Here is a 115,343-nt window from a genome sequence, read left to right as displayed (position 1 = left end):
GGTAGTTATCTGATGCCAAGACGTTCGATGAACAGACCAAGGCAACCATACTCGCGACTATTATTTTTGCACTGCTAAGCATGCTCAGCTCCTACTTTATATTTTTCCAACTTTGTTTTCCTTTTTACTGGATAACGTTTTGTTAATTAACTGTTTGCGCTTTTCCCACAAGGCGGTTTTTTCATCCTTCGCACCTTGTTGCGAATATAAAAATTGTAAGCTTCTGTCGATTTCATCGAGTTTGAAATAGAGCATTTGTAATTGCACATCAGACAGACTTTTCTCTTCCACAGCCAATTGCAATTGGCTTTGCAACAACTGGTTTTGCTCAATCAACTGAGTAAGGGTAAGTTCAACTGGGTCTTGCTGCGGAGTCGAGTCCATTACTTGCGGCACCATAACAACCAGCACTAAACTGGCTGCTAATGCTAAAGCTAAATTACGCCATCCGTTTGTGGCTTTATTGTTAGGTTGTTGCTCTGTCGATGCTGACTGTTGTGGCTGCTCAATCGCCTGTTTAATGTTTTGCCATATCGGCTCTGGCAATGCGTCTTGGTCAAAGCTTGTCGCCAATGATTGGCGAATACCTCGCAAATGTTGCTGCCTTTGCAGACAAACATCACAATGTTCTAAATGACGCAACTCCAGCGCATTCGGTTCAATAATTTGATCATCACTCAAATGCATTATTTAGACTCCTCATTGACGACCATGGCTTGTAACTTTTTATAGGCTCTAAGCAAGGTAACTTTAGAAAAGCTCACGGATTTATCTAACATTTCAGCAATTTCCTGATGGGTAAACCCTTCTACTTCGTGCAAAATAAGAACACTGCGATAATTATCCGGAAGGTTAGAAAGTAACGAGGTAAGATCACGTTGCGCTAAGACCCATTCACTATTAAATAAGTCATCACTGCGAATTGATTCTTCTTCAAGTGGTGACTCGTCCTTTTTAACTCGCAAGCGATTCAAACTTTCTCGAACCGCTATTTGTCTAAGCCAGCCGGCAAAAGAACCGTTACCGTGATAGGTGGATAATTTTCGAAACACTTTAACAAAAACTTCCTGAGTAATATCTTGAGCTAGTGCCCTATTTGCACACATACGTAAGGCAAGCTGAAAACAGGCTTGTGAATATTGTCGATATATGACCTCAAAGGCCGATACATCACCTGCTTTGGCTTTTTCAATTACCTGTATTTCAATGCAATCTGAAAATCCACCCACTCTTGCCATGTCTTCTTTTTCTTTCCTGATACTTAACTAGACGGTGACTTAAAGAAAAGGGTTACACATTGACTGGTTATTTTTGTCAATAATTACCCACCTCTCTTTATATTACACTTAAATCTAGAAATATCAGCACGTTATAAAATATCACTTACCAACGCCTGCAGGTAACCGTGGCACTTGTGTGCCTCGATTACCTAACATACCCGCGCCTTGCATACCTCGTAGGCGAATCAACTCTTCTTTCGACATCTCATAACAAGATAGGGTTAATGAACACGGTCTTCGCAAAATGTGATGCCCAGTTTGCTGACGGCGTTTTTCGGCGACATAAAATTTCATTGACGCTAAGTCTTGATCAAATAGCTCAGGCAACGAACCTGGATTCACCTCAATCACTTCCATATCGCCGTGATTGCTAGGCGCTTGATAGGGACTCGATTGAGTCTGTTGATTGTTTGAAATTAAAGTTATCGATATGGTTTGTGGCTCTGTTGGCGCTGTTGACTGTGTACTGGCATAACTACTGGTAGGCTGTGCTCGAGATATTTCATTGCTAGGGCACAATGCAAATGAGTCAGGGAAGTTTTGCTCAGTTAATACGTTTTCAACCGTTAGTGTTTGGCAATATTCCATCGAACGTTGATGATTCGCCGACAGTGCATAAGAAAGCCAGTGATCTGCTTGGGAAAAGTCGGTATCAATATACTGCCCTTGACTGTAGATTAACGCCAAAATGTAGTTCGCGTTAGAATACTGTCTGCGACCCGCTTTTTTTAAATATTTTATCGCCTGCTCGGTATCTAAGAAGTCTTGTTCGGTTAGCATAAACAAGCCTGCTTTGTAGGCACCAACCACGCTATGATATTTTGCCGCTCGTTTGTACCACTTTAACGCCAGCGTTAGGTTACGCTCGGTGCCATAACCAACATGATAAAAGCTCGCCAAGGTTTCCATGGCATCAGCATAACCTTCACGTGTGCGACGCTTATATTCACTAAAGTAGTACTTACATCGCTCAGTATCACATGCCGGAATGGTTGCTAACTTGTTCGTTGATTGCGCACAAGAAGGTGCACTCATGCCCATTACCAACGCGCCCAGCAATAACAACATTAATGCGCTTAGCAACTTACTTTTCATCGTTAACTCCTTGTCCGCTTTCATTGTCAGCCACGACTTGTGGTGTTAATTAGCTAGACAACAAATACAGCAAAAGAGTTACACCTAACAAAAATGTATTCTGAGAAAGTAGGCTAATTTCCATTTAGCATACCGGCACCAGACGTATTGCGAATTCGAGTAAATTCATCCTTTTGCATTTCACTACAAGACAGGGTGAGTGCGCATGGACGGCGGTAGATACGAGAGCCTGTGGTCATCCGGCGCTTTTCGGCGATAACGTTTTTGAGATACGCCAGATCCGCTTCAAACATTTCAGGCAATGACATTGGCGTTACTTCAATCACCTCCATCTCACCTTGCGGTGCCGCGTTGTCAGAATCAACTTGTGCGATGACGCTTGCAGAACTCGAAGAACTCTCGTTTATCGACTCGGATTGCTGCGTAGTAGCAATTTTTTCGCTGGTAGTCGTTACTGGTTTTATTTGCGCTTGTTGACACAACTCATAAGCAGCCGAGAATCGTTGTTCGGTCATCACATTATTGGCAAGCATGTATTTGCAATAGGCGATGGATTTTTCATGCTTGCCCTGCAAAGCATATGTTAGCCACTTATCTGCTTTTTGATAATCGGCATCAATAAATTCCTCACTGGTATAAATTACCGTCAAAAGATAGTTGGCGTCACCATACTTTGCTCGACCGGCTTTTTTCAGATAGGAAATCCCTTGCTCAAAATCGTAATAATCAGGCTCGGTTAATAAAAACACGCCGGCTTTATAAGAACCGACAACACTAAAATATTTTGCCGCGCGTTTATACCATTTAAGCGCCAATTCCAAATTTGCTTCAGTGCCATAACCAACGTGATAAAAACTGGCTAAGGTTTCCATGGCATCAGCATAACCCTCTCGGGTTTTACGTTTATATTCTTTAAAGTAATACTGGCATTCTTCGCTGTCACAGCTTGGGATGTTGACAAAGTGCTTATTGGCAAAGGCATCGCTACTCATCGCTATAGCACTGACGATTAAAAATAGCATTGTATTGTATACAACAGCTTTCATGCTTCATCTCCTAATCCGTTTCATTACATTGCCGTTAGCAGCAACCATAAAGTGCGGGCTTTTTTAGCTAGACAAGCGTATTCAACAAAAGGTTACAAATAATTCAAATAAAACAATCACTTCCACTAACTTGCTAGTTTTTTTGCTCAGTAAGAGTGAACCTTGCCTATTTAAAATTTAGAAAATAATGCACGAAAGCGCAAAGCGGGTATGTATTTATGCCAGACCACAAGCATATTTTAAGGCACGAGATTTCAACAATGGAGCCCTATGGGCAGCAAACAAACCAAGGTTTCTTAGCAGTTTGATAGGCAGGGATGGGTTTGAAAAAGTGCTATAAATGGCATCCATTCCAGACATCATCATTAGGTTGTCAGCACGACGAGATTTTTCGTATCGTTGCAACACTTGTTGGCTGTGATAATTCTCACCAGAGCCGATCGCCTTGGCGATAACCATTTGCAGTGCTGCAACATCTTTAAAGCCCAAATTAACCCCTTGGCCAGCTAATGGGTTAATGGTGTGGGCAGCGTCGCCGAGTAACACCACATTACCTTTGACATATTGATTGGCATGACGGCGAGTGAGCGGGAACGCGCCCTTATCTATCACGGTCACTTTGCCCAGTCGATTAGGAAACTGTCGTCCAATTTCTTGTTCAAGCTGGACATTAGACAACGCTGATAATCGCTTAATTTCATCTTTTTGTTGATACCAAACTAATGACGCGCAGTTACCAGGCATAGGCAAAAATGCCAGAGGTCCGCTAGGCAAGAATTTTTGCCAGGTAATATCTTGTTGGCCAAGTTCGGTTTCAACATTGATCAACATAGCACTTTGCTGATAATCCCAACCTGTGATACCGATACCAGCTAATTGCCTAACTTGTGAATTTGCACCATCGGCAGCTATTAGTAACGAACAGTTAAGACGCGATTTCTCAAGCTCAACACGAATGCCATCTTCGTGTTGTTGGTAGCCGATAAGCGTTTCTGGGCATAATACGGTGATGTTGTCGTTGTGCAGCATTTGTTGCCACAACGATAATTGAATAACACGGTTTTCGATAATATGACCAAGATGGCTTTGGCTTATTTCATCGGCATTAAATTCGGCATAAGATAGCTCATCTTCCCAAACACCGAGACGCTTATAGACACAGCTGCGCATGCGCTCAATACCTTGCCAAGCGCCAAGCTGTTGTAGTAATTGCTCAGAGGCTAATGAAATAGCGGAAACACGAAGATCAAAAGATTGGCTTTGCTCATAAGTTTTGGCAGCAAAGCGCTCGATAATGGTCACTTTCAAGCCCAGCTCGGCCAACGCCAGTGCCGTACTTGCACCAATCATGCCTGCGCCAACAATCAAACAGTCGGTATGTGATACTTGTTGCTCGTTCAAGATATTATCTCTTATGCCCATGTTTAGCTGTTATGCACACAGCCTAACCTGTCGTTATCTATCGATTGTAACCAAGCAGGCATTTTTCGCCAAGGGAATAATCATTTAATTGCATTAAATGATGTCAGTAAACTGACAATCATACGGACAAGTAAACCGGCGAAAAACCCAGTCTACAAGGTGATAAATTTACAAGTTCACCGTAAAACGCTAAAGTGTTGAAACTTTTTATAATTAATTGATCATAATGACCCTTCCAACCAGCATATATAAGCTTATTGCCTTCACCTTAAAAATTGCCGGCAAGTTGCTAAACATCCCTAAACCATTATTGTTTTGCGGTGCAGATAGCGCACAAAAGTTGCTCGATTTAATCATTGCGCAAGGCAGCAAACGAGTGCTCATTGTCACCGATAGTGGCTTAGCTAAGCTGGGCATGATTGATCCGATTGAACAGCAACTCAAAGACAAGGGTATCGATGTCGTCACCTTTGCTGAGATCATGCCTGATCCCGACGAAAAAGTGATTGTTAAAGGGATCAAAGCACTACAACACAACGACTGTGAATTGGTACTCGCCATTGGCGGTGGTTCGGTTATTGATGCCTCCAAAATGATTGCCGCATTGGCCAAGCAAAAGCGTGTTGACTCTTTCACCATCCGAGCATGTCGTGGCATGTTAAAAATTTGGCGCAAAGGTTTGCCTCTGTATGTTATCCCAACGACGGCAGGTACAGGCTCAGAAGCGACCATGATTGCGGTAGTAAGTAACCATAAAGATGGGCAAAAGTACCCGATTATATCGCCAGCAATTTGCTGTGATGTTGCCGCACTAGATGCCAAGCTAATGACAGGTTTACCTAAGGCGATGACTGCTGCAACCGGTATGGATGCGCTTACTCACGCGATTGAAGCTTACACCTCAAATAACGCCAGTGCCGAAACCGACCGCTATGCACTAGCTGCTGTGCGTCTTATTTTTGCCAATTTAACCACCTGTGCGGAAACACCTGATGATATTAGCGCTCGCGAAAATATGGCTTTGGCATCTTATTATGCCGGTCTGGCATTCAATAAAGCAGGTGTTGGTTATGTTCACGCGGTCGCCCACCAATTAGGTGCGTACTACCATATCCCCCATGGCCTAGCCAATGCCATGGTATTAACTCGGGTGTTGCGCCTTAATCAACAGGCCTGCCAACAACGATTCGCACATTTAGCCAACGTGATAGGTATTGAAGAATACGACCAACGCAAAGGTGCGGAACAATTTATCGGTCAAGTTGACACCTTGTGCCAACAACTCGATATTCCCGCTCATGTTGCCGAACTGCAACGCCATGACTGTAAAGATATCGCCAAAGCGGCGTTAAAAGAGGCCCATTTTTTATATGCCCTACCTCGCTATTTAGACGAGCAAGAAGCATGTGATTTGGTCAAGAGTTTGTTGGCTAACAGCGAACAAGGCGGCTCAAAGCCCGATGTTAACGAAATAGTTACAAATTAATACGTGGCCAATGCTGGCAGATCATGTGAAGAAAGAGTAAAATACGCCCCCTTTAGATTAAAGTTGGCGTAGTGTTTATTGCTTAATATCACTTGCAACTTTAATTAATGATTAACTTAGCAATAGATATTTGGGCAAAATTTCGAATGAGTAAGAAGCTTTACATTAAAACCTGGGGCTGTCAGATGAACGAGTATGACTCGCAAAAGATGGCCGATTTACTAGATTCTACCCACGGTTTCGTAGAAGTAAGCGAGCCGGAAGACGCAGATGTATTACTACTGAATACCTGCTCTATCCGTGAAAAAGCTCAAGAAAAAGTATTTCATCAGCTTGGTCGTTGGAAAACCATGAAAAACGACAAGCCTGATTTGATCATTGGTGTTGGCGGCTGTGTTGCTTCACAAGAAGGTGATGCGATTCGCCAACGTGCGCCATTTGTAGACATCGTGTTTGGTCCTCAAACCTTGCACCGTTTACCAGAGATGATCAACACCGTAAACAGCGACGAAAAGTCCGTTGTTGACGTAAGTTTCCCTGAAATTGAAAAATTCGATCGCCTGCCAGAGCCAAAAGCAGAAGGCCCAACTGCCTTTGTCTCTATTATGGAAGGCTGTTCTAAATACTGTACTTTCTGTGTTGTGCCGTATACCCGCGGTGAAGAAGTGTCACGTCCTCTAGACGATGTGTTGTACGAAATCGCTCAATTAGCCGAGCAAGGTGTACGTGAAGTAAACCTATTAGGTCAAAACGTTAACGCATTTCGTGGCGAAACTCACGATGGCGGTGTTTGTCGTTTCTCTGATCTATTGCGTTTGGTTGCAACCATTGATGGTATTGACCGTGTTCGTTACACCACGTCACATCCTGTTGAATTTACTGACGATATCATCGACGCCTATGCAGACATACCTGAATTGGTAAGTCATTTGCACTTGCCAGTACAAAGTGGTTCCGATCGCATTTTAACCATGATGAAGCGCGGCCATACAGCATTAGAATACAAATCTAAGATTCGTGCATTACGTCGTGTTCGCCCTGACATTGCTATGTCATCTGACTTTATCATCGGCTACCCAGGCGAAAGCAACGATGACTTTGAAGCAACCATGAACTTAATCAAAGCCATTGATTTTGATTTAAGCTTTAGCTTTATATACAGCGCTCGTCCGGGCACGCCTGCGGCGGATGCCGTAGATGATGTTTCTGAAAACGAGAAGAAGCAACGCCTGCAAATTTTACAAGATCGTATTAATTCACAAGCCATACAACACGCGCGTCGCATGTTAGGTAGCGAACAACGCATCTTGGTTGAAGGTCCTTCGAAAAAGAACCCAATGGAGTTGCGTGGTCGTACTGAAAACAACCGTATCGTCAACTTCGAAGCACCACATACGGTCATTGGCCAATTTGTTGACGTTGAAATTACCGACGTATATGCCAACTCATTACGTGGTAAACTGGTTCGCACCGAAGATGAAATGGGTTTACGTATCGCCCATTCTCCGGCCGATATTTTGGCAAACCAACATCACAACACGACACGTCACGGCGTTGACGATCTAGGTGTTGCGACGTTCACCCCTTAATCAGCATCACTTGACTGAAAAGAGACTATTTTGAGCACAACGGGCAACGACACCAAGCACAGCCACGAAGTTAATATGGAACCGCTGGACAATAATCGTCTGGCGAATCTATGCGGTCCTTTAGATGACAACCTTCGTAAAATCGAACGCCGTTTTGGTGTTGAAGTCAACTATCGTGGCAATAAGTTTAAAGTGCACGGTAAAGAACAAGTCTGTATCGCTGTGGTCAAACTGCTTAAAGATTTGTATGTGATGACGTCACCGGTAAAAGGTAAAGTTGGCAGCATTTCTGCTGAAGATCTGCACTTGGCGATGACAGAAATTAACGTGCTTGAACAAGAAAACAGTGAAAACGCTGAGCAATACGAGCAAATGGTCACCATCAAAACCAAACGTGGCATCATCAAACCTCGTAATGATAATCAGTCGGAATATGTGCAAAACGTACTGACCAATGACATCAGCTTTGGTGTTGGTGTTGCGGGTACCGGTAAAACATACTTAGCGGTTGCCTGTGCGGTTGATGCCCTAGAGCGTCAAGAAATTCGTCGTATTTTACTGACACGACCAGCGGTTGAAGCCGGTGAAAAACTCGGCTTCTTACCAGGCGATTTAAGTCAAAAAGTTGACCCATACTTACGTCCTCTGTATGACGCATTATTTGAAATGCTTGGGTTTGAAAAAGTTGAAAAACTGATCGAACGCAACGTTATCGAAGTTGCGCCACTGGCGTATATGCGAGGCCGAACCTTAAACGATGCCTTTATTATTCTTGATGAAAGCCAAAATACTACGGTTGAACAAATGAAAATGTTCCTTACCCGTATCGGCTTTAACTCGAAAGCCGTGATCACCGGTGATATTACGCAAGTAGATTTACCGCGCGGTCAACGCAGCGGTTTGCGTCACGCGATTGAAGTGCTTGATAACATCAAAGGTGTTAGCTTTAACTATTTCCAAGCCAAAGACGTGGTTCGCCACGCCGTTGTTGCGCGCATCGTTGAAGCATACGAACGCCACGACAGCCAACACAGTTAATACCTGCCATGCCTTCTGAACATATATGTATTGATATTCAGGTCGCTTGCGATAATAGCGAGCTGCCTAATGCCGAACAATTGCAACGCTGGGCTGACGCAGCACTGGCGAGCTATAACAAACCATTTGAGCTAACCATTCGTATGGTTAGCAGTGAAGAATCACAACAACTCAACCACGAATACCGAGGCAAAGACAAGCCAACCAATGTATTGTCGTTCCCATTTGAGGTGCCAGAAGGCATTGAACTGGACTTACTCGGTGACCTAGTGGTGTGTGCTGATGTGGTGGAACACGAAGCCAAACAACAAAACAAACCCCTATTTGCTCACTGGGCGCATATGATCATTCACGGATGCTTGCATTTATTAGGCTTTGATCATATAAACGAAGATGACGCAAATGAGATGGAAGCGATTGAAATAAAATTATTGGCCGAACTCGGTATCTCTAATCCATATATCGCTTCTGATGATTAACTTAAACAGGATATACAACTGCTCTATGAGCGACGACAACTCCCAGTCTACCAACGGCTCTTCGAAAACCTTAATGGAAAAACTTGTTCAGGTTTTTACCGGGGAGCCGCAAAGCAAAGAAGAATTGGTCGATGTACTCGTTGATGCTACCGACCGAGATCTAATCAAACCTTCTACCAAGCAAATGCTTGAAGGCGTTCTAGAAGTCAGTGATATGCGCGTACGCGACATCATGATCCCACGTTCGCACATGGTTACTGTCGATATTTCGCAGACCGTTGAAGAGTTTTTGCCAACCATGATTGATTCGGCGCATTCGCGTTTTCCGGTAACCAATGAAGACATCGATCATATTGAAGGCATGTTGCTTGCCAAAGATCTACTGCCTTATGCGTTCAGCAAAGAAGCCAGTGAACTTTGCATTGCCGATTTGTTGCGACCAGCAATGATCATTCCTGAAAGCAAGAAGGTTGAACCGCTGCTAAAAGAGTTTCGTCAAGAACGTTACCATATGGCCATCGTTGTCGATGAATACGGCGGCGTGTCAGGTTTGGTAACCATTGAAGATATCCTTGAGCTTATCGTTGGTGAAATTGAAGACGAGCATGACGATATGCTCGAGCGTGAAATTCGCCACTTAAGCGGCAACGTCTATCAAGTTAAAGCCCTTACTGAACTCGAAGATTTTAACGAGTACTTCAATTCTGGCTTTAATGAAGAAGAAGCAGATACCATTGGTGGTATTGTTATTCACGGTTTTGGTCATATGCCAAAACGAGGTGAGAGTACCTCACTTGATAAATTCAAATTTAAAGTGGTCAGTTGTGACCGTCGTCGCATACAGCAAATGCAAGTAACCGTGCCGGAAGGACACACCATAAACGGTAAACTAGCCGATTAACGCTTATTCATTAACCCCATAAAAATAACCATAAATGATAATAGCAGAGCAAATAACTCGTTTTCAGATAAACCATAAACTCTTGGCTCTGCTGTTTTGTTATCTAAGTGGCGCGCTCGCCACCTTGGCATTTGCGCCATATGGTTATTGGCCACTGGCTCTGCTGTCAGTGGTATTATGGTTTTCACAAGTACATCAACAAAGTGCCCGTCGAGCCAGCCAATTAAGCTTCGCTTGGGGCTTTGGTTATTTCTCTTTTGGCATCAGTTGGGTGCATGTATCGATTGAGCAATTTGGCGGTATGCCCTTGCTCGCCTCATTATTCTTAATGCTGTTATTGTGCGGCTATTTAGCTATTTACCCAGCGCTGAGTGGTTGGTTGGCAGCCAAGTTGACCGGACAAAACAAAGTTAATCTGATGGTCTTAGCCATCAGCTGGTTAGTGACTGAATACCTACGCAGTTTTGTATTAACTGGGTTTCCGTGGTTATCCATTGGTTACAGTCAAATAGACAGCCCCTTTGCAGCCCTCGCGCCGATAATGGGAGAGGTCGGCATCAGTGTGATGGTGATGCTTAGCTGCGCCAGCCTATGTGTATTGATAGCCAAACCAACACACAAACTCGCCATCATCAGCCTAGTACTCATTGCAACAAGCCTGATAGTCAGCCCGCAATTTAGCTTCACGCAAAGTACCGGCGACAGCTTCACCACGGCCTTAGTGCAAGGTAACATCAAGCAAGAATTGCGTTGGGATGACGAAGCAGAGCAAAACATCATTGACCTGTATATCAACAACAGCAGCGATTTATATAAAGATCATGATGTCGTCATTTGGCCTGAAGCGGCGATCCCTCGGGTTGAGCCACTGGCACAAGAAACATTGCGATACGTGAATGAACAAGCGCACCTTAATGACAGCAGTTTGATCACTGGTATCATCAATTACAATTTAGAAAACCGCCAATTTTATAACAGCATTATTGTTATGGGTAATAAGTCGCAAGGCGATGACAAAGGCGGTTATTACTTCGGTAACAGTAACCAATACAGCAAGCACCATTTATTACCGATTGGTGAGTTTGTGCCCTTTGGCGATTTATTAAGACCGATTGCACCATTTTTTAATTTGCCAATGTCTTCCTTTAGCCGAGGCGATTTTGTGCAAGCCAACTTGCAAGCCAATGATATTCGCTTACTGCCATTGATTTGTTTTGAAATTGTGTTTCCAAATCAGCTGTCGGCCAACCTTAGAGAGCACACCGATGCCATACTTACCATCAGCAATGATGCTTGGTTTGGTGACTCACATGGCCCACATCAACACTTAGAAATTGCCCGCATGCGTGCCCTTGAATTTGCAAAGCCGGTCATTCGAGCGACCAATAATGGCCTCACTGCGGTGATTGATCATCACGGTCAAATCATTGCCGACGTGCCGCAATTCACCGAAAGTATTTTGTCGACTAGCGTCAACAAAGTCAGCGGTCAAACCTTATATGGCGAGTATGGCAAAACCATTCATAAGATTTTGGTATGGTTGCTGATGCTTGGTTTTGTTGCCCGTTTGTGGCAATTAAAGCGCCGCAGCAATAAACAGACATCAGGAAATTCCTAAGTAAAAACAAACCTTTATTATCATTTTTAACCTACCTGTTAAATTTTTGTAAAAAAAACTCAACCTTTTTCGATTTCCCTGCGACTAAATAAATAATGTTCACTATCCAGTGATATTTGTCGTTGTCAGACAGACATGTGCTCTGCTGACAAGGATTCAGGGGGAAATATGAAACTAGCTGATACCAGCTCGCAAGACGAGGTCCTGGCGACCTCAAACTCAATGCACCGACGATGGCTTATTGCCACCGGTGTGATCATGACATTTGTCGCAATGTTTTATCTGCTTAGCCCTGCTGTGGCCAAGTGGAGCCAAACCGATCGCTCGATCCCATTAAAACGGGTACGACTTGCCAGTGTTGAAATAACCGACTTTGTGCGCGATGTGTCGGTACAAGGTCGCGTTGTCGCCGCTGTTAGTCCGACGCTTTATGCTCCGGCAGAGGGCACCATAACCTTTGCGATTGATGCCGGTAGCGAAGTCAAACAAGGCGATATATTGGCCGAGATTGATAGCCCAGAACTGACCAGTCGCTTTGATCAAGAACAAGCCAGTTTGCAAAATTTACAAACCGGTTTAAAACGTCAAACCATCCAAAGTAAAAAACAACAATTGTTTGACAAAAAGGCCGTTGATTTAGCTCAGGTCGCGTTAACCACCGCCACCCGGGAAAAACGTCGCGCCGATCAAGCCTATTCTAAACACGCCATTAGCCAAATCGACTTTGAAAAAGCCCAAGATGATCTCGCCAATGCCAAGTTGCAATTTGATCATGCGGTCAGCGATGCGCAATTAGCAAAAGAATCGATGGATTTTGATTTACAAAGTTTGCGCCTCGATATTCAGCGCCAAACCTTGTTGGTCAATGATTTGCAGCGCCAAGTCAATGCGTTGAAAGTCGCCTCCCCGGTCAATGGTATTGTCGGTAACCTTAATGTCGAAAACAAAACCTATTTAGCCAAGAATCAAGCGATTTTAATGGTCGTTGATTTAAGCCAGTTTGAAGTTGAAGTCGCAGTTCCAGAATCTTACGCCGATGATTTGCTGCTGGGAATGGACGTTGAAGTGCAGTTTTCACAGCAACCTTATCGTGCTCGCTTGGTAACAATTTCCCCCGAAATACTGGATAACCAGGTTACCGGGCGAGTGCGTTTTGAGGAGCAAGTACCTCGCGGCTTGCGCCAAAACCAACGCCTTAACACCCGCATCCTGCTTGAACGTCGCGATGATGTATTGCAGGTACGTCGCGGCCAGTTCTTAGACAGCTCCAACGGGCGTTTTGCCTATGTCGTTAAAGATGGCATCGCCATTAAACGCCCAATTAAAACCGGCGCTCGCAGTTTGAGCAAAGTAGAGATTGTTGAGGGCCTGACCATTGGTGACCAAATAGTCATCTCGGGTACCGATATATTTGAAAATGCTGAGCAAGTAATGCTCACCCAATAAGCTATGCGTACGAGCACGATAACAACAAGACGGCTCAGTAATAATAAACGAGGAAAGACTATGTTAACCATGAAAGACATCAACAAGGTGTTTCGCACCAACGAGGTTCAAACCCACGCCCTGCGCGATTTTCACCTGCAGGTTAATGAAGGCGACTTTATCAGTGTGACCGGCCCGTCGGGTTCAGGGAAAACCACGTTTTTAAACATCGCTGGTATGCTCGAACAATTTAGCTCTGGTCAATACTCTCTTGATGACATTGATATTGGCAGCTTGAACGACAACCAACGTTCACGCATTCGTAATGAAAAAATAGGCTTTATTTTTCAGAGCTTTAATTTGATTCCTGATCTTAACCTGTTTGATAACGTTGATGTGCCATTGCGCTATCAGTCATTGAGTAGCAAAGAACGCAAACAGCGTATTGAGCATTATTTAGAAATGGTTGGCTTAAGTAACCGTATGAAGCATTTGCCAAGCCAACTATCTGGTGGTCAACAGCAACGTGTTGCCATTGCCCGCGCCCTTGCCACGCACCCGCGCTTTTTATTGGCGGATGAGCCAACCGGTAACTTAGATACGCAAATGGCACAAGGTGTTATGGAATTGCTCGAAGACATTAACGCCCAAGGCACCACCATTATTATGGTGACTCATGACAATGAATTGGCCAATCGTGCCAAGCGTAAAATCCAAATTAAAGATGGCCGCGTCAGCGAATTAGACGTGGTTGTTAGCCAATCTGCTGCCAGCGCTTAGGAGAAGATGATGTTTCTCTATTATTTAAAGCTGGCTCGCATCAGCATCATCAAACATTGGGGCATGAGTGCCTTAATGATTGTTGCCATTGCTCTGGGCATTGGTGCCTCAATGACCACAGTGACCGTTACCTATTTAATGTCGGCGAATCCTATTCCCCATAAGTCTGACAATTTGTATTACGTGCAATTGGACAGCTGGGATGTCAATAACCCCGCCAATGACGACGGTACTCCACCGGATCAGGTAACGTATCGGGATGGTTTATATCTGTTTATGCAGCAAAAAGCCTATCGTCAAAGCATTCAAGCGCAAGCTAATGCGGTGATTGAGCCAGAAGGTAAAGACGCCCTACCATTTCAGGTCAGTGCTCGTGCTAATTCGGCAGACTTTTTTAGCATGTTTGACGTGCCATTTATTTATGGCAGTGGCTGGGATCATCAAGCCGACATAAGCAAAGAGCAAGTGGTGGTATTGAGCCGCGAAACCAACGACCGGGTATTTGGTGGTGAAAACTCCGTTGGCCGCAGTATCAAAGTCGCTGGCAACTTTTTTAAAGTCGTTGGGGTTATTGATACTTGGCAACCGGTGCCACGCTTTTATGACATCACCACCGGTGCCTTTAACGAAAGTGAAGAAATCTTTGTGCCGTTTTCGATGATTGCAGAAGAAAAAATTGGTCGCAGTGGTAATACCAATTGCTGGAAAAATGTCGGCGATGGCTTCCAAGCATTCCTTGATTCAGAGTGTGTTTGGCTGCAATTTTGGGTGGAGTTAAACAACGAGCAGGAAAAACAGGAATACCAGAGCTTCTTAAACGCCTATGTTGAGCAACAAAAATCCTTCGGCCGTTTTGAACGTCCGCTGAATAACCGTTTAAGCAATGTAATGGAATGGTTAGAGCAACGACAAGTTGTTGCCGATGATGCGTTGATGATGACGGCAATGTCATTGATGTTCTTAATTGTGTGTTTGCTCAATACCGTCGGCTTATTGTTAGCAAAATTCTTGTCCAAATCGTCAGAAATTGGTCTGCGCCAAGCGCTCGGAGCCAGCCGACGTACTTTGTTCGCACAGTACTTAGTGGAGTCAGGCTGTATCGGCTTAGCCGGTGGTTTACTCGGTTTATTCTTTGCGTGGCTTGGCTTAAAAGGTATTGATGTCTTGTATGGCGATATGCTGCGCAACCTAACCAGCTTAGATACCACCATGGTAGTCGCCGCCATTAGCTTGGCCATTGTCACCAGTTTACTGGCTGGACTATACCCAACGTGGCGCGCATGTAATGTGCAACCGTCGACACAACTGAAAGCGCAATAGGAGGTCACATGAAGGAATTTTCATTAATACTAAAATCACTTATGCGCAATAAAATTGGTGCTCTGTTAATCGGCCTGCAAATTGCCTTAACCTTAACCATTATGGTTAATGCGGTGTTTATGATGCAGGTTCGTAGTGAACAAATGAGCCGTCCAAGCGGTCTCGATGAAGACAATATCTTTTACTTGTCGAATACCATATTCAGTAACGACTATAACCAACCGGTCAATCTGAAACGCGATTTAGACATCATTCGCAACATCGATGGTGTGGTTGATGCCACGCAAATCAATGCCATTCCCCTCAGTGGTGGCGGTTGGTCGATGGGCTTGCAAACCGAAACAGGTGAAGAGCAAGACTCGGTTGGCGTTGCCGTTTATATGGTTGATGATCATGGTGTTAACACCCTAGGCGTAGACATCATCCATGGTGAAAACTTTTCATTAAGTGATGTTGAATGGCGTCCGAGTTCAAAAACCTCGTGGCCTGCGAAAATTATCCTCACCCAAGCGATGGCGGAGTCACTATTTGCCGAAACATGGCAAGACAGTGTTGGCAAAACCGTGTATATCAATCGTGATGAGCCGATGCAGATCATCGGCATCATGAAAACATTGCAAGCACCGTGGAATGGTTGGAATGGGGTTGAGCGTTCAATTTTGGTGCCGTATCAAATGGAAACCAAAGGTGGTCGCTATATCGTTCGCACCGAGCCTGGACGCCGCGATGAGATCATGCCACTGGTTGAAAAAGCGCTTAGTGATGCCGACAAAGGCCGAATTATTCGCCGTGTAACGTCAATGGAAGAAACCCGCGAGCGCAGTTACCGCAATCATGATGCCATTAATAAAATATTAACCGTGGTGATTGCCGTACTAACCCTTATTACCGGATTTGGTATCGTTGGTTTAGCGATGTTTTCGATTAACCGTCGTACCAAACAAATCGGTACTCGACGCGCGCTTGGTGCCAGCCGTTGGCAGGTGATGAGTTATTTTATGTTGGAGAACTTGATCATCTCAACCTTTGGTATCGCCTTGGGCTTAGCCGGTGCGATCGCGTTAAATATGTGGTTGGTAAGTAGCTTTGCTATGAAGCCAATCAACAGTGAACTGTTGTTCGCTGGCGTGTTGGTATTGTATGCCGTCGGTCAATTAGCGGTGTTGTACCCGGCACGTAAAGCCGCCAGTATTTCGCCGGCAATTGCCACCCGTACCGCCTAGTCAAAGTTACTAAGGCTTTATTAAAGCGTTATCAATGTTTTTTTAAAGCCCCTGTTAAACCGTGTATATTAAGTCATAAGCTGTTGAACAGCTTATGACTTTTTTGTTTCCCTAATTAGGGTTTGTTGCTAACATAATTAAAAACCACAAGGGAAATGACCATGAAATTATCACCTCTAGTATTGGCCAGCGCGTGTTTGTTTAGCGCCAATCTATTCGCGCAAACCACGCTCATTAAAAACGTCAATGGCTACACCATGGAAGCTGGTGAGTTGGTACAATTTCACGCCGTTAAGTACAAAGATGACATCATCAAAACGGTATACAAACAAGGCGATGTGTTACCTGCCAAAGGTGATATGACGGTCATTGATGGTCAACAAAAAACCATGTTACCAGGGTTAATTGATGCACATGGTCATGTCCTAAATTACGGTTTAAGTTTGCTGCGTGCTGATTTGATGAGCAGCAAATCAGAACAAGATGCTGTCGCAATTATCAGCAAATACGCAAATGAAAACAAAGCCTTATCATGGCTACAAGGCCGTGGCTGGAACCAAGTACAATGGCCCAACAAACAATTCCCTACTGCAGCTAGCCTAGATAAAGTTATAGACGATAAACCTGTGGTGTTAGGTCGCGTTGATGGCCATGCTATTTGGGTTAACTCTCAAGCAATGGAGTTGGCAGGTATAGATAAAGACACCAAAGAAATAGAAGGTGGTGAAATCGTTCGTGATAGCGACGGTAATCCAACCGGTGTCTTTATTGATAATGCAATGTCGCTTATCTACAGCAAAATCCCAACACTGAACGATGAAGAAGTGCAACATGCCTTAAAAATTGCCATGCGTTCTCTTGCCTCGGTCGGATTAACCAGTGTTCACGATGCCGGTATTTACAGTGATAATTTAGATGCCTTTAAAGCCCTTACCGATGACAATGAAATGGTTATCCGCATCAATGCCATGTTGGATGTTACCGACCCACAGTGGCGCCAACAAATCGCCAAAGGTCATTATCGCAGCGACGATGACATGTTGGTAGTACACAGCGTTAAAATCAGTGCTGATGGTGCCTTGGGCAGTCGCGGTGCCGCGTTAATTGAAGATTATAGCGATAAGCCGCATCACAAAGGTTTATTACTGCACGATCCAGCCGACCTAACAAAACTTATCAAAGCGTCCATGGAAGCCGGCTTTCAAGTAAATACCCATGCCATTGGCGATAACGCCAACAAGCTGGTGCTAGATAACTATGAAACCTTGATCAAGCAAACTAAAACGTCGGCATTACGCCACCGTGTTGAACATGCACAAGTGTTGCAGCTCGACGATATAAAACGCTTTGCAGATAATAATATCATCGCTTCTATGCAAGCCACTCACGCCACATCTGATAAGAATATGGCAGAAGACAGAGTCGGCAGTGAACGCATCAAAGGCGCCTATGCATGGCGCACGTTAATCGATAATGGCGTTGTTATTGCCGCAGGTTCGGATTTTCCAGTTGAATACCCTAACCCATTCTTTGGCTTACACGCGTCAGTGACTCGCCAAGACCAACAAAATCAACCCGAAAATGGCTGGTACATCAACGAAGGCATGACCTTAACTGAAGCCTTTAACAGTTTTACCATAGGTGCTGCCTATGCCGGTCATCAAGAAACCCTACTTGGCAGTATTGAAGCGGGTAAAAAAGCAGACTTCATTTTAATTGACCAAGATATCTTTAAGGTCGCGCCAGAAAAAATATGGCAAACCAAGGTGATTGATACCTACGTAAATGGTCAAAAAGTATCGTTTTAAGCGCCATTACCGTGTTTGTACTGGCATTAACTGATTGATGCCATTACCATTGATAAAAAAGCTAACAGGCAGAATTATGAAAAAACTATTATCTCTTATTCTTGGTGGCGCTATCGTCGCTTCATCGGCTATGGCCTTTGAACAAAAAGAAACCGTCGGCTTAGTTGTCGCCGGTGGTAAGCCAATCACATTGCTCGGCAAACAACTCTATACCGGTTACGATGCACCAAATTTTGACGTGGTAGATGAACGATTCAATAAGATTTCACTTACCGATTTTAAAGGTCGTACGGTATTAATTTCCGCGGTCCCAAGCCTAGATACCGGCGTTTGCTCATTGCAAACCAAACGCTTTAATGAAGAAGTTGGCAATTTACCAGAAAACGTTGTGGTTCTAACCATCAGCGCTGATTTGCCTTTCGCACAAAAACGTTTTTGTAATACCGAAGGCGTTGACGCATTGAAGGTAGTGTCGGACTCTGTATGGCATGATTTTGGTGAAAAATACGGTTTGATCATCAAAGATATGGGCTTATTAAGCCGCTCGATATTCGTGATCAACGGTCGCGGTAAAATTGTTTATAAAGAGCTTGTGCCAGATATCTCTAAACACCCGGATTACGATAAAGCGTTGCGCGCGGCAAAAGAGTCGGCGCAAAGTGACTTACCTATCTAGTCACCTGATGCCTTAACCGGCTCGCCAAACTATGAAGCGCCATTATCGACAAAGGCCATTATCTGCAAAGGCCACTACCTGCAAAGATAGTGGCCTTTTTTATCGCTATTAGTAACAGCCTAAATGACTCAATAATCGCAGGAAGTCATTATTGACCAAAGCTTGGCCCATGTTTTAGGTATTCCAGCTCCGCCGCACTAGAATCCCGTTGTAACACTTTATTGCGGTGTGGAAAACGGCCAAACTCGGCGATGATATCGCGATGTTTCATGGCAAAATCGAGACCATTGCGAATAAACATTTGTTGCGCCTGCCCCTGATAAACCTGATGCAATCGCTCAAACTCAACCACACATAACTCTTGGTGTTTAAGCTCTTCACTGTGCTCTAGCGGATGATAAAAAAAGCAACGCTCTACCAACTGCAGTTCTCGGTCAAAGCCCTGCTCTAGACCATGTAGGCAAACTTTTAATGCCACATGGTCACTCATAAACGCTTGTTTACTGCCGCGATACATATTGCGTGGCATTTGATCCAATAAAATGATCAACGCCATACAACCTTTGGCGGTTCGTTGCCAAGCATCCAGTGCTCCCTGACAGGCTTGCTCATACAAATGCTCAAATTGCTGACGTATTTGCTCGTCTTGTTGTGGCGTCGATTGATACCACAATTGTTGCTTTTCAGCGGCGGACAATTGGTCTTTTATTTCGCCAAACCAGAACTCTATGACTTTTTCTATGTTTGCTGACATAACTTTTTCACATTTATTTTTATATATTTAACAATAACTTAATTAAAAATATCAAATTATTTTCATGTTTTCACTTGAAAACAAAATTGCTGACCTTATTAATTAATTGTAGTCGCCATAAAGGGACTGCAAACCAGACCGCTAAATAGATTAGGGTCTACATTAAGCGCCTGTTCAATTGTGAAAGGCAAACTCAACATTCGTAAAACGCTCGAATGTTTTAACTACATATTGCTATAAGAGGATATGATTATGCGAACTATTTCTAATGATTTCAGCCCACTTTATCGTTCATTCATCGGTGCCGAGCGCCTAGCCAGTTTAATGGATAAAGCCAGCCGAGCTGAAAAACAACCTTCTTATCCACCGTACAACATCGAATCAATTGCCGACGATAAATATCGTATTACCATGGCCGTTGCTGGATTTGTTGAAACCGAGTTGGACTTAGAATCACACGAAAATTCATTAACGGTAACCGGTACCAAAGAAAGTAAAGATGACGAAAAACGAACTTTCTTATACCAGGGTATCGCCGAGCGCAACTTTGAACGCAAATTCCAATTAGCGGATCATGTAAAAGTGGTTAACGCCTTTATGGAAAACGGCTTGTTGCACATCGACCTTGTGCGTGAAGTACCAGAAGCACTTAAGCCTCGTAAAATTGCCATCAACGGCAAAAGCTTACTGGAAGCCAACGCTGAATAAGGTCTGATCTGCTCGCAAAAGTCCTCACGTTTTCATAGTGCGTGAGGCCATTAAATCTCCCATTTATTGTTTTTGCCCCGCTTAACGCGGGGCTTTTTTGTGCAGTTTACTCCGCAATTAATCAACAACACATCGTCATAATGCATTGAAACTCATAGCGTTTTCACGTTATTCTGATACTTCAATGAAGAAATGGAATTATTCCCTCGTCAAACATGGAGTTGTTCCGTCTAATAAGCTGTTTGTGTTGCGTAAGTAGGGAGTATGTATTGAAGCATTTAAGCCTTTTTCTGATTTCATGTTTAGCCACTGGTTGTGTTGTACACATTCCTGTGAATAAGATGCCTTCTGATAATGAGATTATTCAACTATCAAAGTCGCAACTTAACTGTAGTGAAAATGAAGTTAGTATCGTCCATAAAGGTAACAATCCTTTGATCGACTCTCGTAACTGGACTTTAGCTTGTCCAAATGCCAAATATGAGTGTGAATTAGAAGAAAACGGTAAAGCTGCTTGTGAAGAAGTGGAAAACACATAACAAGTTACTTAAGTTCGTTGGTAAACTCATTGGCACAATTAACCGTTGGCCTGGCGCTTCGCGCAAGTATGGCCACATGTCAATCTCCCCTTAGCAAAGCGTTACACAAAGGATTGTTCTATGAAAGTTTTAACCTCTATTTTTCTCTTTTTGGTTTTAACGTCTTGCTCTACTCATAGCGTTAAAAACAGTTATAACTCCGAGGACTTAGTTGGTGTTTGGGAATTAAAATATGATGGCGTTCCGCCGTATTGGTTCAGTCAAATAGGTTTTACCAAGACTGGTAAAAAATGCGTGCTAAGTTACGAGTTTAATTCTCGTGGAGAAGTTGAAATGACCTATTATGATAACCGCTACCAAGTAAAAGACGGTCACTTATATACTTATGTCGACTACAGTTCAACGCCATATCTTCGCAAAGGCGAAGTGATTAAAGATCGTATTGATATTTTAAAACCGGATTACTTTGAAGTTCTCATGGTGTTACCTTTTAAGGGTGATACGCAAGAAAAGCATCTGCGCTTAGATGATATTTCCCCTGAGGAGCTTTGCAAAATTGTTGATGATTTTCGTAAGATAAACGCAATAAGTTAACAATTAAAACGGGCTATGCTGTTCTATAATTTTGGTCTGCAAATTTAAGCGTCTAAAGGGCGCCTTACAGGGCGTTAGTTCTTTCTAGGTTGGTGGTAATGGCTAAATTTTTAACGTGTTATGACTATGGCAATGGCGGAATCTGGCGGTTTATTGTTGCAGACTCCGCAAGGCAAATAGTAACTCAGTATCCAGAGCTTATGGTTGTAGATTCGCCGCCACAATGGATGACTCAAAAAATAATAAATCGTATTCATGAATTAATAATCAATATTGAAGACCATGAAAACGAATTTTTAACTGCGCTTATTGCAGAGCGTGAGAAAACCTAACTAAGCTTTAGTGTTGTATCTCATATATTGGAGAAACATATGAGCCTATCAGAAATGACTTTTTTTGAGCGATTTGAAGCTGATATTTTGTCCGGTAAAAAGACCATTACCATACGTGATGAAGCAGAAAAAGACTACCAAACAAACTCTATTGTTCAAGTATCTACCCATGAAGATGGCCGCTGGTTTTGCGCCTTAAAAATCATTTCCGTCTGCCCTATCCACTTTGACCAGCTAAGCGATTTTCACGCCCACCAAGAAAACATGACATTAGCGGAATTAAAGTCCGTGATTCGTGACATATACGGTAATAACAATAACTTATTTGTCATCTCATATAGCTTAGTCAAATAACGTCAGCACAAAATAACAACACTCGATGTGAATGTTGTTTATCAAATTTCTATCTAAGGTTTATTTGTAGTCGACGTTAATTTTGAGCGACTTTCACTCTAATTTTATTCTTTGCCACTCTGCTTTCATGCAAGGCAGAAAGCGCGGCTTTGGCCTCACTATCATCTGGCATTTCAACAAAGGCAAAACCTTTTGATTTTCCGGTTTCTTGATCGAGTACTAAGTCACACTGGGTGACTGTGCCATGAGTAGAAAACAAAATACGAATTTCTTGTTCTGTTGTTGTGCGTGCGAGGTTACGAACTAAAAGTTTCATAATGAGCCATGTAGGATAAGGTTACAGCCCGTATTGTCTCATACTTTTTGATTAGCAAGGCATATTTTTGTGAAAAGAAGTCGTCGTTTATGATAAAAAACCTTACTAACGAGCTGTTAAATAACGCTATTTATCATTATTAGCTTTCGTTTGATGACACCTTTTGGCACACTGAAGTGGTACGCAAGGGGACAGAATTTCAAACTGCCCTGCACTGCTTTGGCACTGCTTATAAGACGGCCATAATGTGGTTTTTAAAACGACGTGATTTGTACATTCAAATGGGTTTACAAAAAAACGGCTAAATCTGTTCAGCAACAAGAGTCAACGAAATGAGTATTACCCTAAGCCCCCTGTCAAAATTAGATGCCAATTATTCAGAGGTTATAGATCTTTATAAAAGCGCGTTTCCTGAAGCACAGCATATACCTGCCTGGTTTTTGCGTTATAAGCTGAGAAACGGCAAGCAAGGCTTTAGCACTCTTTATTCGAATGAGACTTGGGTTGGCTTGATTTATTTTACCGAATATAAAGACATTATATTTGTGCAGTTTATTGCCATATCAGCAGCTTGTCGTTCTAACGGTTATGGCAGCCAAGTTATGGACGAATTAAAACAAACATACCCACAAAAGCGCATCGTATTAAATATTCAACCGCTTGATGAGCACGCAAACAACTATCAACAACGCCTCAAGCGTCGAGCTTTTTATCAAAAAAACGGCTTTGACTCCTCAGGGTTTATCGTTAAAGAACCAGGAGAGAAGCTGGAAATGTTGATATACGGCGGTAGCATTAGTAAAGATGAGGTAGACGACATGTATAGCCATCTATTTGGCAGTATATTAAGTCGCTTTGTTAAGCCTCAAGTTATAAAGATATAAGCGATGCTGCCGCGGGCTGTTAAAACAAAAAGCAGCGGTTTAAGCTGATGAGCAGGTATTAAATATTATTCGCCAATGATTAAGCGCCGATGACTAAGTGCCAATGACTAAGCGAAAATGAGCTAAGGAGAATGCCAAACAATGTCAGATATCGAATTTACTAGCGACGAAAAGCAGGCGATGGTTGATAAACTGCAACGCTACTTTGAAACGGAATTAGACCAAGACCTTGGTCAGTTCGATGCGGAATTTCTTATCGACTTTATCTCAAAAGAGATGGGTGGCTATTATTATAATCGCGGTTTACATGACGCCAGAGTGATTTTTGAAGAACGAGTGCAATCCATTGATGATGATCTCTATGCCATAGAAAAGCAGACCGATTAACTTATGCAATACATCTAGTCATTTAATCTGCCCCTAGGATTGTTAAAAGGAATTTGTTAATGGAATCACTCGCGCTAAAAGATTATCTGCACCCAAGGCCTACACCTGCAGGACTTGATGTGCTTTGCAAATTACAGCACTTTGCGATCATCACCTATGCTGTCGATCCCTCACGGTTTGAAGGGCTTTTTCCTAGCCGTTTTAAACTCGATACCATACACATAGATGGTGAAGACAAGGCGCTGATTTCAGTGGTGCCATTTATCGATGTAGATTTTACTTCTGCGGTTTACCCTTTTCCCAAATTTACCATGGGGCAAACCAACTATCGCATTTATATTATCGACACCGTCACAAATGAACGTTGCGTTTGGTTTCTCGGCACAACATTAGATTCATGGACTCTATGCGTGCCTCGATTTGTTTGGAATCTACCATGGTACAGCGGTAAGGTTAGTTTTGATTGTGACTATGATGAATCGCATCAAATATACCGCAAATACAAAATGACCACAGAGGCTGACTGGGCACCTGCCGATGTCGAATTATCGCAAACTAAAGATGCAGAAATTGAACTGCCTGGGTTTCCGGATTTGCAAACAGGGCTTGTCTATTTAACCCATCCCCTTGCCGGTTTTTATCATCGGCGCGATGGCAAACTTGGCACATACAGAGTGTGGCATAAGCAACTTGAGGTCTCAGCAGCTATATTAAAATCTGCCAATTTTGGCTTACTCTCTAAACTTGGCTTAGTGCGCCTAGAGGAGCAACAAAAAACTCATAGTGTGCTTATTGAGCCGATAAATGAATTTACTATATATCTGCCACCAAAAGTGTTGAAATAGTCTGCATAATCACTTTCTATTAGCGATTAATATTCAATTAAAAAATCAGAGTACAAAATGCTCAAGCGTTTTATAAGAAGCAAGGATTTTGATTTATTGGTGAGCACGATTTTTAAATGGAATCAGAATCGCACAACGATCATATCTTTGAGTTGGCTATTCATTGAACGAGCTAACATGCCATGCACTACCATGTATGACCATATAGGTTGGAGTAAGCTTTGAATACACGAAAATGCGCAAGATTAATGATCGTTAATGAGCTAGGTGAGCTGTTATTATTTCAATATAAAGATGAACATAATCCCGAACCTTTTTGGGCCACTGCCGGTGGTGAACTATTGCCCGGTGAATCATACCGCGATGCCGCTCAAAGAGAGCTTTATGAAGAAACAGGTCTCAGCAATACCATTGGCAAACGAGTAAAACAAAACCAAGACATTTTTGCCGTTGCGCAATCGGTTCCTGCCAAATGGTTGGAGCAATATTTTTTGGTGTGTTGCTCATCTTCCAGTGAGGTTTTTGCCGCGCAATGGACAGCAGAAGAAAAAAGTACCATACAAAAATGGCAATGGTGGTCATTAACAGACATGCAACGCCAGCAAAGGCAATGCTTTAAACCGGAATGGCTACCTAATTTACTCAGCAGTATTCTCGACACCGAGACACTTGGCTAACGCACAATAAGGAATGTATCGCAATGAACATAAGACAATACACGGACGCTGATTTACAGGCTGTTTTAGATTCTTGGGAGGTAGCAACACGCCTTGCCCATGAGTTCATGAGCGACGAATTTATCGCCCAAGAGCGCAGTAATGTTGCCAACATTTATCTACCAAATACGGACACTTGGGTGGTCGAAATTGATTCTAACGTTGTTGGCTTTATCGCACTTATGGGCAATGAAGTCGGCGCCATATTTTTGCAGCCCAGCTTTCATGGTAACGGGTTAGGCAAAGCATTAATGGATAAAGCCCGCGAGCTTCATGAAGAGCTTGAAGTCGAGGTATTTACAAAAAATGTCATCGGCCGAAAATTTTACGCTGACTATGGCTTTAAACAAATCGAAGAGAAACATCACCAGCCAACAGGCCAGAAAGTACTGCGTCTCAAGTTTCCTGGTTAGGCCACAATCATAGCCACATTAAACTGACGTTATAAAAGACATCGCATTAAGGGCACCGTTTATGAATGATAATCATCGACAACAACTGTTCGCCAACAGTTGGCACATGCACGACATCATCGAAAGCAAATAATAAAATAAAATGAATAGTTTCCCGATAATAAAAACCGACAGACTTTTGTTAAACGAACAGCAATTGCAAGACGCTGATTCAATATTTGCCTTATTTAGTGATGCAGCGGTCACTGAATATTATGATCTGCATTTTAGCGACCTTAGTGAAGCGGTCGACCTTATTAAAGCTGACACCAAGCGATTTACGCAACAGCAAGGCGTACGCTGGGCTATTCGCGATAAAGTCAGCAATGAATTTATCGGTGGCTGCGGTATTAACCGCTTTGAAGAGAGCAGTGATATCGCGGTAATTGGCTATGAATTTAAACTAAGCTCTTGGGGCAAAGGCTTTGCTAGCGAAGCGGTACAAGCGGTGATTAACTATGCGTTCTCAACCGACTGCGTCAATTACGTCAATAAAATTGAAGCTTACGTAATGCTCGGTAACCGCGCATCTGAGGTGGTATTAGAAAAACTTGGCTTTCGTTGTGATGGCATACTCAGAGAACATGGTAAATGGCGAGGTAAATACCATGATCTTAAAGTATTTTCCCTTTTGCGCAGCGATACCGCTAAGATATAAACAAGTCTAATTAATTTTCAACCAACACGACTTTGATATGAATCGATATTACAAACCTATTTTCTGCGTGATCATTGTTTTAATCACCTTGTATTACGCCAGCTTTTCTATCATGCCTAAGATCACCATCATTAATCAGTCAGGCGAGACATTAGAGCGTGCTGAAGTAAAACTGCCAAATAGCCGCTTGGATTTTGCCCCTGTCGCCATAGATGGCAACAATGCCTTGTACTACGATATCAAGCAACAGGACGGTACCTATAAATACCGTTTCAAAGCTGCCGGTTTTAAACATAAGGGCTCCTGTGGTTACGTTACCAGCAATGAAATTACCAAGCGTGTGGTGATTACCGTTAGCAAAGAAAAGGTGCACTGTGATGAGACACAATAATGGTCATAGATAAGATGATTAAGCCAAGCGCGGTACAAATAGATGCGTAAGTCTGATAAAAAAATCGATAACAGCTTGCGCCTTGTGCTCACTGAGGTGTGTGAGCACGCGTTAAAGAAACTTGATGGTTTTCAATGGCTAACTCATATTGTTAACTATAATAATTTCCCTAAGAGTCTAAAAGTTTTTTGCGTGTTTGACACTAATGATAATCTTCAGCGGTATTTGCAATCCGATGAAAATCAAGCCTTGCTCACACATATCGAACAACAGCTTAAAGGCTTAAACATTCAAGTAAAAAACATCAAGCAGCATGTATTTTACGACACCGAACAAAACTGTGATGCACAGCATAATGGTAATTGGGCGTCTCGCTTAAACTAGCTTTTTCTCTGAAAAGCTTAGCAATAACACCGAATAGGTTGAGATGATATGAGCACTTTGATTGAACATGCGTTGTCCGTATTTATGGCCTTTTTTGCCATCATGAACCCTATTGCCAACACCGCAGTATTTGCCGGCTTAACCGGCGGTATGAACAAGCAGCAGCAAAGCGCCACCGCGTTAAAATCACTGTTTATCACTTTTAGCATCATCCTAATGTTTTGCTTATTGGGTAAATCTATTTTTCACCTGTTTGGCATTACCATTCCGGCGTTACGCATTGCCGGTGGTATTTTGGTGTTTCTGGTGGGCTATCACATGTTGCAAGGCAAAAGCTCAAGTATGCACACCTCCGATGAAAGTGCTGACTCGGATATCTCGGTCTCGCCATTGGCTGTGCCTTTACTTGCCGGTCCTGGCACCATTGCCACGGCAATGAACTACTCCGCGTCTGGCGGCTGGTTGGAAATATCCATTACCGTTTTGGTGTTTTTGGCGTTATGCGTGATTACCTTTTTTTGTTTTATTTTCAGTTCAAAAATCATTTTGCTCGTCGGAGAAAACGGGCTTGGCATCGTCACTCGATTGATGGGGTTAATTTTAACGGTCATTGGCGTGCAAATGCTCATAACTGGCGTCACCGCAGTGGTGAATACGCCCATGGCAGCATAAGTAGCCGAGTAATTTATTAAACGATTATCGAAGGGATTATTAGTGAATTTAAATCAAGTAACATTGCCGGTAAACGATATGGTGCGGGCAACAGACTTTTATCGCACTTTGGGCTTCACGCAGATCGTTGATACGCCCCACTATGCGCGCTTTCAATGCCCAGATGGTGACGCAACGTTTTCTTTATCGTTAGAAGAATCACCAGAGCAATCTTCTGAGCAATCCTCAGAGCTCTCTTCAGAGCAACCATTACAACAAGCGTCTGCAGGCTGTGGTGCGGTTATCTATTTTGAGCACGAACAATTAGACCAATGGGTCGCACAACTGCAACAACGCGATATTGTTTTTGCACAACTACCAACAGATCAACGCTACCTTTGGCGTGAAGCGATATTATATGATCCGTCGGGTAATAAAATTAAGCTGTATTGGGCGGGTGAAAATCGTCTTAATCCGCCTTGGCGGGTAGATATCCGCGAATAAATCGAGCATAAGCAATGGAATACAACGTCTGGCAAAGTGTGGTTTGGCTAATATGTGGCGCTATGATCATGCTGTGTGCCATATCGGCGATATTGCCCAAGGTATTATTGACGCTGATGCCAACATTGCTAAATTCCACACTCGCCCGTTACGCAGATATCGCGATACGGGTACTATTTGGCCTGTCGCTGTTGATGTCGGCAGATTTGGCAAGCTATCCAACAGTGTTTACCTTACTCGGCTGGCTGTCGCTTATTGCCGCGCTGTTACTTTTGCTGTTATCACAACAAAGGTTGCAAGGTATTATCAAACAAATCGCCGATAATTTATCACTTTCCGCCGTTAGAATGGTGTGTGTATTTGGCGTTGCGCTATTCGCGTTTTTATTGATTAATATTACTGAGCATTAATTCAGCAACAAGTTCAGGCTTGGTCACCGGTCCCATATGCCCAGCGTCAATAACAACCTTGTTTACGTTAGTTAATGATGCGTCAAGAATTTCAACTATTCTATGAGCTTTAATTGGTGAGTGACGACCACAAATCAGCAGAGTCTGGGCGTTAATAGCACCGTAATCAGCGGCTTGATAACGCTCGCCAATCAAACCAATAAAATCTAAGTTGACCTTATCAATATTGGCAGCCATGAGCGCCTGCATTTTTTGCGGTAAGCTTTTGAAAAAGCCGGGACTATTCCAAACATCGGTAAAATGCTCTGCCCCTTTATAGTGATCCAGTTGCGACACTTGTTGGGCAAATTCATCAACCATGGCTCTGGCCTCAGTACCTGGCTTCAACAAATGAAATGCCACCGGCTCATACAAAGACAAACTTAAAATTCTGCTGTGGTTTTCTAAGGCAATTTTTAACGCGATTGCGCCACCAAATGAATGACCGACTAAATGAAATGGCTGGTCACCAATTAGCTGTTCGACAACATCTAAGATGCGGGAGGTTTCCGTTGCCAATGAATAAGCAGCCTTATTATCAACCTCTGGTGCGGCTCCATACCCGAGCAAATCAAAATTGATGCACGTATAATTAACCGCTAGTGCTTGTTCTAACACGCGCCATTGCCTAGCTGAACTCAACGAGCTATGCAGCATCACCACCGCAGGACCATTTCCGGATATATATACACCAGGAAATTTGTGGTGATTTTGCTTTTCAAGTTGTGGTTTTGCAGGTTGCATTTAACACTCGGTAATGTGGTCAATATTAAGATAGAATGCATAGTATAAATCTTTGTCTGTGGTTTGGATATGGCAAAACCGAATAAGAAACTGCCTAGCAAAAGTGTCGATATTCTCTGTAATAAATGCAAAACCTTGCTGTATAAATACAAGAAAGGCGGCAAAGGTGGTTTAGTGAAATGCTTCAAAGAACGTATCGTCGACGACCATACGCAAGAACCTGGTATATGCCCAAACTGTCACACTCAATTTGCCCGAGACACATTGGTCAGAGGCACGCCAGCGTTTAAGATCATTGGTAACAAAGCCATTTGCAAATAATAAAAAAGCCCGCATTGGCGGGCTTTTTTTGCGTACTCATTTTCGTTTTAGCTTTAGCTTAATCACATCATCAGATAGATACTATCGAGTGATAGCAATTTCGCTTTCCGCATGATGAACATAGCTAATGTATTCATCTAAAATTTCTTTGGCTTTTTCTTCACTGCCAGCAATTTCATTTAACGCGGCGCGCCATTGTTTTTGCTCAGGGTTAGTTTCCCAGGTCATATCATTGATACCACCTTTCATGTGCCAAACCACAAGCAAGTCATAATCACCGGTTTGCAACTCAAGAATCATTTCTGGCGCATTGGTACCAGCCTTCTCTGTCGCTGGACGATAATACTCTTTGATGATTTTCAGCGCTGCACCACGTTTGCCAGGCTTATAATCAATTTTAACAATGTTCTTCCAGCTAACAGCTTTATCGTAGCGCTTGCCTTCAGCATTTACCGCACCGGTCATTAATACCGCAACTGCAGCTAGCATAGTTATTATGGACTTAATTTTCATTACACTTTCCTTTAATGGTTTTGCAAGAGCTTCCCTACAACATGCTACTACCTTGCGTTGAACAAATTAAACCATAGTACAAAAAACTAAATAGTCGAGTCTTTTGCTTTAGAATCATAAGCAAAAAAGGTATAAAGATTAGGTAATTAACTGTTTTATAGAATTAATGAAAATAGGCAAAATCATGAAAGTATATGGCGATAAACAATCCGGTAACTGTTATAAAATTCAGCTTTTGTGTGCCAACCTTAACATCGACTACCAATGGTGTGATGTGGATATTTTAGCTGGTGATACCCAATCCGAGGCGTTTCTTGGCAAAAATGCCAATGGAAAAATTCCGCTACTTGAGATAGCGCCCGGTGAGTATTTGAGCGAATCTAACGCCATATTGAACTACTTAGCCGCCAATAGCCGATTATTACCTAACGCCCGCTTGGGCAAAGCACAAGTGCTGCAGTGGCAATTCTTCGAGCAATATTCACACGAACCCTACATCGCTGTGGCGCGCTTTATTGAGAAATATTTAGGTTTGCCGAACGAGCGAAAACGAGAATATCGAGAAAAGCAATCAGGTGGTTATAAAGCTTTAACGGCTATGGAAAAGCACTTATCGAACAATGTTTTTTTTGTTGATAACCAATATTCTATCGCTGATATTGCTTTATTCGCGTATACCCACGTTGCCCATGAAGGTGGTTTTGATTTAACCAACTTCCCGAAAATTCGCGCTTGGATATCTCGAGTGCAACAACAACCGGGTTTTGTCGCTATGGGTTAAAGGAGGGTTAAAAGCGGATTAAACTTAAGCTTAAAACTAAGCCTAAAATTTAAGATTGAACAGCAGTTCACTGAGATCAGGTTGCCAGGCAAAGTCTTTAAGCTTAATACGGCCATTAAGCACCACCACACCTTCATCTATCAGTAAGTTTTTTTGTCGCTCAAAGCCTTCGCTGCCTTTGGGAAGAGATATTTTACCTTGTGAGTTGATGATGCGATACCACGGCACATTCATCGCTTTGGGTGCATGACCTAGGGCTTTACCGACCAGACGGGCACGCCCCGGTAAGCCAGCTAAATCGGCTATTTGCCCATAACTGGCGACCTTTCCTTTGGGTACAGCCAGCACGGTTTGCCAAATACGTTGGTAGTTATCAGCGGACATCAATCAATCTACTTATCTACAGCGGTTATTTTAGGTGCAACACCAATAAACGGTTTTGACGATTTTCACCATCGTCATTGTCCTCACTGCTATAGCGTACCAAAAGTTCAGAGCGACCATCCATATTGATGTCATCAGAACTTAGTAGAACGCCATTTTTGGGTAAATGGATTTTCACTGTTTGATAGGAATCTGTCAGTAACTTGCCCTGTTTGCTACCAGCAAAAATTTTCAGCTGATGATCTTCTTCAGAGAGGATCAGTTCTTTGGCACCATCACCATCTAAATCAGCCAACTCAATGACAGGTGAGCCACTTTTGCCCGATGACAGGCTGAATTTTAATTCCACTTCGTCTTCAAATTGTTGTTGATATTTAAGGTTTTTGTCGAGGGCAAAAATCAACACTTGTTGGTCAACACTGCCGGTCAATAATGCACTAACCACTTGCGATACGGAAATATCAAAACTGGATGCCATAACCTCTTGGCGTTCATCATTATCAACATCGATAAAGTCCAACTGCGCCAGCGTACCGTCTGATTTAATCGCGGTATCGGCTTTTTGTTGGTAAATCACTTGTTGGTCTTTTTGACGGCCAAGATAGACTTCATAGTCGTTGCTTTTATCGAGCACGCCAGCGCTTTGCGTATAACGTACAATCAAATCGGCAACACCGTCATTATCGATATCGCGTAAATCATCTATGGTGCGATGGGCAAAGTCACTTTGGTCAAGGTTTTTGCCGTCGGCACCACGGGCATCCCACCAATTGATGGCAGTAATGCTTGGGTGAAGGGTAATGGGTGTGGCACTGTCAGCAAAACTGCCCTGCTGGTTTTGGCTATAGACATCGAGAACGCCTTCGCCTGGCAAGACCACATCTTTACGACCGTCAAAGTTCATGTCGACTAAATAATACGGTTTCTCGGTATAGCTCACTGAGCTTTCAAAAATTTCGACAGTAGGTGTAATCGTCAATTGTTGCGAGACAAACTGCTGATCCGCTTGTTGTAAGTAGATATTCAGGTTGGTAAAGTCCATTAAAACCACATCGTCTAAACCATCGTCGTTGATATCTTTAACAAAGTCAGATTGTTTTAAATATTTGGCATCGTGATTTATGTAAATCGAGCTGACCTTGGCAACATCAACAAACTGTGGCTCTTTGGCTAACACAAAACGCGAGACTTTATTGCTGGCAAGAAAATACAAAGACTGCATTTTTTCCGCAGATGTTTGCTCATCACTGACATCGTAAGCAAAATAGGCCTTATCCAGAGCAATATCAAATTGCATCACGTAGTTTTCAATGGTGTCATTGAAGACAAACATAGCAAGGCGAGATTCACCGTCTTTCTCACCCACCAATAACAACTCTTTACCGGGGTTGTCGGTTAAATTGGCACGAATTGGATCTTGCGATATATTAAACGGCGCATTGATTTGGTATTGGCCGAAGCTAAAAGAATCCCTTGCCGCCAACTCGCCCGAAAACAATGTTGCCGTCGCCATTACCCATAAAATTCGACGAAAATGCATAGTTAAGCTCTCTCTATTATTTGCTTATTCTGTAATTACCAAGGCAAAACGTCACCATTGGAATGATAAAACACACCGCTATTGTTCATATCTAAGCTCGCAATCAGCCCTGCGATTCGTTCAGCTGCTTGCTCTGGCACAATATCACCGCGCCCTGCTGTCATATCTGTTTGTACATAACCCGGGTGATAAATCCCCACTGCGATACCGTCAGCGGCTAAATCTTTCGCCAGTGACACCGCTCCAGCGTTTAACGCCGCTTTACTCATGCGATAGCCGTAACGACCACCCGAGCCATTATCGGCTATAGAGCCCATACGCGAAGTGACAAGCGCAATCTTGCTGCCTGATGACAAGTTAGCCAACAAGTGTTGGCATACATTTAACGGTGCTAAGGCATTAACCAAAAACTGCTCAACAATGGTTTGATTATTAAAATCCGTTAAGGTTTCATTACGTAAAATACCGGCATTATTGATCAATACATCAATAGCGATGCCTCGTAATGCAGCGGCTAAATCGGTCAGGCAGGCGCTATCGGTGACATCGATACCACTAATGACTTCGACATTGGTCAGCTGATTTAGTTCGTCGCTTGCTTGCCGGCAAACCGCGTATACATGACAGCCTTGGTTGACGTATTGTTTGGTCAATTGCAAACCAATACCACGATTGGCACCCGTAATAACTATATTTTTCGGCACATTAATATCCTTGTTTGTTCCATTATGCAGTAAAGTTTACGTGAGATCATAAAACAAATGTAATATCTTATTAACAAATCACCAAGCTAATTTAATTATGGAAAATTATAAGTTAATCACATTGGAAACCGAGCGTTTGCTGATCCGTACCACGTGCAACAGCGACTGGCCATTTGTCTATAGTATGCAATCTGATCCAGAGCAGATGTTGCACATTAAAGAACCGCAAACCGATGAACAGATCAAATCCTGGTTTGTTGAGTTCCTTGAACCCTTTCGTGGTGAAGAAATGAAATGGTCATCGATGATTGGCATTGATAAAACCAGCGGCGAGCCGATTGGTTGTTTTTCGGTGCGCATGATTTGTAAAAACAGTCAAAATGCCGAACTTGGTTACATGATTTCAAAACACCATAAACGCCAAGGGTATGCCAGCGAAGGTGCGAAAGCCATTAAGCAGTACTTGTTTGAACGATTGAATTTGCGACGGGTTACCGCCTATTGCAATGAAACCAATACTGGCAGTTGGAAAGTGATGGAAAATATCGGCTTACAACGTGAAGGCATGATGTTGCAGGAATACCGCATTAACGATGTCTGGCACAACACCTTAATATACGGTGAAGTAAATCCAAATTATCGACACGATGCGTAACTGTAATGGCGTTCACCGCTAGCTGGTTGGCGACACCTGCTGTGATAAGTCAGCGCTAAGCTTACTGAGCACGACCAATAACCGCCGCTAATGAAAGCCGCGAAATAGAGCGCTTAATTATAGTAAAAAACCATCGTCCTAAAACAAAAAAGCCAGAGCATTGCTCTGGCTTTTTATATCTCTGTATCAATTAGTTAGATGTTTTTAGCATGTATTCTGCAACAGCTAAACGGGTACCTTCATCAAGGTAGTTTTGCGGTGGCATTTCAGGGTAATCTTCGCGCTTTTTGGTTGGATTGGCAATGTAGTCCGCCAAACCTTGCGGGTTATCCATATATAATGCCTGAATGATATTTACTGGAGGGCCAATCATACGGTCAGTATAAGTATGACAGCCAGTACAAATACCAAGGTAAGCGATTTTACCGCGTTCACTTGGATCAATGTCACGTGGTGCAACAGGCTTGTCTAACAGGTAGGTTTCAATATTCTTGGTGTTGGTAAAGTCACACTCTTTCCAATCGCTAACACCGGCTGTGGTATAACGATGACGGTTAATGATACAGCTGTCTACACCACCACCAACCTTGATGATATCGGCACTATCAGAGCCTTTAAGCTCAATAGCCAATAACGCTTTGACTTCATCAATGGTGTCATAGCCGTTATTCATCATAAAGTTATCCAAAATCATGGTGCGATCTGGATTTGGTTCAGACTCAGGATCGTTAGAGCCGGCGCCAAACGAGTTATGATCGGAGACCAAGATACCACCGGTTTTGTTATTACTGATGATATTACCTTCAATAATCACGTCATCACCAGCCCAAACGATAATGCCAGAGCCTGCTGGGATCATCGCAACCGTTGAACCCGGTATAGCGAAGTTCTCGGTATTATTGTTAACCACAAAGTTATTACGAATGATCACGTCATAGGTGGTTTTAATCGGTAGTCCTGGGGTAATAAATGCCAGAATACCGCCGGTGTTGTCATGCACGTAGTTGTTTTCAACGATGGCATGACGCGAGTTTTCAATTTCAATACCGGCAACCGAGTCAAACACTTCGTTATGAGCAACATGAATGTTATCACTCATACCGACATAGATGGCCGCGTCTTCGATACCCGAAATGACATTGTGCTCAACGATACCGTTTTTACCCAATTGTGGGAAAATACCATAGACACCGGTATCTACAATCAAGTTATTACGGATGATAAAGTTATTACCAGCTTGGCCCATAATACCGTTGCCTTTGTAACCAGTGATGGTCATGTTTTCAACGACAAAGTTATTTCCTGAGTACAATATGGCGTCATTAAGCTTGCCTTGACCATCCATCGTCGCACGCGCGCCTTCTTTGATCACACCGACAATTTTGATGTCTTCTTTATCGACATACACGGTTTCGTGATATTTGCCCGGCATTACTTGAATGGTATCACCCGGATTCGCCGCTTTAACCGCTGCCATAATGGATTCACCATCATTAACGACACGGACTTCACCTTGCACTTGTTGCACGGCTTCAGCGCTTGCATCTTGATCTTGTGATTTATCGTAGCCACCGCCAAAGCTTGCGCCACCACTTGAGGAAGTGATCACTGGGCTGGAATTTAAACCGCCATAATAATTACCGACACCGAATGCCGCGGCAATTAATACAACAGATAATATTTTGCCTTTACTCATCGTCTTCTTCACCCTCTATTGTTTGCTGTTCTTGTTGTTGTAATTGTTGCTGTAACTGCTTATTTGCAGCGTATTTTTGATCCACAACTGGTAGTCCCGAAGGTAGGCTTTCGGGCAACTGTGGGGTTAAACTTTCGTCGTTGAGGCTATGTAAAAACTCAACGATTAAATCTATTTCTTCTGGACGCAGGTTTGGTTCCCAAATGTGCCAGTGAATTAATAGCTCTTCATCTTCTGGCACCGCATGACCACGACCTTTATTGTAGAAGTCGGTCGCTTCATTCAATGAGTCAAATTTTCCGGAATGCATATATGGCGCGGTTTTAGCGATATTGCGTAATGTTGGCACTTTAAAACCACCGCGATTACGTTTGTCATTAAAGGTTGCTTCTGCGCCAACATCAAAGGCCATGCCTTCAGGATCTGGTGTGCCAATAACAGCAATTTGGTTATTGGTGAACAATGGCGGTTGATGGCATTCGGCGCAACGAGCGACAAAGGAGCGGAAAATATTAAGACCTTTAATTTCGTTTTCACTAAGTGCCTGATGATAACCATGGGCGTATTGATCATAGCGAGAATTAAGCGAAATTAAGCTGGTTTGAAATGCCGCCAAGGCTTCTGAGATGTTGGCAACGGACACTTTTTTGTCGTCAAACACCTTAGTGAACATTGCTTTGTAAACCGGGTTAGCGCTGATGTCAGCCACCAGCTTTTCCGGTGTGTTGCCCATCTCCTTGGGATCAAACAATGGTCCCATGGCTTGTTGTTCTAAGGTGGTTGCGCGACCATCCCAAAAAAATCGATCGAGAAAGGCTACATTCCAAAGGCTTGGCGCACTGCGCGATACTTTCTCACCGGTTATGCCAATACTGCGATCCATGCCATCGGCGAACCCTTTGTCTGGTTGATGACAACTGGCACACGACACGCTGCCATCTTTGGATAACAGCGGATCAAAAAATAAGTAGCGACCTAAGTCAATTTTCTCTGGGCTGAAACCATCTCGAGCCTCAGGTAGGCTGGTTTGTGTGCCGCCTAAGCCTCGCCCTTGTACTGAATCATAAAATTGATACATGGTACGTAACTTACAAACACCAGCGCTGGTTTTCTCAAAGCTTGGTGGGCATTGACTGCGTAACTTAAAGTCACTGGCAACGCTGCTTATTGAATACAGGCTAAACCATGTAAGCGATAACGGTAGCCATATCGCTGCTAACAAACGCGACAGCATGACTTATTTGCCTTGCTGCTTAATGAACGCAACGATGTCTTTTAAATCGGCTTCGGTTTTGACCATGCCAGCCATCATCTTCATTTGTTTGCCGTATTTATCGTTGGCATCATAGCCACGCTGGTTTTGCTGAAACTTTTTAGTTTGCGCCAATAAATACTGACTCGACAATATGGCCAAATTTGGCGCATTCAAGCCCTCATTGCCTTGTGCCGTTGCGCCATGACAGGCACCGCAAATGGCATTGTATTTGTTGTCACCATTTTTCAGGTCGCTATCTGCAATCTCTTCGCTCGTGGTTTGCGACGGTAATGCCGCCAAGTAAGCACTGACATCGGCGATTGCAGCATCATCGCTTAAGGTATTTGCCATGGCTTGCATTTGCATACCGGTAACGTCATTTTCAGCGGTACCTCGAGTCTTTGTTTTGAATTGTTTGATTTGTCGCTGCAAATACCAATCGTATTGACCAGCCAGTGCTGGGGCATTTAATTGATCATTGCCTTGACCTTTATCACCATGACACATTACGCAGGTCTGATATAACGCTTTGCCGTTTTCGCTATCGCCGGCAACGGATGAAAATGCGATAGATAATAACGCGGTAAACAATAAAGATGAGCGGATACGTGAATGCATATTAATTTCTAATCAACAATGACAATAATTGAGTTACTACCTTATCAAGCGTAGGCAAAAAAGCTTATGTATTTTTGAAAAAAGCTGACGGATTCTAAAATTTACCCTGATTTATTTGTTAAAACGTCTACTAATCAACCGATTAACAGGTATTAATCAGTATTTTGTGTTTTTCGATATTCTGACGGTGTCATCTGATAAGTCGCTTTAAATACTTTATTAAACGAACTCAATGAGCGAAACCCAGCGTCTAATGCCATGGTTAAAATAGGCGTTTTTGCCTCTTCGGCCAACAGTAAACGCAGGCTCACTTCTTTGACACGGTAACCGTTTAAAAAGTCATTAAAATTACGATAGCCGAGTTGACCGTTGATTAATTGTCGAAGTTTGTATTCTACGATTTGGCAATGACTGGCTAAACTGGCAATGGTCAACCCTTCCTGTCGATACAATTTATCGTCACTCATGGCTCGCTCAATCACTGCGATATCTTCGCTGTCAATGGCACTTGGTATCGGCTGACTTTGTTGCTGCGGCGGTTCGAATAAGCTCGACACATTGGCTTTAAACAAAAAGTAATGAATTGATAATAACAAGGCGCACAGTAATAACATTTGCAAGCTGGTTAGCCAGGCACCATGCACCGCAAACACCTGCCCTGGCACGATCACTAAAAACATATATAAACCGGTGGCGCTGATCACCGCGACGCGAATCATACGTCGTGCTTGTACTAAATCATTACGCCAATTGCTCATCGCCACATACAAGGCGTAGGTTACTAAGCCAATGTCAGCGATAAGCGCAGCAATACGGGCGCTAAAATACAGCGATGATGTATCTTCAATGCTGTTACTAACACCGGCAATTTGCGCTGGTAATAATATAATCGCAGGCAATACGGCAATGCCAAGATGCCAGTATTTAATTTCTTGTCGGTCTGAAAATAGGCTCAGTGAAGTTAATAAAAATATGCCGGGGATTAAATTGCTAACGGTGGCGATAAAGAACGCCAACGTTGGATACTCGCTAATCGGCGAAAAGGCAGGCAATAGGTACAATGCTGCCGATAACATCAGCAAGGCATACCAGCGAACCTGCTGGCTGTCGCGCATCGAAGGCGTCAGTATCACCAATGCCATGATCATTAATGCAAACGCGCTGATAGCGAGAAAAGTTGGAAAATCAGTCATCTAAGAATACATCGTTGTGGCTATACAACCATCTTACTTGTCCAGTAGTAAACAGACAATAAAAAACGGCTAAGCAAGCTTAGCCGTTATCTTCAATTCTAATTGTTTAGAATGTGTACTTGATATCTACGCCAGATTCAAGACCGCGATTTACGCGACCAAACGGTGTACCCAATACCGATGCGGTACGGCCGCCTGCGCCTTCAATGTAGCGATTATCTAACAGGTTTTTACCCCATATACCAATTTCTAACGAACCACTGCTGTTCATCCAAGACGCGCGCGCATTTAAGTCTTCGCGATCATCAAAGTAGTTAGGCAAGGCACGTTCCCAATCAGGTGTACCCGGGAAGAAACCACGTTCATTCTCAACAAATACATAATCAATATGTAATTTGGTATCACCTAAACCAAGATCAGGCATCCAATCAAACGTTAAGGTGTAAGAGGTGTTTGACTCATTATCAACCTTCATCGCCGGGATCAAATCACCCGAAGAGTTATAGAACTCTTCAGTATCGACTTCGTTTTCACGATAATCGGTTACTACACCAAAGGTCATTGTGTCGGTAATATCCCAAATAACACCTAGCTCAATACCATCGATAACCAAGTCTTCGTTAACAACCGTTGGCAATGCTTGCGCTTGACCAGGAGGTTTTGATTCGATGTTACGTTGACGATCGTCAAGTTCGGTATGATAAAACGCCGCGGTAATACGCACGCTGTCAGCAAACACACCTTTATAACCAATCTCAAGGTTAGCAGACTCTTCAGGCTCAAATGGTTCGTTACCGTTGTCATCGGTAATTGGGTTTAGTGAGTCATAACCACCAGCTTTATAACCGGTAGCAAATGATGCAAACACCATGTGATCATCATTTAACTGATAACCGGTACCAATACGACCGGTAACCTTATCCCAAGAATCTGAGGCGTAGGTTTTCTCTAACGGTGCAAATAACACGTTGCTTACACCTGGAATGATTTGGGCAAACGGTGTCTCTAAAATTTCCCACGTAAAGTCTTTTTCATCTTTCGAATAACGTAAGCCGGCAAACACGTTCCAAGCGTCCGTTAACTGAAAATCAAAGTCAGAATAAATACCGTAACTGGTAAACTCACCTGAGTTTAAAAAGTTTTCCGACCAGAACATACCTGTTGGACCGGTAGAAAAACTTGGCCCAAAGATCAGCGGCTCATTAAACATCGCCGACGCCATCATGTAAGTTAAATCACCGGTCGCTGCGACAAACTCAGGTGTTAGAGAACTATCACCGGTCAATGCAACTAATACATCAGACCATTCATCAGAGTTCCACATATGGTCCATTTCTAGACCAGATGCTGCATAAGTTTCGTCAACCACATCATCAAAGCTGATTTGACCGATACACACGGTTGGATCCGGCGCACCTTGCTGCACACATGCGGCATATGCCGCGGCAGCGTCTAAATCACCTTCAAAGGCATCGACTAAACCTTGATCTATTAAAGTTTGCTCAACTTGATTACCCACTTCGCCACGTACCTGACCATTCAATTCGCCAGTGACAAGGCGAGCAACGGTATCGGTTGTTAGGAAGATTTCAGTCTCTTGAAATACGTCCTCTTTCGAGTAGGTGATACCGCCAACGTAATTTAAACGGTCGGTGTTGTAGTTGATTTGCAACTCGTTATAGAAGATGTCTGAGTCTTCATTATTTGAGGTATCAAGGTAACGGGTGATGTTCGCGGTACCGTCTTCATCTTCACGGTTAACCGTATCCCAATCGCGATAACTTGATACAAACATCATTGACCACTCGTCGTTAAACTCGTGGTTTAATTTGAACGTTACGGCGTACATATCACGGCTCTCAACACCTTTACGTACATCGTTTTCTTGTTTCGAACCAAATGGGTCAGAGCCGCCTTTATAAGCATACTCACTAAAACCAACCGCCATTGGTGGCGCTTGCTCTAACTCATCCCAATCATATGAAACTTGTACATTGGTTCGGTCTGAGACATCCCACTTTATCGCCACACGAGCAGCATTATGGTCGCGAGCGCCTAAATCCCAAGTTTTAGTGCCTTCGTTCCAGTCGGCGCGGGTAATATTATCAATAAAGCCGTCTTGCTCGTTGGTTAGAACATTGGCGCGAAGATAGATATTATCGGTTAGTGAAAAGTTCACCATACCTTCCAATCGCATCAGATTGTCGGTACCGAACGTGCCTTTTACGAATGCATCGAACTCTTCCTGAGGTGCATTAGGCACCATGTTAACCACACCCATCGCCGCATTTTTACCAAATAACGTACCTTGAGGACCTTTTAGTACTTCAATGCGTTGCATATCTGAAAACAATACGTTTTGCGCTGCACGTGGCATGTAGACGTTATCGAAGAATGTTGCTGATGATGGATCACCACCAACACTGATGTTCGGGCTGGAGACACCACGCATGGTTACACCAGCCTGGGTCATATTACCGTCTGAAAAATCAAAACCCGGAATAAACTTATCAACATCACTTAATAAGATAGAGCCGGACTCTTTAATGGTTTCCGCCGATACCGTGTCTACGGTAACAGGTACCTTCATCACATTTTGCGAACGTTTTTGTGCGGTAACGACGATAACATCATCTATAGCCTCTTCTTCCGTTTGCTCTTGAGCGATAGCTTGAGACGATGACAACACCATGGCGGCAGCGACTGTATTGGCAAGCACTGATTTTCTAAATAGTGCATTGCCTGCTGCGGATTTAGTTTTCACAGACACGATAATTCCCCAGAAATTATTTTTTATTGTTGTTGAAAATTTTATTATTTTTATACACTTGAGTAAGCATTTTGAATTGTTGTTTTTGCCACTCTTATAGGCTTATAATCCAGAAATGTTAATTGATTGTAAAGTGTTTTCTGTTGAAAAAATGACTAATATTGCACAAAAGTACAGTAAAGTATTTATTCTATTAATTCTGTTTGTTGTAAGCGCTTGCAGTGATGCTCGTCTAAAGCCGCTTGGTTATGGCGCAACCATCTTAGCTTTTGGCGATAGCTTAACGTCAGGTGTAGGCGTTAAGACGCAATACAGTTATCCATCGGTATTAAGTGAATTAACCGGCCGAGACGTGATTAATGCCGGTGTGTCTGGCGAATTAACCGAGCAAGGCGTGGCACGATTGCCCAGTTTATTGCAATCACACGCGGTTGATGTGTTAGTGCTGATTGAAGGTGGCAATGATATATTGCGCAATAAAAACCTAAAGCAAACCAAGCAAAACCTTGCGGCAATGATTGAAATGGCTCAGGCCAAAAATATCGATGTGATTTTGGTAGGTGTGCCGCTTAAAAAACTATTTTCTAAATCGGCACCGTTATATGGTGAGTTAGCCGAACAATATCAGTTAACCTACGACGGCGAAATAATTCGCGATTTAATGACCGATACCGATATGAAATCCGATTCGGTGCACTTTAATAAACAAGGTTATCAAGCATTAGCGAACGCCATTTACCAGCTTATGCAAGATAATGGCGCGCTATAAAACCAATCGCTATTAACCGTATTATAAGTTAGCGTGAGGGCCAAAAACCTCATAATGAATCCGCTCTTCGCTTACGCCTAGGTTTAATAATTGCTGTTTCGCAAACTCCATAAACCCAAGTGGACCACATAGGTAAAAATCGCCCTGGCTCAACGGTAAGCTGACTTGGCTAAAGTCCATAAATCCAGTAGCGATATTCTCGCCTAACGTGTCGCCTGCTGGCACATCTTGGTTATACCAAGTGAAATGTTGCCAGCCATGCTGCTGACAAATCGATTGTGTATGGCTGTTAAAGGAATGTTGTTGGGCATTTTCACACGCATGTAAATAGCTCACTTGTTGCTGATAACCTTGTGCTGCCAAGGTATCTAACATCGCCTGCATTGGCGTCACACCAACGCCAGCAGAAATCAACACCACCGGTTGTTGTTTGTCGATGAAAAAGAAGTCGCCTGCTGGCGGATGTAAATCAAGCAAATCGCCAACCTGAATATGATCATGCAAATAGTTAGACATTAAGCCTTGAATCTGACCTTGTTCACGCTTCACTGAAATGCGGTATTGTTTGCCATTTGCCGCTGTCGATAGCGAATATTGACGTATTTCAATATGGTTAGACGTGTTAGGTTTGAGTTCGATACCAATATATTGCCCTGGCTGATAGTCCATGACCGCTTGTTGATCTACCGGCTCAAATACAAAGCTGGTTACCAGCTCTGATTCTTGTATCTTGTCCACCACCGCGAATGCGCGTTTGCCACGCCAGCCGCCTTTGCTGTTTTCCCTGTCTTGGTATAGCTGCTCTTCTCGATCAATAAACACATTGGCTAGCACACCGTATGCCTTGGTCCAAGCGGATTCCACTTCCTCGGTAAATTGCTCTGGCAACAGTTCACGCAGGGTTTCAATTAAATGATGACCAACAATGTCATAATCTTTCGGTTGAATGTGAAAACTGGTGTGCTTGTTTGCAATGCGCTCAACCGCATGTTTTAGCACCGCGATATTATCAATGTTTTTAGCGTAAGCAGCGATCGCTTCAAACAAGGCGAGCTTTTGCCGACCGGTATGCTGGTTACTCATGTTAAAGATATCTTGCAGTTCAGGATTATGGTTGAACATACGTTGGTAAAAATGGTCGGTAATCGCGGTTCCGCCCGCTTCTAATAATGGCACCGTGCTCTTTACAATACGGATATCTTGGGTTGTTAACATCGAAACACTCTCCTGATTTTTATTCGATAAGGTGTGTTAGGTCTTGGTCGATACATTACACAGTATATTGCTAACTGGCGATATGTTGGCGCTGACGTAACATTTAATACAATAAAATGATGTTTTAGGCTCAATGATTGAGCTAAAAACTTGCTTGAAAACTTGCTTGAAAACCTACTTGCAAAAAGGCCTCGTGTCTGACTTAAAATACTTTGTAGCCTAATCCGTGAACGCCAACACAACGGATGACATAACCAATCTTAAATAACCCGGCGAACAATACCGTGCTGATATGGGCTGCTACTTGCGAGGCAATGGAAAAATATTGATCAACACCATAAGAGATAAATAAACAGGCCAAGGTGATCACCAGCGACACTAGCATTAACCAGTTACCACCAATTATACAATTTTGATAATTCGCTTGGTTTGCGGTAAATGAAAAATCTGAGCTGTTGAAAAATTGTGCGTACATATTATGGCCTTTAGGTTTTATATTTGTGGTGCTTGGATTATGACTAATGCAATGACTGCTTTAATTAATGTATTACAACTACTGTGCCAACATGTACAAACCATTACATTACAACAACTTACAAAAAAATCTGTCATTTTAATCGTCACTACAGCTCAAAAAGTGTCAAAATGACACACTGTATTTTTGAGTCATTTTGACTACAATATATAAAAACGACTCACATTAGTGTTCTATGCATATATCGCAAACCGCATTACTTGAACTGTCATTGGACTTGGCACGCAGCCTAGATGCCAAAGATCGCTTTGATCAACTGCTTAGCACCATACGTAAAGTCATCGCCTGTGAAGCCGTCGCACTACTGGCGGTTAAGGGAGAGGTGTTAGTGCCGTTAGCACAGCAAGGTTTGAGTAAAGATGTGTTGGGCAGGCGCTTTCTAACCTCGGAGCACCCTCGCCTGCAACAAATCAGCCAGTCAGATAAAGTGGTTCGATTTAGCCGCGATTGCCCTCTACCAGACCCATATGATGGCTTGTTACTCGATCGCGATGGCGACTTACCCGTGCATGCATGTATGGGTATTCCACTGAGCTTTAATGAACGTCTGATTGGCGTATTAACCCTAGACTCGTTAACGCCGAATGTATTTGATGACATTCCAGAACGCACGTTGGAAATCATCGCGATTATGGCAGCGGTCAGTCTCAATAATGCCTTGAATATTGAATTGCTTGAAAGCAGATACCAGCACTCACAACAAGTCATGGCTGAACTCAACGTACACAATGACGCCAAACATCAATATGAGCTGATTGGTAACAGCGAAGCAATGGTTAAATTGAAACAGGAAATACAACTTGTCGCGCCGTCTGATTTTTCGGTGTTAATTGAAGGGGCAAGTGGTACGGGTAAGGAGCTGGTTGCACACAATATTCATTTGCAGTCAAAACGAGCCGAGCACACCATGGTGTACGTTAATTGTGCCGCACTACCAGAAAATCTTATTGAAAGTGAATTATTCGGTCACGTCAAAGGCGCATTTACTGGTGCTGATAAAGATCGTGCCGGTAAATTTGTGGTCGCCGATGGCGGTACCTTATTTCTTGATGAAGTAGGCGAATTACCTCTGGCGGCACAGAGCAAATTACTGCGTGCATTGCAAAGCAATGAAATTCAAAAGGTTGGACAGGACAGCATCATCAATGTTGATGTAAGAGTTATCGCCGCCACTAACCGTGATTTGAAAACCGAAGTCGAACACGGCCGCTTTAGAAGCGACTTGTTTCACCGATTGAACGTTTATCCGATCCACGTTCCGGCATTGCAGCACAGGTTATCGGATATTGATTTACTGGCGGGTTACTTTATTGAGTCACTCAAGCGCAAACTTGGCATCAACCAACTGCGCATTGATAGCGAGGTTATTGCCATGATGGGCAATTACGACTGGCCAGGTAATATTCGCGAACTGGAGCATTTCATTAATCGTGCTGCCTTATCAGCCAGTGCTCGTGCAACCGGCAAGATAACCACCATCATAAGCACTGATTGCCAACAGTTGCTCAATGTCGCGGGCAATACCGTTGCGCAAAATACTGTTTCGCAAAATACGGTCATCGACTCGGCACCTAACCCTGCCACTGAGTCGATAAACCTAAAACAACACCTTGATGGCTACCAGCGACAACTTATTAAGCAGGTGTTAGAGCAAGAGCAAGGTAACTGGAGTAAAGCAGCAAAACGTTTGCAGATTGATAGAGCGAATTTGCAGCGACTTGCCAAGCGACTCAATATCGTGATCAGCAAGCAAGTCAGCTAAAGCTTATTTAGCTAGCTTGAACACAGGCGTTTATTGCCAATACGGTTGGCTTGTGTAATGGTCACTCAAATAGTCGACAAAGACTCTGACTTTGGGGGCCAATAAACGACTGCTTGGATACAAAGCCCAAATTGCCGTGTCATTGACTAACGGGTAGTCTTTTAACACCTGTACCAAGGTGCCAGAGCGTAATTGCTGATAAGCACACCATTTTGAACAAATGGTAATGCCGATGCCTTGTTCACACGCATCTCGTATCGCCTCACCGTTATCGATGCGCAAGGCGCCACTGTGTTTAAAACGTTTTGTCCCCTGCGGCGTAACGAAATCCCAATGATGGATCCCCGCCAAATTGATACATTGGTGTTGCGTTAATTGCTGTGGAGTTTGCGGTTCGCCAAACTCGGCGATATAGTCCGGCGAGGCACACAATATTCGCGTATCGCTTGCTAATTTTTTCGCATTAAATGACGAGTCATCAAGATTGGCATTACGAATTGCCACATCAAAACCACCTTCGACCATATCAATGATGCTGTCACTCATACGAATATCAATTATGAGATCTGGGTGCAGCTGCATAAAGCCCTTTAACGCTGGGATCAAATGCATTCGCGCAAACGATGCCGACGCAGTAACTCGCAAAGTGCCTTGCGGCGAGTCCTTCGCAGATCCTACCGAGGCACGAGCACCACGCACCGCCTCAACCACTTCTTCTGCATGTGGCAAGAAAGTCTTGCCTTCTTCTGTTAAAGAAACTTGTCTTGTGGTGCGATGGATTAGCTTGATCCCCAAGCTTTGCTCAAGCTTATTCAAATAGGTACTGGCTACCGCAGGCGATAAACTAAGCTCTTTACCTGCCAAACTAATATTATTCAAACTGGCAACGCGGATGAATAACTTTAAATGCTCAATATTCATTATCAATAAAATCTAAAAACTGATTCTTCAAATACACCAATTATAAAAATAACAGATAAAAACTATACTGCAATCCTAGTTTCAATTAAGGGGATAAATAAATGAGAGCTATGGTTATTCGCCAGTTTGGTGAAAGTGATGTATTCGAATCGGCCGAACTGGCAACACCACAAGTAAAATCAGGACATGTACTGGTCAATGTTGCTGCGACCAGTGTTAACACCGTCGATAATATGATTCGTCAAATGGGCAGTGATTTGCCATTTTCTCCCGCCCTGCCCGCGGTATTGGGTATGGATTTTGCCGGCACAGTTACCGCAGTAGGCGATGGTGTTGATAATTTTGCGGTTGGCGATGAGGTCTATGGTTGTGCTGGCGGGCTTGCGGATTTGCCCGGTGCCATGGCGGAATATATGTTGGCAGATGCCGATTTAATTGCTCATAAACCGAAAAGTCTCTCTATGCGAGAAGCCGCTGCAATGCCACTAGTGGGCATTACCGCCTATGAGGGCCTCAGTCGCGCAAATGTCAGTGCTGGACAAAAGGTGTTGGTTCATGGTGGTGCGGGTGGTGTAGGCCATATCGCGTTGCAAATAGCAAAATACCTAGGTGCCGATGTGTACTCAACCGGTGGTGGTGATACCCAGCTCAAACTGATCGAAACACTTGGTGCAACAGGCATCAACTACCGTGATGAAACCGTTACCGACTATGTCGAAAAACATACCAATGGCCATGGCTTTGATGCAATTTTTGATTCTGTCGGCGGCGCTAACCTGTTGAACTCATTTGACGCTGCTGCACTTAATGCCCAGATAGCCACTACGGTATCTTTATTAGAATTAGATTTGAGTCTGGCACACATGAAAGGATTGTCATTGCACGTGGTGTTTATGTTGATCCCTATGATTCATAATCATAAACGTGCAGAGCATGGCGCTATTTTGACGAAACTGGCAGAGATTATTGATGCAGGTCATATGCAGGTGATTGTCGATGAGCAGCGCTACACATTAGAACAAGCCGGTGCAGCACAAGATAGATTAACCAGTGGCAAAGGCATGGGCAAAGTGGTTATCGAGATCTAACGACCTCGGCTCAGTTATTTTATAACGGCCATGCGCAATTCAAACGAAAAGCAGTCACAGTGACTGCTTTTTTAATGTCTAAAAATCAATGAATTAGTGAAGGAATCAGCAAAATATCTATATTGTTCTAGACTCTTTACTAGGGATAACGCCTTCCTGCTGACAGTTAACGTCATAGCGCAACAATAATAGACGAGATCACATGAATAGAACGCTGCCGATTATTTTCCTCACCTTGTTGGCACTGATCTGTTCGTTTTCATCGACGGCTATTGCTGCAAGCTCCGAACCAAATGAGCAAGCGCAACAAACGGCAAAGTCCGCACCTCAATCTACATCAAAGCAAGACACAAGCGAGGCCAATAAAAAGTCCGACAAAGAACTGAGTGAAAGCCAAAAACTCTCGCAAAAAATAGACACCATAAATGCCGAAATCAAAGCATTGGTCAAGACCCTAGAAGATGCCAAAGGTGAAGACTCCGGTGCGATACAATTGCAGTTATTTTACAAAAACATTGAGCTGCGCCGAGACATCGATAATGCCATCGACAATAAAAACGTCGATACTCAGCTTGCTAAAGGCCTTATCGATGGTCAAATTGGCTATGCCAAAAACGCCTCAGACTTTCTTAACAGCCGACTCGAAGCATTAACAGAGGAACTGTCGACGCAAACGCCAGAACAAAAGCTGGTTATCCTTAATTATTTTCGTGAATTGAACTCCTATCTTGACTTGATATACAAATGGCGAATAGAAAACCTTAACTGGCTGAACAAACTTGGCCAATCTATTGAAAGCGAGCAAAAAGTGTTACAGGCCGACGTAACACAGCGCTTAAGACTATTATCGGCGTCGATAAATTACTACAACCGCCAGCAAGCTATTATCGACGAACAAATATCGGTTAGCCCGGATTCAGAAAAAGCTAAATTACAAGTTGCCGAGCTTATCATTGCCCAACGGCTAGGCATCGCCATTAGCGGTATGCAAGCGATTATCGACATTGCCGATGATTTACAGATTGAGACCAGCGAATATCAACAATTGGTTTTTGAAACGACTGGCGAATTTACTTACGAGTTATTAAATCTAGAAGTATTGTTTTCGTTACTGAAAAGCCTCCTCAATTCAACCGTGGACTGGTTGGTCAATAATGGCATGGCTTACTTATTTAAATTGCTGATGTTTGTACTGATTCTTTTTGTCGCCAGAAAATTATCAAAATTGGCCGCCATTGTGGTTCGTCGCGCGACCGACAGCACCCAGCTAAAAGTATCGACATTGATGAAAGACTTCATCGTATCCATGTCAGGTAAAATCGTCATGTTGATCGGTATATTGTTTGGTTTATCGCAATTAGGTTTAGACATGACACCGGTGCTCGCCGGTTTTGGTATTGCCAGTATTATTATTGGTTTTGCCTTACAAGATACCTTATCGAACTTGGCATCCGGCATGATGCTACTGATATACAAGCCATTTGATGTTGGTGACTTTGTATTTGCCGGTGGTGTTGATGGTAAAGTCAGTCATATGAGTTTAGTAAACACCACCATTCGTACGTTTGATAATCAGGTGATAATGATCCCTAACAGTAAAATTTGGGGCGATGTGATTAAGAATGTAACCCATGAGCGCATTCGCAGAGTCGACATGGTGTTTGGCATTGGTTATGACGATGATGTATTGCATGCCGAGAAAATTTTAACCGAGATTGTAACCAATCACCCTGACACCTTAAGAATGCCGGAAGCGTTAATTAAGTTACACGTTCTCAATACCTCTTCGGTTGATTTTATCGTCAGACCTTGGGTCAAAACCGATAACTATTGGGATGTCTATTGGGATATCACCAAAGCGGTGAAGCTACGATTCGATGAAGAAGGTATAACCATTCCATACCCACAACAAGACGTTTATATCCACAAACTGGGTGCTGACAAGCCAGACTCAGAGCCTACTTAAACCGCCCGTAAGCTCCAGTCGAGCGCCCCCTTTACAGGCTGAATATCCGACTGTAATCGCCCTTTAAGGCGGCGTTTAACAGCTTATAGTGTCGCATTTAATAGCGCTTTTTGGCTGCTGATACAATATTGGTACAATTTATTCGGTATCTATCAATAGCTAAAATTGTTAAGTAGGGTAATAAGTTAGCCTTGATTACCTTTGGTAACACTTTACTGTACAAAGATTACACTATTGCTTTTATCTCAGCCTTTGCTTAATCTAGCCGAAAATTTAAACACATAATAATGCGCTATAGAACTGAGAGGTAGTATGAGCTTAGTTTGTTCACAACGTCGTCAATTTTTTAAGAAAGCCAGTGGCATGATTGCCCTTGGTGCTACGGTACCTTTGTTTTCAGGTAAAGCCTATGCATCGTTACCGGTAACCAATGAAGTTAAACGTTTGTCTTTATACAACCGTCATACCGGCGAACGTGTGCAAGGCATTTTTTATGCTAATGGCAGTTATCAGAGTGATGTGATGACCGCCTTCAATCATAATTTGCGTGATCACCGTCAAGATGAAAGTGCCAGAATGGATCCTAAGTTGTTTGAATTCTTGCACAAGATACAAGAGTATTTAGCCACGGATAAAGAAATCCATATTATTTCCGGTTACCGTTCGCCAAAAACCAATGCCATGCTTGCCAAGCGCAGCGGTGGTGTTGCGAAGAAAAGCTTTCATATGAAAGGCAAAGCCATTGATTTTGCCATTCCTGGCATCGAACTAAGCCGAGTACGAGATGCCGCTAAGGCATTAAAACTAGGTGGCGTTGGTTACTATCCAGGCTCAGGGTTCGTGCATATCGATACCGCATGGGTGCGCAGTTGGTAATCGCAAAACAAGCGCTCTGCTCATACATTGAGTGGGCGCTTGATTAGTGTTGACGAAACACGAATCAAGCACGAATCAAAAGCTTATCAAAACCCAATTCAGCACCACATAAAGTCTTCTCAACGAATAGCAATTAATTACAGCTAATGTCGCATTTTCGCGAGCATGGCCAACGTAATTGATTTATGATCGAGTCAATATCATTAATAAAGGCTCGAGCATGCAACTTGATCGCAACATCTGCCAACAAGCACGATTATCAAAAGATCGTCGCTTTGATGGCAAGTTTTACACCGCCGTGATCACCACCGGCATATACTGCCGACCGACATGTCCAGCAGGCCCAGCGCTCGAACAAAATGTGCGCTATTTCCATACTGCCGTACAAGCTGAGGTGAATGGCTTTAATGCCTGCAAACGATGTCGACCAGAACTTGCACCGAATCAACCATTGCCAAGTCATATTGAACAAGCCATTGAGTTATTGCGAGTACAGCCGAATTTAACCGTCGCACAGCTCGCCAAGACAATGAGTTTGAGTGAACGCCAACTGCAACGTTTATTTGAACAAAATCTTTCCGTTTCACCAAAGCAATTTATCAATCACCAACGACTGATCACCGCGCGCACCTTGTTATTGCACACGGGATTGGCGATAAGTGATATAGCCACTATCGCCGGTTTTGGTTCATTGCGCAGCTTTAATGACAACGTTAAACAGCATTATCAACTCAGCCCTACGCAAGTTCGCAAACAAGGCAAAGCGAGTGGTAATGATGTGTACTCGATAAAGCTTGCCTATCAAGGCCAGTACAATTGGCCTTTGATGCTTAATTTCTTTAAAGCCCGTATCATTCCCGGCGTCGAGTTGATTGATGATGCCTATCACCGTACCCTGCAATTATTTGATGACCATGAACAACGTGTTTGCCACGGTTGGTTTAAAGTCAGTTTTCATGATCAGGATTATTTGCAAGTAGATTTGCAACTCAGTGATTATCAGTATTTAGGCCAAGTACTCAAACGCATCAGAGTGATGTTCGATCTTGATTGCGATATTGATACCGTTAATGAGCATTTAGGCCAGGACAGACAACTTGCTCAGGTGATTAGCGATTGCCCTGGCTTGCGTCTGCCAGGTTGTTTCGATGTATTTGAGTTTTCAATTCGCGCCATACTGGGGCAGCAAATCACAGTGAAAGCTGCGACCACACTTGCCAGTCGTATCAACGAGCGATATGGTCAAGCATTTACCGCTTCTGAGTCTTCACCCACAGGGCTTAGCCATTACTTCCCAAGCCCGACTGCCTTAGCCGATGCTGAATTTAATGATATGGGCATTACCACGACGCGAATGGCAACATTGCAGCGTTGGGTGAGCTTTTATCGGGATAATAAACGCTTATTTGTGGCACCTCAGTCTGCGGAGCAGTTAGAACGACAGTTATGTGAATTAAAAGGTATTGGCCCTTGGACTGCAAATTATCTGGCGATGCGCGGCTTGAGTATGAATGATGCGTTCCCTGCGGCCGATTTAGGCATCATAAAAGCCTTAGGCGGCGAGTTAAAGCCAAAACAGATATTGCAAAAAGCCGAGGCATGGCGTCCTTGGCGTGCCTATGCAGCCATTTATTTATGGCACTCGCTAGCACATTAATAGACACACAAACCAATAGGTTAATAGCGATAGAAATCAACCCACTTAGGTTGTCAGCGAAACAGGAATAACATGCTCTACTATCAAATCATACAAAGCCCATGCGGTGAGGTTATCGTTGTCGCTAATGAGCACGGCATTGTCGAAGTTGCGTTTCAACAAGGCGCCGCTGCGGTTAAGTTGACAGCTGATTATCAGTTGGCAAACGATGACGCACCAAAACATTTAGCGAATGCTGTGCAGCAACTAGATGAATATTTCCAAGGCAAACGTCGCTTATTTGATCTGCCACTCGCGCAAGCGGGCACGGCATTTCAACAAAATGTATGGCATGCGCTTACCAAGATACAATTTGGCGCCACCTGCAGTTATGGCCAGCTTGCCGATGCGATTGCCAACCCAAAAGCGGTGCGCGCGGTAGGCAGCGCCAACGGTAATAATAAAATCGCCATTATTGTGCCCTGCCATCGAGTTATCGGCAGCAATAAAAAGCTAACCGGTTATGCCGGCGGAATGGGTATAAAAGCGAAATTGCTGATGCATGAAGGGGCTGATTTTAAGCCGTAAGCAACGTATACTGCTTAGCTCAATATTAATGAGTGATATGAATGGACTTGATTTTACCGTTACTGGCGTTGGCATTATTGGTTTGGATGAGTTGGCGACTGGTTCAAGCAAAGCGCTATAACCGATTTATCGACTGGCTGATGACCGATATCAAGCCACAATTGCTTAGCCATGTACAACAAGAATTGGTTGAGCAACGTTGCCAGCAATATCCTAATAACGACTGCCACATCGAGGCGAGCTGTCATTACTATGGCCAATATCCAGTACGGGTATTAGAAGCGGCGTTACAGCGCGATATTATTACCAGTGACTGGATACAGCAACGCCAAAATAAGCGTCACCTACAACATCTGTTATTTATCCAAGCCGCCTATCGAATCACTCCTGCCCCAGTGGCAAAAGATCAGTCACCACAAGAGCAACATCAACAAGATTAGTCTACGTTATCGATCGTTATTTGTGTTTATTTATGGTTATTTGTTCGGGCTGGTATTGCGATCGCTAAGGCTGTCAATCAACAGCTGCGCCATTTGCTCAGGCTTGATGCGATAAACCACATGATCGCCAGCAAACACACGAATGGTCCAGCCACGCTTTTCTGCGAGCTGCCATGATTTATCATTACGTTTGCGCTCGGTTACCGAATTGCCTTGAGGCACAAAGCCAATATAGCTAGTGTTGATATCAGCCAGTTTAGGATTATTGAATGTTACCGGCTGCGATAATGTTTTAGCGGGGTGCGGTACGTCTTTTGGATACGGCGCATCAGCAGATAACCAAGGAAAATAGGTTAAACCATCTTTAATCGGCAAGTCTTCATATTTCATCGACAAAATTTGCAACGCATTCATTCCATGCGCCGGCACCAAGGCATCAAGAAATATCGCGTGGCTGACTTTGTCAGGTATTTCATTCATCACGCCACTGATCACCATGCCACCGTAGCTGTGGCCGACGAGAACAACCTTGTCGAGCTGTTCAAAGGTAATTGTATTTACCACATCATTTATGTGGGTGGTCAAATTGACTGAGTCATTGGCTAAATGGTAGCGCTCGCCTAAGCCGGTTAAGGTGACGCGATACACGTCATGGCCTTTTGCCCGTAATTGCTTGGCCACCTGTTTCCAATCCCAACCACCACCGGTCGCACCGTGCACGACAACAAAAGTTTGTTGCTGGTGTTGAGGTTGCTGTTGATTTTGATGTTGATTTACTGCTGGCTGCGGCGAGGCTGCCATCAGTGCATTAGATAACATTGCCATGCTCAGAATGACCGCCTGAATGAGTTGAAGGGCAAACACTTTCATGGTGACGCTCTCGTAGGTTAAAGGGATAATATGATGCCAACTGTGGCAAATTATCAGCCAAGAAGCAAAGTCAGTGTAATCAAATATTACCGCGACAAGATCAAATTAAAGCGAACACCATAAGCCAGACATAAAAAAAGCGTACTGCTTAGGTACGCTTTTAACTGTGATATAAATCAATTTGTTACAGATATTATCTGCGTTTGCGTCGTGATTGTGTCTGACTTTGTGCACGACGTTGTTGATGTTTTTTGACGTTCTTACGAATTTTTCGGCTCTTATTGTGGTCAATGCGTTTTTCATCTACCGCCACTTTCGATTGAGTTTCCACTGTTAATGAAACCAATTTGCGATAGTAGTTGACGTCTTTGAGGCCTAATTCAACCCAACCGCCCATAGGTAAGCGACGATCCATTTGCAAATCACCGTAGCGAACTCGAATCAGACGGCTGACTTGTACATCTTGGCTTTCCCAAAGACGACGTACTTCACGGTTACGTCCTTCGGTAAGCACAACATGGAACCAATGATTACGACCTTCACCACCTTTGTAGGTGATTTTGTTAAACTTAGCCATGCCATCTTCAAGCTTTACGCCATGACGCAGACGTTGCAACATGGCTTCGTCTATTTCACCAAAGACACGAACCGCGTATTCACGCTCGACTTCATGGGATGGGTGCATCAATCGATTCGCCAATTCGCCATCATTAGTGAAAATCAACATACCTGAGGTGTTGATATCCAAGCGACCGACGGCAACCCAACGACTGCCATCAATTTTCGGCAAACGATCAAAGACAGTTGGACGACCTTCAGGATCCTTACGAGTACACATTTCCCCTTCGGGTTTGTTGTACACTAATACTCGACAAGGTTGGCTTTCGGCATCGGCAATTTTAACGGCGTGACCATCAATACGTATTTGCTCAGTACCATCAACTCGATCGCCTAAATACGCGACCTTACCATCGACACTGACTCGGCCTTGGCTGATAACACCTTCCATTTCACGGCGTGAACCTTTACCAGCGCGTGCCAGCACCTTTTGTAATTTTTCAGACATTTAATCTTCTCATTCATGTGCGTTGCCTTCGCGGCAAGTTATGCGTCCTCTGTCACTGCTTGCGATTGCTTATCATCGACGTCGATGTCGCTAATATCCAACAATGGCGGTAATTGTTGCAGTGATTTTAAGGAAAAATAATCCAGAAACTCTTTGGTCGTAGCAAATAATGCTGGGCGCCCTGGGACCTCTTTATGGCCAACCACGCGTATCCAATCTCGTTCTTGTAACGTTCTAATTATATAACTACTTACCGATACTCCGCGAATATCTTCTATTTCGCCTCGTGTAATCGGTTGTCGATACGCAATTAACGCCAGAGTTTCTAGTAAGGCGCGTGAATATTTCGGTGCTTTTTCTTTATAAAGCAAAGCGATATAGTCACTAAATTGCTGCCTAGCTTGGAATCTATAGCCAGAGGCAACTTCGACCAATTCAATTGCGCGTGCATCATAATCGTTTTGCAGCTGTTGTAAAATAGTTTGCAGCCGTTTTTTTGAAATACTGGCTTGTTGTTGCAAGGTTTCTTGCATGGTTTTAATCGATAACGGTACTGCCGAGACGAATAACATCGACTCAACCACAGATTTTAAAAATTCATCTTCAATTTTTGCCATTATTGTTATTACCTTAAACGCACCTGTATCTGACCAAAGGCATTGGCTTGAATGCATTCAATCATAGATTCTTTTATCAATTCTAAAATCGCCAAAAATGTTACTACAACGCCGGCCTTGCCTTCTTCTGGCTGAAACAATTGACTGAATTCGCTGTAGCGCTGTCTATCAAGACTGGCTAGGATCAGACTCATTCGTTCGCGAGTCGATAGACTTTCCCGTTCGATATGGTGATGTTCGAATGCCGCGGCGCGTTTTATCACCCCTTGCATCGCCAATACCAATTCTTGTAAATCGACGTCAGCTTCCACCAATCTTGGTTTAAAGCCCTCAGGTAACTTGGCACTGGCTTCAAAGTGATCACGTTCCATTCGCGGCAGTAAATCCATTTGTTCAGCGGCCTGCTTAATCACCTCGTATTCCTGCAAGCGTCGTATCAGTTCAGCACGGGGATCATCATCTTCGTCTTCGATATCTGTTTTTGGTAACAATAATCGCGATTTAATTTCTGCCAAAATCGCCGCCATCACCAAATACTCAGCCGCCAATTCAAGCTTTAAGTCTTTCATGAGCTCAACGTAGTCCATGTATTGGCGAGTAATTTCGGCTATTGGCAGCTCAACAATATCGAACTTTTGTTTGCGGATCAGATACAACAGCAGATCCAATGGCCCTTCAAATGCTTCTAAAATAATTTCCAAGGCATCCGGCGGAATGAATAGGTCTTGCGGTTTCTCGACAACGGCTTCGCCATGTACCACAGCCAACGGCAACAACTGTTGCAGCATTTCACCTTTGTTATTATCTAGTGCTACCGAGGTCTTATCCATAGTTAATGACGATCAGCCAAATGGCTCAGGATCCCCTTCACCAACACGTAAAATTATCGGGTAGTCTTCAGTAAAGTCGATTACCGTTGTCGGTTTCTCACCGAGATAACCACCGTTAAGGATCAAATCGACATGTCGCTCTAAGTTATCGCGGATAAGCTCAGGGTCAAATTCAGCCATTTCATTACCGGGCAAGATCAATGTCGTCGACATCAAAGGCTCACCAAGCTCTTCCAGTAAGTCTTGGGCGATTTTATTTTCCGGTATGCGAATACCGATGGTTTTCTTTTTGGCATTAAGTAAACGCCTTGGTACTTCTTTGGTGCCCTTAAAAATAAAGGTATATGGACCAGGGGTATTGTTTTTCAATATGCGAAAGTTAGCGTTATCGACTCGTGCGTATTCCGCCAACTGGGATAAGTCGCGACACACTAGGGTAAAATTATGTTCACGGCTGATGTCGCGAATGCGGCAAATGCGATCTAAGGCCTTTTTATCACCAATGTGGCAACCCAACGCATAGCCAGAATCTGTAGGGTAAACGATTACGCCACCTTGCTGAATAATTGCCACCGCTTGACGTATTAGTCGTACCTGCGGATTATCAGGGTGCATGTAAAAAAACTGACTCATTAAATTTCCTTAATTCCAGTGACGCCAGATACCGCTCACATCACTTTTTAACTGCAGATTACGCCCTAACTCACTCCATCGGTTAGGGTAATGAAAATCGGAACCTACAGACGCTTCTAGTCCATACTCATTACAGAGTGTGACCAACAACTGACGTTGCTGCTCATTCATTTGTGGCGAAGCCACTTCCATAGCATCGCCATTTGCGGCTTTAAAATCAACAATTAGTCGACGTAACCACTTGGTTGATAAGCTATATTTCATTGGATGCGCAATAACGCTATGACCACCAGCGAGATTAATCACTTCGATTGCTTGTTCTATTGAACACCACAGAGGCTTAACAAACGCGCGTTGACCTTTACCGATATATTTATCAAATGCCTTTTGCATGGTGCTGACATCGCCGCGATCAAACAGCACCCGCGCAAAGTGAGCCCGCGTTATGGTGCCATCTCCTGCGTATTGCTTCGCTTGTTGGTAGCAATCAGCAAAGCCAGCCTTAGCCAGTTTTTCAGCCATTAACGTCGCCCTTTGTTCGCGAGCTTGTTGCTGTTGTTCAATCAAAGCGGTTAATGCCGGATGTTGGGTATCAACATTAAGGCCAACAATGTGAATTTCAAAATTTTGCCACATCGTTGATATTTCAATACCACTGATCAGGCGCAACTTTAATCCTTTTTGCTCGATATAATCTTGCGCTAGCGCAAATGCCTGTACGGTATCATGATCGGTGATGGCCAATTGCTCGATTTGGAAGGTCGTCGCGCGCTCGACAAGTTCAGCGGGTGTTAAACGTCCATCAGAGCAGGTTGTATGCGAATGCAAATCAACGCGTATTAATTTGTAATCATCTGACATATTTTCTGCGCTTTGTATTGACTTCATGGTCGTTTTACGTTTTCCTATAAATAATCAAGCACTTTAGGTGTTTATCAATTAAGATAAGTATCTAAGCATTTTACGTGTTTACAGTTGAAATTAACAGGCAACGTACGCTATTTAACCGAGAATACGCTGCTCTGAACAACAAACGAATTGAAATAATGATGACAAACGCAGCAACAATGACAAATATCTGGTGGTGGCATAACCTTGACTAGTGGGTTATGAGTCTTGCTGCATGCAGTTTTTCTAAAGCCCGCTCTTATAGCGGGCTTTTTTGTATTTGCTTACTGATCACCCGAGTGGGCATATTCGTAAATCTGATTTGATATAAAAAACGACACTTTCTGAAATTAAACGGAATTCTATAAGATGTTAACAAATAAAGTAAAAACGTGGTTTATCTGGTGGCTTCAGCCACTTTACGCCGGATAAATAATCTCGAATTACACATTAAGGTAAACCATGAATACCAACACTGAACAAAACAATCTATCTGCGGTTTGCGACTCATTACGAGTTTGCACGCAAACGCTGGCTGCACCGTATCAGTCAGACCCATTAGCGCTATATCAAAAACTCAGCCAACAAAGTGAGCATTCGCTATTGCTCGAGTCGGCCGAAATAAGTGATAAGCGCGCATTAAAGTCTCTTATTCTTGTCGACGCGCATTTAAAAATCGTATGCAATGGCAATCAAGTAACCATCACTGCGTTGCAACAACAAGGCCACTTATTGTTAAGCTACTTGCAATCAACATTGGCACAACAATCGCAAATAAGCCTTGAATTAAGCAACGATACTTTAGTGGTCGAATTTGCAGACAATGTCCAGCAACTCGATGAAATGTCGCGATTATTGGCCACCAACCCAATGCAAGTTATTCGCCAAATTCAACAAGTTAAAAGTGACGACCACCCATTTTCGGTGTTTTTAGGCGGTTGCTTTTCATTTGATTTAATTACCATGAGCGAAACCCTGCCAACGGTTCAAGACGGAGAAAACAGCTGCCCTGATTATGTATTTTATTTTGCCGAATCTTTGATTGTTATCGATCATCAACAACAAAGCAGTGAAATCATCGTCAATAGCTTGATAACCGATGACAGCCGTCATGATGACTACATCTTAAAAAGTAAATTACGATTGGCAGAATTGCAGTTTCGTTGTGAAAAAGCTTACATCGGCGCTGATCTGGATTTGCAACGTAAAACCACGCAACACGCCGATGTCGATATTGGTGATGAGCAATTTTGCCAACAAGTAGAAACCTTGAAAGAAAACATCAGAGCCGGTGATATTTTTCAGGTCGTGCCATCCCGTGGTTTTAGCTTACCATGCCCAGACTCACTACTTGCATATAAGGCGTTGAAGAAAACCAACCCAAGCCCTTATATGTTTTACTTAAAAGATCAGGACTATTGTTTATTTGGTGCCAGCCCAGAATCGGCATTAAAGTTTTCCAGTGAATCACGCCAAGTTGAGCTATACCCGATTGCCGGTACTCGTCCACGCGGCTTTCGCAGCGATGGCCGTTATTGTGACGATCTTGATGGTCGTATTGAATTGGAATTACGTAACGATGAAAAAGAAAAAGCTGAGCATTTGATGTTGGTGGATTTAGCCCGCAATGATATTGCCCGAGTTAGCGAAGGCGGTACGCGCTTTGTCGCCGAATTATTGAAAGTGGACCGCTATTCACACGTTATGCATTTAGTGTCTCGCGTCGTCGGCACCTTACAGCCGCAACTTGACGCCCTGCATGCCTATCAAGCCTGTATGAATATGGGTACGTTGTCCGGCGCACCTAAAGTGATGGCAACCAAACTTATCCGCCAAATAGAAGGCAAACGCCGTGGCAGTTATGGTGGCGCCGTTGGTTACCTTACCGGCCAAGGTGAAATGGACACGTGTATCGTGATTCGTTCTGCCTTTGTCCAAAACGGCCGCGCCTTAGTGCAAGCCGGAGCAGGTGTCGTTTATGACTCACAGCCCCAAGCGGAAGCCGACGAAACCAGACAAAAAGCGCAAGCGGTGCTAAATGCGATTCGCATCGCTAATGCCAACGTAGACGCTGTGCACGAGCAAGGAGCTTAAAATGACCAAATTATATATGCTCGATAATCTTGACTCGTTCACTTACAACCTGGTCGATGAGTTTAAGCGCTTAGGTTATGAGCCGGTGATATATCGTAACAACCTAGATGCGCAGTTTATTTACGACAAAATGCAACAAGAATCAGACGATGTCATATTGGTATTGTCACCTGGCCCCGGTAATCCGCAAAACGCTGGTTGCTTAATGGCATTGATCGATTTGTGTCGAGGACAATACCCCATATTAGGTATTTGCCTAGGTCATCAAGCCTTGGTTGAGCATTACGGTGGCAAAGTTGACCGTGCTGGCGAGATTGTCCACGGCAAAGCGTCGAGTATTGTCCATGATGGTTTTGGCCCTTTTAAAGGACTACCGTCGCCGTTACCTGTGGCCCGATATCATTCATTAGTTGCGACAAAAATGCCCGATAGCTTAGAGGTCATCGCTGAATATAATGAGCTGGTGATGGCACTCGCGCACCAAGACGACAAAGTTCTTGGTTTTCAATTTCACCCGGAATCGTTACTGACCTCAAAAGGCAGTGTGTTATTGGCGCAAAGTTTTGCCTACTTAACCGGTGAATTAACATCAACAGAACGGCTAACAAGCCAAACTGACAAGGAATGATGATGAGTATTTTACAAACATTGATCGACGGTAATGATTTAACTCAGCAGCAAAGCCAACAATTTTTTGCTGAGGTCATTCACGGTGACGTTGACGCTAACTTGCTTGCCAGCGTATTAACCGCTTTGCGCATCAAAGGGGAAACGCCAGAAGAGATTGCCGGCGCTGCGTTAGCGATTCGCGCCGCAGCAACGCCATTTCCACAGAACAACCGCAAATTAGTCGATTGTGTCGGCACCGGCGGTGATGGGCACAACACCATAAACATATCCACCACAGCGGCACTGGTCGCTGGCGCCTGTGGTCTTGATGTCGCCAAACATGGTAACCGCAGTGTCTCAAGCAAATCCGGTTCAGCCGACCTACTTGAAGCGTTTGGTGTGAAACTGGACATGGCACCATCAACAGCGCTGGATTGCATTGAGCACGCAGGTACTTGCTTCTTGTTTGCGCCGCGCTATCACATGGGCTTTAAACATGCCGCACCTGTACGAGCGGCAATGGGCGTTAGAACCTTATTTAATATCCTTGGCCCATTAGTCAACCCTGCCGCTCCCAAAGTGATGTTGCTTGGCGTATACGATAATGCGTTATTGATGCCAATGGCTAAAGCGTTGCAATTAACCGGTGTCGAACGGGCATGGGTCGTGCATGGTAGTGGTTTAGATGAAGTGGCGATACATGGCGAGACGGAGGTGGTCGAAATCAACGGCGCGCAAATTACTCAACATATCGTATCACCGAGCGATTTTGGCTTGGCCACTCACCCGCTAGAACAAATCAAAGGCGGCACACCTGAAGAAAACGCAACTTATAGCATGGCCATTCTTGAAGGTCATGGCGCCCCTGCTCATACCGCAGCGGTGATCATCAATGCGGCGGCCCTACTTTACTTAGCGGGCAAAGCCGATGATTTACAACAAGCGGCAGAAAAAGTGACCGAGATCATTGGCCAAGGCTTGCCCGCAAAAACTCTTAAAGCGTTGGTTGAGGTAAGTAATGGCTAACATACTAGAAAAAATTGTCGCCGATAAACGTACCGAAGTTGACGCCTTAAAGCAGCAAATGCCATTGGCTGAGTTTATAGACGATTTAATGCCAACAGATCGCGATATGTACGCGGCGTTGTCACAAGACAATGCCGGTTTTATTCTTGAGTGCAAAAAGGCCTCACCATCAAAAGGGTTGATTCGCGATATCTTTGACCCCGTTGAAATCGCCTCGGTATACCAACAATATGCGGCGGCGATATCGGTGTTGACCGACTATAAATATTTTCAGGGTAAACACGATTATTTACAGCAAGTTCGCCAAACAGTGCAATGCCCGGTTCTTAATAAAGACTTTTTTATCGATGAATACCAGATTCATTTGGGCCGTTACTATGGTGCCGACGCCATACTATTGATGTTAAGCGTATTGGACGATCAACAATACAAAGCACTGGCCAAGGTCGCTGAACACTACAATATGGCGATATTAACGGAAGTATCAAATGTAGAAGAAACCCAGCGCGCAATCGATTTAAATGCCAAGCTCATCGGTATTAACAATCGTAATTTACGTGATTTAAGTACCGATTTAAGCACCACCTTTGAGCTTGCGACGATGATCCCTGATGACCGATTAATAATCTCTGAATCAGGTATTTACAACAATAAACAAGTACGAGAGCTGGCGCCGTTAGCGAATGGCTTTTTAGTCGGTAGCTCAATAATGGCAGAAGAGGATATCGATCTTGCCTGTCGTCGCTTAATCTATGGCAACAACAAAGTGTGCGGCCTAAGCAGAGCTGACGATGTTATCGCTGCCGCTAAAAACGGCGCCGTGATGGCTGGAATGATCTTTGTTGAACAGTCACCTCGTTATATATCTGTTGAGCAAGCCATTGACGTGCAACAACAAGTCGCCGAACGCTTTGAACACGGCATCGATTACGTTGCAGTGTTTAAAGATCAACACATCGACGATGTCACCGCCATTTGCAAACAATTGCACATCAACGCAGTGCAACTGCATGGCAACGAAGATAGCGAATACATTAACACTTTAAAACAACGACTTGATGATAAAATACGCATCATTAAAGCATTGCCTGTGGACGCGGAGATAGCGCCATTTACGCAAGGTGCCGATCTGTACTTATTGGACAACAAACAAGGCGGTTCAGGACAAGCTTTTGACTGGTCAATAGTGCAAACAAGCAATAACGACTTTAGTCAATGCCTGTTAGCCGGTGGACTCAATTGCGACAATTTAAACTGCGCGATAAGACTGCTAAACGATCAAGATATGCAAGGTGTTGATTTAAATTCCGGCTTGGAACTGGCACCAGGTGTTAAAGATGCCGACAAAATACAGCAGGCCTTTGCTCTGCTGAGACAGTATTAATATTTATTAGGTAACCAACGATGACCAACCTAAGTAACAAGAAAGACAAAACCATGGATGCCTACTTTGGCGAGTTCGGCGGCATGTTTGTCAGTGAATTACTGGTACCCGCACTAGAGCAACTTGAACGAGCTTTTGTCGACAGCCAAACCGATGAAGATTTTCAACAGCAATTTAATGAATTACTGGAAAAATTTGCCGGTAGACCCACGCCATTATCCTTGTGTCGTAATTTGGTGAAAAACCCGAATTCGAAGATTTATTTGAAGCGAGAAGATTTATTACACGGTGGTGCGCACAAAACCAATCAGGTTTTAGGTCAGGCGCTACTGGCAAAACGCATGGGCAAAACCGAAATAATCGCCGAAACCGGCGCCGGTCAACACGGTGTTGCAACAGCAATTGCTTGCTCATTATTAGGTCTAAAATGCCGCGTTTACATGGGTAAAGTTGACTGTGACCGTCAACAACCGAATGTGTTTCGAATGGAATTAATGGGCGCAAAAGTAATCCCGGTAACAGCCGGCTCTGGCACCTTAAAAGATGCGGTTAATGAAGCGCTTCGAGATTGGTCGGCAAATTACGATACCGCGCACTATTTACTTGGCACGGCAGCAGGCCCGCATCCGTTTCCAACCATCGTCCGTGAATTTCAAAAGATGATCGGTATCGAAGCCAAACAACAGATATTGCAAGAGCAAGGTCGTTTGCCCGATTACGTTGTCGCTTGTGTCGGTGGCGGCTCAAATGCGATTGGCATGTTCCACGACTTTATCAATGAAGACAAGGTTAAACTTGTTGGTGTTGAGGCCGGTGGTAAAGGCGTTCAGACTCACCATCATGGCGCCACACTGGTTGCTGGTAGCAAAGGTATGTTACACGGTGCCTATACCTACATAATGCAAGACAAGTATGGTCAGATAGAAGAGTCTTACTCGGTATCTGCGGGCTTGGATTACCCAGGTGTTGGACCACAACATGCAATGTTAAAAGAAACAGGACGTGCCCAGTACGTACCGATTAACGATGATGAAGCACTAGAAGCGTTTCAAGCTCTATCACGCAATGAAGGTATTATTCCAGCCTTAGAATCATCTCATGCGCTAGCGCATGCGTTAAAAATAGCCGAAAGCGCCGAACAGGAAACGGTGATATTGGTTAATTTATCCGGTCGAGGTGACAAAGATTTGAGTCACGTTATGGGGATTTTGTCTGGTGAAAATTATCGGGAGAAAAGCTAATGACTGAAGTAAGTCAGTTAGGTCAACGCTATCAAGATATGTTCGACAAGCTTGAACAGCAACAACAAGGGGCCTTTATCCCATTCGTTACTATTGGCGATCCTAATAAAGAGCAATCTATTGCCATCATTAAAACCCTTATTGATAACGGTGCCGATGCGTTGGAGCTGGGTATCCCCTATTCGGACCCAAGTGCCGATGGATTAACCATTCAGCTGGCGGCAAAGCGTGCGCTTGATGCGGGTATTAATACCGATATCTGTATTGATATTTTACAACAAGTTCGCGCTTATGCACCGCATATACCAATAGGTTTGCTTCTATACACTAATTTAGTCTTTGCCCGCGGTATTGATAGCTTTTACGCCGATATGAAACACGCTGGGGTCGACTCAGTATTAATCGCCGATGTGCCAATGCGAGAAAGTAAACCGTTTGAGACGGCTGCTGCTAAGCATGGTATTGCACCAATCTTTATCGCCCCGCCAAACGCCAGTGACGAGACGTTGCAGCAAGTTGCCGCGCATTGTAAGGGCTATACCTATGTATTAAGCCGAGCTGGTGTTACCGGTACGGAAGTTAAAGCCAATATGCCCGGTAAAGAGTTGATCGATACCTTACGTCAATATCATGCTCCGGCACCGGTATTAGGGTTTGGTATTTCTAAACCTCAGCAAGTATCTGAAGCAATGAACAATGGTGCCGATGGCGCCATAAGTGGCAGTGCGGTGGTCAATATTATCGCCGAAAACCTTGATGACAACCCTATGATGCTAGACGCATTAAGTCGCTTTGTTAAAGACATGAAAGCGGCGAGCTAGCTTAGGTTTTCATTTTAATATCGACATAGAAAAGGGAATGCACTGCATTCCCTTTTTTTGTATAGTGTAAGCACAGCAAGGAGAACGTATGTCTACTTTTTGGATCATCACCCTGATCATTGCCTTTATCATCAGTGGTATCTATGTCGTCTATAAAAGCGCGAAAAAATTTAATCTCAGTGATGAGCAACTTAAACGCATTAAAGAACGCAACAAGCAACTCGATGCGCAAGATAACAGCAACAAATAATTGCTGTTAACTGCGATAAATGGTTTGAATCAGATGAAAACCAAACTGGGTTTTCACTGGGCCATGCACTTTAAGCACTTCTTTTTTAAACACCACATCGTCAAATGGTTTTACCATCTGGCCTTTGCGAAACTCCCCTAAATCACCACCCTTCTTACCAGATGGGCAGGTTGAATGCTTTTTCGCTAACTTACCGAAATCTTCGCCCTTTTCGATTTGTTTTTTTAGCTTTTCAGCCATTGCTTTATCTTTTACCAAAATATGTCGGGCACATGCTGTGGCCATAGAAACCTCACTAAAATTGTGAAAATTAGAATATACAAAAAACCTGTCGGTTATTATAACTCAGACCAGTTGCATCTTTACAGCTGCATTATAATTCTGGACAATAGCGCAAATCACTGTGGAGATATTAACTATGGCAAACCTAGATAATCTATTTGAAAATAACAAAGCCTGGTCGGAAAAAATAAAACAAGAGCAACCAGATTTTTTTGAAAAGTTATCAAAACAACAATCACCTGAATACTTATGGATTGGCTGTGCTGACTCTCGAGTGTCTGCTGACCAATTAATGGGGTTAATGCCAGGAGAAGTGTTTGTACATCGCAATATCGCCAACCAGGTAATCCATACAGACCTTAATTGCCTATCAGTAATCCAATATGCCGTTGAAGTGCTAAAAGTTAAGCACGTTATCGTATGTGGCCATTATGGCTGTGGTGGCGTTGCCGCGTCATTAGATCAAAACCAATACGGTTTAATTGATAACTGGTTACGTCACATCAGTGATGTTTACCGTTTCAATAAAGAACAAATGGAACACTTAGAAGGTGAAGAGCGTGTCAATCGCTTGTGTGAATTAAACGTTGTTGAACAAGTCGCTAACGTAGCCAACACAACAACCTTAATCAATGCGTGGGAAAGTGGTCAAAAAGTCACTATTCATGGTTTTATCTACAACCTTAAAGATGGTGTATTGCAAGACCTTGATGTCAGCGTAAACGCGCCGCTTTAACCGCTGCACACCTCAGCTAACAAATACAAAAGCCAGAGTTCCCTCTGGCTTTTTTTATGCTTTATTAACAACGATAGCGTCATACAAGATGCCCCATGCCTAATGCTTAATGCTTAATGCTTACGCTGATGACTATGGCGAGACGCTCTGTTAGCAACCGTAATTTGACACTTGGTCATCAAATAACAGACATAAAAAAACCAGCCGAAGCTGGTTTTTTCATCGCAGAAACTGGGATTAGCCAAGTTTCTTCTTACGATCTGCTGTATCGCGGATGTAAGATGCCCAAGCACGAGCGGCTTTACGAGTTTTAGGATCTTTTTGCGCTTCTTTAATCATCTTGGTCGCTTCAGAGTACTTCTCTTGATAGAAGTATGCTTCAGCTAGAGTCATATAGACAGAGCCTGTGTTTTCGATACCTAACTCAATAGCTTTTTTAAGAGCTACAGTCGCTTCGTCAAATCGCTCAGACTGCTGTAGTAGCATGCCTTGACGACGATAGTGTTTAGGGTTATTTGATAATTTCGCAGTTTCACCGAAGTATTTTGCTGCTGTATCAATTTGCTGCGCTGCATGGAATGCGTTTGCCATAGTAAACAAGTTCGCATCTGTGCGCTGGATTAACCCACTATCAATGTACTTTTCCATCAGCATTGCTGCTTTGTATGGAACATCACCTTGTTGGTAAAGGTTCGCAAGCATCTTGATTTCAGACTCTTTAGTAAGGAAGCCTTGTTGATACGCAATATCTAGCGTATACAATGCTTTCTTATAGTCTTCAACCAAGGTGTAGAACATACCTAGTTGAGTCCACCATTGCTTGTTCTCTGGGAACAATTGCAATACTTCTTCCAATACACCTACTGCAGGCTTGTATTGTTTACGCTCGTAGTAAGACGTTAACTTCAAAATGTACGGGTTTTGATTAGGCTCTTTGAATAAAGCAATTGCTTTATCCGCTGGCTCAATCATTTTATCCAATTGCTTAAGTTCATAGTGAGCTTGGGCAATTTTAACGTACGTGTTAGCGTCTTCTTCACAGGTAAAGTCCATCCAAGCTGCATAGTTAGTTAATGCGTCTTGATACTTCTTTTCTTGCATTTGCAAGTCAGCAAGTAGTTTGATGGTATCAGCATGCTCTTTTTCATTAAGCACCTGGTCTTTTACAGAGCTTTCAAGGAAAGGCAACGCTTTTTTAGAGCTATCGCCACCTTTGGTTGCATACATGTTAGCGATGAAGCGATCAATATACGCACGATCGTACGGTTTGCTTGCTTCAACGGCTAACAAGATATCTAAAGCGTCGTCAATACGATCTTCAGAGTATGCTTCGAAAGCTTTCTGTACTTTTTTACCTATGCTCGGACCAACAATCTTGGTACGAGGTTTTTTAGCGTTTGGGTCCTTTGGACAATTCGCGTATGCATGCGCTGTACCGGATAAAGTAGACGTTGCTACCAATGCGATTACAGCAGAAGTGCTAAGTAGTTTTTTCAACATTACTGTGCCCCTCCTTCTTGGTTCATCTTGAAGTCAAGCTGAACTGTCATACCGGTTTGTTTAATCGGCTTACCATCAACAACTTTAGGCTTATATTTCCACTTACGAAGCGCTCGTTTGGCTTCTTTGTTGAATATACGCTTTGGTTGTGCGGCAATAATTTCTACATCTTCTACACCACCAACTTCATTGATAGTGAAACGTAGCTGTACCCAACCTTCTTTACCGTCACGCGCTGCCTGGATAGGATATTTAGGTTCGATACGAACGATTGGTGTAGCTTCACCATCGCGACCAAAACCTGCACCTGGTGCATCCATACCCGCACTCGTACCTGACAACTCAACACCAGGAACATTAAACGATACACCTGAGTTATCGTTACTTGTCTCTGGCTCCGGAGCTTGTGGCTTCGGCGGAGTCTTAGGTGGCGGCGGCGGCGGTGGTGGTACTCGTCTGCGTTCCTGGACTTTCGACTCAGGAGGAGCTGAAACGATATCGATAATTACAGAATCCTGATTATCGGCATTACGTTTGGCGCCACCTGAAATCAAATATGCCATGAAGACAAATAAACCAAAGGTTACAGCAACGCCTAGTAGTATTGATACTAAAAAGCGAACCATAATTAACCACCCGATGCTGCAGCAATGGAGATCTTATCGATTCCTGCATCCTTGATTGCATCCATAACCTTAACAACTACGCCGTGTTTAGCGCCTTTGTCAGCTTGGATAATTACGATATCGGTTGGTTGTTCAGCAAGTAGTTTTTCGATGTTAGCGGAAACTCGCTCTACATCAACTACACGCTTGTCCATCCAGATTTCACCATTCTCACGAACAGCAATAAAGATGTTCGCAGATGGTTTTTTACTTGCATTGGCCGCTTTCGGCTTTTGCACATCAATACCAGCTTCTTTAACAAATGAAGTGGTTACGATGAAGAATATAAGCATAATGAATACGATGTCTAGCATCGGCGTCATATCTACTGCAGCTTCGTCGTCTTCACGAATGCGTTTACGTGCCATGTGAAAATCTCTCTAGTGATGAGGCAAGCTATCAACTAGCTTAGCCTTCGCCATTTTTACTTTTGCGTCTAATCTGGTACTGAAGAATACACCAGATAGAGCCGCTACCATTCCCGCCATTGTCGGGATTGTTGCCATTGAGATACCATCCGCCATAAGGCGAGGGTTACCTGTCCCTTGTGTAGCCATTGTTTCGAAAACTGCAATCATACCGGTTACAGTTCCTAACAGACCAATAAGTGGACACATGGCTACAAGAGTTTTGATAGTCAGCATACGCGCATCTAATATCTCTGTCGCTTCAGAAATCCATGTATCTCTAATTCTATGAGCATACCATGAAGTCGTATCAGTTCGAGCATCCCACTTGGCAACAATGTCGCCTTTCATTTTCGGGTAAACTGCTGTTAAGAACCAATACTTCTCAATCATTAATATCCACATTAAGAAGAGTGCCACGGCAACGAAGTATAGAACCCCACCACCGGTGGCTATAAATTCCCTGACAGATTCCCAAAGCTCTATCAGGTATAACATTACTGTTTCTCCTTCTCGGCGATCTCAGCGATGATACCAGCGCTTTGCTCGTCAAGGATGTGGAAGATTTGCTTACCACGACCTGCCACAATAGAGTGGATTAGGATTAGTGGTAGTGCAGCGATTAGACCCATAGCAGTTGTTACAAGTGCCATAGAGATATCACCAGCCATGATTTTCGGGTCACCAGTACCGTATAGTGTGATTGATTGGAAAGTACCAATCATACCAACAACTGTACCAAGTAGACCTAGTAGCGGAGCGATAGCTGCGAAGATTTTGATGATATTAATACCACGTTCTACCTTCGGAGTTTCACGTAAAATTGCTTCATCAAGTTTAAGTTCTAGAGACTCGGCATCAACACCTTTGTTCTCGTTGTAAACTTGTAGCATGCGACCTAATGGGTTGTTAGGGTTAGGTTGCGCTGTGTTCTTAAGCTGTGCACGGATTTTCGCGCCCATAGCACCTAGGTAGATTAGACGCTCAAGAGCGATTAATAGACCTAATACAAGAACAACAGTGATTACGTAACCAACCGTACCACCTTGGTGGTAACGCTCTTCGTAAGTCGCTTTTTGCGTTTCTAGGTTAAGGATTGTACCTTTTGACGGATCAAGGTATAGAGCAGCATAGCCTGAAGTGTTTTCAGTGAATGGTGCTACAGTACCAACGATAGAACCGCCTGGTTGCTTACCTAGAGGTTGAATTAGTGATTGCTCATCGTTGTAGTTCAAGTAACCAACATCTGCAGAGATAAGGTTGAAAGAACCAATACGAGTAATTGATGAAGGGCTCTTAGAACCGTCTAAGTTAGTAATTTCTGCTTCAAAAGTAGCAACTTTACCAGACTCAGTCATCTCAGTTTGAAGAGCAAACCAAAGTTCTTCTAATTCAGAAAGAACTGGAATTTCTTTTGCGTTAGCTAGTTTCTCAAGTACTTGCTCACGACCTGGGTATTGAGCGCTAACTACTGAAGTAGCGATACGACCGTAGGCGTTACCTGATGCACGACGTACAACACCAAACATCTCACCTAAGTCACCTTTAGCTGCTTCAAGCTCGGCTTCTTTATTAGTAAGAGTGGTTTCGTTGTCAGCAAATTGCTTAGTCAAACGTTGGTTACGTTCGTTTTCAGCATTACGCTCAGCTTTCGCTTTATTTAAAAGCGCTTGCTTGTCAGAACGCTCAGACAAGAATTCTTGCTCACGTTTTTTGTCAAGTTTTGCTTCTGATACACGATCAGCTTTGATCTGTTTTAGTAGGTCGTCTAACTGGTTAGCGTTTGCAGTAGTCGCCATGCCAGCTGTAAGAGCCATAGTCGCAGCAATTGCTGCGTTTTTAATAAACTTATTCATTATTCACCCGCTGCATATACTGGTAGTTTAACTAAGTCAGGCGCAGACTGCTTACGAGCCATACGAATTGCTTTAGTGATTGGGCTTAGGTATTCGTCTTCCAAAGACTTCCAGTTGCGCTCGCTGTGATCCCAGATCCAAGCGTTTTTCAAATCTAGTGATTGAGCAACTAATACAGTACGACCCATGTGTACGAAGTCGACGGTGATAGTTTGACCTTCAAATTGTAGATCGCCTTGGTACGCAGAGAACATTGAACCGTAATCGGTTTCAATTTCGTATGCTTCTAGAACTAAGCGGAATTGCTCAGCTACAGAGATACCTTGACGGGTCATCACGTCGTTAAGGCGTGCTAGACGCTCTTCACGATCTTGAAGGTTTACAGGGATATCAGCAGCTACAAATTTCTCTAATGATTCAATCATCTTGTACATTAGAGGAACAACACCTTTTTTGGTGTCTTGAATAGTACCGATTTGACGCTCTAGCGAATCAATACCTGCTTGCTGATCATCAACCAAACGCTGAATGTGATTGTTATACACTTTCAAGTTTTCGGTTTCATCGACAACATTACGGTACTCAGCTAGAAGCTCTTGAGTTTGCTCGTAGATGTTGTTGATTTTATCTTGTGACTTAGCTGATGCGTTTACTTTAACCGCTTCAGCCTTCTGAAGTTCGTTTAGGCTGCTAGCAGAAGCAACGTTGCTGCCTGCTAAAGCCAAAGCGCCGATAATCGTAGACGCGATTAGGCTTTTCTTGCTCATTTTGGACATAGTTCCCAACCAATTGCTATTTAACTTTGTTCCATTAAATCCTATATATGGATTTCCGGATCTGAAAGAGGCTACAGATTATAACCCAATCAGTGCTCTCAAGTTGTAATAAAACAGAAACACAACAGTGTTAACCTAATGTGTCGTAAACAACACGTTACGTTAGCAAAATTATGGTTCCTGCTCTGTTTCTCATAAAAAGACAGCTCTATATAAGACAATAGCTAGCCGCTAATGTCAAACATTTTGCATTAATCGACAAGAATGTGTGTAAAAAGCACAAGATACGTACTTTTTTTAACCTTTTTATGGAAAGCAACAACGAAATTGCATTCGGGTAACATTCTTACTAAGGTCAGAGCGATAGTCAAATATAAAATTTTGATCAATTTGTAACATATCGGCTGCCTTGGCTTACAATAGTAAAGTTTGGCTATTTTAACAACACCTTAGGTTAAAAAGTAAACGATAACCATTGCTTAATCTGATTAATGTTTCGCCACCCACCTCTCTTATTTTAGCGGTTTTACCAGCTGAATTTGCCATGCTAACGGCAGGTTTTGCTCATTAGAAACCACATCAAACAGCTCTAATTTAAGACCATTAACGGCAATTAGCTGTGTTATTTTACGCTTTTGTTTGTCATCAACAGCGGCGTTAATAAGATCAGATAGTCGCTCTACACTGCCCTTTCGCTCACTTTCAAAGGCAGAAAACAACGAACTAACTTGCTCAATTTGGCTAATTGACTGCATACAAGACCTTGCCAACAAGTGAAAATTGGTTGCTTTGAAGGCATATTCGTCCTGTTGGACAAGTTTATTCATGATCTTGTTCAATTTATTACGATGTTTTTCCGCAAGCGGTGCGCCTTTACCTTGTTTTTGCAGCGTCTGGCATAAAGATTTCAAGGTATCTATTGGCCCACCTTTCTTTGCAAGTTCGATATTCATTTTCAAAATTGCAGAGTTAGGCTTAACGATAGTCGATTCGCTATTGTGGACGACAAACTGAGCTTTGCCACCAGGCTTTAAACAACGAGCCACGTGCACTAAGGTTTTGTTCCAATTAGCATACTCAATACCAAATTGAGAGACGATTAAGTCAAAACAATCATCGGTAAATGGTAATTCTTCGGCATTAACATGATCATGAAACTTGGTTGTCTCAGACCGTGTTAACAAGGATGATTCGATTTGTAGTTTGGCTAAGTCAATGGCATCAACAGCCGGCAACGAATTTTGTATATTGTCATCATACAATAAGGAGACAAGCGCGCCGTTACCGGTCGCAATATCCAACACTCTATGCGATTCATTAAGTGGTGCAAACAATGCCTGCCAGACTTGCTTTAAAGGCCCCGAATAATTGCCCTTGATGTCTTCGCCAAATGACGTTAAGTGACCTTGTTGCCAATATTGGCTCCAATAATTACTCATTTTTTATTCCGTTTTTTTTCGATGCCTAGATTATGCCCTGTTGTGACGTATTGGCAAGGAAATTTAAAGGCGAAATGGTGATATCTCGGGTCAAATCTTTACCAATAAAGCCAGATTCATTAGTAAACAGATAGGCGTCAGCTAAAGGCTATTGCTTTATTGTCTTTTTAACAGGCCAGAGCCGATAGATGGCAATAAAGCTAATGCCTATTGGCAATGGCGGTAAAGTTCAAAATAACGCTTGTATCGCATTGATATGGCAAGAGATAGTTTAGAGTCGCGCTGATTTGCTTTAGATAGCGCTGAATTGGTTTGATTAAATTGGATTAGTGTAAATAGACCCGTAGTGACAAAAGCCGGCGTTACAGCAAGCCAATGAGCTGTTAAATCCATCCATGCACAAGTCCTCCCTATCCTCCATCCATGGCTCGGCAGAATATGCACAAGGATGTGAGGTATGCAGCGGTGGCAGGAAGCCAATGAGCTGTTAAATACATCCATGTACAAACCCTCCCTATCCTCCATCCATGGCTCGGCAGGATAAATACATCCATAGCTCGGCAGAATATGCACAAGGATGTGAGGTATGCAGCGGTGGCAGGAAGCCAATGAGCTGTTAAATACATCCATGTACAAACCCTCCCTATCCTCCATCCATGGCTCGGCAGGATAAATACATCCATAGCTCGGCAGAATATGCACAAGGATGTGAGGTATGCAGCGGTGGCAGGAAGCCAATGAGCTGTTAAATACATCCATGTACAAACCCTCCCTATCCTCCATCCATGGCTCGGCAGGATAAATACATCCATGTACAAAAAAAGGTCGCCGAAGCGACCTTTTTCAATTTGTAACTACTATCAGTTCTTAGAACTTGATGTTGTAGCTTACACGGTAGTCACGACCAAAGTTGTTGTACAAGTTTTGATCGGTCCATTGACCTAGAGAGTTCAATACTGGGTCTTCGTCAGTTAAGTTGTTAACTTGGAAAGTAAGTGCACCCCAGTTACCTGCATCATAAGTTGCAGTTACGTGGTGAACAGTCCAGTCATCCAACTTACCGTCTTCTTCTAGCTTGCCATCAACAACACGTGAAGATTCTGAAGTAGAAGCAGTGTAGTTAGTAGTCCAAGCTAGGCTGAAGTCGTTCATTGACCAAGCGATAGTAGCAACCGCTTTGTGATCAGGAGCGCCTGCAGTACCAGCGTAATCGATGTCTGAACCCCATTCGAATACGAAAGAGTTAACCATGTTGAAACGGAAGTCACCGAAACCAGTTTCGAAGTTAGCATTGAAAGTTAAATCAAGACCTTCGATATCTAGAGTATCTTCAGTGTTGAAGTAACCAGTACCAGCTTCAAGAAGACCACCACCTGGAGAACGGATTAGGTAGAAAGTCTCGTCAGAAACGTCAGTACCTGGAAGAACTGCAGTGATTTCACCTTGGTCTTCATCAGTCAATAGTGATTGAACAGTCTTAGTAGAGATTGCGTTATCAATTGATAGCATGAAGTAGTCAGCTTTAACACCCATGTCATCAGTGATATCCCAAGCGATACCTAAGTTAGTGTATTCAGATTCTTCAGCACCTAGGTCTGGGTTAGACTTGTAGTACGTGTCGAATTGACGCTCTGGACAATCTTCAGGAGCAACACCTTGTGACTCACACTGACGGTAATCAGTCGCTGCTTCAGCAGAGAAAGTTGTTGCAGCGTTAAGCTCATCTAGACCTGGAGCACGGAAAGACTCTGAGTAAGATGCACGAACTACTAGACCGTCAAGTGGTTCCCAACGAAGAGCAGCCATTGGCGCAGTGTTGTCACCGAAATCTGAGTAATCATCGTAACGAGCAGCAAAGTTCAACTCTAAGTTGTCAGTTACTGGCATTTGTGCTTCGTAGAAGAAAGCAGTAATGTCACGCTCACCGGCAGCAGAGTTACCTGCAGAACCACCGATTAGACCAGCTTCAGACTGACCGTCGTATAGATCTGAGTAAGTTTGTTCCATGTACTCAGCACCGAAGTAGTGAGCAATGTCGCCACCTGGTAGCTCTAGGAAGTCAAAACCTAGACCAGCGAAGTATTGGTCAAACGTTGAAGAAGAATCTTGAAGAGTAGTTGCTTTCATGTTTGCAACACCTTCTTCAGAACCTAAGTCGATACCGTTAGCTTCGTTGTATGCTAAACCACCGTATGAAAGGTAGTAACGACCAACTGATTTGTTATCAGCGATGTTTCTGTGGTAGTAAACTTCCCAAGAAGCATTGTTCCAGTCTAGTTCACCACGAAGACCCGTTAGGTAATCTTGGTTGTAATCGTCAACGATACCGTCACGAGTACCGATACCAACCCAACGGAATAGACCGTATGCACCATCAACACCGTAAGGGTTGTTAGGGTTGTCAGCAGAAATGTTAGCCCATGGAGCAGCTGGTGGAGCGTAACGACCGAAAGATTCATTTTGTACGAACATCGCACGACCGAACCATTCTACGTCTTCAGCTACTTCATAGTTTGCATCTAGGAATAACGTGTTACGGTCAACAGAAGCGGTGTTGTATGAAACGTTTGCGTATGCGAATGCACAAACTTCACCTGGGTAACCTGTACCAGCTTGAGCATTCATTTTCATGAATACGTCAGAACCGTACTCTGCAGCTAAGTCATCACAAAGTGGAGATGCTTGTACTTCTGAGAAATCAGGAGCAAATACAGAAGCACCGTACCAAGACCAACCATCTGCTTCACCAGTGTAGATGTCAATCGCACCGTCACCGTTTAGATCGTTAGTTTTAGCAGCTGTGTAAGGACGGTCGCCGTCAGCGATACCTTCACGACGTTGGTGATCGAATGAGAACGTGATGTTACCTTTATCAGTAGAGTAACCACCGATTACAGAGAATTCGTTCGAAGTCGTACCTTCGTCTTGGTCACGTTGACCAGCACCGATGTTGAACTCTAAACCTTCGTAGTTCTTCTTAAGGATGATGTTAACAACACCAGCCATTGCGTCAGAACCGTAGGTAGAAGAAGCACCGTTAGTTAGGATTTCAATACGCTCAACAGCAGCCATTGGGATGGCGTTAAGGTTAGCAGATTGACCACCTAGAGTTGGTGAACCAGGTAAACGCTTACCGTCTAGTAGAACTAGAGTACGGTTAGAACCTGCACCACGTAGGTTGATGGTTGCTTGTGACTGAGCTGATGAACCTGAACGCTCAGAGAAAGAACCGAATGAGTTGAAAGATGAACCACGTAGCGCATCAGCTACGGTGAAGTTACCTTCTACTTTGATGTCTTCTGCAGTCATTACTGTAACTGGAGAAGCACCTTCAAGGTCGGTACGCTTGATGCGTGAACCGGTTACTTCGATACGTTCTACGTCTTCTTCAGCTGAAGCTTCGTCTGCAGCAAATGCGTTTGCAGAGATGCCAGCTGTAGCGCTTGCACCGAACATAAGGGCAAGACGAACTGCCTTAGCAAGTTTGTTATTGCTATACATGTTTACTCCCTGGACCACTTTAAGTGATTCGTTTGTTTTGATTTCAAAGCTATGTTGCTTTGTTAGTTTTCTTTTTATTAGGTCGGTTAGACCTGATCTGTCGACAGTGATAATAAAACGATTTTCTTTAACAGGTCAACAACATATAGGTCACAAAATTAAACTTTTTTAACAGTTGATTACATTTGGTTACCTTTGGTCGCACTAATTTGCGCATAAAATCGACACTTATCTGACTATTTATTCAACCAAAGTAGATTAAACAACACCCTAACCGGTTATAAAATACACCACACAACAACCAATAAACCCAACAATTACAGCAACTTAACCAAAAGCATTCACATATCTTCATTGTGTTTGGCATTTATTGTTTACAAATACAACAACAAAACTTATGCGTGAACATTTTTCATCCATTAAAAAAATAAGAAATAGTTTCACATATCACTCTGGCTATTGAATAATGTCGATTCACACGCAAATGCGGGCAAAAAACGCTAATGTTTATTGATGATCGAAATATTTAACGACCCTTATCTTTTATTATTGCTGTCCTTAATTGGTTTTATTGCTGGCTTTATTGATGCTGTTGCCGGTGGTGGTGGTTTGCTTACCGTACCTGCATTGTTAACAACGGGATTACCGCCACACTTAACCTTGGGAACCAATAAATTGGCGGCTTGTTTTGGCTCATTTACCTCAAGCATCACCTTTTACCGCAAGAAACTATTCGATCCTTTATTTTGGCTTTATTCGGCTATCGCCACAGCCGTTGGTGCAGCCATCGGTACCATCGCCGTCAACTTGATGAGCAGCGCGATGTTAAATAAAGTGCTGCCGATAATCATACTACTTTGTGCTGTTTATACCTTGTTTACCAAAACCGCGGTAACCGAATGTTGCGACCTGCCCGCAAAGAATTCATCGCTGAACATAAAGCAAAAAATTCAGGGCTTTGTGTTAGGGTTTTATGACGGCATCGCAGGACCTGGGACAGGCACCTTTTGGGTTGTTTCTAACCTTGCTTTATATAAGATGAACATATTACTAAGTTCTGCCATGGCAAAAAGCATGAACTTTATTAGTAACTTTGTATCCTTGATAGTGTTCTTGTATCTAGGCCAAGTAAATATTATTTATGGCTTAGCAATGGGCTTGTTTATGATTGTTGGCTCGTGGCTTGGTGCCCATTCAGCGATTCGTTACGGCAGTAAATTTATCAGACCAATCTTTATAACGGTGGTGGTGATCATGGCTTTAAAACTAGCCTATTCGGCATGGATAGCGTAATGGCTGCAAATAATAAACAGTTGTATATGCGCCTGCAATCAATGGTTAAACAATTGCATAGTGATGCAAAAGCGACCGACAAACTTAATAAGGACCGTAAAAGTCATTATTATATAAAAGAGCAAGCGCTGTTTTCTGAAACGCTTTTTCCCGTCAGCAGTACCGAATTTAGTCACTATGTTAGTTACGTCGACAAGCAACTGAATCATCTAATTGCATTACAAAATGCAGGCCATAAACAATTGGCTGATTCTTTGTTAGAGCAACTTGAGCAACAAATCAGTGCCATTATCGTTGCCTTAAAATCAGATCCTAATCGCCATAAAGACAGTGATTATCGCCTGCAAATTAACAAACGACGTTATAACCAGCGCCAATCGGATAATCGTCAGCACAGTCAAGCTAAGTCGGTAATGATGAATGCACACCAGATGCATAGCAAGTTGGTTGAATACCGCGGCTTTGAAAGTCGTTTAGAATTGATGATCCGCGAAGAAGAACAAAAACTCAAACGCTCTAACGGCGCAAATCAAAACGCATTGCAGCAGTCGATTTTTGCCCTACATCAGCGGTTGGGACGTTGCCGTCGTGCCATTGCCGATCTTGAACGTAAAATAGAAGACAGTGAGAAGCGTGGTTAGAAGCTAGGGACTAGGGACTAGGGACTTGGGACTAGGGATGATTAATAGTATTCTGGTTTATCGATTTTAATGATACAAAAAAAGCGCCTTCAGGCGCTTTTTTATTAACGGTATTATTTTGTCGAACTATGGCTGATAACCGTATAGTTCGATAAAAGGTTTTAATGTGTCGGCTACTGGTGCCAATTGCTGTTCATAGTTTTTATGACGAGCCACGGCTTTGTCGCTGATCTTATTGGTAACATCACGATAGCTTGGTGTTGCGATGTTTCGCGCCAAAGCTTTTTGACGATATTGCTGCATGTCGTCATGCCAATCTAACCCGGTAAACGCCAGCACCTGTTCGACGGTGCCATTAAAATCTGTGACCAAGTCTTCGTAGCGATATTCAATATAATCATCTGTCGACAACTGTTGTTTATAGTCTTGCCACAACGTCATGACTTGTTGATACATGTCCGCAGCTTTGTTCAAGTCCAGAAAGTTAACCATTGCCGCATTCAAGTCAAACTTTTGCATAAAGCAGCTCAATACCACATCTCGTGGATCGCGCACCGCGACAATAAACTTAGCCTGACTAAACAAACTGCGAATAAGTGGCAGATGAACAATATTTAACGGCAATTTGTCAATCAATTGACGTTGCTCGATGTCGGCATACAATGATTTTACATGTTGCCAAAACATGCTGCGAAAACGCTGTTTATCATCATCAGTTAAGCGCGTTAATGATGCCGGGTAATCGCCAAACTCATTGGAGATTTGGTTGATGATTAAGGTGATTGGTGAGCGTTCGTCTGTGGTGGCGATACTTGGGTGGGCTTTTAATACCTGCTCCATAAGCGTGGTTCCGGAGCGCGGAAAGGCAACAAAAAATATCGGTGCTGAGGTATCATCAGTATGGGCGTTATCTTGGCTAACGAGATTGGTCACTTGTTTATAATCCGCCAGCATAGCAAAGTAATTGTCACCCTGCTCTGCTGCTCGAGTCATGCGCGACATTAACTGATTACTTTGTGTAAATGCCGTAAAGGCTTGTGGGTATTGAGCTGATTCATCACAAGCTAAGCCGAGTTGATGATTGGCCTCGATGGCGGTTTGTTCATCCAAGCCATACTTCAGTGCTTTGGCTAAGGTTTTACTTGCTTTTTCAGGCTCTCCTTGACGACGCAAGAGTATCCCTTGAAACATAATTACCTTAGGGTTACCTGGTTGCAGCGACACTGCTTTTTGCAAGTATTGATTTGCCTTAGCCACATTATTTTGTAATTCGTAACAGCTGATCAATTGCAATAATAAATCGATACTGCTTGGTTCTATCGCATAGGCAGATTCTAATTCGTCGATGGCGGCCAAGGTGTTCTTTTCCGCCAGCAAGACACTGGACATCAAACGATAGCCATCGATAGAGTTAGGTACTACCTGTTTTAACTTGGCGATCACTTGCTTGGCGTTATCGAATTGAAACGCATCTAAATACGCCGATGCGCTATTGGCCAATGCCGATTCATTGTCTGGTTCAAGGTTCAGCGCAGCATCAAAGCAGACTAAAGCAGGTTCAAGTTGCGACATGCCCGCTAAACAGATACCTAAATTAACGTGATAATTTGCAACCTTTGCATCGCGTTCAATTGCGCCTTCAAACCAATGCTTGGCTTTGCTTAAATCACCTTCTTGTAAGGCGACGATACCAAGCATATGCCATGCATCGGCAAATTGTGGGAATTGCTGCTGTAACCGTTGATACACTGGTAATGCAATATCAATGCGACCTTGGCGGTGCACATCTTTGGCTTTTTCGATTTCAGCAAGCGCCGTTTCAAGTGACGGCGTTGTTGCCTCGTCGCTATTGTTCTCTATGCCGCCTTTCTCTGCGCTACTTTTCTCTGCGCCGCTTATGTCAGTGTCTTGTGCGTTAGCCGCAGTGTGCGTTTGAGTTTGGCTTATGGCATCAGTCGCTTTTTCAATGTCCGATGATGGCTCTGCTTGTAGCTTCGGTGAGTCACGTTCGGTCTCATTCGATTGCCCATGCGCAGATTGCGGCTTGTCGGTTGCTTTTGCTGTGGTGTCTTTTGCTGGTTTTGTATCACCAGCGAATAGCTTTTTGATCCAGTTAATCATAGCGGGTAATTCATCGTTATCGTTATAAAGAAATCGCCTCAGATTAAAAGAATTAACCATCTACTGCAATGGATTCACTCATCTTTTTACCTTGACGGTTGCAATGCTGAACAGAGTTATACAAATTCGCTTGCAGGTTCATATCGATTACCGCTAAAAATAGCTAGCAAAAAACGCTTAAAAACAAGCAATATCAGATAAGCTGATGGCGATAAAAATTGAGGAATACGTGGTGTTTAATAGATTGGGTGGCGCCTCTCAGCCACATCCCGGCACATGAGTCGTCTGCTGCGGTTGCTTCCTTCCGGACCTGGCCGAGTTCACAGAGTATCATTGCGGGAGGACCGAGAGGTACCATAATGATCTCAGGTTGCCCTGAGTGCTGCGCAATTATGAATAAATGTTGCAAACCATGCAAGCGATTATTTTAAAAAAAGTGTGATTGATTGTGTCGCCGGCAAGGTATTTAAAATAGTTGCGGATTTTTTGCACAGTCGGCGTTAAACAAGGCTTTAAAATCCGTTAGTTCCGCATCAATGTCATCGCCTATGTAACGAATCGGCATAAATTCAATTTGTTTTTTTACATAATTAAACTGAATCGGAAATACCGGTACCCCAGCTTGTCGTGCCATTTGCAAAAAACCGGACTTCCAGTTTGGCACTTTTGAACGCGTCCCTTCTGGCGCTATTGCCAAAATCAATTGCTCACTGCGATTAAACTGCTCAACCATATCACCGACTACACCATGCGGACTGCGCCTATCTATGGCAATACCACCGATAGATCTTAACCAAACCCCTAAAGGTCCAACAAAGATGGTGTGCTTACCAAGGAAGTTTAACCTTAGATCGAGCGCCATTTTGGTCATCAAACCGACTAAAAAGTCCCAATTAGAGGTGTGCGGTGCAACCGCCATGATCATCTTCTTTTCTTCTGGAAACTCACCAACTACCGTCCAACCAGTCATTTTCAGTAGCCAACGTCCTAACTTTTGTGTGGTCGGCGCATTCGTTCGTGGAATAGATTGCGGGACTTTAGGCAGAGCCTGCACCGTTATGGCTCCTTACTCTTCATTGCTCTATCGAGCTCCAATGCAACTGCTTTTAGTTTAAGTAAGTTTTCACGGCCAAGGCGCATCAGCAATTTATCCGCTTCATTCATGTTTTCAATTTGTTGATCTTGGTATTCATAAACCACTTTTGGTTGTACCAAGACTTCATCACCAGTCGCCACTTTAGCATCGAGAATGCGTTGTAAACACGATTCAATAACGTCATCGAATGTTTGTTCAGGAAAGCCTAATTCTTCATAAGCTTGTTCAAATAGAGGCTGCATTTGTTGATAGGCAGCGACCAATTGTTGTGGCTCAAACGATTGCAATAAATCGACATACTGTTGATATCGTTGCCAGTTATCTTCATCAACTTGAAAACCGTCTTCAACCAGACCAGACTCTGTTACTTGATATTTCTGTTGCAGTGGTTTCAATGGTAGATGGCTGTACGCCAATTCACCTCGAGAAAAATTTTCGGCAAACACCACGGTGCGACGTATTAGATCATCACTGATCACCAAATCCAGCATAGATTTATCGAAGCTCAATTGCTCAAGCGTAGACTTGGCAAAAACATCACTTTGACTTAGCTCTGGTAAGGCGACTTTCTCTTCGACCGGTTCTGGGGCAACGGGTTCAGGCTCAGGTTCTGGGGTAGGTTCGGGTTCAACAATCGGCGCTACAGGTTCAGGCTCTATTGGCTCGACCTTTGCCTCAGGTGCGACGGTGACAGGCGCTTGTTCCGGTTCACCACTAAACATATACAAAATAATTGCCAAGACAATCACTATGATTATGAGAAAAACCTTTTTGCCCGCGGAATTATCCGGTTGATTATGTTGTTCTGATTGATTTGACAAAATGTTCTCCACCTAACGTCGAACCGTCCTTTAAAGATAGACAAATGCGCTCTATCGGTAAAGTAACAAATTGTTTTTAATCAACACCTTGTTGTTTCAAGGTGTTGATCATTAGCAAACTAACTTGCGTCGTCTTGGTTTTCCGGTAAGGCGTCGATAAAAGCATTTAGTTTCGCGCATTCTTGTTCAATGCGATTTATGGTTGGGTACGGTGACATATCAATATTGAAGCGTTTCGCGTTATATATCTGCGGGATCAAACATAAATCAGCGACACTTGGTTGATCTTTATAACAAAATTTACCGGCACATTGCTGTAAACGAGTTTCTAATGCAGCGAAGCCTTGGCTGATCCAGTGCTTATACCACTCAGACTTTTGTGCATCGCTGACCGCTAAAGGACCACTTAGATATTGCAATACGCGCAAGTTATTTAATGGATGCACATCACAGGCGATATCATAAGCCAGCGCTTTAACCTGAGTTTTGTCTTTTAAATCCTGTGGATACAATGGCGATTGTGGGTACTTTTCGTCTAAGTAATCGATAATCGCCAACGATTGATTAACGACAAAATCGCCATCAACCAAGGTTGGTACCAATTCATTTGGGTTTAACGTTACATAACTGTCACTGTGCTGTTGGCCACCATCTTTGACCAAATGCACACTCTTATGTTGATGCGCAATGTTTTTCAAATTTAGGGCAATGCGCACTCGATAAGCGGCAGATGAGCGCCAATAACCGTACAAGGTAATCATCAACTATTCCTTAAATTTTCACTGTTTTTTTGTTGATATTATATTCACGCAATTTATTAGCAATTGCGGTGTGACTTAACCCCAGCTTTTTCGCTAACTGGCGAGTACTTGGGTATGCGGGATATAACTTTCGCAACAGCTGCGCTTCAAAGCCTTTGACTGCATCTTCTAGCGTGCCATCAAACTCTTGCTCAAGATAGCCACTGTCCTGGCTGTAGGTTGGCAGTTGCAAATGAGCAATATTTATCACCTCACCTTCCAGCAAGGAAACCGCACGCAAAATCACATTTTCCAATTGGCGCACATTACCTGGCCATGGGTAATTCTCCATAAACTCAGCACATTTATCGTCTATTTTAACCGTCGTTCTATGGTTGGTTTGGCACGCCTTTTTACAAAAATAATCGGCTAATGGCAGGATATCCTGACGTCGCTCGCGCAGGGCTGGCACATTTAAACCCAATACATTAAGACGATAATACAAGTCTTCTCTAAATTGACCTGTTTCAACCATAGATAACAGATCAGCGTTGGTCGAGCTGATCACTCGCACATCCACTTCAACTTCGTTTTCATCGTCGATACGACGAAAACGTCGGTCATCTAATACACGCAGTAATTTTGATTGCAGCTTACCCGACATCTGGGCAACTTCATCAAGGAAAATGGTACCGCCTTCGGCTAATTCAAAGATGCCCTTTTTCACCTCACCATTGCTAAGTAGGCGACCAAATAATTCCGTCTCACAGGCATCATCCGGCATTGAGGCACAATTGACCACAACAAATGGTTTCTCACCGCGTTCACTGGCCAAATGGCAGGAACGAGCAAGCAATTCTTTACCGGTACCGGTTTCACCCATCAGTAAAATAGACGAGTCCAATAACGACATACGACGGGCTTCACGCACAACCTTTCGCATCAATGCGGAAAATACTAATACATCGGAAAAGTCATTATCTTTAGGCTGGTTAAAGGCATTAATCTGCTGGCCAAGACGGGCTTCAGATTTCAGCATAACCACCGCACCAGCGACGACCTTAATGTTATTTTCTGACGGCAGACTTACAGGTAAAATATCAGCAACAAAGTCTTCATCCATAAACTTCAAACGGCGAGTGTGTGGCAACACTTCTTCGCCTTCCAAGTAACGGTTAAAGTTAAAGCCTTTGATCCAGTTACTCAATTGCTGACCAACGACTTCGGTCAGGGGGCAATTAATTTTCTGTTGAGCAACGTCATTAATGGCGTAAATAGCCGCTCGTGAATCAATGGAAATAATCGGGTCAGGTAAGGTTCGCACCAACGTATCGAGAACAATACGCTCACGTTCTGATGGCATGTAATTGGTGGTTTTTACATCTTTTACGCCATCAATCAAGCGTAATTGCGGCATAAAATCCTGCAACTGGCTAAAGTCCAAATCCGGCATGTGCATGAAAATCTGTCCGGATTCTGTGATTGCATCGATACCTTTGATATTGATCTCGCGGTCGACGAAAATCGCCAACACTTCTTGCGCAATACCGACACGATCTTCACACGTTATTTCTAATCGCACCTAGCGTTCCTACCCCTAAATTTATGTAAACAATATTTTACAACAAAAAAGACGAAAAATACTAAAGTATTTTTCGTCTTCTAATGAGGTATTACCAGTGCAAGAAGCAGAGAATAGGTTTAGACGCCTATTATTGCTCCAGCAATGCGTCGGTTTTCGCCGCGCAGATAAAGTCATTACGGTGTAAACCGTTAATCGCATGGGTCCACCATGTGATGGTAACTTTGCCCCACTCGGTCAAAATTGACGGGTGGTGAAATTCAGCTTCCGCTAGTTCTGCAACCTTATTGGTAAAGGCTAACGCTAGCTTAAAGTTTTTAAATTTAAATTCACGCTCTAGCATCATCACGCCATCACGAACTTCTGGTACCCAATCTGGGATTTCACGAATAAGCTCAGCTAATTCTTGTTCAGATACTTTTGGTGCGTCTGCACGGCATGCTTCACATTCTTGTTTTACTAAGTCGCTCATATTTATCTCTTTCAATACTCTTGTTTAACTAGCGATTTTTACATCTTTAGGTGGAAATAACGGTTCATGCATGCCCATAGCTTTGGCTTCTTCAAGCAAGGCTAATAGGTCAAGCTCTGCGATATCATCTAACTGTTTTATTTGCTCTAGCATAAAATAAACAGGCTGCATGATATCGATACGATATGGTGTACGGAAAACGTCAACAACATCCAATGGTTTGCGAATCACATTTTCATCGTGCATGGCATATTGGGTTTCACCAGGAGATGACAATATACCACCACCATAAATGCGCAAACCGTCTTCGGTGTTAAGTAAACCAAACTCAATGGTAAACCAGTATAGACGAGCCAGAAAAACGCGATCTTGTTTACTGGCGTTAAGGCCTAATTTGCCATACATTTGGGTAAAATTAGCAAATGCAGGGTTGGTTAATAATGGGCAATGGCCGAAAATTTCGTGGAATATGTCTGGCTCTTGCAGGTAATCGAAATCTTCCTCACGACGAATGAAGGTCGCGACTGGAAACTTCTTCTCTGATAACAAACGGAAGAACTCACCAAAACCAATTAACGCTGGTACTTGCTGGCATTGCCAACCGGTCGCTTCTCTTAACACACAGCTGACTTCTTCCAACTGCGGGATACGGTCTTGTGGTAGGTTTAATTTTTCAAGGCCAAGGATGAATTCATCACACGCTTTACCCTTAATACATTCAAGCTGACGCTTGTATAGCTTTTCCCAACTGGCATTCTCTTGTTCTGTCCAGTCAATAAAGCCGTTCTCATCACCCTGCTTTGATACATAGGAGGTTGACTTGCTCATAATAACTTTCCTCTCCAACTTCTGGAAATGCGGGCGTGTTTTATTGATTTAATTTATTGCTCATGAGTATGGCAACGCCCGTATATTTTGACCTAAGACTATAAGAAGTGGTTCCGAAAAGACAAATCTGGCGCAGATTTTATCTGCGCCTTGCTGTACTTTTATGTTTACAAGAAATTTGCAAGCAACAGGCTGTGCTTGCGTTAATCTTTGGACTTGTTAGACAGTAGACTCTTAACCTGAGTAATGACCTTGCCACGGACTAAGGCTATACCCGGTCTTTTTTGTGTTTCTGCGAAAGGAATGGGACGACATAAGTACAAAGCCTTTAAGCCTAATCGCGTGGTTAGCATACCCGCTCCGAGTCCTTGTGCAGCGCGCGTTGAAAAACGCCCAAGCGCATCAACACCGAGCATATCTAGGCCAACATCGGCGACTATCTCACTCGCGCCAGCGTAGGCCATATTGGTTATGACCTGACGCAATAAGCGGACACGACTCCAATAGCCCAGTCTAACGCCATATAATCCAGCGATTTTGTCGACCATTTTTAAATTACGCCACAGCAGTAACAACATATCCATAACGGCTAACGGGCTTAATGCGACCATCAACACCGCTTCACTTGAGAATTTAGCGATTTGCTTAACGGCTTGATCATCAACCTGATGCAAGACTTGTTTGCTGTACAGCTCTAGTACTTCCTTGTCACTCAGGCTGTCATCTAAGGTATCAAAAAACTGCTGATGACCGTCATTGAGCGTATCCAATGGCAAGTTGCCTGTTAACTTCTGACAAAACGACTTCGCGTCAAATACAGTTTCATCATGCAACAATGCATCTGCTTGCTGGTATTGGTGTTGCTGTTTATTAAACTGACGAAGCCCAGTTAATTCTTTTACCACGTACTTGCCGGCGACAACGCCGATACACCCTAATAACGCCGCATAAATACTGGTTATTATCGGTGACTCAACAAAACCTGTGGCAAAAAAATCCACCAGCTCATAGCCCATAATGGTCACACACAACACCCCGACGGTGCGCCATAACCAATTTGGTTTAGAGCGCTGCTGTTGCTCACTCACTTGCACTATATCTTCTTCAACCGCCTGCCAAGCCTGTTCAGGCAACACCAACTGACTTTCCGGTAAATCGCTATCGTCACTGGCTTGTTTTATCTCTGGTTCGGAAAACAAAATATGCTGCTGATATTTGTCATCTTGGCTCATTTTAATTTGTCTCCCAATAAAAATTGCAATACCTGATCAAGGCGAATATGCGCTAAAGCGATATGCTCATCCGCCGCAGTTATCGGCTTGAACGCAATAAAATTAAAGCCTTTGTCGGGCCAGTTGTTGGCGTCTGGTAACTTAGTAGGAACCGCACCTGGGTATAATGTAATGACCTGCCCAGTATCTGCTCGCTTACCTTTTACGACACTCAATTGCTGGCCTTGATATTCACTTTTGCCTTGCTCGGTTGTTTTCACTGAGGCTATTGCCAATGATTTCATTTTAATGGCATCAAAACTCAATGTTTTCTTGGCTTTGTGAACGACTTGTTCAAGCAAGGACAATAATCGACTATGTTGATCGGCCGTAATGTGATCGGCTTTGGTTGCCGCAAACATAAGTTTATCTATTTTCGGCGAAAACAAGCGCGACAGGAGACTTGATTGACCGTAGCTAAAGCTTTCCATAATTAAACTAATGGCGTGCTGCAAATCATTAAAGGCATCACTACCATTGTTCAGTGGTGTCAGGGTGTCTATCAAAATAATTTGCCGATCAAATCGAGCGAAATGTTTCTTATAAAAGCGGCGTACGATGCGCTCTCGGTATTCAAGATAACGAGCTCGTAGCATGCCTATCATTGAATCTTGGTCTGCACTGCGATATTTAGCCATATCAAGCTGCTCAAAGTGTACAAACGGCACAAATTGCAAAATTGGCGCGCCTTCATGTTCACCGGGTAAAATAAAACGCCCAGGTTGAATCACCGACATCCCCAATTGATAACGAAATTTATGTAGCAGCTGCGTATATTCTGCAGATAACGCCGCCAACACTTTCTCATCGACAGGCGCAAATGGGTCGAGTTGCTCTAATTTTTGCAGAAACTCTTGGCTTAATTGATAACGAGGCTCGGCGAATAACAGCTCTTTCATTTGTTCCGACCATTGCTGAAAATCCAGTTCAAGCATAGGTAAGTCGAGTAGCCATTCTCCAGGGTAATCGGTGATATCTAAATATACCGTGGCCATATCAGTGGCATATTTGAGCATGCCTTCGTTTGGGTAGTAACGCATGGCTAAGCGCAATTCACTGATGCTTCTCGTCGCATCCGGCCACATCGGCTCCTCGCTTGATAAATTGGCCATCGCCGCTTCGTAATCAAATCGAGGTATGTGCAAGTGTTTTTGTCTGACGCGTTTAGCACCAATAAAACGACCTTGATGAACAACATCAAAAAAGGCGAGAGGTTGGCCAGAACCTTCATTAATCAATTGATTAACAACCGAGGTTATAAAGGCTGTTTTACCACTTTGCGATAACCCAGTGACCGCTAATGAGACATGCTTATCGAGACTGCGATTAAACAGTTCGTTGGCGCTGTCACCAAGCTTACGAGTTATTTTTTTGACACTTTTACCACTAAATAAAGCCATAAGAACAGGTTGTGTTAACTCCGCTAAGTTTCTAATGTAAAACAAAAAAGGCTGCAAAGCAGCCTTTTTTTCATGCCTTGTCAGGCGCTATAGTCTATTGATTTCTCTTGATACCGTAAATTCCGGTGAGGTCACATAGCGTTCCATAGCACGCAATTCTTGCTCAAGGGTTTTAAACTTAATGTTAATATCATAAACCGCTTGTTTGGGTGGCTCACCCGCTTGCCAAATTTTTGACTTTACCTTAATCGGTTCACTAAAAATTTCTTCTTCGTGCAGTTTCTCACGAACGTTTTTAGCAACTTCTTTCGGTGAAAAGCGGTTAGGCTTTTTATCAAGAATAAACCAGCCTGCTATATACAATAGTACAAACCAACCCATTCCCAACAATACCCCGGAAACAACCAGGATTCGAACTAACCAGGCTTCCCAGCCAAAGTACTCGGCAATACCGGCGCAAACCCCGGCAATTTTGCCTTTTTGTGGGTCACGAAATAAATCGCCTTTGGTCTTGCTCATGCTCTGTTTCTCCAATCCGGAGCTTCAGCATCAAGGATCGCTTCTAGAGTTTTGATGCGTTCAGCCATCTTATCTGCCGTTTCTGATAAATCAGATAATTGACGGTACTCTTCTTCCGTTAGCCCTTGACTGATTTGGCGCTTAGAACGGTAATGCAAAATCAACCAAATTGGCGCAACAATTACTAAAAACACAATTATAGGTGCCATAATAATTTCCATAATTTCTCTCCTTAGGGCCTATGATAATTTAGATTATTTCTTTTTAGTCGTTGCTTTTGCAGCAGTCTTTTTGGGCTTTTGCATTTTCGATTTTAATGCTTCAAGCTCCTGATCTATATTATCATCGCTTTCTAAATCAGCAATCTCATCCGCTAATGATTTTTTGCCTAAGTCGTATGAATCCACTTGCGCTTCCAAATCATCAATCTTACGCTCATAGCTATCGAAACGTGATAAGGCGTCATCAACTTTGCCACTGTCCAGTTTGCTTTTTACTTTCAAACGAGAACTGGCGGTTTTACCACGCATAACGATGGCTTTTTGACGCGCTTTCGCATCCGCAAGCTTTTCTTGCAATTGCACAATCTCATCTTGAAGTTTAGCAATATGGTCATCAAAGCTAGACAATTCTTGTTGCATTGATTCTGCCGCTTCACTGCATTTGTTCTTTTCAACAAGTGCTGAACGGGCCAAATCATCACGACCTTTGCTTAGTGCTAGCTCGGCTTTTTGCTGCCAATTGTCGGCTTCAGCTTGCATACGTGCCACTTGGCGAGTTAATTCTTTTTTATCAGCAAGGCTACGAGCTGATGAAGAACGTACTTCAACAAGGGTGTCTTCCATCTCCTGGATGATCAGACGAACCATTTTTTCAGGGTCTTCTGCTTTATCCAGCAAGCTGTTAATGTTTGAGTTGATAATATCTGTAAATCTAGAAAAAATACCCATGGTTACATCCTCACGTTAATCTTATCGTTATTAAAACTAATTCTACTTACATGCCAAATACTATTCACTATTGATGCCAACTTTACAAAACATTAACAAGCCACTGTTTTATATAGTTTTTATTAATTTATCAAAAAACACTTCTCAGTTCACGAGTAATGAAATACACTATTTATTAGTGAAATAAACCAATAACTTAAAAAATGAGTCGATTTCAACAACAAGATAACCTAATAGGTCAATCAAATAGCTTTCTCGAGGTGCTCGAACACATCTCACAAGTTGCACCTTTGTCTAAACCTGTGCTGTTAATTGGTGAACGAGGTACGGGTAAAGAGTTAGTCGCTGCGCGTTTACATTATTTATCACAGCGCTGGGACCAAAGCTATGTAAAACTCAATTGTGCGGCACTTAATGAAAACTTATTAGAAAGTGAATTATTCGGTCACGAAGGTGGCGCATTTACCGGCGCCAGCAAGCGTCACGAGGGTCGCTTTGAGCGAGCCAATGGTGGTACCTTATTTCTCGATGAATTGGCGAATACCTCTGGATTGATTCAGGAAAAGTTATTGCGTGTTGTTGAATATGGCGAGTTTGAACGGGTTGGTGGTTCGCGCACAGTAAAGTCCGATGTTCGTTTGATTGCGGCAACCAATGAAGATTTACCGGAATTGGCTGAACGCGGTGAATTTCGCGCAGATTTACTCGACCGCTTAGCATTTGACGTTATCACCCTGCCACCACTTAGAGAACGTAAAGAAGATATTTTATTATTAGCTGAGCATTTTGCCATCACCATGGCACGTGAATTGGAATTTGAATTATTCAGTGGTTTCACTGAAAAAGTGAAAAACCATATGCTTGAATACCAATGGCCAGGTAATATTCGAGAACTCAAAAACGTTGTTGAGCGCAGTGTTTATCGCCATAACAACCCACATTTACCCGTCAATGAATTGATTATCGATCCTTTTGAATCACCATTTAGACCAAAGCGTCGAATTAAAACCGCCGATCGCCAAAGCCAACATGACAACACCAACGCAAGCAGCAATAACACGATAACCAACAGTGACGCCGCTGTTGAAGATGTTAAAGAAACTGTGCAAGAAATATTGGAGTACCCTGTTTCATTAAAAGATATGTCACAGGATTATGAGATTAAATTATTAAAAGATGCCCTTGCTTCCTGTCAATTTAATCAGAAGAAAACAGCAGATGCGCTGCAGTTAACCTATCATCAGTTACGTGGTTACCTGAAAAAATATAATTTGCTTGATTCAAACGAGGCGAGTTAATGCAATTCTCTCCTAAGCGCATCATCGCTGAGCCTGTGGCTCGGCAGTTGCTCTATGTACTGTTCAGTGTTGTGCTGTTCTGTAGCGTATCTGCGTGTGGAAAAATAGAGGAAGACCCAGTACTCACTGAAGGGGTTATCTATTGTAGCGAGGGGTCGCCTGACTCATTTAACCCGCAGCTAGTTACCTCTGGTACAACTATTGACGCCACATCAAAGCAGTTATACAACCGTTTACTTGACTTTAATACAGAGAACTTTGATAAGGTGCCGGCACTGGCCAAATCATGGCATGTAACGAAAGACGGTAAATTCATTACCTTTTATTTGCGTACCGATGTCGCTTTTCATAGTACCGACTATTTTACACCGACCCGCACTTTAACGGCGGATGATGTGATCTTTAGTTATCAACGCATTCTCGATAAAAACAACCCCTTTTATCAATCTGCAAAGGGTCAGTTTCCATTTTTTCAAAGCGTCGACTTTTCAAAGATGGTTAATAAAATAGAAAAGATTAATGATTATACGGTTCGCTTTCATCTTAATTACCCACAAAGCTCATTTTTAGCCAACCTCGCAGCGCCGTTCTCAGTAATATTATCGAAAGAATACGCTGACAGCTTAATCGCCAATAATTTACCTCTGAGTCGTCTTGATTCACAGCCAATTGGTACCGGGCCTTTTAAATTTAAAAGCTATCAAATTGGTTCTCTAATACGTTATTTGCGCCACGAAGATTACTGGCGACAAAAAGTGAATATCGAGCAATTACTGTTTAACATCACACCAAGAAATACCGGCCGACTTACCAAACTGCTGACTCATGAATGTGACGTTATTTCTTACCCTATTGCGTTACAGGAAATTAGCTCTCGTGCGGATTTAGAGTTGGAGCAAGTCACTTCTTTTAATGTCGCGTTTATGGCTTTTAACACCCAAAAGCCGCCATTTGATAACCCATTAGTGCGTCAAGCGGTTGCTCATGCGATCAATAAAAGAGCGATTATTAACGCGGTTTACTTTGAACAAGCGGATGTCGCTGACTCCCTGCTACCAAAAGCCTCATGGGCCTACGACGGCGATATCGCCGGGATCGAGTATTCGGTTTCCATGGCGAAAACATTATTAACCGATGCGGGCCTAGGCGATGGCTTTAGTCTCGACCTTTGGGCCATGCCGGTACAACGCGCTTATAATCCCGATGCATTGAAAATGGCAAAGTTGATCCAAGCGGATTTGGCGCAAGTCGGTATCGACGTCAATATCATTAGTTTTGAATGGTCTACGTTTTTGAAAAAGCTCGACAAAGGTGAACATCAATCGGTATTAATCGGTTGGCAAGCGGATCATCCAGATCCCGATAACTTCTTTTCACCATTGCTAAGCTGTGCGGCGGTTGAAACCGGCAGCAACCGTGCCTTTTGGTGTAACCCGCAATTTGATGAGCTACTCAAAGAGTCGTTGCTAACCAATGATTTGAATAAACGTAAGGCATTGTACACCAAAGCACAAAGGATGCTGATGCAAGATATCCCATTGCTGCCTATCGCTCATGCAAGACGTTCGCAAGCGCGTTTGGCTCATATCGATGGTGATATATTAACGCCGATAGGTGGTATCAGCTTTGAAAACATCGATAAAAAGGCGCAGGACTGAGTATGTTAAACTTTACCCTTCGCCGCCTTAACCTATTGCTATTTACCTTACTGATGCTGTCTATCGTCAGTTTCAGTCTTAACTATCTATTCCCTGGTGATGTGTTAGTCAACATGTCAGGGGAAACGGCAATGAGTGATGCCAGAGAGCAAGAGTTGAGCCTGATTTATCATACCGATGGCAACATCTTACAGCAGTATATTGCCTATATGGGGCAAATTTTTTCCGGTAACTTTGGTGTATCAATGGCCAGCTCTGCCAGTATCAGCAATGAACTGCTAATACATTTACCAGCTACCATTGAACTGTGTTTAGCGGCCTTGTTTATCGCCCTACTGATTGGCATGCCTTTAGGTTTTCTCGCCGCGATATTTCATAACAAACCGGTCGATAAAATTATTCTCGCGTTTGCCATGTTGGGTTATTCGATTCCCGTATTTTGGCTGGCGCTGATCCTTATTATGATCTTTTCCATTACCTTGTCGTTATTACCTTCATCTGGGCAGCTAAATTTGCTGTTTGATATCGAGATGGTCACCGGCTTAAAGCTTATTGATATCATGCTCAGTGATAGTCCCTATAAAGCAGCGGCAATGAAAGACGCACTATTGCACCTTATTTTGCCAGCCATTACTGTCGCACTCGCGCCGATGACGATCTTTATTCGTTTGGCACGAACTTCGATGCTGGAAGTGCTCGATTCAAATTACATTAAGGCAGCGCGAGCCAAAGGCTTGTCGAAAGCGATGATTATCTATCGTCACGGCATTCGTAATGCGTTGGTTGGTATTGTCCGGCAAATCGGATTACAGTTTGCCAATATCGTCACCCTAGCGATGATTGCCGAAGTTATCTTTGCTTGGCAAGGTGCTGGCGGCTGGCTTATTGAAAGCATTGAAGCGCGGGATTATACGGCGATCCAAGGTGGTTTGATTGCCTTGGCAACATTTACCTTCTTTATTAATATTTTAGCGGACTTTTTGTACGTAGCGATTAACCCTCTGGAACGGTATAAAAAACATGGCGCGTAATCACATTTATTTGGAAGAAGAGTTTCCATCGCCAATAAAGCAACTCTGGCTGACGTTTAAAAGCACGCCTGTGGCCATTATTGGTTTCGGTGTTTATGCTTTTTTAGCGGCGTTGGCGCTGGTGGGCAACTTTATTGCACCGCACGATGCGCTGGAAAATAACCTAGATAAACTGTTACTGCCGCCCGCTTGGAGCGAAAATGGCGATTTAGCCCATTTACTCGGCACCGACGATCTCGGTCGAGATATGTTATCAAGATTGATAAATGGCGCGTCTCTAACCTTTGGCTTAAGCTTTTTGGTGGTCTTATTTGCGATGAGCGTTGGTGTCATTATTGGCTCATTTTCGGCAATCACGCGCGGTGTTAAATCGAGTTTTCTCACCCATTTTCTCGATGTTATTTTATCGATACCATCGTTATTATTGGCCATCATCATTGTCGCCATCTTAGGTCCTGGCCTCGAAAACGTATTATGGGCAATCGCATTAGTGTCGATACCACAGTTTGTGCATGTGACGCGCAATGCAATTAAAGAAGAGCAAACCAAAGATTACGTCTTGATCCCCATCCTTGATGGTGCCAGTGAAATACGCGTTTTGATCACCTCTATATACCCGAATATCATCGATAAAATTATCATTCAGGCTACCTTGGCTCAGTCCGCTGCCATTCTTGAGATTGCCGCATTAGGTTTTCTTGGTTTAGGCGCGCCTATTCCGATGCCTGAATGGGGCTCTATGTTGGCGAACTCTTTGGATCTGTTTTACATTGCACCTTGGACTACCTATTTGCCGGGTTTAGCAATATTAACCACGGTGATGGCCACCAACTTGGTTGGTGAAGGTTTGCGTCATTCATTAAAAATACAAAAAGAAAGCTAATGAATTTACTGGATATAAAAAACCTGAGCATCGAATTAACCGGCCACAATGAAAACATTGTCGCGGTTGACCGAGTCTCTTTGGTGTTAAAAGATGGCGATTTTCGCGGTCTAGTCGGTGAATCTGGCTCAGGAAAGTCAATTTTAGCGCAAGCTATCATTGGTGTTCTCGATGATAAATGGCATGTCAGCGCCGATCGTTTCCATTGGCAAGGCGTTGATATATTGCGCCTGCCTATCGAAGAAAGACAGCAGATCATCAATCGCGATGTGGCAATGATTTTTCAAGAGCCAATCAGCTGTCTCGATCCAACCAATACGATTGCCGAAGAAATTGAAGAAGCACTTGATAACAGTCAGTTCAGTGGCTTTTTTTGGCAACGTGCAGCACAACGGAAAGAAGAAATAGCTAGGCTATTACACAAAGTCGGTATTAAGAATCATCAAAACTGTGCGAAAAGTTATCCGCATCAACTCAATAACGCCTTGTGTCAACGGGTTATGATTGCCATAGCACTAGCGAAAAAACCGAAACTGTTAATCGCTGATGAGCCTACCGCGTCAATGGAAGCGGTTAATCAAAATCAAATATTCCGCTTGTTGGCGAGTCTAAATCAGCTTAAAAACATGTCGGTACTGCTGATCAGTCACGAATTAGAAAAGATAAGTTATTGGACCAAATATTTAACGGTAATGTACTCAGGACAGTTTGTAGAAGCCGGTACAACAACGCAAATATTGAAAAGCCCGTTTCATCCCTACACTCGAGCATTGGTGGCGAGCACACCAACCGCACGCAAGCACTTTGAAAAAAAACAACTATTAGAAACTCTGCCAGGGAGTATTCCCAGTTTGAGTCATTTACCGACAGGCTGTCGACTTGGTCCAAGATGCCCTAATGCGCAAAAGAAGTGTGTAAAAGCGCCGACATTGGAATCCTATCAAGGCCATCAAGTCAGTTGTCATTTTCCCCATCGAGGAAATAAATAATGACCAGCCTGATTGAAGTCAAAGATCTCAGTAAAAAGTACAAGGTTAAGAAAGGTTGGTTTCGTACCGAAAAGAAAACCGTGCTTGAACCATTGTCGTTTAAACTGGAAGCGCAAGAAACGCTGGCGGTTGTTGGCGAAATCGGCTCAGGCAAGTCGACACTGGCGAAATTACTGGTTGGTGCTGCACGACCAAGCACCGGCAGCATTTGTCTCAATGGCCAACAACTGCAAGCCGGTAACTTTAAACAACGCTGCCAACACGTCAGAATGATTTTTCAAAATGCCGGTAGTACGTTAAACCCAAGTTTGACCATACGCCAGCAATTAGAAGAGCCATTGAAATTGAACACCCAATTGGACGAAGAGCAACGAATCGAGATGATTCGTGCAACGTTACATAAAGTGGGTTTGCTTGCGGATCATATGCACTTTTACCCGCACATGTTTTCTGGTGGTCAAAAACAACGTATTTCATTGGCTAGAGCCATTATATTGCAACCGCAATTGGTGATATTAGACGAAGCGCTGGCAGCGTTAGATTTATCGTTACGAGCTCAATTGATCAATTTGTTATTGGAATTACAACAAACCATGGGGCTAGCGTATATTTTAGTGTCGCATGATATTGATGTGATTCAACACTTTAGTGATAAGTTAATGGTACTTAGGGAAGGACGTGTGGTTGAGTATGGTAATACCAGCGACGTGCTTGCAAACCCCAAGGACATCTTTACTCGCAATCTGATGCTGTCACAACGTAAAAGCAAAATAATGGCTTAAAATCGCATATAGAACGCTTTAAGCACAAATAAAAACGCCAGGCTAAGCCTGGCGTTTTGTTTTAATGTTTGTTGCTGATAGGCGTTACTCTGCGCCTTCGTTGTGAAGATCTAGAATTGAATCAGCTTCTTTATCGGATTGCTCTTTACTTTCGTTATTGCGTAAAGCATCCAATTGCACCAAGTAATCGTTATCGATGTCATTGGTAATGTATTGACCGTCAAACACAGACGTATCGAATGTTTTGATATCTGGGTTTGCTTTGCCAACAGAACTGATTAAATCAGGTAGGTCTTGATAAATAAGTTTATCTGCACCAATTAATTCACAAATATCTTCTAACTCACGACCGTGAGCGATAAGCTCGGTGGCACTTGGCATGTCAATACCATAAACGTTCGGGAAACGAACTTCTGGTGCAGCGGAAGCGAAATAGACTTTCTTTGCGCCCGCTTGACGAGCCATCTCAATGATCTGACCTGATGTCGTACCACGCACGATTGAATCATCAACCAGTAAAACGTTTTTACCTTTAAATTCTCGATGAATCGCATTCAACTTGCGACGCACTGATTTTTTACGTTCTGCTTGACCCGGCATGATAAAGGTACGACCTACATAACGGTTTTTCACGAAACCTTGACGATATGGTAAATCCAATTCGTGAGCGATTTGCAAGGCAATATCACATGAGGTTTCAGGAATAGGAATGACGACATCAATTTCAACGTCTTCCCATTCACGAGCAAGTTTTTTACCTAAAGCGACACCCATTTCAACGCGACTGCCGTATACCGACATTTTATCGATGGTTGAGTCTGGACGGGCAAAATATACAAATTCAAAAATACATGGGTTGTAACTTGGGTTATCCGCACACTGGAATGAGTGTAATTGACCGTCTTCGGTGATGTAGATAGCTTCACCTGGGGCAACATCGCGGATAAAATCAAAATCACATGCATCTAATGCTACTGATTCTGATGCCACCATGTACTCAGTACCTTTTGCGGTTTCACGCTTACCAAATACCAAAGGACGAATGCCGTTAGGGTCACGAAATGCAACCATGCCATGGCCAACTATCAAAGCAACACTCGCGTATGCACCGCGAACAACTTTATGCATGTTAGCAACCGCAGCAAAAATATCTTCTGGGGTAAGTTGTAAGTTGTCACTCTTGTTTAATTCATGCGCAAGCACGTTAAGCAACAACTCTGAATCCGACGTCGTATTTACGTGGCGACGAGCATTGCTGAACAACCATTGTGATAATTCATCGGCATTGGTCAAGTTGCCATTATGGGCAAGAGATATACCAAACGGTGAGTTTGAGAAAAATGGTTGAGCTTCTGACGAGCTAGACGTACCGGCCGTAGGGTAACGAACGTGGCCAATACCTATGTTGCCTTGCAACCTAAGCATATGGCGGGTATGGAATACATCCTTTACCAAGCCATTAGCTTTTCTTAAGCGAAATTTGTTATCGCTTATGGTAACAATACCTGCGGCGTCTTGGCCACGATGCTGAATAACTGTTAAACCATCATATAAAGCTTGGCTTACCGGTGAAGTACCTACTATGCCAACAATACCACACATGAATCTTCTCTCCGCAAGAATGCCCGGTTAGGTTAGAAAGCTTGATGATGCTTTGATGTAATCAAAGAACCATTCAATTACTATTCTGAACTCCGGAATTAAAACTGCCTGTTGCCACCACGTTGCACTTGGCGCTGGGGTAAATGCATCCATGAAGAACAGTAATGCACTAACAACCAGTACACCACGTAATGCCCCAAAAGCTAAACCCAGTACTCGATCGGTTCCTGACAGCCCAGTTTTCGTTACCAGTTGCCCGATTAAATAATTAACCAGAGCCCCTAATATCAAAGTTACTACAAATAATATGGCAATCGCCGCTGCATTTCGCAGCATCGGGTCGCCAATATTGGTTAAATATGCAGCCAAGTCTTGGTAAAAAGAACTTGCTACAAAGAAGGCACAAACCCAGATAACAAGAGAAACGGCTTCTTTAACGAAACCTCGAATTAAACTGATTAAGGTTGAGATGCCTATTATCGCTAAAATGGCGTAGTCAATCCAAATCATTATTAGCCTTCCCTATTTTATGGCGCGCATTCTAACAGAATCGACACCCTTGTTACTACTGATTTATTGTTTTTATATTACGACGCAGCAATTGCTATATACGCTTGCCGAGTTAGCTATCGATCGGTTCAAACTTGGCTATCTTCCCTCTTACGCCGGTAAGTTTTTTTAATTTGGGAATTTTCGCTTCAAGTGACGCTTTATTGATTTCTGGTCCGATAAATACTTTGGTCAGATCGCCGGCCTTGGTCTTTATTGGTTTAGTAAATACCGTATAGCCCGAGCTCTTCAATTTTTTCAATAATTGCTCAACATTTTTCTTGTTGGCAAAACTGCCTAATTGAATAACAAAGCCCTGAGATTTTTTCACCTCAGGCTTGGTGACCGTCAACACAGCTGGTTTGGCAGGCGTTGCTTGCACCACGTTATCGGCGTTATCTATATTTTTCTGTTTAATCGCGGGTTTAGCCGGCGTTGCTTGCTCGTCTGACGGGCTAGGCTCGGTTTGGCTATTATCGCTATTGGTTGCTTGGTTAGCCAGTGCTAGCTGCGCATCAACCGCCTGTTCATCAACCGGCTCTGCGGGCTGCTCTAACTGATCAAAAGATTGCTGATCAAAGTCTTTGATAGCGATAGGTTTAACCGGTTCTTGATGTTGCGAGATTTGTTCAAACTGGGCTTGATACGCTTTCTTTTCGCCGTCAAAAAAACTAGGGAGAAAAATCACTGCTGCAGCGGCAACAATTACGGTGCCGACTAATCGATTTTGTAAAGGCGTTGACAAGACGACTCCTATAGGCCTAATTCAGGCAGGTTTTTATTGATTTCGGTGAGTGTAAAAAATGATCCAAACACCAAAACCATATCATTATTATTTGCGTGTCCTAAGGCTATTCTAAAGGCATCTGTGACATTGTCAAAACTATTCACAGCTTGATTGCCATTCGTTAAAACATCAGACAACATTTGGCCATCTGCACCTCTAGGTAAATGCAGCGGCGCCACATACCAGTGATCGACAACAGAGAACAGTTCCTGCAAGGTCGAGGCGATATCTTTGTCCTTCAGCATCGCCGTAACCGCTAACACTCGGCCTTTCTTATTGGCTTTAACATATCGACTTAAATATCTTGCTGCATGTGGGTTGTGGGCAACATCAATAAGCACATGCGGCGATTGCTTTAATGTTTGCAAGCGGCCTTCGAGCTGACAATCATTGATCCATTGATTGACCATAGTCGCGTCTAATGGCAAACCAAGCAAACGCAATACTTGCAATGCGGTGGCGACATTATCACGAGGGATTTTTGCAGGTTGCAGTTCGTTCAACTGGCATTGCTGATCTCGCCATTGCCACGCCTGCAGCAACTGCTCACCTGCAACAGAGAAATGCTGCTGACGAATAAAGCAATTGGCATTAATGCGATCAGCGTGTTCGATAACGCTAGCAGGTACCTGCAAATCACCAATAACTAACGGTTTATTGGCGCGGGCGATTCCGGCTTTTTCATAGCCTATGGCGTCACGGGTATCACCAAGAAAGGCTTGGTGATCAAGGTCAATACTGGTGATTACGGCAATATCACAATCGATGATATTGGTGGCATCTAAACGACCACCTAAGCCGACCTCGAGTAACACATACTCTGGCGTTGTTTGCTGGCATATGATTAATGCCGCCAACGTGGTGAACTCATAGTAGGTCAATGATATTTCAGCGCGCGCTTGTTCTATTGCTGCAAACGCTTTTATCAACGGCTGATCGGCAACTAACTTTTTATTTAGTCGTAATCGTTCGTTAAAACGCTGAATATGCGGCGAACTGTATACCGCAACACTATGCCCCATATCGAGCAAGGCATGCTCAAGAAAGGCGCAGGTAGTGCCTTTGCCATTGGTGCCCGAAACGGTAATGACGGTTGAAGAAGATAGGTCTATATCGAGACGCTTGGCCACCTTGGAAATTCTCTCCAGCCCCATATCAATTTCTGTGGCATGGATAGACTCCAAATAAAAAAGCCATTCACCCAGGTTGGCCAAGGATGAATGACTAGTTTTTTTATTCATAACCGGTGTCTTAAATGCTTGGTTCCGGGTGTCCCATAAACTTGGCAATTTGACGTGCCAACGTTGAACGCATTTGACGACGATCGACAATCATGTCGATAGCACCGTGATCAAGCAAAAACTCAGAACGTTGGAAACCTTCTGGAAGCTTCTCACGTACGGTTTGCTCAATAACGCGAGGACCAGCAAAACCAATCAATGCTTTCGGTTCACCGACATTGATATCACCTAGCATGGCTAAACTGGCGGATACACCACCCATGGTAGGATCGGTTAATACTGAAATAAACGGTAAGCCTTTTTCACTCATTTTAGCAAGGGCTGCACTTGTTTTCGCCATTTGCATCAATGACATCAAGGCTTCTTGCATACGAGCACCACCACTGGCGGAAAAACAAATCAATGGTAGGTCATGCTTAAGACACTCTTCAGCGGCTTTTACAAAACGCGCACCAACAACAGATGCCATTGAACCACCTAAGAATGAGAATTCAAAGGCGACGGCAACAACAGGCATACCTGCTAGTTCACCGCGCATTGCTACTAGCGCGTCTTTTTCGCCTGTCGCTTTTTGAGCAGCAGCGATACGATCTTTGTAGCGTTTTGAATCTTTAAACTTCAATTTGTCCTGAGGTTCAAACTCAGCACCAAGCTCAACTTTTTCACCGTGATCAAGGAAAGAGTCAAGACGCTTTCGTGCTGACAAACGCATGTGATGATCACATTTAGGACAAACGCCTAATACTCTTTCTAGCTCAGCTTTATATAAAACTGCGCCACATGAAGTACATTTCGTCCAAACACCTTCTGGAATATTGCGTTTGGCTGACGATGATTGTTTCGGTTTTGGTAGAATTTTTTCAATCCAACTCATAATTTCGCTATACCTAGTTATTGGTAATTCAATTGACCGCTAAAGCTAAAATGCAAGCCATCAATTTTTGTATATTTGGTAACCTATTGCCGCTATTGTAAAACAACAATGCCACAATTGTAAAAATTAGCGCCAATTTAACCACAAATCACTAGCCAATTTACAGCAAAAACTGGTCTGTTTTCTCGAAGTTTAATTCAAATGTACGCATTTTAACCAATTTTTACCAGATTAATATTCGACCTAAACAGATAAAAACAGCGGTCCTGGCTCTGGTTTTGGAATATTAAAATGCTCTGGATAATCAACGTCGACAAAATACAATCCGCCGGAAGGGGCAGTAATACCGGCCATACAGCGATTCCGTTGTGCAAGCACTTCTGAGATCCATTCGATAGACTCGACTCTTCGCCCGACTCGCATTAAGCTGCCAACAATGTTTCTCACCATATGATGTAAGAACGCATTGGCCTTTATGTCAACGATGACATAGGAACCCACTCGACTGACATTACAGTGCAATACGGTACGCAAAGGTGAGTTTGCTTGGCAATGAACGGTGCGATAAGAGGTAAAGTCGTGGGTACCCACCAATTGCTGTGCTGCTTGATGCATTAACTTTTCATCGAGCGGGTAATAACAAAAGCTCAAACCTTTGTGGAAAATTGCAGGACGACACGGGCTATTGTAGATAATGTACTTATATTGTCTCGCGGTCGCACTAAAGCGCGCGTGAAAGTCGTCATCGACGCGTTTGCCCCACTTAACCACGATGTCTTTAGGTAAGTTGGTATTGACCCCTAAGGTCCATGCACGCTCTTGACGGTCGACTGGTGATTCAAAATGGATGACCTGCCCTGTACCATGGACACCGGTATCGGTACGGCCTGCACATATGACTTCGGTCGGTTGATTAACAACCTTTGATAAAGCTTTTTCAAGCTCTTGTTGAACACTATTGACGTGATTCTGTCTTTGCCAACCACAATAATTACTGCCGTCGTATTCAATACCAAGTGCGAAACGCATACAAATACCTCTTAAAAAAATCGCGCGTACTATAGCAAGTAACGGCAATAAATACCACGTAGCAAATGAATCCAGCAATTATAGCAAGTGTGCGTTCTAAGAGTGTTAATGGACAAGGTATGGTCGCCACAAAACAGGCTGGTTTGTCATTTTTTTCAGTGTATGGCTTGCTTTATAAACACGATATCAATCGGGCCAGAAAACAAAAATGCCGACGATTGTCGGCATTTAATCAACATAACAAGGCAGACTATTTCATTGAATACAATAACTGCTGAGCTTGTTGTTGTTGCGCGGAATTGCCCAGCTTCATCACACTTTTAAGGATGACTGCGGCATTGTCTAAATCACCAATTTCAATGTATACCTGAGCAAGATCGAGCTTGGCATTAACGCCATGGCGATCATCATCAACATTGACTTTATTGACATTGCTAGTGAATTCTTGGAACTCGTCTAGGCCAACATCAATTTTATGATTGGCAAGCACTGCTTCATCAAGTTCTTCAGCAGCTTCCGACTCTTGAATCAGTTGTTCTACTGGCACAAAGTCGCGTTTTTCAACCGGTTCAGGTTTTTCGTCCTTGACAGTTACCGGTTCTTTTTTGTCGACCACGCGACGAAGTTGGGTAACATTACCAGCACTTGGTGCTTCTACCGTCTCAGCGGATATCTCTTCCAATAATTTATCAAACTCTACGTCATCGTAATCATTGATTTCTTTTACCGTCGCTTCTGCAGAGGCTTTTGATTCAGGCGTTTGTAATTGATTAAGAGGTTCTCGTGCCGAACGTAACTTCGCAGGCTTGGACTCTTCATCAAGCATGTCATCGATAATTTGCTCAATATCCAAATCATCTTCGCTCGCAGACATTTCCAGTTTAGGCTCTTCTTTAACTGTTTCTTTGGTCGAGTTAGGTACCAAAGACTTAAGCAATTCTTGATCGCTTAAAATAGGCTTACCTTGATCGCTGTTATTGCTAAAGTCCATATTAGAAAAGGCATTAGCGACATTGCTGTTTTCAGTATTTGCTTCTCCCGAATTGTCAGCAACATCTTCAACAACGTCTTCAACAACAGATAGTTTGACGCTGTCAGCAATACCTTGGGCAGGTACTTTTGCTACCGGCTCAGACACTTCTTTTGGTTGCGCAACTGATTTTTTAGGCGCTGGTTTATGGTCCTTGCCAGTCTTAGCAGTAACCTTGGCCTGAGCGTTAGCTGGTTTGGCTACTGGTTTGCTGATACTTGGTACGCTAGATGATTTACTAAGTGGTTTAACACTTTGCTTTTCACTTTCTAGCTTTTTACGGCGCGAGACCAATACAAACAAAATAACCACTAACGTGGCCAATATTAGATTACTGGTCCAAATAACAATAGGGTTAGAAAAGAAACCTTGTTGTTCAGCAGCAAGCTTTTTCTGCTCCGCTAATAACGCTTTATTACGTTGTTGGGTTTGTTCAATAATTTGCTGTTGTTGCTCTAACTGGCGTTCAATGCGTTCATTTTTTTCGACAGTTTGTGCTATTTCATACTGCAACGAAGAAATTCGATCATCAACGGCGCTTAAGCTTTCATTAATTTCGGCGCTTTCTTCACCTTGTTGCTCGTCATTCGCCGCAAACTGTTGTTCACTTTCTTGCGTTGTTGTTAATGGTTGTGCAATGGCAATGTCAGCTTCACTTGATTCAGCGCTTTGTTGTTGAGCAACGGCGACCGCGGTTGATTCTGCTGGCACCTGCGCATCGTTGTTTAAGTCTTCGGTAGCGCTTACATTTTCGCTCACTACGGCATCTTCAATAGCCACGATCTCATCTCTAAGATCTACATCACCGCTTACACCTGTGGCGGCATTTTCAGCAAGTTCGACATCATTAACTGCGCTGTCGGCATTGTCTACAAGACTAGCATCGCTTGGCGCGGCTTGTTGTGAGCGTTTTTGTTTGGCGATGTCATCGTATGGGTATGGTGGCACCTCACGAATCTCTGCTAATGTCGGGATTCGTAAAAACTGACCCGCTACCATAGTATTTATGTCATCACGTAAAAATGCGTTCGGGTTGTTTTTAAACAACGCCATCATCACCTGATAGTTTGAAACTGAGGTGTCAGGTCGGTGTTCAACGGCTATTTTCCATAGCGTATCAGTTTTTAAAATTGGCCCGTATACGGTTTTTTTATCAGCAACTAAGCCCTGTTCATTGGACACGACTTGACCCTTGCCATTAGCAAGAGCAGTAGTTTCAACTGAGGTGTCATTAGCCAATACAGTATTGGCAAACATAATAGCTAGCGCGGCAGGTATAGTGCAAAAACGAATGCGACCTGACTTCTTATTATTGGCCACCATGAATGAGATCCTTCCTTATTCGGCAGTGTCTTTATTGTTTGTCTGTCAATAGAAAAAGATACGGTTTCATAGATGTTATGAAGACGTTATCTGATTGGATACTATAAACCAGAACAGGGCGAGTTACTACAGATAATTTCGCCCTGTTTGGATTGCAAGGAGGGTCGTGGTTAAAGGTAGTCGCGGATTAAAACTTCAGCGATCTGTACACTGTTGGTCGCAGCGCCTTTACGCACGTTATCGGCAACAACCCACATATTAATGCCGTTAGGATGAGAGATATCTTCACGGATACGACCGACGAATGTATCGTCTTTACCACTTGCATCACTTACTTGTGTCGGAAAATCTTCGTCATTGTGTGCAACAACCACACCAGGTGCGTTGGCGAGGATTTCTTTCACTTCTTCGGCAGACGTTTGTTGACGAGTTTCGATATGAATCGCTTCACCATGACCATAAAATGCCGGCACACGAACCGCTGTTGGGTTAACTAGCACATTCTCGTCACCAAGAATTTTTTTCGTCTCCCAAACCATTTTCATTTCTTCTTTGGTATAGCCATTGTCCATAAACTTGTCGATTTGTGGAATCGAGTTAAAGGCGATTTGACGACTGAAGCTTTCGACTTTTACCGGCTTACCAGACAATAAATCAGCACATTGCTTAGCCAACTCTTCTATCGCTTCTTTACCTGCGCCAGATACCGATTGATAGGTACTGACATTGATACGGTCAATACCGACGGCATCATAAATTGGTTTTAGCGCCACCATCATTTGAATGGTTGAACAATTCGGGTTGGCAATGATGTTACGATTACGATACTCAGCCAATGCTTCTGGGTTTACTTCTGGCACCACCAACGGAATGTCTGGTTCATAACGAAACTCAGAGGTATTATCGATAACCACACAGCCTGCATCAGCCGCTATCGGGGCAAATTTTGCTGAAATGGCACCACCAGCTGAAAAGAACGCGATTTGTGCTTGGCTAAAATCGAAAGTGTCAGCATCAAGTACTTCAACGCTCTCACCGTTAAATTCAACCAATTCGCCCGCACTACGAGCACTAGCAAGAGGGTACAGCTTGTTGACAGGAAATTTTCGTTCTTCAAGAATCTCCATCATGTGCTTACCAACTAGGCCGGTCGCCCCTAATACTACAACATCAAATTTCTGTGCCATCGTTCTTCTCTGTTAATCCATCTCGTTAGTTATTGGTTTGGTGTTATTTAAACCCCAATTTGCGATATATTTCTGAACTATCGTGCAGTTCGGCGGTTAATTCTAGCGCACTAAATTCCCTTCTAACAGGGTAATTTTTACGTAAATAGTCAAAAGTTGTTAAAATCAGTTGTTGACGAAAAATTTTATCATCACGACGCACATCATATACTCGAAATATGGTGTCTTGCAGCATATTGCTTGAATCGACTTTATCTGACGCCGTAAACGCATGTTCGGGCAAAAAATCCGACAAGGTTTTGCGCGCTTCGCTATTAACTAATCTTGATAATGCCTGATACAACATTTCTGTGCCACGAGCTTTTCCTTCTAAGCTATAACCGGCGATATGAGCGGTAGCCAATTCGGTAAATTCTATTAAAGGCAGCAATGGATTAGGTTCATTTTCCCATACATCCAAAACCAAATGAGGCCCCTTGCCTTGTTGCTTTAAAGTCAACAGCGCTTGGTTATCGATAACCTCACCACGACAGGCATTGATAAGAATTTGCGATTCGCCTAGTCCAGCTAATCGCTTAGCATCAAACAAGTGCATAGTCGGGTATGGGCCTTGCACCGTTTTTGGTACATGCAAGGTAATGATGTCACACTGACATATCTCATCTAAGCTGACAAAACTGCGTTGATCGCCCTGCTCTTCGGCGATTGGGTCATGCAACACATAAGATACGCCTAACGCATCCAGTTTATTGGCAACAGCGGAGCCAGTATTACCCGCACCAAGAATACCGACGCGTTTGTCAGATAAATCGAAATCTTGCCTTTCGCTCATCACCATCATGGCACTGAGCACGTATTCGGCAACCGATATAGCGTTACAGCCCGGCGCATTGGTAAAGGGGATATTTCGAGAAGCCAAATACGCTTGGTCGATATGGTCAAAACCTATGGTTGCAGTGCCAACAAATTTAAGGCTGTTATTTAGACACAGTAATTGTTCATTGACCTGAGTGATGGATCTTACCAACAGCACATCGGCATCTTGCAGTTGCTCAGCCGTAACGTCGCGACCAGCAAACGAGTGCAGCTCACCAAATTCAGCAAAAAATTGTGCGGCGTATGGAATGTTTTCGTCGTAGTAAATTTGCACCTTGGCCTCAAGATAACTAACAGCATTTTATGGCGCCATTATAATTGAGCTAGAGCAGGATAAAAACCATAAAAAAAGCCGGTATCATACCGGCTTTGTTATTTTGACCTGAAGAGCACAAATATCGTGCGCCATTGTCATATCGATTTATGGTGTCGATATACGATGTTATAGAGAATGGATAAATACCATTAAGATTGCCGCAGGACAGACAAACTTGGTGTACCACGGCCAAACTTTCCAAAACAATGACGATTCAACCTCAGGATTACCTTGCTTGATTTCCACAAGCATGTCGTTTCGATTCCATATCCAACCCACAAAGACACAACACAACATAGCAATAATAGGTTGGCCATATTCGGTTGCGATCATTGCCACCAAATCCAACATAAAATCAAGATTGAAAATAATAACCACACTCATGGCGAAGATGATCAGGCCGATTAACGTGGTCGCTTTCTTGCGCTCTAGGTTATGACGTTCAACCGCATAAGACACCGGTCCTTCCAGCATCGAAATTGACGACGTTAGGGCAGCGATACTCATCAATACGAAAAAGGCAAAACCGACGAATAAACCAATTGCGCCCATGCCTTCAAATAAGCTCGGCAATACCGCAAACACCATGCTAGGACCTGAAATCAACGAGCCATCAGCAGCAAAGATTTGCACACCTTGGTGCTGGGCGACGTACATTGCCGGAATAATTAATAAGCCCGCCATAAAAGCGATAGTCACATCAATTAAGGTGACTTGTGCGCCCAATTTTACTAAGTTTTCTTTCTTGGAAATATAAGAGCCGTAGATAACCATAACACTGGTACCTAAAGACAATGAGAAGAATGCTTGCCCGAGTGCACTGATTAATAAGTCAGGTTCAAATACGCGGCTCATATCCGGTTGCAGATACGCACGTAGACCGTCTGTTGCCCCATCCAGCGTGATTACATAGAGAATCAATAAGATAAGCAAACCAATCAGCGCTGGCATTAATCGTTTCGACCACTTTTCAATGCCCTGCTCTACACCTTTACGAATAATAAAGATGGTTAGGAACATGAATACTGCAGCAAACAAAATATTGCGCACATGACCTTGAGTAATTACCCAGTCAGAAACAGATTGCATGCCCAACAGATTGGCCGCAGGTTCAACAGCATAAGACATCATCCAACCAGCAATGATGCCGTAAAAGCTAAGAATAAGACCGGCACAGATAACACCACCAAAACCAACGATAAAGGCGAAGCGTTTCTGCCACATATGACGCGACATTTTCTGCATCGATGTCACCGCATTAGCCTGACCATAACGACCAATGACCAGCTCTGCCATAAACGCTGGATAAGCGAGGCAGAACGCCAGAATCAAATAGACCAGAACAAAGGCTGCACCACCGTTAGTGGCGGTTTGTGTTGGAAATCCCCAAATATTTCCCAAACCAACCGCAGAGCCTGCGGCTGCAAGAATAAATCCTAATCGTGAGCTGAACTCACCGCGAGATGAAGCCATAACTTTTTATTTTCTTATAATAATTAAAATACAGCGCTTACCTTAACCAAACAATCAATACTTGGCAATCGGATAATTACCTTGAAATACCTATCTCAGATACTTTACACTGGGGCGATTACAATAGGTTAACAGTATAAATCGGCACACAAATGGGCAGTATGCATTTTGACCGACCGATTATTATTTTATCGGCACCTCGCTCCGGCAGTACATTGCTTTTTGAAACCCTTAAGAATGGCAAAGACATTTGCACCATTGGGGATGAAAGCCATGCCGTTATTGAGCACATTGCTAAATTCAGTACCGTCTATCGCGGCTTTGAATCAAACGCACTAACGGCAGATGATGTTGATGCTGAAAACGCTGCATTACTGAAGCAACGCTTTAGCGATAGATTAATTGACCGACACGGCCAAGCGATCAATAGCAGCAACCAAGACAGTGTACGTTTTTTAGAGAAAACGCCAAAAAATGCCTTACGCGTTGGCTTTCTAAATAAACTTTTCCCTGATGCGCTATTTGTTTATTTAGTCAGAGATCCACGAGCAAACATCGCCTCGATAATTGATGCCTGGATCAGTCAAAAATTCAGAACCTATCCCAACTTACCGGGTTTTAACGGCAAATGGTCGTTATTATTGCCACCTAACTGGCAATCAATGCAAGGTAAACGATTAGAGCAAATCGCGAGTTTTCAATGGCAAAGTGCCAATAACCATATCCTTGACGAGTTAGAAAAAATAGACCCTAGCCGGTGGATGATGGTGAACTATCAAGAGTTACTCGACAACCCGGCAACAACGGTAAATTCTATCTTGAATTTTGCCGGTCTAGCAGCAGATAAAGTAATGACCGAAAGCTTGCAACAAGGCTTACCGTTATCGCAGTACACCCTTAGCGCCCCAGACAAAAATAAATGGCACAAAAAAGCCGCTGTCTTGGCCAATGTCATGGCGGAAGGTGAAGATACGCTGCAACGAATTAACACCGTTTTACAGGGTCATGGCCAGCCCACCTTAGCAAATAATATTGACCAAGCACTTATAACAGCGACGCAAAAATCCCAGAGTTTACCTTCTGTGACGGCTGATAATGCGAATACAACCGTAAAGCCGGTATCCCGCAATTCGCCCTGCCCTTGCGGTTCAGGGCAGCGTTATAAGAACTGTCACGGCAAACTTAATTAAGAGTTAGGCAATGAAACTAGACCACGAATTTTATAAATTACCGCTTACCTTTGATGTTGAACGCCTTCAGCAAGAAGTGTTGATGCTCGATGAAAGTTACTGGAAAGCACACCATGAAGGCTTTAAAGGCAACATTGCGGTACCATTACTTAGCGTAAATGGTGAGGTGAACAATGACTTCAAAGGACCAATAAAAGAAACGGATGCACTGCAAAAGCTGCCTTATATTCGTCAAGTATTGGCGTCTTTTAATGAAGTATTTGGCCGTTCAAGATTAATGGCCTTAGAACCTGGCTGTGAAGTGCCGTTGCATACTGATATCAATTACCATTGGTATAAACGTGTGCGTATTCATATCCCTATCGTCACCACAGATACCGTTATGTTTCATTGCAACGACAAGCAAGTCAATATGAAAGCCGGTGAGTGTTGGATATTCGATTCTTGGAAGCATCATAAAGTCGTCAATGACAGTCATTTGCGTCGCATTCATCTGGTTATCGACACCCACGGTTCAGCTGATTTTTGGGACATGGTGAGCAAATCAGAAATTCCAGATTTACGAGCTAGCAGTCTCACCACCAAGCACCTTGATTTTGTCGCTGACAAGCAAGTTGCTATCGCAACCGAATTGCATAATCTGCCGGTGGTTATGTCACCAGGCGAACTGGATTTTATGATTTCGGAATTAAAACACGAAGTGAGAAGTGCGGACAATGAAGCGGCGAGCCAACAAGGTTTTTTCGCCATTCTAGATAAATTTGCACAAAACTGGCGTCATCTTTGGGGTCAGTTTGGCGCCACTGAAGCTGGTTGGGATAGCTATCATCAGTTACGAGATAAAACCTTCCAATTAGCACGAAACTACGATAATCGATTGCGCTTGAGTAACGATGGCAGCGCATTGCAAATGTTAATCCACTGTATTATCGACCCTGCACTTAATGTTGAAATCGCAAAATATTTCAATAACAACAGTGCGACCATAACACCGGCAACAAAATCAGTAACACCAGCAAAAACAGCAACCGCTAGAGCGCCTATTGAAAACGCTAGCTCTTCCGACGATAAGCCGGCGGCACCGATGAGTCGCAATAGCCCTTGCCCATGTGGCTCTGGGAAAAAATACAAACAATGCTGTGGCGCTTTATAAACAGCCTGCGAATATAACAACTAGCGTAAACAAAAAACCGCCTTATTGGCGGTTTTTTTATGTTGCTAATGCCACTTAAACGTCATTAATAACCGATCAGTTCGTTGGCTTTTTGCTCTAATAATGTCCAAGTTTGCTGTCCATCAATATAAGCCAAATACTGTTTTCCTGAGCCAATTGAACGATTATTAATAGGCTGTTTAACCTGACTGACACTTGGCGTTAATACCGCTTTTTTAGATTGATAAAACGTTAAACAACTTGGCTCAAAATCAAGTTCACAATAAGCCAGTAACTTTCTGGTTTGCGCTTCGGGTTCTGCAACCAATTCCTCATATCCTTGATTGACTAGCGCCGCGCCATAGAGATTACTCCATTGAAACATCAAACTTAGGTACCCTTGCCAATAAAAGCTTATTGCATTCACGTTATAGGAATAGTCATGGCCATTAGCAAAATACTGCTTATACACACTGAATGCGTTGTCCACTGGATTACGCACCATATTAATGACTTTAGCTTCAGGAAATAAGGTTTTGATTAAGCCAATGTGAATAAAGTTATTGGGGTTTTTATCGATAAACACCTCAACATCTGCCGCGAAATATTGACTGGCTTGTTGCAAGTATATGGCTCGGTAGTGAGCAATTTGCGCTGCGGTTAGGTTATTAATGCCATTACCATAACCATGCTTTTGAATCTGCATCGCAATCCGTTCGATATAAGGTAACTCATCGGTTGTGGTAACCTTTGAATGGGCTGCTAAGATTTGCTCGACCAAAGTCGTACCAGAGCGCGGCATACCAACAATAAATATAGGTCTAGGTTCGTCAGCAGTCGCTTTATAGGCGTTATTTACTTTAGCGTTAGAGATAAGATCTTTTATTAAACCAGCGTATGCATCCGCTCGAAAAGGTCGGTATTTGTGGATGATAGCGTTAGCCGATGACATATATTTAAATGCTTGTTCGAAGTCAGCCTGCTGTTCAAAGCTGCGAGCTAAGGCAAATAATATTAGCGCCCTATTGCCGGCATCTAGGCTGTCATCTGCAATCAATTGTTGCAGAGTGTTTTGTACTTGGCCATCAAAGCGATAATCTTTTAAGTCGGCCAAGCTCCAGTAGCCGTTGCCCTTCGCTGTTTCGGTTCGGTCAATAAACTGGAAATAATACTGAGCAGCTTGGCTTGAACTCCCCATTGCTTTATACACATGGCCCATATTTAAATAAACAAATGGGTTATCGGTGTTACTTGCCAACAGCGATTGTAAACTCTGCTGAGCCTCTGCTATTTGCCCTGCGGCCAACTGCGCCAAGGCGAGTGTGTAAACCACATCACTCGATTCAATGCCTTGCTGTATTAATGTTTTGCTTAGCTCGATAACCGTAAAATGCTGCTCAAGTTTAGCGGCATGCTCAACCTTAACCATCAAGCCCTGCTCGTCTTTACTGTCGATTGATAACACTGAGTCGGCATATTGCTGCATTAACATGGCATCTTGCTGTTGCACCGCGACAGCTAACATAACCTTTAGCGCTTCAAGGTTATCCTTTTGTTTACGCAGGACTTTTCTGGCATACATTGCCGCCGATGAAGACTGTCCTTGTTGTAGGCATTGCTTTGCTTGTTGCAGATGTTGTTGCACGACTTCTTGCATTTTGTGTTCTCAAAAAACAAAAGCTTACACCGAGGTATAAGCTTTTATGTTGTGTTAAGTAAGTGATTAATCTTTAAAGTTATTAAACTGAAACGATTGCTCTAACTCTGTGTCACGAACCAATGCCATGACCGCTTGTAGATCGTCTCGCTTCTTGCCTTGTACACGCAATTTATCGCCTTGAATAGAGGCTTGGACTTTAATTTTTGAGTCTTTAATAATCTTAACCAGCTTCTTAGCAACCGCTTGCTCAATGCCTACTTTAAACGAAACATTCTGGCTATAGGTTTTTCCGGTGTGATCCATACTGCCTAACGTCATTGCCTTAGCGTCAATTTTTCGTTTCGACAGCTGCGCTCGCAACATATCTAGCATTTGTTGTACTTGAAAATCGAATTCGGCTTTCACCTTTACATTCGGGTTTTTATATTCAAATGATGCTTCAACATTACGAAAATCAAATCGAGTGCTTAATTCACGAGTCGCATTTTCAGTGGCATTGCGCACTTCTTCCAGTTCGACTTCTGAAACAATATCAAATGATGGCATGGTTCATTCTCATGATTAATAAAATTGCTTTTAAGATTATCAAAGCCATAGCCTTTAGGCTATATAGCAAATGAAATAATTCTTTTTTCGATATAAGTCATGTTACTATCGTCAAATAATTGAGGTTTATTTTGCCCTACATGCTGTCACATATATTCACCAACCGGCTTATTTACGCCATAGTATTAATTTTTGCTGTGGTGGTGGTTAATGTCGATGATATTTCTTTCTGGCTCAATAAGAACCAGCTGCTCGATAAAACAGGGCACTTTATTGGCTTTTTATTATTGAGCTGGTTATTGGATAGACTGATAAACATACCTCGCGGGGTTTTAGTACTAAGTGTCATTTTTTATTCCGGTTTTACCGAGATATGTCAGTGGTATTTAGGATTTCGCAGTGGCCAGTTTGATGATTTTGTTGCTAACGCATTAGGCTGCTCAACGTATTACCTGTTTGCTACCATCAGCGCTAAATATAAAAAATCACCATGAACAAAATCGCAATTTTAGGTAATGGTGCCATCGGCTTACTGATAACCTATCTACTACAAACTCAAAACCAGAA

119 protein-coding genes and 1 other RNA gene (2 of these 120 cut by a window edge) are annotated in these 115,343 nt (G+C 43.2%); 59 read left to right on the top strand and 61 right to left on the bottom strand.

Annotated elements, in window-relative coordinates; genetic code table 11:
* The 6 genes from E2K93_RS13865 to E2K93_RS13840 form a co-directional block, all read right to left on the bottom strand.
* Window positions 1-82 carry the beginning of a PDZ domain-containing protein gene (locus tag E2K93_RS13865; protein WP_135439675.1) on the bottom strand. Its footprint begins 839 nt before the window's first position, so the window shows 82 of its 921 coding nt (coding positions 1-82); its start codon is at window positions 80-82; its stop codon lies off the left edge, out of view.
* A gap of 14 nt (window positions 83-96) precedes the next feature.
* Complete coding sequence (locus E2K93_RS13860; protein WP_135439674.1) at window positions 97-687, bottom strand: hypothetical protein; 591 nt, start codon at window positions 685-687, stop codon at window positions 97-99.
* A complete protein-coding gene (locus E2K93_RS13855; RefSeq protein WP_135439673.1) occupies window positions 687-1,238 on the bottom strand; it encodes an RNA polymerase sigma factor in 552 nt (183 codons plus the stop codon). The genes E2K93_RS13860 and E2K93_RS13855 overlap by 1 nt, the downstream gene beginning before the upstream one ends.
* 141 nt (window positions 1,239-1,379) lie before the next feature.
* Window positions 1,380-2,375, bottom strand: a complete 996-nt coding sequence (locus tag E2K93_RS13850; RefSeq protein ID WP_189637781.1) for a tetratricopeptide repeat protein — start codon at window positions 2,373-2,375, stop codon at window positions 1,380-1,382.
* Window positions 2,376-2,488: 113 nt separating this feature from the next.
* Complete coding sequence (locus E2K93_RS13845) at window positions 2,489-3,421, bottom strand: tetratricopeptide repeat protein (protein ID WP_135439671.1); 933 nt, start codon at window positions 3,419-3,421, stop codon at window positions 2,489-2,491.
* 216 nt (window positions 3,422-3,637) lie between these two features.
* Window positions 3,638-4,843: an FAD-dependent oxidoreductase gene (locus tag E2K93_RS13840; protein ID WP_135439670.1), complete on the bottom strand. Its 1,206-nt coding sequence runs from the start codon at window positions 4,841-4,843 to the stop codon at window positions 3,638-3,640.
* Window positions 4,844-5,069: 226 nt separating this feature from the next.
* On the opposite strand from E2K93_RS13840, the gene E2K93_RS13835 reads away from it, so the two are divergent.
* The 12 genes from E2K93_RS13835 (at window position 5,070) to tpx (ending at window position 19,186) form a co-directional block, all read left to right on the top strand.
* On the top strand, window positions 5,070-6,329 hold the full coding sequence (locus E2K93_RS13835; RefSeq protein WP_135439669.1) for an iron-containing alcohol dehydrogenase: 1,260 nt from the start codon (window positions 5,070-5,072) through the stop codon (window positions 6,327-6,329).
* Window positions 6,330-6,475: 146 nt separating this feature from the next.
* Window positions 6,476-7,918, top strand: coding sequence for a tRNA (N6-isopentenyl adenosine(37)-C2)-methylthiotransferase MiaB (gene miaB, locus E2K93_RS13830; RefSeq protein WP_135439668.1), 1,443 nt, complete (start codon window positions 6,476-6,478; stop codon window positions 7,916-7,918).
* Window positions 7,919-7,993: 75 nt separating this feature from the next.
* Complete coding sequence (locus E2K93_RS13825; protein ID WP_135440513.1) at window positions 7,994-8,956, top strand: PhoH family protein; 963 nt, start codon at window positions 7,994-7,996, stop codon at window positions 8,954-8,956.
* Window positions 8,957-8,964: 8 nt separating this feature from the next.
* Window positions 8,965-9,435 carry an rRNA maturation RNase YbeY gene (ybeY, locus tag E2K93_RS13820; RefSeq protein WP_135439667.1) on the top strand — a complete coding sequence of 157 codons (471 nt, stop codon included), beginning with the start codon at window positions 8,965-8,967 and terminating at the stop codon, window positions 9,433-9,435.
* A gap of 25 nt (window positions 9,436-9,460) precedes the next feature.
* On the top strand, window positions 9,461-10,336 hold the full coding sequence (locus E2K93_RS13815; protein ID WP_135439666.1) for an HlyC/CorC family transporter: 876 nt from the start codon (window positions 9,461-9,463) through the stop codon (window positions 10,334-10,336).
* 34 nt (window positions 10,337-10,370) lie between these two features.
* Window positions 10,371-11,954 carry an apolipoprotein N-acyltransferase gene (lnt, locus tag E2K93_RS13810; protein WP_135439665.1) on the top strand — a complete coding sequence of 528 codons (1,584 nt, stop codon included), beginning with the start codon at window positions 10,371-10,373 and terminating at the stop codon, window positions 11,952-11,954.
* A 168-nt stretch (window positions 11,955-12,122) separates the two neighbouring features.
* Window positions 12,123-13,400, top strand: coding sequence for an efflux RND transporter periplasmic adaptor subunit (locus tag E2K93_RS13805; protein ID WP_135439664.1), 1,278 nt, complete (start codon window positions 12,123-12,125; stop codon window positions 13,398-13,400).
* A gap of 60 nt (window positions 13,401-13,460) precedes the next feature.
* Complete coding sequence (locus E2K93_RS13800) at window positions 13,461-14,159, top strand: ABC transporter ATP-binding protein (protein ID WP_135439663.1); 699 nt, start codon at window positions 13,461-13,463, stop codon at window positions 14,157-14,159.
* A gap of 9 nt (window positions 14,160-14,168) precedes the next feature.
* Entirely contained in the window at window positions 14,169-15,479 is a 1,311-nt protein-coding gene (locus tag E2K93_RS13795) for an ABC transporter permease (RefSeq protein ID WP_135439662.1), read from the top strand.
* A gap of 8 nt (window positions 15,480-15,487) precedes the next feature.
* Entirely contained in the window at window positions 15,488-16,702 is a 1,215-nt protein-coding gene (locus tag E2K93_RS13790; RefSeq protein WP_135439661.1) for an ABC transporter permease, read from the top strand.
* A gap of 161 nt (window positions 16,703-16,863) precedes the next feature.
* A complete protein-coding gene (locus E2K93_RS13785; RefSeq protein WP_135439660.1) occupies window positions 16,864-18,510 on the top strand; it encodes an amidohydrolase in 1,647 nt (548 codons plus the stop codon).
* Window positions 18,511-18,586: 76 nt separating this feature from the next.
* Window positions 18,587-19,186, top strand: coding sequence for a thiol peroxidase (gene tpx, locus E2K93_RS13780; RefSeq protein WP_135439659.1), 600 nt, complete (start codon window positions 18,587-18,589; stop codon window positions 19,184-19,186).
* A 148-nt stretch (window positions 19,187-19,334) separates the two neighbouring features.
* Here tpx and E2K93_RS13775 read toward each other — a convergent pair whose 3' ends face one another.
* Complete coding sequence (locus E2K93_RS13775; protein ID WP_135439658.1) at window positions 19,335-19,940, bottom strand: DUF924 family protein; 606 nt, start codon at window positions 19,938-19,940, stop codon at window positions 19,335-19,337.
* A 252-nt stretch (window positions 19,941-20,192) separates the two neighbouring features.
* Between E2K93_RS13775 and E2K93_RS13770 the strand changes: the two genes are divergently transcribed.
* The 5 genes from E2K93_RS13770 to yqfB all read left to right on the top strand — a co-directional run bounded on the left by E2K93_RS13770 (window position 20,193) and on the right by yqfB (window position 22,467).
* Window positions 20,193-20,648 (top strand): Hsp20 family protein, encoded by a 456-nt coding sequence (locus tag E2K93_RS13770; protein ID WP_135439657.1) that lies wholly within the window; start codon window positions 20,193-20,195, stop codon window positions 20,646-20,648.
* 269 nt (window positions 20,649-20,917) lie between these two features.
* Window positions 20,918-21,187 (top strand): hypothetical protein, encoded by a 270-nt coding sequence (locus E2K93_RS13765; protein ID WP_135439656.1) that lies wholly within the window; start codon window positions 20,918-20,920, stop codon window positions 21,185-21,187.
* A gap of 120 nt (window positions 21,188-21,307) precedes the next feature.
* Complete coding sequence (locus tag E2K93_RS13760) at window positions 21,308-21,781, top strand: hypothetical protein (protein ID WP_135439655.1); 474 nt, start codon at window positions 21,308-21,310, stop codon at window positions 21,779-21,781.
* A gap of 98 nt (window positions 21,782-21,879) precedes the next feature.
* Entirely contained in the window at window positions 21,880-22,113 is a 234-nt protein-coding gene (locus E2K93_RS13755; RefSeq protein ID WP_135439654.1) for a hypothetical protein, read from the top strand.
* Window positions 22,114-22,152: 39 nt separating this feature from the next.
* Window positions 22,153-22,467, top strand: a complete 315-nt coding sequence (gene yqfB, locus E2K93_RS13750; RefSeq protein ID WP_135439653.1) for a N(4)-acetylcytidine aminohydrolase — start codon at window positions 22,153-22,155, stop codon at window positions 22,465-22,467.
* A gap of 76 nt (window positions 22,468-22,543) precedes the next feature.
* On the opposite strand, the gene E2K93_RS13745 is transcribed toward yqfB, so the two are convergent.
* Window positions 22,544-22,783: an RNA recognition motif domain-containing protein gene (locus tag E2K93_RS13745; RefSeq protein WP_135439652.1), complete on the bottom strand. Its 240-nt coding sequence runs from the start codon at window positions 22,781-22,783 to the stop codon at window positions 22,544-22,546.
* 332 nt (window positions 22,784-23,115) lie between these two features.
* On the opposite strand from E2K93_RS13745, the gene E2K93_RS13740 reads away from it, so the two are divergent.
* The 11 genes from E2K93_RS13740 to E2K93_RS13690 all read left to right on the top strand — a co-directional run bounded on the left by E2K93_RS13740 (window position 23,116) and on the right by E2K93_RS13690 (window position 29,065).
* Window positions 23,116-23,667 (top strand): GNAT family N-acetyltransferase, encoded by a 552-nt coding sequence (locus E2K93_RS13740; RefSeq protein ID WP_135439651.1) that lies wholly within the window; start codon window positions 23,116-23,118, stop codon window positions 23,665-23,667.
* A gap of 141 nt (window positions 23,668-23,808) precedes the next feature.
* A complete protein-coding gene (locus E2K93_RS13735) occupies window positions 23,809-24,054 on the top strand; it encodes a DUF2164 domain-containing protein (protein ID WP_135439650.1) in 246 nt (81 codons plus the stop codon).
* A gap of 59 nt (window positions 24,055-24,113) precedes the next feature.
* Window positions 24,114-24,899, top strand: coding sequence for a DUF2071 domain-containing protein (locus tag E2K93_RS13730; protein ID WP_135439649.1), 786 nt, complete (start codon window positions 24,114-24,116; stop codon window positions 24,897-24,899).
* Between the two features lie 221 nt (window positions 24,900-25,120).
* The gene (locus E2K93_RS13725) at window positions 25,121-25,576 is read left to right on the top strand and encodes an NUDIX hydrolase (protein WP_135439648.1); all 456 of its coding nucleotides are present in this window, start codon (window positions 25,121-25,123) and stop codon (window positions 25,574-25,576) included.
* A 23-nt stretch (window positions 25,577-25,599) separates the two neighbouring features.
* A complete protein-coding gene (locus E2K93_RS13720; protein WP_189637780.1) occupies window positions 25,600-26,028 on the top strand; it encodes a GNAT family N-acetyltransferase in 429 nt (142 codons plus the stop codon).
* A gap of 142 nt (window positions 26,029-26,170) precedes the next feature.
* Window positions 26,171-26,725: a GNAT family N-acetyltransferase gene (locus E2K93_RS13715; protein WP_135439646.1), complete on the top strand. Its 555-nt coding sequence runs from the start codon at window positions 26,171-26,173 to the stop codon at window positions 26,723-26,725.
* A gap of 37 nt (window positions 26,726-26,762) precedes the next feature.
* Window positions 26,763-27,116 carry a hypothetical protein gene (locus E2K93_RS13710; protein WP_135439645.1) on the top strand — a complete coding sequence of 118 codons (354 nt, stop codon included), beginning with the start codon at window positions 26,763-26,765 and terminating at the stop codon, window positions 27,114-27,116.
* 42 nt (window positions 27,117-27,158) lie between these two features.
* Window positions 27,159-27,500: an RNA ligase family protein gene (locus tag E2K93_RS13705; protein WP_135439644.1), complete on the top strand. Its 342-nt coding sequence runs from the start codon at window positions 27,159-27,161 to the stop codon at window positions 27,498-27,500.
* 48 nt (window positions 27,501-27,548) lie between these two features.
* Entirely contained in the window at window positions 27,549-28,172 is a 624-nt protein-coding gene (locus E2K93_RS13700; RefSeq protein ID WP_135439643.1) for a MarC family protein, read from the top strand.
* Between the two features lie 42 nt (window positions 28,173-28,214).
* Entirely contained in the window at window positions 28,215-28,655 is a 441-nt protein-coding gene (locus E2K93_RS13695) for a VOC family protein (RefSeq protein WP_135439642.1), read from the top strand.
* Between the two features lie 14 nt (window positions 28,656-28,669).
* A complete protein-coding gene (locus tag E2K93_RS13690; protein ID WP_135439641.1) occupies window positions 28,670-29,065 on the top strand; it encodes a hypothetical protein in 396 nt (131 codons plus the stop codon).
* Here E2K93_RS13690 and E2K93_RS13685 read toward each other — a convergent pair.
* Window positions 29,039-29,848, bottom strand: a complete 810-nt coding sequence (locus tag E2K93_RS13685; RefSeq protein WP_135439640.1) for an alpha/beta fold hydrolase — start codon at window positions 29,846-29,848, stop codon at window positions 29,039-29,041. The genes E2K93_RS13690 and E2K93_RS13685 overlap by 27 nt on opposite strands.
* 69 nt (window positions 29,849-29,917) lie before the next feature.
* Between E2K93_RS13685 and E2K93_RS13680 the strand changes: the two genes are divergently transcribed.
* Window positions 29,918-30,169 (top strand): hypothetical protein, encoded by a 252-nt coding sequence (locus E2K93_RS13680; RefSeq protein WP_135439639.1) that lies wholly within the window; start codon window positions 29,918-29,920, stop codon window positions 30,167-30,169.
* Window positions 30,170-30,250: 81 nt separating this feature from the next.
* Here E2K93_RS13680 and E2K93_RS13675 read toward each other — a convergent pair whose 3' ends face one another.
* Complete coding sequence (locus E2K93_RS13675; protein WP_135439638.1) at window positions 30,251-30,682, bottom strand: hypothetical protein; 432 nt, start codon at window positions 30,680-30,682, stop codon at window positions 30,251-30,253.
* 184 nt (window positions 30,683-30,866) lie between these two features.
* On the opposite strand from E2K93_RS13675, the gene E2K93_RS13670 reads away from it, so the two are divergent.
* Entirely contained in the window at window positions 30,867-31,463 is a 597-nt protein-coding gene (locus E2K93_RS13670; RefSeq protein ID WP_135440512.1) for a glutathione S-transferase family protein, read from the top strand.
* A gap of 42 nt (window positions 31,464-31,505) precedes the next feature.
* Here the strand turns inward: E2K93_RS13670 and E2K93_RS13665 are convergent, their stop codons facing one another.
* From E2K93_RS13665 to E2K93_RS13655, 3 genes are read right to left on the bottom strand one after another with little or no spacing between them, the layout of a single operon-like run.
* Window positions 31,506-31,847, bottom strand: coding sequence for an MGMT family protein (locus tag E2K93_RS13665; RefSeq protein ID WP_135439637.1), 342 nt, complete (start codon window positions 31,845-31,847; stop codon window positions 31,506-31,508).
* A 25-nt stretch (window positions 31,848-31,872) separates the two neighbouring features.
* On the bottom strand, window positions 31,873-33,387 hold the full coding sequence (locus E2K93_RS13660; protein ID WP_135439636.1) for an FG-GAP repeat domain-containing protein: 1,515 nt from the start codon (window positions 33,385-33,387) through the stop codon (window positions 31,873-31,875).
* Between the two features lie 35 nt (window positions 33,388-33,422).
* Window positions 33,423-34,091 (bottom strand): SDR family oxidoreductase, encoded by a 669-nt coding sequence (locus E2K93_RS13655; RefSeq protein ID WP_135439635.1) that lies wholly within the window; start codon window positions 34,089-34,091, stop codon window positions 33,423-33,425.
* Window positions 34,092-34,188: 97 nt separating this feature from the next.
* Between E2K93_RS13655 and E2K93_RS13650 the strand changes: the two genes are divergently transcribed.
* The gene (locus tag E2K93_RS13650) at window positions 34,189-34,746 is read left to right on the top strand and encodes a GNAT family N-acetyltransferase (RefSeq protein WP_135439634.1); all 558 of its coding nucleotides are present in this window, start codon (window positions 34,189-34,191) and stop codon (window positions 34,744-34,746) included.
* 190 nt (window positions 34,747-34,936) lie between these two features.
* On the opposite strand, the gene E2K93_RS13645 is transcribed toward E2K93_RS13650, so the two are convergent.
* From E2K93_RS13645 to E2K93_RS13625, 5 genes are all read right to left on the bottom strand, one after another.
* Window positions 34,937-36,442 carry a parallel beta-helix domain-containing protein gene (locus E2K93_RS13645; RefSeq protein ID WP_135439633.1) on the bottom strand — a complete coding sequence of 502 codons (1,506 nt, stop codon included), beginning with the start codon at window positions 36,440-36,442 and terminating at the stop codon, window positions 34,937-34,939.
* Entirely contained in the window at window positions 36,435-37,676 is a 1,242-nt protein-coding gene (locus tag E2K93_RS13640; protein WP_135439632.1) for a cytochrome-c peroxidase, read from the bottom strand. Before E2K93_RS13640 ends, E2K93_RS13645 begins: the two co-directional genes overlap by 8 nt.
* A 3-nt stretch (window positions 37,677-37,679) precedes the next feature.
* Window positions 37,680-38,315 (bottom strand): c-type cytochrome, encoded by a 636-nt coding sequence (locus E2K93_RS13635; RefSeq protein WP_135439631.1) that lies wholly within the window; start codon window positions 38,313-38,315, stop codon window positions 37,680-37,682.
* 152 nt (window positions 38,316-38,467) lie between these two features.
* Complete coding sequence (locus E2K93_RS13630) at window positions 38,468-39,508, bottom strand: AraC family transcriptional regulator (protein WP_135439630.1); 1,041 nt, start codon at window positions 39,506-39,508, stop codon at window positions 38,468-38,470.
* 106 nt (window positions 39,509-39,614) lie between these two features.
* Complete coding sequence (locus E2K93_RS13625; protein ID WP_228445316.1) at window positions 39,615-42,278, bottom strand: TonB-dependent receptor; 2,664 nt, start codon at window positions 42,276-42,278, stop codon at window positions 39,615-39,617.
* A 151-nt stretch (window positions 42,279-42,429) separates the two neighbouring features.
* On the opposite strand from E2K93_RS13625, the gene E2K93_RS13620 reads away from it, so the two are divergent.
* Complete coding sequence (locus E2K93_RS13620) at window positions 42,430-43,047, top strand: GDSL-type esterase/lipase family protein (protein WP_135439629.1); 618 nt, start codon at window positions 42,430-42,432, stop codon at window positions 43,045-43,047.
* Between the two features lie 21 nt (window positions 43,048-43,068).
* Here E2K93_RS13620 and hmpA read toward each other — a convergent pair whose 3' ends face one another.
* Window positions 43,069-44,262 (bottom strand): NO-inducible flavohemoprotein, encoded by a 1,194-nt coding sequence (gene hmpA / locus E2K93_RS13615; RefSeq protein ID WP_135439628.1) that lies wholly within the window; start codon window positions 44,260-44,262, stop codon window positions 43,069-43,071.
* A 202-nt stretch (window positions 44,263-44,464) separates the two neighbouring features.
* Entirely contained in the window at window positions 44,465-44,737 is a 273-nt protein-coding gene (locus E2K93_RS13610; protein WP_135439627.1) for a hypothetical protein, read from the bottom strand.
* 235 nt (window positions 44,738-44,972) lie between these two features.
* Here E2K93_RS13610 and norR point away from each other — a divergent pair, with 235 nt between their 5' ends.
* A complete protein-coding gene (gene norR / locus E2K93_RS13605) occupies window positions 44,973-46,559 on the top strand; it encodes a nitric oxide reductase transcriptional regulator NorR (protein ID WP_135439626.1) in 1,587 nt (528 codons plus the stop codon).
* Window positions 46,560-46,589: 30 nt separating this feature from the next.
* On the opposite strand, the gene E2K93_RS13600 is transcribed toward norR, so the two are convergent.
* A complete protein-coding gene (locus tag E2K93_RS13600) occupies window positions 46,590-47,480 on the bottom strand; it encodes a LysR family transcriptional regulator (RefSeq protein ID WP_135439625.1) in 891 nt (296 codons plus the stop codon).
* A 101-nt stretch (window positions 47,481-47,581) separates the two neighbouring features.
* Here E2K93_RS13600 and E2K93_RS13595 point away from each other — a divergent pair, with 101 nt between their 5' ends.
* From E2K93_RS13595 to E2K93_RS13570, 6 genes are all read left to right on the top strand, one after another.
* Window positions 47,582-48,568, top strand: a complete 987-nt coding sequence (locus E2K93_RS13595; protein ID WP_135439624.1) for a zinc-dependent alcohol dehydrogenase family protein — start codon at window positions 47,582-47,584, stop codon at window positions 48,566-48,568.
* Window positions 48,569-48,770: 202 nt separating this feature from the next.
* Window positions 48,771-50,534: a mechanosensitive ion channel family protein gene (locus tag E2K93_RS13590; protein ID WP_135439623.1), complete on the top strand. Its 1,764-nt coding sequence runs from the start codon at window positions 48,771-48,773 to the stop codon at window positions 50,532-50,534.
* A 312-nt stretch (window positions 50,535-50,846) separates the two neighbouring features.
* Window positions 50,847-51,410 (top strand): DUF882 domain-containing protein, encoded by a 564-nt coding sequence (locus E2K93_RS13585; protein WP_135439622.1) that lies wholly within the window; start codon window positions 50,847-50,849, stop codon window positions 51,408-51,410.
* 220 nt (window positions 51,411-51,630) lie between these two features.
* Window positions 51,631-53,067 (top strand): DNA-3-methyladenine glycosylase 2, encoded by a 1,437-nt coding sequence (locus E2K93_RS13580; RefSeq protein ID WP_135439621.1) that lies wholly within the window; start codon window positions 51,631-51,633, stop codon window positions 53,065-53,067.
* Window positions 53,068-53,139: 72 nt separating this feature from the next.
* Complete coding sequence (locus E2K93_RS13575) at window positions 53,140-53,634, top strand: methylated-DNA--[protein]-cysteine S-methyltransferase (protein ID WP_135439620.1); 495 nt, start codon at window positions 53,140-53,142, stop codon at window positions 53,632-53,634.
* 41 nt (window positions 53,635-53,675) lie between these two features.
* Window positions 53,676-54,074, top strand: coding sequence for a hypothetical protein (locus tag E2K93_RS13570; RefSeq protein WP_135439619.1), 399 nt, complete (start codon window positions 53,676-53,678; stop codon window positions 54,072-54,074).
* Window positions 54,075-54,110: 36 nt separating this feature from the next.
* Here the strand turns inward: E2K93_RS13570 and E2K93_RS13565 are convergent, their stop codons facing one another.
* From E2K93_RS13565 to rnm, 6 genes are all read right to left on the bottom strand, one after another.
* Window positions 54,111-54,944, bottom strand: a complete 834-nt coding sequence (locus tag E2K93_RS13565) for an alpha/beta hydrolase (RefSeq protein ID WP_228445314.1) — start codon at window positions 54,942-54,944, stop codon at window positions 54,111-54,113.
* 193 nt (window positions 54,945-55,137) lie between these two features.
* Window positions 55,138-56,010 carry a 23S rRNA pseudouridine(2605) synthase RluB gene (gene rluB, locus E2K93_RS13560; RefSeq protein ID WP_135439618.1) on the bottom strand — a complete coding sequence of 291 codons (873 nt, stop codon included), beginning with the start codon at window positions 56,008-56,010 and terminating at the stop codon, window positions 55,138-55,140.
* Between the two features lie 38 nt (window positions 56,011-56,048).
* Window positions 56,049-56,627 carry an SMC-Scp complex subunit ScpB gene (gene scpB / locus E2K93_RS13555; RefSeq protein ID WP_135439617.1) on the bottom strand — a complete coding sequence of 193 codons (579 nt, stop codon included), beginning with the start codon at window positions 56,625-56,627 and terminating at the stop codon, window positions 56,049-56,051.
* Between the two features lie 8 nt (window positions 56,628-56,635).
* Window positions 56,636-57,457, bottom strand: a complete 822-nt coding sequence (locus tag E2K93_RS13550; RefSeq protein WP_135439616.1) for a segregation and condensation protein A — start codon at window positions 57,455-57,457, stop codon at window positions 56,636-56,638.
* A 12-nt stretch (window positions 57,458-57,469) separates the two neighbouring features.
* Complete coding sequence (locus tag E2K93_RS13545; RefSeq protein ID WP_135439615.1) at window positions 57,470-58,090, bottom strand: L-threonylcarbamoyladenylate synthase; 621 nt, start codon at window positions 58,088-58,090, stop codon at window positions 57,470-57,472.
* 9 nt (window positions 58,091-58,099) lie between these two features.
* Window positions 58,100-58,978, bottom strand: coding sequence for an RNase RNM (gene rnm / locus E2K93_RS13540; protein WP_228445312.1), 879 nt, complete (start codon window positions 58,976-58,978; stop codon window positions 58,100-58,102).
* A gap of 462 nt (window positions 58,979-59,440) precedes the next feature.
* Between rnm and E2K93_RS13535 the strand changes: the two genes are divergently transcribed.
* From E2K93_RS13535 to E2K93_RS13505, 7 genes are all read left to right on the top strand, one after another.
* Window positions 59,441-61,072, top strand: coding sequence for an anthranilate synthase component 1 (locus E2K93_RS13535; RefSeq protein WP_135439614.1), 1,632 nt, complete (start codon window positions 59,441-59,443; stop codon window positions 61,070-61,072).
* A 1-nt stretch (window position 61,073) separates the two neighbouring features.
* A complete protein-coding gene (locus E2K93_RS13530) occupies window positions 61,074-61,700 on the top strand; it encodes an aminodeoxychorismate/anthranilate synthase component II (protein ID WP_135439613.1) in 627 nt (208 codons plus the stop codon).
* Window positions 61,700-62,707 (top strand): anthranilate phosphoribosyltransferase, encoded by a 1,008-nt coding sequence (gene trpD, locus E2K93_RS13525; RefSeq protein ID WP_135439612.1) that lies wholly within the window; start codon window positions 61,700-61,702, stop codon window positions 62,705-62,707. The genes E2K93_RS13530 and trpD overlap by 1 nt, the downstream gene beginning before the upstream one ends.
* Window positions 62,700-64,091 carry a bifunctional indole-3-glycerol-phosphate synthase TrpC/phosphoribosylanthranilate isomerase TrpF gene (gene trpCF, locus E2K93_RS13520; RefSeq protein WP_135439611.1) on the top strand — a complete coding sequence of 464 codons (1,392 nt, stop codon included), beginning with the start codon at window positions 62,700-62,702 and terminating at the stop codon, window positions 64,089-64,091. Before trpD ends, trpCF begins: the two co-directional genes overlap by 8 nt.
* Window positions 64,092-64,111: 20 nt before the next feature.
* Window positions 64,112-65,332: a tryptophan synthase subunit beta gene (gene trpB, locus E2K93_RS13515; RefSeq protein WP_189637779.1), complete on the top strand. Its 1,221-nt coding sequence runs from the start codon at window positions 64,112-64,114 to the stop codon at window positions 65,330-65,332.
* Window positions 65,332-66,153 (top strand): tryptophan synthase subunit alpha, encoded by an 822-nt coding sequence (trpA, locus tag E2K93_RS13510; protein WP_135439610.1) that lies wholly within the window; start codon window positions 65,332-65,334, stop codon window positions 66,151-66,153. Before trpB ends, trpA begins: the two co-directional genes overlap by 1 nt.
* 88 nt (window positions 66,154-66,241) lie before the next feature.
* Complete coding sequence (locus E2K93_RS13505) at window positions 66,242-66,403, top strand: DUF2897 family protein (protein ID WP_135439609.1); 162 nt, start codon at window positions 66,242-66,244, stop codon at window positions 66,401-66,403.
* 6 nt (window positions 66,404-66,409) lie between these two features.
* Here the strand turns inward: E2K93_RS13505 and ppiC are convergent, their stop codons facing one another.
* Window positions 66,410-66,688, bottom strand: coding sequence for a peptidylprolyl isomerase PpiC (gene ppiC / locus E2K93_RS13500; protein ID WP_135439608.1), 279 nt, complete (start codon window positions 66,686-66,688; stop codon window positions 66,410-66,412).
* A 133-nt stretch (window positions 66,689-66,821) separates the two neighbouring features.
* On the opposite strand from ppiC, the gene can reads away from it, so the two are divergent.
* Entirely contained in the window at window positions 66,822-67,421 is a 600-nt protein-coding gene (can, locus tag E2K93_RS13495; protein ID WP_135439607.1) for a carbonate dehydratase, read from the top strand.
* A gap of 237 nt (window positions 67,422-67,658) precedes the next feature.
* On the opposite strand, the gene E2K93_RS13490 is transcribed toward can, so the two are convergent.
* The 8 genes from E2K93_RS13490 to E2K93_RS13455 form a co-directional block, all read right to left on the bottom strand.
* Entirely contained in the window at window positions 67,659-68,921 is a 1,263-nt protein-coding gene (locus tag E2K93_RS13490; RefSeq protein ID WP_135439606.1) for a tetratricopeptide repeat protein, read from the bottom strand.
* On the bottom strand, window positions 68,921-69,547 hold the full coding sequence (locus tag E2K93_RS13485; RefSeq protein ID WP_135439605.1) for an energy transducer TonB: 627 nt from the start codon (window positions 69,545-69,547) through the stop codon (window positions 68,921-68,923). Before E2K93_RS13485 ends, E2K93_RS13490 begins: the two co-directional genes overlap by 1 nt.
* Before the next feature lie 2 nt (window positions 69,548-69,549).
* Window positions 69,550-69,954: an ExbD/TolR family protein gene (locus tag E2K93_RS13480; protein WP_135439604.1), complete on the bottom strand. Its 405-nt coding sequence runs from the start codon at window positions 69,952-69,954 to the stop codon at window positions 69,550-69,552.
* A 12-nt stretch (window positions 69,955-69,966) separates the two neighbouring features.
* Complete coding sequence (locus E2K93_RS13475) at window positions 69,967-70,491, bottom strand: MotA/TolQ/ExbB proton channel family protein (RefSeq protein ID WP_135439603.1); 525 nt, start codon at window positions 70,489-70,491, stop codon at window positions 69,967-69,969.
* Complete coding sequence (locus E2K93_RS13470) at window positions 70,491-71,849, bottom strand: MotA/TolQ/ExbB proton channel family protein (RefSeq protein ID WP_135439602.1); 1,359 nt, start codon at window positions 71,847-71,849, stop codon at window positions 70,491-70,493. The genes E2K93_RS13475 and E2K93_RS13470 overlap by 1 nt, the downstream gene beginning before the upstream one ends.
* Complete coding sequence (locus E2K93_RS13465) at window positions 71,849-72,616, bottom strand: DUF3450 domain-containing protein (RefSeq protein WP_189637778.1); 768 nt, start codon at window positions 72,614-72,616, stop codon at window positions 71,849-71,851. Before E2K93_RS13465 ends, E2K93_RS13470 begins: the two co-directional genes overlap by 1 nt.
* Window positions 72,617-73,137: 521 nt before the next feature.
* A complete protein-coding gene (locus tag E2K93_RS13460) occupies window positions 73,138-74,064 on the bottom strand; it encodes a class I SAM-dependent methyltransferase (RefSeq protein ID WP_135439600.1) in 927 nt (308 codons plus the stop codon).
* A gap of 867 nt (window positions 74,065-74,931) precedes the next feature.
* Window positions 74,932-77,565 carry a TonB-dependent receptor gene (locus E2K93_RS13455; protein ID WP_135439599.1) on the bottom strand — a complete coding sequence of 878 codons (2,634 nt, stop codon included), beginning with the start codon at window positions 77,563-77,565 and terminating at the stop codon, window positions 74,932-74,934.
* A 513-nt stretch (window positions 77,566-78,078) separates the two neighbouring features.
* Here E2K93_RS13455 and E2K93_RS13450 point away from each other — a divergent pair.
* Window positions 78,079-78,858 (top strand): sulfite exporter TauE/SafE family protein, encoded by a 780-nt coding sequence (locus E2K93_RS13450; RefSeq protein ID WP_135439598.1) that lies wholly within the window; start codon window positions 78,079-78,081, stop codon window positions 78,856-78,858.
* Window positions 78,858-79,499 carry a primosomal replication protein PriC gene (priC, locus tag E2K93_RS13445; RefSeq protein ID WP_189637777.1) on the top strand — a complete coding sequence of 214 codons (642 nt, stop codon included), beginning with the start codon at window positions 78,858-78,860 and terminating at the stop codon, window positions 79,497-79,499. Before E2K93_RS13450 ends, priC begins: the two co-directional genes overlap by 1 nt.
* A gap of 126 nt (window positions 79,500-79,625) precedes the next feature.
* On the opposite strand, the gene E2K93_RS13440 is transcribed toward priC, so the two are convergent.
* The 13 genes from E2K93_RS13440 to pspA form a co-directional block, all read right to left on the bottom strand.
* Window positions 79,626-81,620, bottom strand: coding sequence for a tetratricopeptide repeat-containing sulfotransferase family protein (locus E2K93_RS13440; protein ID WP_189637776.1), 1,995 nt, complete (start codon window positions 81,618-81,620; stop codon window positions 79,626-79,628).
* Between the two features lie 253 nt (window positions 81,621-81,873).
* An RNA gene (ffs, locus tag E2K93_RS13435) (signal recognition particle sRNA small type) lies at window positions 81,874-81,970 on the bottom strand.
* 116 nt (window positions 81,971-82,086) lie between these two features.
* On the bottom strand, window positions 82,087-82,674 hold the full coding sequence (locus tag E2K93_RS13430; RefSeq protein WP_228445309.1) for a lysophospholipid acyltransferase family protein: 588 nt from the start codon (window positions 82,672-82,674) through the stop codon (window positions 82,087-82,089).
* A gap of 2 nt (window positions 82,675-82,676) precedes the next feature.
* Window positions 82,677-83,537, bottom strand: a complete 861-nt coding sequence (locus E2K93_RS13425) for a DUF3014 domain-containing protein (protein ID WP_135439595.1) — start codon at window positions 83,535-83,537, stop codon at window positions 82,677-82,679.
* Window positions 83,538-83,656: 119 nt separating this feature from the next.
* Window positions 83,657-84,295 (bottom strand): maleylacetoacetate isomerase, encoded by a 639-nt coding sequence (maiA, locus tag E2K93_RS13420; protein ID WP_228445609.1) that lies wholly within the window; start codon window positions 84,293-84,295, stop codon window positions 83,657-83,659.
* Window positions 84,296-84,308: 13 nt separating this feature from the next.
* Window positions 84,309-85,859: a transcriptional regulator TyrR gene (gene tyrR, locus E2K93_RS13415; protein ID WP_135439593.1), complete on the bottom strand. Its 1,551-nt coding sequence runs from the start codon at window positions 85,857-85,859 to the stop codon at window positions 84,309-84,311.
* A 130-nt stretch (window positions 85,860-85,989) separates the two neighbouring features.
* Complete coding sequence (locus tag E2K93_RS13410; RefSeq protein ID WP_135439592.1) at window positions 85,990-86,331, bottom strand: 4a-hydroxytetrahydrobiopterin dehydratase; 342 nt, start codon at window positions 86,329-86,331, stop codon at window positions 85,990-85,992.
* A 24-nt stretch (window positions 86,332-86,355) separates the two neighbouring features.
* Window positions 86,356-87,159, bottom strand: a complete 804-nt coding sequence (phhA, locus tag E2K93_RS13405) for a phenylalanine 4-monooxygenase (RefSeq protein ID WP_135439591.1) — start codon at window positions 87,157-87,159, stop codon at window positions 86,356-86,358.
* A gap of 203 nt (window positions 87,160-87,362) precedes the next feature.
* Complete coding sequence (locus E2K93_RS13400; protein ID WP_135439590.1) at window positions 87,363-88,391, bottom strand: YcjF family protein; 1,029 nt, start codon at window positions 88,389-88,391, stop codon at window positions 87,363-87,365.
* Window positions 88,388-89,830, bottom strand: coding sequence for a YcjX family protein (locus E2K93_RS13395; RefSeq protein ID WP_135439589.1), 1,443 nt, complete (start codon window positions 89,828-89,830; stop codon window positions 88,388-88,390). The genes E2K93_RS13400 and E2K93_RS13395 overlap by 4 nt, the downstream gene beginning before the upstream one ends.
* An 87-nt stretch (window positions 89,831-89,917) precedes the next feature.
* Window positions 89,918-90,349: an envelope stress response membrane protein PspC gene (pspC, locus tag E2K93_RS13390; RefSeq protein WP_135439588.1), complete on the bottom strand. Its 432-nt coding sequence runs from the start codon at window positions 90,347-90,349 to the stop codon at window positions 89,918-89,920.
* The gene (gene pspB / locus E2K93_RS13385; RefSeq protein WP_135439587.1) at window positions 90,346-90,570 is read right to left on the bottom strand and encodes an envelope stress response membrane protein PspB; all 225 of its coding nucleotides are present in this window, start codon (window positions 90,568-90,570) and stop codon (window positions 90,346-90,348) included. The genes pspC and pspB overlap by 4 nt, the downstream gene beginning before the upstream one ends.
* Window positions 90,571-90,603: 33 nt before the next feature.
* A complete protein-coding gene (pspA, locus tag E2K93_RS13380) occupies window positions 90,604-91,299 on the bottom strand; it encodes a phage shock protein PspA (RefSeq protein ID WP_135439586.1) in 696 nt (231 codons plus the stop codon).
* A 203-nt stretch (window positions 91,300-91,502) separates the two neighbouring features.
* Between pspA and pspF the strand changes: the two genes are divergently transcribed.
* Genes pspF through E2K93_RS13350 form a run of 6 tightly spaced genes read left to right on the top strand, consistent with a single transcriptional unit; the run spans window position 91,503 to window position 97,940 of the window.
* Window positions 91,503-92,597 (top strand): phage shock protein operon transcriptional activator, encoded by a 1,095-nt coding sequence (pspF, locus tag E2K93_RS13375; RefSeq protein ID WP_135439585.1) that lies wholly within the window; start codon window positions 91,503-91,505, stop codon window positions 92,595-92,597.
* Window positions 92,597-94,255 (top strand): ABC transporter substrate-binding protein, encoded by a 1,659-nt coding sequence (locus E2K93_RS13370; RefSeq protein WP_135439584.1) that lies wholly within the window; start codon window positions 92,597-92,599, stop codon window positions 94,253-94,255. The genes pspF and E2K93_RS13370 overlap by 1 nt, the downstream gene beginning before the upstream one ends.
* Before the next feature lie 2 nt (window positions 94,256-94,257).
* Window positions 94,258-95,286 (top strand): ABC transporter permease, encoded by a 1,029-nt coding sequence (locus E2K93_RS13365; protein ID WP_135439583.1) that lies wholly within the window; start codon window positions 94,258-94,260, stop codon window positions 95,284-95,286.
* On the top strand, window positions 95,276-96,169 hold the full coding sequence (locus E2K93_RS13360; RefSeq protein ID WP_135439582.1) for an ABC transporter permease subunit: 894 nt from the start codon (window positions 95,276-95,278) through the stop codon (window positions 96,167-96,169). The genes E2K93_RS13365 and E2K93_RS13360 overlap by 11 nt, the downstream gene beginning before the upstream one ends.
* Window positions 96,169-97,158, top strand: a complete 990-nt coding sequence (locus tag E2K93_RS13355) for an oligopeptide/dipeptide ABC transporter ATP-binding protein (protein WP_135439581.1) — start codon at window positions 96,169-96,171, stop codon at window positions 97,156-97,158. The genes E2K93_RS13360 and E2K93_RS13355 overlap by 1 nt, the downstream gene beginning before the upstream one ends.
* A complete protein-coding gene (locus E2K93_RS13350; protein WP_135439580.1) occupies window positions 97,158-97,940 on the top strand; it encodes an ATP-binding cassette domain-containing protein in 783 nt (260 codons plus the stop codon). Before E2K93_RS13355 ends, E2K93_RS13350 begins: the two co-directional genes overlap by 1 nt.
* 84 nt (window positions 97,941-98,024) lie before the next feature.
* On the opposite strand, the gene purF is transcribed toward E2K93_RS13350, so the two are convergent.
* From purF to E2K93_RS13300, 10 genes are all read right to left on the bottom strand, one after another.
* A complete protein-coding gene (gene purF / locus E2K93_RS13345) occupies window positions 98,025-99,542 on the bottom strand; it encodes an amidophosphoribosyltransferase (RefSeq protein WP_135439579.1) in 1,518 nt (505 codons plus the stop codon).
* Between the two features lie 27 nt (window positions 99,543-99,569).
* Window positions 99,570-100,052 carry a CvpA family protein gene (locus E2K93_RS13340; RefSeq protein WP_135439578.1) on the bottom strand — a complete coding sequence of 161 codons (483 nt, stop codon included), beginning with the start codon at window positions 100,050-100,052 and terminating at the stop codon, window positions 99,570-99,572.
* A 112-nt stretch (window positions 100,053-100,164) separates the two neighbouring features.
* Window positions 100,165-100,836 carry an SPOR domain-containing protein gene (locus tag E2K93_RS13335; RefSeq protein ID WP_135439577.1) on the bottom strand — a complete coding sequence of 224 codons (672 nt, stop codon included), beginning with the start codon at window positions 100,834-100,836 and terminating at the stop codon, window positions 100,165-100,167.
* Window positions 100,837-100,844: 8 nt separating this feature from the next.
* The gene (gene folC, locus E2K93_RS13330; protein WP_135439576.1) at window positions 100,845-102,119 is read right to left on the bottom strand and encodes a bifunctional tetrahydrofolate synthase/dihydrofolate synthase; all 1,275 of its coding nucleotides are present in this window, start codon (window positions 102,117-102,119) and stop codon (window positions 100,845-100,847) included.
* A 10-nt stretch (window positions 102,120-102,129) separates the two neighbouring features.
* The gene (accD, locus tag E2K93_RS13325; RefSeq protein WP_135439575.1) at window positions 102,130-102,993 is read right to left on the bottom strand and encodes an acetyl-CoA carboxylase, carboxyltransferase subunit beta; all 864 of its coding nucleotides are present in this window, start codon (window positions 102,991-102,993) and stop codon (window positions 102,130-102,132) included.
* 243 nt (window positions 102,994-103,236) lie between these two features.
* The gene (gene truA, locus E2K93_RS13320; RefSeq protein WP_135439574.1) at window positions 103,237-104,022 is read right to left on the bottom strand and encodes a tRNA pseudouridine(38-40) synthase TruA; all 786 of its coding nucleotides are present in this window, start codon (window positions 104,020-104,022) and stop codon (window positions 103,237-103,239) included.
* A gap of 250 nt (window positions 104,023-104,272) precedes the next feature.
* Window positions 104,273-106,375 carry a FimV/HubP family polar landmark protein gene (locus E2K93_RS13315; RefSeq protein ID WP_135439572.1) on the bottom strand — a complete coding sequence of 701 codons (2,103 nt, stop codon included), beginning with the start codon at window positions 106,373-106,375 and terminating at the stop codon, window positions 104,273-104,275.
* Between the two features lie 170 nt (window positions 106,376-106,545).
* Window positions 106,546-107,562: an aspartate-semialdehyde dehydrogenase gene (locus tag E2K93_RS13310; protein ID WP_135439570.1), complete on the bottom strand. Its 1,017-nt coding sequence runs from the start codon at window positions 107,560-107,562 to the stop codon at window positions 106,546-106,548.
* A 43-nt stretch (window positions 107,563-107,605) separates the two neighbouring features.
* Complete coding sequence (locus E2K93_RS13305; RefSeq protein WP_135439568.1) at window positions 107,606-108,712, bottom strand: 4-phosphoerythronate dehydrogenase; 1,107 nt, start codon at window positions 108,710-108,712, stop codon at window positions 107,606-107,608.
* Between the two features lie 168 nt (window positions 108,713-108,880).
* Window positions 108,881-110,227, bottom strand: a complete 1,347-nt coding sequence (locus E2K93_RS13300; protein WP_135439567.1) for a sodium-dependent transporter — start codon at window positions 110,225-110,227, stop codon at window positions 108,881-108,883.
* Window positions 110,228-110,379: 152 nt separating this feature from the next.
* Here E2K93_RS13300 and E2K93_RS13295 point away from each other — a divergent pair, with 152 nt between their 5' ends.
* On the top strand, window positions 110,380-111,417 hold the full coding sequence (locus tag E2K93_RS13295; protein WP_228445307.1) for a sulfotransferase family protein: 1,038 nt from the start codon (window positions 110,380-110,382) through the stop codon (window positions 111,415-111,417).
* 10 nt (window positions 111,418-111,427) lie between these two features.
* Complete coding sequence (locus E2K93_RS13290) at window positions 111,428-112,570, top strand: aspartyl/asparaginyl beta-hydroxylase domain-containing protein (RefSeq protein WP_135439566.1); 1,143 nt, start codon at window positions 111,428-111,430, stop codon at window positions 112,568-112,570.
* Window positions 112,571-112,655: 85 nt separating this feature from the next.
* Here E2K93_RS13290 and E2K93_RS13285 read toward each other — a convergent pair whose 3' ends face one another.
* Complete coding sequence (locus E2K93_RS13285; RefSeq protein WP_135439564.1) at window positions 112,656-114,227, bottom strand: tetratricopeptide repeat-containing sulfotransferase family protein; 1,572 nt, start codon at window positions 114,225-114,227, stop codon at window positions 112,656-112,658.
* A 66-nt stretch (window positions 114,228-114,293) separates the two neighbouring features.
* Window positions 114,294-114,776: a YajQ family cyclic di-GMP-binding protein gene (locus E2K93_RS13280; RefSeq protein WP_135439563.1), complete on the bottom strand. Its 483-nt coding sequence runs from the start codon at window positions 114,774-114,776 to the stop codon at window positions 114,294-114,296.
* Window positions 114,777-114,916: 140 nt separating this feature from the next.
* Between E2K93_RS13280 and E2K93_RS13275 the strand changes: the two genes are divergently transcribed.
* Window positions 114,917-115,270: a VanZ family protein gene (locus E2K93_RS13275; protein ID WP_135439561.1), complete on the top strand. Its 354-nt coding sequence runs from the start codon at window positions 114,917-114,919 to the stop codon at window positions 115,268-115,270.
* Window positions 115,267-115,343, top strand: the 5' portion of a protein-coding gene (locus tag E2K93_RS13270) for a ketopantoate reductase family protein (RefSeq protein ID WP_135439559.1). Its footprint extends 859 nt past the window's final position; only the first 77 of its 936 coding nucleotides appear in the window; it begins with the start codon at window positions 115,267-115,269; its stop codon lies beyond the right edge, outside the window. Before E2K93_RS13275 ends, E2K93_RS13270 begins: the two co-directional genes overlap by 4 nt.

The organism is Thalassotalea sp. HSM 43, from assembly GCF_004752005.1.
In the GTDB taxonomy this organism is placed as follows: Bacteria; Pseudomonadota; Gammaproteobacteria; order Enterobacterales; family Alteromonadaceae; genus Thalassotalea_A.
Note: the sequence above shows the minus strand (reverse complement) of the source record. Positions and strands in the feature narration are given on the sequence as shown.

Bases quoted from the DNA above. Each gene is read 5' to 3' on its own strand.
- E2K93_RS13860 (WP_135439674.1), bottom strand. From the start codon at position 687: ATGCATTTGAGTGATGATCAAATTATTGAACCGAATGCGCTGGAGTTG.
- E2K93_RS13855 (WP_135439673.1), bottom strand. From the start codon at position 1,238: ATGGCAAGAGTGGGTGGATTTTCAGATTGCATTGAAATACAGGTAATT.
- E2K93_RS13850 (WP_189637781.1), bottom strand. From the start codon at position 2,375: ATGAAAAGTAAGTTGCTAAGCGCATTAATGTTGTTATTGCTGGGCGCG.
- E2K93_RS13845 (WP_135439671.1), bottom strand. From the start codon at position 3,421: ATGAAAGCTGTTGTATACAATACAATGCTATTTTTAATCGTCAGTGCT.
- E2K93_RS13840 (WP_135439670.1), bottom strand. From the start codon at position 4,843: ATGGGCATAAGAGATAATATCTTGAACGAGCAACAAGTATCACATACC.
- E2K93_RS13835 (WP_135439669.1), top strand. From the start codon at position 5,070: ATGACCCTTCCAACCAGCATATATAAGCTTATTGCCTTCACCTTAAAA.
- miaB (WP_135439668.1), top strand. From the start codon at position 6,476: ATGAGTAAGAAGCTTTACATTAAAACCTGGGGCTGTCAGATGAACGAG.
- E2K93_RS13825 (WP_135440513.1), top strand. From the start codon at position 7,994: ATGGAACCGCTGGACAATAATCGTCTGGCGAATCTATGCGGTCCTTTA.
- ybeY (WP_135439667.1), top strand. From the start codon at position 8,965: ATGCCTTCTGAACATATATGTATTGATATTCAGGTCGCTTGCGATAAT.
- E2K93_RS13815 (WP_135439666.1), top strand. From the start codon at position 9,461: ATGAGCGACGACAACTCCCAGTCTACCAACGGCTCTTCGAAAACCTTA.
- lnt (WP_135439665.1), top strand. From the start codon at position 10,371: ATGATAATAGCAGAGCAAATAACTCGTTTTCAGATAAACCATAAACTC.
- E2K93_RS13805 (WP_135439664.1), top strand. From the start codon at position 12,123: ATGAAACTAGCTGATACCAGCTCGCAAGACGAGGTCCTGGCGACCTCA.
- E2K93_RS13800 (WP_135439663.1), top strand. From the start codon at position 13,461: ATGTTAACCATGAAAGACATCAACAAGGTGTTTCGCACCAACGAGGTT.
- E2K93_RS13795 (WP_135439662.1), top strand. From the start codon at position 14,169: ATGTTTCTCTATTATTTAAAGCTGGCTCGCATCAGCATCATCAAACAT.
- E2K93_RS13790 (WP_135439661.1), top strand. From the start codon at position 15,488: ATGAAGGAATTTTCATTAATACTAAAATCACTTATGCGCAATAAAATT.
- E2K93_RS13785 (WP_135439660.1), top strand. From the start codon at position 16,864: ATGAAATTATCACCTCTAGTATTGGCCAGCGCGTGTTTGTTTAGCGCC.
- tpx (WP_135439659.1), top strand. From the start codon at position 18,587: ATGAAAAAACTATTATCTCTTATTCTTGGTGGCGCTATCGTCGCTTCA.
- E2K93_RS13775 (WP_135439658.1), bottom strand. From the start codon at position 19,940: ATGTCAGCAAACATAGAAAAAGTCATAGAGTTCTGGTTTGGCGAAATA.
- E2K93_RS13770 (WP_135439657.1), top strand. From the start codon at position 20,193: ATGCGAACTATTTCTAATGATTTCAGCCCACTTTATCGTTCATTCATC.
- E2K93_RS13760 (WP_135439655.1), top strand. From the start codon at position 21,308: ATGAAAGTTTTAACCTCTATTTTTCTCTTTTTGGTTTTAACGTCTTGC.
- E2K93_RS13755 (WP_135439654.1), top strand. From the start codon at position 21,880: ATGGCTAAATTTTTAACGTGTTATGACTATGGCAATGGCGGAATCTGG.
- yqfB (WP_135439653.1), top strand. From the start codon at position 22,153: ATGAGCCTATCAGAAATGACTTTTTTTGAGCGATTTGAAGCTGATATT.
- E2K93_RS13745 (WP_135439652.1), bottom strand. From the start codon at position 22,783: ATGAAACTTTTAGTTCGTAACCTCGCACGCACAACAACAGAACAAGAA.
- E2K93_RS13740 (WP_135439651.1), top strand. From the start codon at position 23,116: ATGAGTATTACCCTAAGCCCCCTGTCAAAATTAGATGCCAATTATTCA.
- E2K93_RS13735 (WP_135439650.1), top strand. From the start codon at position 23,809: ATGTCAGATATCGAATTTACTAGCGACGAAAAGCAGGCGATGGTTGAT.
- E2K93_RS13730 (WP_135439649.1), top strand. From the start codon at position 24,114: ATGGAATCACTCGCGCTAAAAGATTATCTGCACCCAAGGCCTACACCT.
- E2K93_RS13720 (WP_189637780.1), top strand. From the start codon at position 25,600: ATGAACATAAGACAATACACGGACGCTGATTTACAGGCTGTTTTAGAT.
- E2K93_RS13715 (WP_135439646.1), top strand. From the start codon at position 26,171: ATGAATAGTTTCCCGATAATAAAAACCGACAGACTTTTGTTAAACGAA.
- E2K93_RS13710 (WP_135439645.1), top strand. From the start codon at position 26,763: ATGAATCGATATTACAAACCTATTTTCTGCGTGATCATTGTTTTAATC.
- E2K93_RS13705 (WP_135439644.1), top strand. From the start codon at position 27,159: ATGCGTAAGTCTGATAAAAAAATCGATAACAGCTTGCGCCTTGTGCTC.
- E2K93_RS13700 (WP_135439643.1), top strand. From the start codon at position 27,549: ATGAGCACTTTGATTGAACATGCGTTGTCCGTATTTATGGCCTTTTTT.
- E2K93_RS13690 (WP_135439641.1), top strand. From the start codon at position 28,670: ATGGAATACAACGTCTGGCAAAGTGTGGTTTGGCTAATATGTGGCGCT.
- E2K93_RS13685 (WP_135439640.1), bottom strand. From the start codon at position 29,848: ATGCAACCTGCAAAACCACAACTTGAAAAGCAAAATCACCACAAATTT.
- E2K93_RS13680 (WP_135439639.1), top strand. From the start codon at position 29,918: ATGGCAAAACCGAATAAGAAACTGCCTAGCAAAAGTGTCGATATTCTC.
- E2K93_RS13675 (WP_135439638.1), bottom strand. From the start codon at position 30,682: ATGAAAATTAAGTCCATAATAACTATGCTAGCTGCAGTTGCGGTATTA.
- E2K93_RS13670 (WP_135440512.1), top strand. From the start codon at position 30,867: ATGAAAGTATATGGCGATAAACAATCCGGTAACTGTTATAAAATTCAG.
- E2K93_RS13665 (WP_135439637.1), bottom strand. From the start codon at position 31,847: ATGTCCGCTGATAACTACCAACGTATTTGGCAAACCGTGCTGGCTGTA.
- E2K93_RS13660 (WP_135439636.1), bottom strand. From the start codon at position 33,387: ATGCATTTTCGTCGAATTTTATGGGTAATGGCGACGGCAACATTGTTT.
- E2K93_RS13650 (WP_135439634.1), top strand. From the start codon at position 34,189: ATGGAAAATTATAAGTTAATCACATTGGAAACCGAGCGTTTGCTGATC.
- E2K93_RS13645 (WP_135439633.1), bottom strand. From the start codon at position 36,442: ATGAGTAAAGGCAAAATATTATCTGTTGTATTAATTGCCGCGGCATTC.
- E2K93_RS13640 (WP_135439632.1), bottom strand. From the start codon at position 37,676: ATGCTGTCGCGTTTGTTAGCAGCGATATGGCTACCGTTATCGCTTACA.
- E2K93_RS13635 (WP_135439631.1), bottom strand. From the start codon at position 38,315: ATGCATTCACGTATCCGCTCATCTTTATTGTTTACCGCGTTATTATCT.
- E2K93_RS13630 (WP_135439630.1), bottom strand. From the start codon at position 39,508: ATGACTGATTTTCCAACTTTTCTCGCTATCAGCGCGTTTGCATTAATG.
- E2K93_RS13620 (WP_135439629.1), top strand. From the start codon at position 42,430: ATGACTAATATTGCACAAAAGTACAGTAAAGTATTTATTCTATTAATT.
- hmpA (WP_135439628.1), bottom strand. From the start codon at position 44,262: ATGTTAACAACCCAAGATATCCGTATTGTAAAGAGCACGGTGCCATTA.
- E2K93_RS13610 (WP_135439627.1), bottom strand. From the start codon at position 44,737: ATGTACGCACAATTTTTCAACAGCTCAGATTTTTCATTTACCGCAAAC.
- norR (WP_135439626.1), top strand. From the start codon at position 44,973: ATGCATATATCGCAAACCGCATTACTTGAACTGTCATTGGACTTGGCA.
- E2K93_RS13600 (WP_135439625.1), bottom strand. From the start codon at position 47,480: ATGAATATTGAGCATTTAAAGTTATTCATCCGCGTTGCCAGTTTGAAT.
- E2K93_RS13595 (WP_135439624.1), top strand. From the start codon at position 47,582: ATGAGAGCTATGGTTATTCGCCAGTTTGGTGAAAGTGATGTATTCGAA.
- E2K93_RS13590 (WP_135439623.1), top strand. From the start codon at position 48,771: ATGAATAGAACGCTGCCGATTATTTTCCTCACCTTGTTGGCACTGATC.
- E2K93_RS13585 (WP_135439622.1), top strand. From the start codon at position 50,847: ATGAGCTTAGTTTGTTCACAACGTCGTCAATTTTTTAAGAAAGCCAGT.
- E2K93_RS13580 (WP_135439621.1), top strand. From the start codon at position 51,631: ATGCAACTTGATCGCAACATCTGCCAACAAGCACGATTATCAAAAGAT.
- E2K93_RS13575 (WP_135439620.1), top strand. From the start codon at position 53,140: ATGCTCTACTATCAAATCATACAAAGCCCATGCGGTGAGGTTATCGTT.
- E2K93_RS13570 (WP_135439619.1), top strand. From the start codon at position 53,676: ATGGACTTGATTTTACCGTTACTGGCGTTGGCATTATTGGTTTGGATG.
- E2K93_RS13565 (WP_228445314.1), bottom strand. From the start codon at position 54,944: ATGAAAGTGTTTGCCCTTCAACTCATTCAGGCGGTCATTCTGAGCATG.
- rluB (WP_135439618.1), bottom strand. From the start codon at position 56,010: ATGTCTGAAAAATTACAAAAGGTGCTGGCACGCGCTGGTAAAGGTTCA.
- scpB (WP_135439617.1), bottom strand. From the start codon at position 56,627: ATGGCAAAAATTGAAGATGAATTTTTAAAATCTGTGGTTGAGTCGATG.
- E2K93_RS13550 (WP_135439616.1), bottom strand. From the start codon at position 57,457: ATGGATAAGACCTCGGTAGCACTAGATAATAACAAAGGTGAAATGCTG.
- E2K93_RS13545 (WP_135439615.1), bottom strand. From the start codon at position 58,090: ATGAGTCAGTTTTTTTACATGCACCCTGATAATCCGCAGGTACGACTA.
- rnm (WP_228445312.1), bottom strand. From the start codon at position 58,978: ATGAAGTCAATACAAAGCGCAGAAAATATGTCAGATGATTACAAATTA.
- E2K93_RS13535 (WP_135439614.1), top strand. From the start codon at position 59,441: ATGAATACCAACACTGAACAAAACAATCTATCTGCGGTTTGCGACTCA.
- E2K93_RS13530 (WP_135439613.1), top strand. From the start codon at position 61,074: ATGACCAAATTATATATGCTCGATAATCTTGACTCGTTCACTTACAAC.
- trpD (WP_135439612.1), top strand. From the start codon at position 61,700: ATGATGAGTATTTTACAAACATTGATCGACGGTAATGATTTAACTCAG.
- trpCF (WP_135439611.1), top strand. From the start codon at position 62,700: ATGGCTAACATACTAGAAAAAATTGTCGCCGATAAACGTACCGAAGTT.
- trpB (WP_189637779.1), top strand. From the start codon at position 64,112: ATGACCAACCTAAGTAACAAGAAAGACAAAACCATGGATGCCTACTTT.
- trpA (WP_135439610.1), top strand. From the start codon at position 65,332: ATGACTGAAGTAAGTCAGTTAGGTCAACGCTATCAAGATATGTTCGAC.
- E2K93_RS13505 (WP_135439609.1), top strand. From the start codon at position 66,242: ATGTCTACTTTTTGGATCATCACCCTGATCATTGCCTTTATCATCAGT.
- ppiC (WP_135439608.1), bottom strand. From the start codon at position 66,688: ATGGCCACAGCATGTGCCCGACATATTTTGGTAAAAGATAAAGCAATG.
- can (WP_135439607.1), top strand. From the start codon at position 66,822: ATGGCAAACCTAGATAATCTATTTGAAAATAACAAAGCCTGGTCGGAA.
- E2K93_RS13490 (WP_135439606.1), bottom strand. From the start codon at position 68,921: ATGTTGAAAAAACTACTTAGCACTTCTGCTGTAATCGCATTGGTAGCA.
- E2K93_RS13485 (WP_135439605.1), bottom strand. From the start codon at position 69,547: ATGGTTCGCTTTTTAGTATCAATACTACTAGGCGTTGCTGTAACCTTT.
- E2K93_RS13480 (WP_135439604.1), bottom strand. From the start codon at position 69,954: ATGGCACGTAAACGCATTCGTGAAGACGACGAAGCTGCAGTAGATATG.
- E2K93_RS13475 (WP_135439603.1), bottom strand. From the start codon at position 70,491: ATGTTATACCTGATAGAGCTTTGGGAATCTGTCAGGGAATTTATAGCC.
- E2K93_RS13470 (WP_135439602.1), bottom strand. From the start codon at position 71,849: ATGAATAAGTTTATTAAAAACGCAGCAATTGCTGCGACTATGGCTCTT.
- E2K93_RS13465 (WP_189637778.1), bottom strand. From the start codon at position 72,616: ATGAGCAAGAAAAGCCTAATCGCGTCTACGATTATCGGCGCTTTGGCT.
- E2K93_RS13460 (WP_135439600.1), bottom strand. From the start codon at position 74,064: ATGAGTAATTATTGGAGCCAATATTGGCAACAAGGTCACTTAACGTCA.
- E2K93_RS13455 (WP_135439599.1), bottom strand. From the start codon at position 77,565: ATGTATAGCAATAACAAACTTGCTAAGGCAGTTCGTCTTGCCCTTATG.
- E2K93_RS13450 (WP_135439598.1), top strand. From the start codon at position 78,079: ATGATCGAAATATTTAACGACCCTTATCTTTTATTATTGCTGTCCTTA.
- priC (WP_189637777.1), top strand. From the start codon at position 78,858: ATGGCTGCAAATAATAAACAGTTGTATATGCGCCTGCAATCAATGGTT.
- E2K93_RS13440 (WP_189637776.1), bottom strand. From the start codon at position 81,620: ATGATTAACTGGATCAAAAAGCTATTCGCTGGTGATACAAAACCAGCA.
- E2K93_RS13410 (WP_135439592.1), bottom strand. From the start codon at position 86,331: ATGAGCGACTTAGTAAAACAAGAATGTGAAGCATGCCGTGCAGACGCA.
- phhA (WP_135439591.1), bottom strand. From the start codon at position 87,159: ATGAGCAAGTCAACCTCCTATGTATCAAAGCAGGGTGATGAGAACGGC.
- E2K93_RS13400 (WP_135439590.1), bottom strand. From the start codon at position 88,391: ATGAGCCAAGATGACAAATATCAGCAGCATATTTTGTTTTCCGAACCA.
- E2K93_RS13395 (WP_135439589.1), bottom strand. From the start codon at position 89,830: ATGGCTTTATTTAGTGGTAAAAGTGTCAAAAAAATAACTCGTAAGCTT.
- pspC (WP_135439588.1), bottom strand. From the start codon at position 90,349: ATGAGCAAGACCAAAGGCGATTTATTTCGTGACCCACAAAAAGGCAAA.
- pspB (WP_135439587.1), bottom strand. From the start codon at position 90,570: ATGGAAATTATTATGGCACCTATAATTGTGTTTTTAGTAATTGTTGCG.
- pspA (WP_135439586.1), bottom strand. From the start codon at position 91,299: ATGGGTATTTTTTCTAGATTTACAGATATTATCAACTCAAACATTAAC.
- pspF (WP_135439585.1), top strand. From the start codon at position 91,503: ATGAGTCGATTTCAACAACAAGATAACCTAATAGGTCAATCAAATAGC.
- E2K93_RS13370 (WP_135439584.1), top strand. From the start codon at position 92,597: ATGCAATTCTCTCCTAAGCGCATCATCGCTGAGCCTGTGGCTCGGCAG.
- E2K93_RS13365 (WP_135439583.1), top strand. From the start codon at position 94,258: ATGTTAAACTTTACCCTTCGCCGCCTTAACCTATTGCTATTTACCTTA.
- E2K93_RS13360 (WP_135439582.1), top strand. From the start codon at position 95,276: ATGGCGCGTAATCACATTTATTTGGAAGAAGAGTTTCCATCGCCAATA.
- E2K93_RS13355 (WP_135439581.1), top strand. From the start codon at position 96,169: ATGAATTTACTGGATATAAAAAACCTGAGCATCGAATTAACCGGCCAC.
- E2K93_RS13350 (WP_135439580.1), top strand. From the start codon at position 97,158: ATGACCAGCCTGATTGAAGTCAAAGATCTCAGTAAAAAGTACAAGGTT.
- purF (WP_135439579.1), bottom strand. From the start codon at position 99,542: ATGTGTGGTATTGTTGGCATAGTAGGTACTTCACCGGTAAGCCAAGCT.
- E2K93_RS13340 (WP_135439578.1), bottom strand. From the start codon at position 100,052: ATGATTTGGATTGACTACGCCATTTTAGCGATAATAGGCATCTCAACC.
- folC (WP_135439576.1), bottom strand. From the start codon at position 102,119: ATGAATAAAAAAACTAGTCATTCATCCTTGGCCAACCTGGGTGAATGG.
- accD (WP_135439575.1), bottom strand. From the start codon at position 102,993: ATGAGTTGGATTGAAAAAATTCTACCAAAACCGAAACAATCATCGTCA.
- truA (WP_135439574.1), bottom strand. From the start codon at position 104,022: ATGCGTTTCGCACTTGGTATTGAATACGACGGCAGTAATTATTGTGGT.
- E2K93_RS13315 (WP_135439572.1), bottom strand. From the start codon at position 106,375: ATGGTGGCCAATAATAAGAAGTCAGGTCGCATTCGTTTTTGCACTATA.
- E2K93_RS13310 (WP_135439570.1), bottom strand. From the start codon at position 107,562: ATGGCACAGAAATTTGATGTTGTAGTATTAGGGGCGACCGGCCTAGTT.
- E2K93_RS13300 (WP_135439567.1), bottom strand. From the start codon at position 110,227: ATGGCTTCATCTCGCGGTGAGTTCAGCTCACGATTAGGATTTATTCTT.
- E2K93_RS13295 (WP_228445307.1), top strand. From the start codon at position 110,380: ATGGGCAGTATGCATTTTGACCGACCGATTATTATTTTATCGGCACCT.
- E2K93_RS13290 (WP_135439566.1), top strand. From the start codon at position 111,428: ATGAAACTAGACCACGAATTTTATAAATTACCGCTTACCTTTGATGTT.
- E2K93_RS13285 (WP_135439564.1), bottom strand. From the start codon at position 114,227: ATGCAAGAAGTCGTGCAACAACATCTGCAACAAGCAAAGCAATGCCTA.
- E2K93_RS13280 (WP_135439563.1), bottom strand. From the start codon at position 114,776: ATGCCATCATTTGATATTGTTTCAGAAGTCGAACTGGAAGAAGTGCGC.
- E2K93_RS13275 (WP_135439561.1), top strand. From the start codon at position 114,917: ATGCTGTCACATATATTCACCAACCGGCTTATTTACGCCATAGTATTA.